General features: G+C 62.0%; 100 protein-coding genes, 2 tRNA genes and 1 riboswitch (2 of these 103 cut by a window edge). Of the genes, 68 read left to right on the top strand and 34 right to left on the bottom strand.

All coding sequences use genetic code 11. From position 1 onward, the window contains the following. On the bottom strand, positions 1-260 hold the 5' portion of the coding sequence (gene rpmA / locus ATY76_RS25300) for a 50S ribosomal protein L27 (RefSeq protein WP_003567620.1). 10 nt of this gene lie to the left of the window's left edge; only the first 260 of its 270 coding nucleotides appear in the window; the start codon lies at positions 258-260; the stop codon falls past the left edge of the window. A 33-nt stretch (positions 261-293) separates the two neighbouring features. Further along, positions 294-611 (bottom strand): 50S ribosomal protein L21, encoded by a 318-nt coding sequence (rplU, locus tag ATY76_RS25305; RefSeq protein WP_088677425.1) that lies wholly within the window; start codon positions 609-611, stop codon positions 294-296. Between the two features lie 305 nt (positions 612-916). Here rplU and ATY76_RS25310 point away from each other — a divergent pair. Next, positions 917-1,006: transfer RNA gene (locus tag ATY76_RS25310), tRNA-Ser, on the top strand. A 64-nt stretch (positions 1,007-1,070) separates the two neighbouring features. On the opposite strand, the gene ATY76_RS34310 is transcribed toward ATY76_RS25310, so the two are convergent. Both ATY76_RS34310 and ATY76_RS34315 read right to left on the bottom strand, forming a co-directional pair. Beyond that, entirely contained in the window at positions 1,071-1,886 is an 816-nt protein-coding gene (locus ATY76_RS34310; RefSeq protein ID WP_245310082.1) for a PAN/Apple domain-containing protein, read from the bottom strand. Between the two features lie 113 nt (positions 1,887-1,999). Next, positions 2,000-2,344 carry a hypothetical protein gene (locus ATY76_RS34315; RefSeq protein WP_245310083.1) on the bottom strand — a complete coding sequence of 115 codons (345 nt, stop codon included), beginning with the start codon at positions 2,342-2,344 and terminating at the stop codon, positions 2,000-2,002. A gap of 331 nt (positions 2,345-2,675) precedes the next feature. Here ATY76_RS34315 and ATY76_RS25320 point away from each other — a divergent pair, with 331 nt between their 5' ends. After that, positions 2,676-2,930 (top strand): DUF2934 domain-containing protein, encoded by a 255-nt coding sequence (locus tag ATY76_RS25320; RefSeq protein ID WP_088677426.1) that lies wholly within the window; start codon positions 2,676-2,678, stop codon positions 2,928-2,930. A gap of 66 nt (positions 2,931-2,996) precedes the next feature. On the opposite strand, the gene ATY76_RS25325 is transcribed toward ATY76_RS25320, so the two are convergent. After that, positions 2,997-3,641 carry a ThuA domain-containing protein gene (locus ATY76_RS25325; RefSeq protein WP_088677427.1) on the bottom strand — a complete coding sequence of 215 codons (645 nt, stop codon included), beginning with the start codon at positions 3,639-3,641 and terminating at the stop codon, positions 2,997-2,999. A 216-nt stretch (positions 3,642-3,857) separates the two neighbouring features. On the opposite strand from ATY76_RS25325, the gene galE reads away from it, so the two are divergent. Then, entirely contained in the window at positions 3,858-4,841 is a 984-nt protein-coding gene (galE, locus tag ATY76_RS25330) for a UDP-glucose 4-epimerase GalE (RefSeq protein ID WP_088677428.1), read from the top strand. After that, positions 4,819-6,378 carry an alkaline phosphatase family protein gene (locus ATY76_RS25335; protein WP_088677429.1) on the top strand — a complete coding sequence of 520 codons (1,560 nt, stop codon included), beginning with the start codon at positions 4,819-4,821 and terminating at the stop codon, positions 6,376-6,378. The genes galE and ATY76_RS25335 overlap by 23 nt, the downstream gene beginning before the upstream one ends. A 15-nt stretch (positions 6,379-6,393) precedes the next feature. Here ATY76_RS25335 and ATY76_RS25340 read toward each other — a convergent pair whose 3' ends face one another. Further along, the gene (locus tag ATY76_RS25340; protein ID WP_088677702.1) at positions 6,394-6,891 is read right to left on the bottom strand and encodes a DUF1993 domain-containing protein; all 498 of its coding nucleotides are present in this window, start codon (positions 6,889-6,891) and stop codon (positions 6,394-6,396) included. Between the two features lie 363 nt (positions 6,892-7,254). Here ATY76_RS25340 and ATY76_RS25345 point away from each other — a divergent pair, with 363 nt between their 5' ends. From ATY76_RS25345 to opgC, 13 genes are all read left to right on the top strand, one after another. After that, the gene (locus ATY76_RS25345) at positions 7,255-8,184 is read left to right on the top strand and encodes a sugar ABC transporter substrate-binding protein (protein WP_088677430.1); all 930 of its coding nucleotides are present in this window, start codon (positions 7,255-7,257) and stop codon (positions 8,182-8,184) included. 69 nt (positions 8,185-8,253) lie between these two features. Continuing rightward, positions 8,254-9,795 carry a sugar ABC transporter ATP-binding protein gene (locus tag ATY76_RS25350; RefSeq protein ID WP_088677431.1) on the top strand — a complete coding sequence of 514 codons (1,542 nt, stop codon included), beginning with the start codon at positions 8,254-8,256 and terminating at the stop codon, positions 9,793-9,795. 34 nt (positions 9,796-9,829) lie between these two features. After that, entirely contained in the window at positions 9,830-10,855 is a 1,026-nt protein-coding gene (locus ATY76_RS25355) for an ABC transporter permease (RefSeq protein ID WP_088677432.1), read from the top strand. Positions 10,856-11,022: 167 nt separating this feature from the next. Beyond that, complete coding sequence (locus ATY76_RS25360) at positions 11,023-12,081, top strand: dipeptidase (RefSeq protein ID WP_088677433.1); 1,059 nt, start codon at positions 11,023-11,025, stop codon at positions 12,079-12,081. 99 nt (positions 12,082-12,180) lie between these two features. Then, entirely contained in the window at positions 12,181-13,824 is a 1,644-nt protein-coding gene (locus tag ATY76_RS25365) for an ABC transporter substrate-binding protein (protein ID WP_088677434.1), read from the top strand. A 19-nt stretch (positions 13,825-13,843) separates the two neighbouring features. Beyond that, entirely contained in the window at positions 13,844-14,911 is a 1,068-nt protein-coding gene (locus ATY76_RS25370) for an ABC transporter permease (protein WP_088677435.1), read from the top strand. Further along, positions 14,908-15,843: an ABC transporter permease gene (locus ATY76_RS25375; protein ID WP_088677436.1), complete on the top strand. Its 936-nt coding sequence runs from the start codon at positions 14,908-14,910 to the stop codon at positions 15,841-15,843. The genes ATY76_RS25370 and ATY76_RS25375 overlap by 4 nt, the downstream gene beginning before the upstream one ends. Further along, the gene (locus ATY76_RS25380) at positions 15,840-16,673 is read left to right on the top strand and encodes an ABC transporter ATP-binding protein (RefSeq protein WP_088677437.1); all 834 of its coding nucleotides are present in this window, start codon (positions 15,840-15,842) and stop codon (positions 16,671-16,673) included. The genes ATY76_RS25375 and ATY76_RS25380 overlap by 4 nt, the downstream gene beginning before the upstream one ends. Next, positions 16,670-17,419, top strand: coding sequence for an ABC transporter ATP-binding protein (locus tag ATY76_RS25385; protein WP_088677438.1), 750 nt, complete (start codon positions 16,670-16,672; stop codon positions 17,417-17,419). Before ATY76_RS25380 ends, ATY76_RS25385 begins: the two co-directional genes overlap by 4 nt. A gap of 162 nt (positions 17,420-17,581) precedes the next feature. Further along, entirely contained in the window at positions 17,582-17,770 is a 189-nt protein-coding gene (locus ATY76_RS25390; RefSeq protein WP_088677439.1) for a hypothetical protein, read from the top strand. Between the two features lie 124 nt (positions 17,771-17,894). Further along, positions 17,895-18,059 carry a hypothetical protein gene (locus ATY76_RS33835; protein ID WP_190233730.1) on the top strand — a complete coding sequence of 55 codons (165 nt, stop codon included), beginning with the start codon at positions 17,895-17,897 and terminating at the stop codon, positions 18,057-18,059. A 536-nt stretch (positions 18,060-18,595) separates the two neighbouring features. Next, complete coding sequence (locus tag ATY76_RS25395; RefSeq protein ID WP_088677440.1) at positions 18,596-27,115, top strand: glucoamylase family protein; 8,520 nt, start codon at positions 18,596-18,598, stop codon at positions 27,113-27,115. Positions 27,116-27,214: 99 nt separating this feature from the next. Continuing rightward, a complete protein-coding gene (gene opgC / locus ATY76_RS25400; RefSeq protein ID WP_088677441.1) occupies positions 27,215-28,453 on the top strand; it encodes an OpgC domain-containing protein in 1,239 nt (412 codons plus the stop codon). Positions 28,454-28,501: 48 nt separating this feature from the next. On the opposite strand, the gene ATY76_RS25405 is transcribed toward opgC, so the two are convergent. Together ATY76_RS25405 and ATY76_RS25410 are read right to left on the bottom strand one after the other, a co-directional pair. After that, positions 28,502-28,855 carry a VOC family protein gene (locus ATY76_RS25405; RefSeq protein WP_088677442.1) on the bottom strand — a complete coding sequence of 118 codons (354 nt, stop codon included), beginning with the start codon at positions 28,853-28,855 and terminating at the stop codon, positions 28,502-28,504. 430 nt (positions 28,856-29,285) lie between these two features. Beyond that, positions 29,286-31,049 (bottom strand): glucan ABC transporter ATP-binding protein/ permease, encoded by a 1,764-nt coding sequence (locus tag ATY76_RS25410; RefSeq protein WP_088677443.1) that lies wholly within the window; start codon positions 31,047-31,049, stop codon positions 29,286-29,288. 302 nt (positions 31,050-31,351) lie between these two features. Here ATY76_RS25410 and ATY76_RS25415 point away from each other — a divergent pair, with 302 nt between their 5' ends. From ATY76_RS25415 to ATY76_RS25425, 3 genes are all read left to right on the top strand, one after another. After that, the gene (locus ATY76_RS25415) at positions 31,352-32,092 is read left to right on the top strand and encodes a LuxR family transcriptional regulator (protein WP_088677444.1); all 741 of its coding nucleotides are present in this window, start codon (positions 31,352-31,354) and stop codon (positions 32,090-32,092) included. 178 nt (positions 32,093-32,270) lie between these two features. After that, positions 32,271-35,735 carry a pyruvate carboxylase gene (gene pyc, locus ATY76_RS25420; protein ID WP_088677445.1) on the top strand — a complete coding sequence of 1,155 codons (3,465 nt, stop codon included), beginning with the start codon at positions 32,271-32,273 and terminating at the stop codon, positions 35,733-35,735. Between the two features lie 261 nt (positions 35,736-35,996). Next, positions 35,997-36,569 (top strand): NAD(P)H-dependent oxidoreductase, encoded by a 573-nt coding sequence (locus tag ATY76_RS25425; protein WP_088677446.1) that lies wholly within the window; start codon positions 35,997-35,999, stop codon positions 36,567-36,569. A 51-nt stretch (positions 36,570-36,620) separates the two neighbouring features. Here the strand turns inward: ATY76_RS25425 and ATY76_RS25430 are convergent, their stop codons facing one another. The 4 genes from ATY76_RS25430 to ATY76_RS25445 form a co-directional block, all read right to left on the bottom strand. Next, positions 36,621-37,382 carry an amino acid ABC transporter ATP-binding protein gene (locus ATY76_RS25430; protein WP_088677447.1) on the bottom strand — a complete coding sequence of 254 codons (762 nt, stop codon included), beginning with the start codon at positions 37,380-37,382 and terminating at the stop codon, positions 36,621-36,623. Next, positions 37,379-38,059, bottom strand: a complete 681-nt coding sequence (locus ATY76_RS25435; protein WP_088677448.1) for an amino acid ABC transporter permease — start codon at positions 38,057-38,059, stop codon at positions 37,379-37,381. The genes ATY76_RS25430 and ATY76_RS25435 overlap by 4 nt, the downstream gene beginning before the upstream one ends. A 92-nt stretch (positions 38,060-38,151) precedes the next feature. Beyond that, a complete protein-coding gene (locus ATY76_RS25440; protein WP_088677449.1) occupies positions 38,152-38,925 on the bottom strand; it encodes an amino acid ABC transporter substrate-binding protein in 774 nt (257 codons plus the stop codon). Between the two features lie 153 nt (positions 38,926-39,078). After that, entirely contained in the window at positions 39,079-39,948 is an 870-nt protein-coding gene (locus ATY76_RS25445) for a DMT family transporter (RefSeq protein ID WP_088677450.1), read from the bottom strand. A 210-nt stretch (positions 39,949-40,158) separates the two neighbouring features. Between ATY76_RS25445 and ATY76_RS25450 the strand changes: the two genes are divergently transcribed. The 4 genes from ATY76_RS25450 to hisC all read left to right on the top strand — a co-directional run bounded on the left by ATY76_RS25450 (position 40,159) and on the right by hisC (position 44,619). Further along, complete coding sequence (locus ATY76_RS25450; protein ID WP_088677451.1) at positions 40,159-40,935, top strand: DeoR/GlpR family DNA-binding transcription regulator; 777 nt, start codon at positions 40,159-40,161, stop codon at positions 40,933-40,935. 65 nt (positions 40,936-41,000) lie between these two features. Next, positions 41,001-42,194 carry an MFS transporter gene (locus ATY76_RS25455; protein ID WP_088677452.1) on the top strand — a complete coding sequence of 398 codons (1,194 nt, stop codon included), beginning with the start codon at positions 41,001-41,003 and terminating at the stop codon, positions 42,192-42,194. A 96-nt stretch (positions 42,195-42,290) separates the two neighbouring features. Beyond that, positions 42,291-43,541 (top strand): flavodoxin-dependent (E)-4-hydroxy-3-methylbut-2-enyl-diphosphate synthase, encoded by a 1,251-nt coding sequence (ispG, locus tag ATY76_RS25460; protein ID WP_088677453.1) that lies wholly within the window; start codon positions 42,291-42,293, stop codon positions 43,539-43,541. A 16-nt stretch (positions 43,542-43,557) separates the two neighbouring features. Then, positions 43,558-44,619, top strand: a complete 1,062-nt coding sequence (gene hisC / locus ATY76_RS25465; RefSeq protein WP_088677454.1) for a histidinol-phosphate transaminase — start codon at positions 43,558-43,560, stop codon at positions 44,617-44,619. A gap of 8 nt (positions 44,620-44,627) precedes the next feature. On the opposite strand, the gene ATY76_RS25470 is transcribed toward hisC, so the two are convergent. After that, positions 44,628-45,542, bottom strand: coding sequence for a polyprenyl synthetase family protein (locus ATY76_RS25470; RefSeq protein ID WP_088677455.1), 915 nt, complete (start codon positions 45,540-45,542; stop codon positions 44,628-44,630). A gap of 134 nt (positions 45,543-45,676) precedes the next feature. Here ATY76_RS25470 and mtgA point away from each other — a divergent pair, with 134 nt between their 5' ends. The 5 genes from mtgA (at position 45,677) to ATY76_RS25495 (ending at position 48,901) form a co-directional block, all read left to right on the top strand. Beyond that, on the top strand, positions 45,677-46,414 hold the full coding sequence (gene mtgA, locus ATY76_RS25475) for a monofunctional biosynthetic peptidoglycan transglycosylase (protein WP_190233731.1): 738 nt from the start codon (positions 45,677-45,679) through the stop codon (positions 46,412-46,414). A 96-nt stretch (positions 46,415-46,510) separates the two neighbouring features. Continuing rightward, the gene (locus tag ATY76_RS25480) at positions 46,511-47,233 is read left to right on the top strand and encodes a DUF1868 domain-containing protein (protein ID WP_088677456.1); all 723 of its coding nucleotides are present in this window, start codon (positions 46,511-46,513) and stop codon (positions 47,231-47,233) included. A 13-nt stretch (positions 47,234-47,246) separates the two neighbouring features. Beyond that, a complete protein-coding gene (locus tag ATY76_RS25485) occupies positions 47,247-47,894 on the top strand; it encodes a glutathione S-transferase family protein (RefSeq protein ID WP_088677457.1) in 648 nt (215 codons plus the stop codon). A 156-nt stretch (positions 47,895-48,050) separates the two neighbouring features. Then, positions 48,051-48,236: a 50S ribosomal protein L32 gene (rpmF, locus tag ATY76_RS25490; RefSeq protein WP_003543812.1), complete on the top strand. Its 186-nt coding sequence runs from the start codon at positions 48,051-48,053 to the stop codon at positions 48,234-48,236. Between the two features lie 257 nt (positions 48,237-48,493). Then, positions 48,494-48,901 (top strand): hypothetical protein, encoded by a 408-nt coding sequence (locus ATY76_RS25495; protein WP_088677458.1) that lies wholly within the window; start codon positions 48,494-48,496, stop codon positions 48,899-48,901. On the opposite strand, the gene phaR is transcribed toward ATY76_RS25495, so the two are convergent. Continuing rightward, positions 48,896-49,468 carry a polyhydroxyalkanoate synthesis repressor PhaR gene (gene phaR, locus ATY76_RS25500; RefSeq protein ID WP_088677459.1) on the bottom strand — a complete coding sequence of 191 codons (573 nt, stop codon included), beginning with the start codon at positions 49,466-49,468 and terminating at the stop codon, positions 48,896-48,898. The genes ATY76_RS25495 and phaR overlap by 6 nt on opposite strands. A gap of 241 nt (positions 49,469-49,709) precedes the next feature. Here phaR and ATY76_RS25505 point away from each other — a divergent pair, with 241 nt between their 5' ends. Both ATY76_RS25505 and ATY76_RS25510 read left to right on the top strand, forming a co-directional pair. Further along, positions 49,710-50,891: an acetyl-CoA C-acetyltransferase gene (locus ATY76_RS25505; RefSeq protein ID WP_088677460.1), complete on the top strand. Its 1,182-nt coding sequence runs from the start codon at positions 49,710-49,712 to the stop codon at positions 50,889-50,891. Between the two features lie 72 nt (positions 50,892-50,963). After that, complete coding sequence (locus tag ATY76_RS25510; protein ID WP_088677461.1) at positions 50,964-51,689, top strand: beta-ketoacyl-ACP reductase; 726 nt, start codon at positions 50,964-50,966, stop codon at positions 51,687-51,689. A gap of 230 nt (positions 51,690-51,919) precedes the next feature. Here the strand turns inward: ATY76_RS25510 and ATY76_RS33840 are convergent, their stop codons facing one another. The 3 genes from ATY76_RS33840 to ATY76_RS25520 form a co-directional block, all read right to left on the bottom strand. Next, positions 51,920-52,075 carry a hypothetical protein gene (locus ATY76_RS33840; protein ID WP_190233732.1) on the bottom strand — a complete coding sequence of 52 codons (156 nt, stop codon included), beginning with the start codon at positions 52,073-52,075 and terminating at the stop codon, positions 51,920-51,922. 229 nt (positions 52,076-52,304) lie between these two features. After that, the gene (locus ATY76_RS25515) at positions 52,305-52,565 is read right to left on the bottom strand and encodes a glycine zipper domain-containing protein (RefSeq protein WP_009991900.1); all 261 of its coding nucleotides are present in this window, start codon (positions 52,563-52,565) and stop codon (positions 52,305-52,307) included. Between the two features lie 27 nt (positions 52,566-52,592). Continuing rightward, positions 52,593-52,748: a DUF3309 family protein gene (locus tag ATY76_RS25520; protein WP_017962528.1), complete on the bottom strand. Its 156-nt coding sequence runs from the start codon at positions 52,746-52,748 to the stop codon at positions 52,593-52,595. A gap of 796 nt (positions 52,749-53,544) precedes the next feature. Between ATY76_RS25520 and ATY76_RS25525 the strand changes: the two genes are divergently transcribed. From ATY76_RS25525 to ATY76_RS25545, 5 genes are all read left to right on the top strand, one after another. Then, positions 53,545-56,733: a helicase-related protein gene (locus tag ATY76_RS25525; RefSeq protein WP_088677462.1), complete on the top strand. Its 3,189-nt coding sequence runs from the start codon at positions 53,545-53,547 to the stop codon at positions 56,731-56,733. Positions 56,734-56,735: 2 nt separating this feature from the next. Next, positions 56,736-57,140, top strand: a complete 405-nt coding sequence (locus ATY76_RS25530; protein ID WP_088677463.1) for an RNA-binding S4 domain-containing protein — start codon at positions 56,736-56,738, stop codon at positions 57,138-57,140. A gap of 195 nt (positions 57,141-57,335) precedes the next feature. After that, positions 57,336-57,674 (top strand): ferredoxin FdxA, encoded by a 339-nt coding sequence (fdxA, locus tag ATY76_RS25535; RefSeq protein WP_049733327.1) that lies wholly within the window; start codon positions 57,336-57,338, stop codon positions 57,672-57,674. Between the two features lie 393 nt (positions 57,675-58,067). Continuing rightward, positions 58,068-58,640 carry a CarD family transcriptional regulator gene (locus ATY76_RS25540; RefSeq protein ID WP_003543775.1) on the top strand — a complete coding sequence of 191 codons (573 nt, stop codon included), beginning with the start codon at positions 58,068-58,070 and terminating at the stop codon, positions 58,638-58,640. Between the two features lie 374 nt (positions 58,641-59,014). Next, positions 59,015-59,878: an RNA polymerase factor sigma-32 gene (locus tag ATY76_RS25545; protein WP_018244054.1), complete on the top strand. Its 864-nt coding sequence runs from the start codon at positions 59,015-59,017 to the stop codon at positions 59,876-59,878. Between the two features lie 51 nt (positions 59,879-59,929). Here ATY76_RS25545 and ATY76_RS25550 read toward each other — a convergent pair whose 3' ends face one another. Together ATY76_RS25550 and ATY76_RS25555 are read right to left on the bottom strand one after the other, a co-directional pair. Next, positions 59,930-61,474 carry a M48 family metalloprotease gene (locus ATY76_RS25550; protein WP_088677464.1) on the bottom strand — a complete coding sequence of 515 codons (1,545 nt, stop codon included), beginning with the start codon at positions 61,472-61,474 and terminating at the stop codon, positions 59,930-59,932. A gap of 383 nt (positions 61,475-61,857) precedes the next feature. Then, positions 61,858-63,393 (bottom strand): MDR family MFS transporter, encoded by a 1,536-nt coding sequence (locus ATY76_RS25555; protein ID WP_088677465.1) that lies wholly within the window; start codon positions 63,391-63,393, stop codon positions 61,858-61,860. A gap of 112 nt (positions 63,394-63,505) precedes the next feature. Here ATY76_RS25555 and ATY76_RS25560 point away from each other — a divergent pair, with 112 nt between their 5' ends. The 4 genes from ATY76_RS25560 (at position 63,506) to ATY76_RS25575 (ending at position 67,323) form a co-directional block, all read left to right on the top strand. Continuing rightward, entirely contained in the window at positions 63,506-64,036 is a 531-nt protein-coding gene (locus ATY76_RS25560) for a MarR family winged helix-turn-helix transcriptional regulator (protein WP_190233733.1), read from the top strand. Between the two features lie 58 nt (positions 64,037-64,094). Continuing rightward, the gene (locus ATY76_RS25565) at positions 64,095-64,751 is read left to right on the top strand and encodes a thiamine diphosphokinase (protein ID WP_190233734.1); all 657 of its coding nucleotides are present in this window, start codon (positions 64,095-64,097) and stop codon (positions 64,749-64,751) included. 3 nt (positions 64,752-64,754) lie between these two features. After that, positions 64,755-66,575, top strand: a complete 1,821-nt coding sequence (locus ATY76_RS25570) for an ABC-F family ATP-binding cassette domain-containing protein (RefSeq protein WP_088677467.1) — start codon at positions 64,755-64,757, stop codon at positions 66,573-66,575. A 118-nt stretch (positions 66,576-66,693) separates the two neighbouring features. After that, a complete protein-coding gene (locus tag ATY76_RS25575; protein WP_088677705.1) occupies positions 66,694-67,323 on the top strand; it encodes a DUF5666 domain-containing protein in 630 nt (209 codons plus the stop codon). Positions 67,324-67,332: 9 nt separating this feature from the next. Here the strand turns inward: ATY76_RS25575 and ATY76_RS25580 are convergent, their stop codons facing one another. After that, a complete protein-coding gene (locus ATY76_RS25580; protein WP_088677468.1) occupies positions 67,333-69,183 on the bottom strand; it encodes an ABC transporter ATP-binding protein/permease in 1,851 nt (616 codons plus the stop codon). Positions 69,184-69,338: 155 nt separating this feature from the next. Further along, a riboswitch (SAM riboswitch) is annotated at positions 69,339-69,416 on the top strand. Positions 69,417-69,465: 49 nt separating this feature from the next. Here ATY76_RS25580 and metA point away from each other — a divergent pair. From metA to ATY76_RS25610, 6 genes are all read left to right on the top strand, one after another. Beyond that, positions 69,466-70,389 carry a homoserine O-succinyltransferase gene (gene metA, locus ATY76_RS25585; protein WP_088677469.1) on the top strand — a complete coding sequence of 308 codons (924 nt, stop codon included), beginning with the start codon at positions 69,466-69,468 and terminating at the stop codon, positions 70,387-70,389. A gap of 115 nt (positions 70,390-70,504) precedes the next feature. Then, on the top strand, positions 70,505-71,527 hold the full coding sequence (locus ATY76_RS25590) for an aldose epimerase family protein (RefSeq protein ID WP_088677470.1): 1,023 nt from the start codon (positions 70,505-70,507) through the stop codon (positions 71,525-71,527). Positions 71,528-71,655: 128 nt separating this feature from the next. Beyond that, positions 71,656-72,429 carry a GntR family transcriptional regulator gene (locus tag ATY76_RS25595; RefSeq protein WP_088677471.1) on the top strand — a complete coding sequence of 258 codons (774 nt, stop codon included), beginning with the start codon at positions 71,656-71,658 and terminating at the stop codon, positions 72,427-72,429. Further along, positions 72,426-73,457 carry an SIS domain-containing protein gene (locus ATY76_RS25600; protein WP_088677472.1) on the top strand — a complete coding sequence of 344 codons (1,032 nt, stop codon included), beginning with the start codon at positions 72,426-72,428 and terminating at the stop codon, positions 73,455-73,457. The genes ATY76_RS25595 and ATY76_RS25600 overlap by 4 nt, the downstream gene beginning before the upstream one ends. After that, on the top strand, positions 73,457-74,608 hold the full coding sequence (gene nagA / locus ATY76_RS25605; RefSeq protein ID WP_088677473.1) for an N-acetylglucosamine-6-phosphate deacetylase: 1,152 nt from the start codon (positions 73,457-73,459) through the stop codon (positions 74,606-74,608). Before ATY76_RS25600 ends, nagA begins: the two co-directional genes overlap by 1 nt. A 118-nt stretch (positions 74,609-74,726) precedes the next feature. After that, on the top strand, positions 74,727-75,455 hold the full coding sequence (locus ATY76_RS25610; protein ID WP_088677474.1) for an SIS domain-containing protein: 729 nt from the start codon (positions 74,727-74,729) through the stop codon (positions 75,453-75,455). Between the two features lie 45 nt (positions 75,456-75,500). On the opposite strand, the gene ATY76_RS25615 is transcribed toward ATY76_RS25610, so the two are convergent. Genes ATY76_RS25615 through ATY76_RS25630 form a run of 4 tightly spaced genes read right to left on the bottom strand, consistent with a single transcriptional unit; the run spans position 75,501 to position 79,232 of the window. Continuing rightward, positions 75,501-76,697 (bottom strand): FAD-dependent oxidoreductase, encoded by a 1,197-nt coding sequence (locus tag ATY76_RS25615; RefSeq protein ID WP_088677475.1) that lies wholly within the window; start codon positions 76,695-76,697, stop codon positions 75,501-75,503. A gap of 51 nt (positions 76,698-76,748) precedes the next feature. Continuing rightward, complete coding sequence (locus tag ATY76_RS25620; protein WP_088677476.1) at positions 76,749-77,549, bottom strand: amino acid ABC transporter ATP-binding protein; 801 nt, start codon at positions 77,547-77,549, stop codon at positions 76,749-76,751. Positions 77,550-77,552: 3 nt separating this feature from the next. Then, complete coding sequence (locus ATY76_RS25625; RefSeq protein WP_088677477.1) at positions 77,553-78,296, bottom strand: amino acid ABC transporter permease; 744 nt, start codon at positions 78,294-78,296, stop codon at positions 77,553-77,555. A gap of 9 nt (positions 78,297-78,305) precedes the next feature. Continuing rightward, positions 78,306-79,232: a transporter substrate-binding domain-containing protein gene (locus tag ATY76_RS25630; RefSeq protein WP_088677478.1), complete on the bottom strand. Its 927-nt coding sequence runs from the start codon at positions 79,230-79,232 to the stop codon at positions 78,306-78,308. A 147-nt stretch (positions 79,233-79,379) separates the two neighbouring features. Here ATY76_RS25630 and ATY76_RS25635 point away from each other — a divergent pair, with 147 nt between their 5' ends. Then, complete coding sequence (locus ATY76_RS25635; RefSeq protein ID WP_088677479.1) at positions 79,380-80,054, top strand: GntR family transcriptional regulator; 675 nt, start codon at positions 79,380-79,382, stop codon at positions 80,052-80,054. An 84-nt stretch (positions 80,055-80,138) separates the two neighbouring features. Here ATY76_RS25635 and efp read toward each other — a convergent pair whose 3' ends face one another. Next, on the bottom strand, positions 80,139-80,708 hold the full coding sequence (efp, locus tag ATY76_RS25640) for an elongation factor P (protein WP_008528334.1): 570 nt from the start codon (positions 80,706-80,708) through the stop codon (positions 80,139-80,141). A gap of 148 nt (positions 80,709-80,856) precedes the next feature. Between efp and epmA the strand changes: the two genes are divergently transcribed. The 9 genes from epmA (at position 80,857) to ATY76_RS25685 (ending at position 93,661) form a co-directional block, all read left to right on the top strand. Further along, positions 80,857-81,918 carry an EF-P lysine aminoacylase EpmA gene (gene epmA, locus ATY76_RS25645; RefSeq protein WP_088677480.1) on the top strand — a complete coding sequence of 354 codons (1,062 nt, stop codon included), beginning with the start codon at positions 80,857-80,859 and terminating at the stop codon, positions 81,916-81,918. After that, a complete protein-coding gene (locus ATY76_RS25650) occupies positions 81,915-82,967 on the top strand; it encodes a lysine-2,3-aminomutase-like protein (RefSeq protein ID WP_088677481.1) in 1,053 nt (350 codons plus the stop codon). The genes epmA and ATY76_RS25650 overlap by 4 nt, the downstream gene beginning before the upstream one ends. A 263-nt stretch (positions 82,968-83,230) precedes the next feature. Further along, positions 83,231-83,482 carry an acyl carrier protein gene (locus ATY76_RS25655; RefSeq protein ID WP_003567517.1) on the top strand — a complete coding sequence of 84 codons (252 nt, stop codon included), beginning with the start codon at positions 83,231-83,233 and terminating at the stop codon, positions 83,480-83,482. After that, a complete protein-coding gene (locus tag ATY76_RS25660; protein WP_088677482.1) occupies positions 83,482-84,663 on the top strand; it encodes an acyl-CoA dehydrogenase family protein in 1,182 nt (393 codons plus the stop codon). The genes ATY76_RS25655 and ATY76_RS25660 overlap by 1 nt, the downstream gene beginning before the upstream one ends. 5 nt (positions 84,664-84,668) lie before the next feature. Then, on the top strand, positions 84,669-85,577 hold the full coding sequence (locus tag ATY76_RS25665) for an amino acid--[acyl-carrier-protein] ligase (RefSeq protein WP_088677483.1): 909 nt from the start codon (positions 84,669-84,671) through the stop codon (positions 85,575-85,577). A gap of 8 nt (positions 85,578-85,585) precedes the next feature. Continuing rightward, positions 85,586-86,545 carry a DUF1839 family protein gene (locus ATY76_RS25670; RefSeq protein WP_088677706.1) on the top strand — a complete coding sequence of 320 codons (960 nt, stop codon included), beginning with the start codon at positions 85,586-85,588 and terminating at the stop codon, positions 86,543-86,545. Between the two features lie 16 nt (positions 86,546-86,561). After that, positions 86,562-89,042: a glycoside hydrolase family 2 protein gene (locus tag ATY76_RS25675; protein ID WP_088677484.1), complete on the top strand. Its 2,481-nt coding sequence runs from the start codon at positions 86,562-86,564 to the stop codon at positions 89,040-89,042. 40 nt (positions 89,043-89,082) lie between these two features. Beyond that, the gene (locus tag ATY76_RS25680) at positions 89,083-90,261 is read left to right on the top strand and encodes a glycosyltransferase family 4 protein (RefSeq protein WP_088677485.1); all 1,179 of its coding nucleotides are present in this window, start codon (positions 89,083-89,085) and stop codon (positions 90,259-90,261) included. 88 nt (positions 90,262-90,349) lie between these two features. Beyond that, positions 90,350-93,661 (top strand): alpha/beta fold hydrolase, encoded by a 3,312-nt coding sequence (locus ATY76_RS25685; protein WP_088677486.1) that lies wholly within the window; start codon positions 90,350-90,352, stop codon positions 93,659-93,661. Between the two features lie 22 nt (positions 93,662-93,683). Here the strand turns inward: ATY76_RS25685 and ATY76_RS25690 are convergent, their stop codons facing one another. The 3 genes from ATY76_RS25690 to ATY76_RS25700 all read right to left on the bottom strand — a co-directional run bounded on the left by ATY76_RS25690 (position 93,684) and on the right by ATY76_RS25700 (position 96,220). Next, the gene (locus ATY76_RS25690) at positions 93,684-94,862 is read right to left on the bottom strand and encodes a glycosyltransferase family 4 protein (RefSeq protein WP_088677487.1); all 1,179 of its coding nucleotides are present in this window, start codon (positions 94,860-94,862) and stop codon (positions 93,684-93,686) included. Positions 94,863-95,006: 144 nt separating this feature from the next. Then, positions 95,007-95,243 (bottom strand): Lrp/AsnC ligand binding domain-containing protein, encoded by a 237-nt coding sequence (locus ATY76_RS25695; protein ID WP_003567502.1) that lies wholly within the window; start codon positions 95,241-95,243, stop codon positions 95,007-95,009. A 68-nt stretch (positions 95,244-95,311) separates the two neighbouring features. After that, positions 95,312-96,220 carry a LysR family transcriptional regulator gene (locus ATY76_RS25700; protein WP_088677488.1) on the bottom strand — a complete coding sequence of 303 codons (909 nt, stop codon included), beginning with the start codon at positions 96,218-96,220 and terminating at the stop codon, positions 95,312-95,314. A 199-nt stretch (positions 96,221-96,419) separates the two neighbouring features. Between ATY76_RS25700 and ATY76_RS25705 the strand changes: the two genes are divergently transcribed. From ATY76_RS25705 to ATY76_RS25725, 5 genes are all read left to right on the top strand, one after another. After that, positions 96,420-97,703 carry an FAD-binding oxidoreductase gene (locus ATY76_RS25705; protein WP_088677489.1) on the top strand — a complete coding sequence of 428 codons (1,284 nt, stop codon included), beginning with the start codon at positions 96,420-96,422 and terminating at the stop codon, positions 97,701-97,703. A 25-nt stretch (positions 97,704-97,728) separates the two neighbouring features. Further along, positions 97,729-99,267 (top strand): aldehyde dehydrogenase family protein, encoded by a 1,539-nt coding sequence (locus ATY76_RS25710; protein WP_088677490.1) that lies wholly within the window; start codon positions 97,729-97,731, stop codon positions 99,265-99,267. A 199-nt stretch (positions 99,268-99,466) separates the two neighbouring features. Beyond that, entirely contained in the window at positions 99,467-100,489 is a 1,023-nt protein-coding gene (locus ATY76_RS25715) for an iron ABC transporter substrate-binding protein (RefSeq protein ID WP_088677707.1), read from the top strand. A 63-nt stretch (positions 100,490-100,552) separates the two neighbouring features. Continuing rightward, a complete protein-coding gene (locus ATY76_RS25720; protein WP_088677491.1) occupies positions 100,553-102,220 on the top strand; it encodes an iron ABC transporter permease in 1,668 nt (555 codons plus the stop codon). Continuing rightward, positions 102,217-103,254, top strand: a complete 1,038-nt coding sequence (locus ATY76_RS25725) for an ABC transporter ATP-binding protein (RefSeq protein ID WP_088677492.1) — start codon at positions 102,217-102,219, stop codon at positions 103,252-103,254. Before ATY76_RS25720 ends, ATY76_RS25725 begins: the two co-directional genes overlap by 4 nt. A 56-nt stretch (positions 103,255-103,310) precedes the next feature. On the opposite strand, the gene ATY76_RS25730 is transcribed toward ATY76_RS25725, so the two are convergent. The 4 genes from ATY76_RS25730 to ATY76_RS25745 all read right to left on the bottom strand — a co-directional run bounded on the left by ATY76_RS25730 (position 103,311) and on the right by ATY76_RS25745 (position 109,024). Continuing rightward, positions 103,311-104,642: a glucoamylase family protein gene (locus ATY76_RS25730; protein WP_088677493.1), complete on the bottom strand. Its 1,332-nt coding sequence runs from the start codon at positions 104,640-104,642 to the stop codon at positions 103,311-103,313. A gap of 241 nt (positions 104,643-104,883) precedes the next feature. Then, positions 104,884-106,668: a gamma-glutamyltransferase family protein gene (locus ATY76_RS25735; RefSeq protein WP_088677494.1), complete on the bottom strand. Its 1,785-nt coding sequence runs from the start codon at positions 106,666-106,668 to the stop codon at positions 104,884-104,886. Positions 106,669-106,710: 42 nt separating this feature from the next. Further along, entirely contained in the window at positions 106,711-108,147 is a 1,437-nt protein-coding gene (locus tag ATY76_RS25740; protein ID WP_088677495.1) for a M81 family metallopeptidase, read from the bottom strand. 148 nt (positions 108,148-108,295) lie between these two features. Continuing rightward, on the bottom strand, positions 108,296-109,024 hold the full coding sequence (locus ATY76_RS25745) for an NIPSNAP family protein (protein WP_088677496.1): 729 nt from the start codon (positions 109,022-109,024) through the stop codon (positions 108,296-108,298). A 96-nt stretch (positions 109,025-109,120) separates the two neighbouring features. Here ATY76_RS25745 and ATY76_RS25750 point away from each other — a divergent pair, with 96 nt between their 5' ends. Further along, the gene (locus ATY76_RS25750; protein ID WP_088677497.1) at positions 109,121-109,729 is read left to right on the top strand and encodes a TetR/AcrR family transcriptional regulator; all 609 of its coding nucleotides are present in this window, start codon (positions 109,121-109,123) and stop codon (positions 109,727-109,729) included. Positions 109,730-109,810: 81 nt separating this feature from the next. Here the strand turns inward: ATY76_RS25750 and ATY76_RS25755 are convergent. Next, positions 109,811-109,885, bottom strand: a tRNA-Gly gene (locus tag ATY76_RS25755). 257 nt (positions 109,886-110,142) lie between these two features. Here ATY76_RS25755 and ATY76_RS25760 point away from each other — a divergent pair. The 4 genes from ATY76_RS25760 to ATY76_RS25775 all read left to right on the top strand — a co-directional run bounded on the left by ATY76_RS25760 (position 110,143) and on the right by ATY76_RS25775 (position 112,742). Then, positions 110,143-110,652, top strand: a complete 510-nt coding sequence (locus tag ATY76_RS25760) for a prolyl-tRNA synthetase associated domain-containing protein (protein ID WP_088677498.1) — start codon at positions 110,143-110,145, stop codon at positions 110,650-110,652. A 160-nt stretch (positions 110,653-110,812) separates the two neighbouring features. Then, positions 110,813-111,784, top strand: coding sequence for a thioredoxin (gene trxA / locus ATY76_RS25765; RefSeq protein WP_088677499.1), 972 nt, complete (start codon positions 110,813-110,815; stop codon positions 111,782-111,784). 74 nt (positions 111,785-111,858) lie between these two features. Further along, positions 111,859-112,545: an LON peptidase substrate-binding domain-containing protein gene (locus tag ATY76_RS25770; protein ID WP_176538902.1), complete on the top strand. Its 687-nt coding sequence runs from the start codon at positions 111,859-111,861 to the stop codon at positions 112,543-112,545. 8 nt (positions 112,546-112,553) lie between these two features. After that, positions 112,554-112,742 carry a Trm112 family protein gene (locus tag ATY76_RS25775; protein WP_003567459.1) on the top strand — a complete coding sequence of 63 codons (189 nt, stop codon included), beginning with the start codon at positions 112,554-112,556 and terminating at the stop codon, positions 112,740-112,742. An 18-nt stretch (positions 112,743-112,760) separates the two neighbouring features. Here the strand turns inward: ATY76_RS25775 and ATY76_RS25780 are convergent, their stop codons facing one another. Further along, the gene (locus ATY76_RS25780; protein WP_088677500.1) at positions 112,761-113,975 is read right to left on the bottom strand and encodes a ubiquinone biosynthesis hydroxylase; all 1,215 of its coding nucleotides are present in this window, start codon (positions 113,973-113,975) and stop codon (positions 112,761-112,763) included. Between the two features lie 84 nt (positions 113,976-114,059). On the opposite strand from ATY76_RS25780, the gene tesB reads away from it, so the two are divergent. Continuing rightward, on the top strand, positions 114,060-114,944 hold the full coding sequence (gene tesB / locus ATY76_RS25785) for an acyl-CoA thioesterase II (protein WP_088677501.1): 885 nt from the start codon (positions 114,060-114,062) through the stop codon (positions 114,942-114,944). 210 nt (positions 114,945-115,154) lie between these two features. Next, positions 115,155-115,343, top strand: the 5' portion of a protein-coding gene (locus ATY76_RS25790) for a P-II family nitrogen regulator (protein ID WP_003543684.1). Its footprint extends 162 nt past the window's final position; only the first 189 of its 351 coding nucleotides appear in the window; it begins with the start codon at positions 115,155-115,157; its stop codon lies beyond the right edge, outside the window.

The raw sequence follows: 115,343 nt of genomic DNA on the forward strand, positions 1-115,343 counted from the left end.
GCTTCCGCTTTCGGCATGACAGACACGTAGACGCGACCGTTGGCCTTCGTTCGGTAGTTCACATTGCCGGCGGTAAGCGCAAAAATCGTGTGATCCTTGCCGAGGCCGACGTTGGAACCCGGATGCCACTGCGTCCCGCGCTGACGCACGAGGATGTTGCCTGCGATGACGGCTTCGCCGCCGAACTTCTTCACGCCAAGGCGCTTGGATTCGGAATCGCGACCGTTGCGCGAGGAACCGCCAGCTTTTTTGTGTGCCATTGGAGTTCTCCTTTAAACCTTGTCCCGTTGATCTTACTTGGCAGCCACGATGTCCGTGATACGGACGACCGTGTGATGCTGACGATGGCCGCGCGAACGCTTCGAATTCTGACGGCGGCGCTTCTTGAAGGCGATGACCTTCTTGCCGCGGGTCTGGTCGACGACTTCCGCCTTGACGGAGGCGCCGGCTACGAAGGGCGCACCGATCGCCGCGTCGGCGCCTTCGCCGATCACGAGAACTTCGGTGAATTCAATGGAGTCGCCAGCGGTGGCTTCCAGCTTTTCGATGGTCAGCACGTCGTTGGCCGCCACACGGTACTGTTTACCGCCGGTCTTGATGACTGCGAACATTTTTTATCCTTTCATGTTCGTTCCAGCTCTCCCCGCTGATCAGCAGGGTGGCCGTCTTTTTATCAGTCGAAGTTAAGCAGGGATTTCAGAGGGCTGGCCTCGAGCTCTTCCTGCCGGTGAAACGCCCCGCGCGAACGCGGGACTGGCAAGGCACGGATTACTCCGAACCTATTGCGCAGCCGAGATACGCGAGTGACAAAAAAGTGTCAAGGCAAAAGGATGGAATGCTTCGACTTTTCGGCTTGCCAACCCGTCACAGGCTCGTTATGAGAACGCCCGCGCCGAACAAGCGCCGACCTGACCGCGGAGAGGTGGCAGAGTGGTCGAATGCACCGCACTCGAAATGCGGCATACCTGCAAGGGTATCGTGGGTTCAAATCCCACCCTCTCCGCCATAATTCTCAGGTCGAATATCTACGCCCACTCGTAGATCTCTCCTGGAAATCTTGCCACTATTCCTTAATTCAAGCTGATGATCTTCGCTGGCGAGAAACTCTGAAACTTCTTGATCCCGCTCACCATCCCCTTGCCTAACATCGGCGTACCAATCGACCCTTTCAACCAGCACTGCTTTTTGGAGTGGTTATAGGTGAAGGCCATGCAACGATTGTCATCGACGCATGCAAGGCGGCAGTTGAGTGGTGTCTTGGCTGTGATGTAAGGGCGTGAAGACAAGTCACCACCTCGCAAATCAACGTCGTGGAAGAGTGCGCTCTGCGGATCAATCATTCCGATCGTAAATGTGGGTGGGTTAGCATCGGCACCACTGAGGAAGCGACCAGAGAAGGCTACACTATTTCCATCTGCTCGGCCGGCGCTGGATTTGAGAAAACAATTGGGTCCCTTCTTGATCTTTGGATTTGCGTTGAAGGTGAACGCCTTGCATTGACCGTTCATGGCAAGACAATTCAGCGCGCACTCAGCGGCGTCATTTGCTCTGATCGAGGAAATGTCGTCACCGAAAAGATCCAGGCCAGTGTAGACGGCGATGCGGTTCGGGCGCCTTGCGAACTCTTCGATCGGCGAAAGTTTCGCTTCCGTCTTTATCGTCGGCGCGGGTGGTGTTTTTTCAGTTAGCGATAATCCATCTGGCCTTGCTGGCTGAATAGCAGGTACTGGCCCGCTAACAGCATCCGCGGAAGGTGAGGCTTTCTCCAATGTTGCCGGTGTGCCTGTGGTAGTCGAGGGCTTTGACTCTACTGCTCGATTGAGTTTGTATCGCTCGATTTCTTCCGGTGTGAAGACATGCATGTCATTCGGTGGCGTCTTGAACATGATGCTCATCACCTCGATTGGGGTGTTGAAGCGGTTAAGGACGTCGATAATGTCAGAAATTGCCAGCTGTGCTCCCACAAGATCTGAGGCATCGGACGAGATCTGGTGAACGCCTAGTTTGCCGTCGACCTTTCGCTCGATACCTGCAAGAAATATATAAGCACAAGCAGACAGGCAGACGCTGTCTGTTGGAATGTAGGTTGCAAGCTCTTCTCATGAATGTCGTCTGCTATCAGCAAACCCATTTGCACGGCGCCACCTGGACTGTTCAATGTAATGAGTTTTGCATTCGGAGCAGCTTGAAGAGCGCGACGAAAATTGAGGGCTGAGCCGACATCGATTTCGCCCTCCATGGCAATAACATCGGGCTTGGCGTCATCGACAGTGAAGGGACCGAAGGTCTTCTCAGACGCTGTTGCGTGGCTGCACATTGTTGTCATTGACAGCATGGCGCTCATAGCGGCAGATCGGAGTAAGTTACGCATAAACAAGTCCCCCAGCTCATATCATCAAACTACAAACGCGCTAAACTGGCAAGGTTGTTACCGGTATTCTAGGAAACATTCTAGATTGCAGTTAAGCACGCGCCGGAGCCAAAGATATCCTCATAATTGAACTTCAAATTTATAAATCAGGTTACCGCCCTTAGGGCTGTAATCTGTCTCCAAGTATCCGCATCTCCTCGCATTATTAAAAAAATAACGCTGCCTCGTAACGACTCCTAAAGCCCGGTTTGTCACCTTGCTGGCTATCGATATTTGCTTCCAAATTTTTCGGCTGGGGTTGGTAATGAGTCACAATAGGGACGCCTGGGTCAGCCAGCGCGCTTATTCGCTGTGGGAATCGGAAGGCCGGCCGGAGGGGCGTGGGGAAAGCCATTGGCTGCAAGCGCTCAGGGAATTCGAGCAGCTGGAGCTGACGAAGGCCTCGCCCGATGGAAATGATCTCATCGCCAAGCTGAAGGCAGCGGGGCGGCTGATGCGGATCTATGACGAGCCGGTCCCCGAAGTCGAAAACGAGCGGCAGCGGAAAGCGGTCCTTTAAAGCAATTTCAGCAAAGTCGCCGAGCGGTTTCCTGCCCGGAACGGCACAGAAGAGACCTGCCCGACGTTACTGGCGGGCGGCCCAGCTCAGGCCGCGGCGCAGGATCAGCGGCATATAGGGATGGTCGAATTCGGCGGCGACGTGGCCGAGAGCCGAATAGAAGATGCGGCCGGCGCCGAAATGGCGCTTGAAGACGACGGGCATCACGACATTGCGCGCCGCCGGGTCATAAGCGCCGGTAAAGGTCGTCGTCGCGAGGATTTCGACGCTCGGGTCGTAATGCAGATAATATTGTTCCGAGTGATAGTCGAAGTCGGGAATGCCCTCCATGATGGGGTCGTCCTGGCGGGTGACGCCGACGCGGAAATCGATGATATTGCCGGGATGGGCAACCCAGGTGACGCCGGAGACGTAACGGAAGGCGGCGCTTTCTTTGAAGGAGGTGGCGAGCGCGCCGTGATGGCCGCCGAGTCCCAGCCCGCCGCGCACCGCCTCGACAAGGGCGCTGGCATGGGGCTTTTCCAGCGTCTCGCCGGTAATGATGGGCACGAGAAGATCGGCCTTGGCGAGCTGAGGCGATGCGAAGATGCCGAGATCGCCGGTCACTTCGACGGCGAAACCGTCCTCGCGCAGGAGCTCGGCGACGATGCCGGCGCATTGTTCGGGCTCATGGCCCTGCCAGCCGCCCCAGACGATGATCGCCTTCTTCATGTCTTGCCCTCCGCGCAAATCATTCTTCGCCCACTAGATCAGACAATTATGCAAATCACGCGAATTATGCGCGAAGGCTCGCAGCAGCGGCGTTGGTCGGGAGCTCTTCGGCATTCGACGTATTGTCCGTTCAAGCGGATTGAAGTTCCTTCTTTTTATTGACGTGTATCTCGTCTAGGTTCCGCCAATCTCTCATTGAATTTGCAAGGGTGGTGCATGGCAGGTGAAACGGTTCTTGTGGTCGGCGGCGCCGGCTATATCGGCTCGCATACGTGTCTCGACCTGGCGAACAAGGGCTATAAGCCTGTCGTCTTCGACAATTTTTCGAACGGTCACCGCGAGTTCGTCAAATGGGGGCCGGCCGAGGAAGGCGATATTCGCGACCGCGCCCGGCTGGACGAGGTGCTGGCCGAGCACAAGCCGGCGGCGATCCTGCATTTCGCGGCGCTGATCGAGGTCGGCGAATCGGTCAAGGATCCGGTTTCCTTCTACGAGAACAATGTGATCGGCACTCTGACGCTGCTTTCGGCGGCGCAGGCGGCCGGGATCAACGCCTTCGTCTTCTCCTCCACCTGCGCCACTTACGGCCTGCCGCAGAGCGTGCCGCTCGACGAGACCCATCGGCAGGTGCCGATCAATCCCTACGGACGGACGAAATATATCGTCGAGCAGGCTCTTGCCGACTACGACCAGTATAAGAGCCTGCGCTCGGTGGTGTTGCGCTACTTCAATGCAGCGGGTGCTGATTTCGAGGGCCGGATCGGCGAGTGGCATCAGCCGGAAACCCATGCGATCCCGCTGGCGATCGATGCCGCGCTCGGCCGCCGCCAGGGCTTCAAGGTGTTCGGCAGCGATTACGAGACGCGCGACGGCACCTGCGTGCGCGACTATATTCATGTGCTCGACCTTGCCGATGCGCATGTGCGCGCCGTCGAATATCTGCTCAACGGCGGAGAGTCCGTCGCACTGAACCTCGGCACTGGCACCGGCACGACGGTTAAGGAATTGCTCGGCGCGATCGAGGATGTGTCGAACAGGCCTTTCCCGGTCGAATATATCGGCCGGCGCGAAGGCGATTCGCACACGCTGGTCGCCAATAACGACAAGGCGCGCGACGTGCTCGGCTGGGTGCCGCAGTATGATCTCTCTCAGATCATCCGCTCCGCCTGGGACTGGCATGCAAAATCCAACCAGCATTGAGCCAACCAGAATTGAAACGGGCCGCCGGCCGAACGTTCTGCTGATCACGGCGGATCAGTGGCGCGGCGACTGCCTGTCTTCCCTAGACCATGCTTGCGTGAAAACGCCTGCCGTCGATGCGTTGGCGCGGGAAGGCACGCTGTTCCGGCGGCACTATGCCGGGGCCGCGCCCTGCTCGCCGGCGCGGGCGACACTTTATACCGGCCTCTACCAGATGAACCATCGCGTCTGCCGCAATGGTTCGCCGCTGGATGCCCGCTTCGACAATCTGGCCCTGGCGGCGCGGCGGGCCGGCTACGATCCGACGTTGTTCGGCTATACCGACACGGCACCCGATCCGCGCGGCTTGGATGCCAATGATCCGCACCTGACGACCTATGAAGGCCTGCTGCCGGGCTTTACCGCCCGCCAGCTTCTGCCGGAGCATGAGAGGCAGTGGCTCTCCTGGCTCAGGTCCCGCGGCCATGCCGATGCGGTCAGCCGGGATATCCACATTCCGGTCGGCGCAGAGCCGGGAGACATCTCCGATGCGGCGCCGGCCTATTCGCGTAACGAGACGCAGACGGCTTTCCTGGCCGGCGAGTTCATCCGCTGGATGGGCGAACAGGACAGGCCGTGGTTCGCGCATGTCTCTTTCCTGCGGCCGCACCCGCCCTTTTCCGTGCCGGAACCGTTCAACCGGATGTTCGGGCCGGGTGACGGGCCGGCTTTTGCCCGCGCGGCAAACGCCCAGGCGGAAGAGGACAGTCATCCCTATCTCGCCTATGCCATGCCGCGCTCCGGCAAGAGCAGCTTCGTCCTCGGCGCGAGCGGGCCGCTCAGCGGCTGGAACGGGGAGGATTTCTCGGCGATCCGGGCGATTTATTACGGCATGATAGCAGAGGTCGACGACCAGCTCGGCCGCATCTGGCAGGCCCTGAAGGATGCGGGCGCCTGGGAGAATACGCTCGTCGTCTTCACCTCCGACCATGCGGAGATGGCGGGCGATCACTGGACGCTCGGGAAGGGCGGATTCTTCGACGGCAGCTATCATATTCCGCTGGTCATTCGCGATCCCGCAAGCGGTGCTGCTGGCGGGGTAGTCGACGATTTCACCAGTGCCGCCGATATTTTTCCGACCCTTTGCCAAAGGCTCGGCATCGGCGCTAAGAACGGCCTCGATGGCCGGTCGCTCATGCCGTTCGTCCAGGGCGAGTGCGTGGAGGCCTGGCGGAACGCGGCATTCTGGGAATTCGATTTCCGTGACATCGCCGGGAGCGAGGCGGAGCGCCATTTCGGCATCGGCTCCAACGAGTGCAATCTCGCCGTGATCCGCGATTCCAGGTTCAAATATGTGCATTTCACCGCGCTGCCGCCGCTGCTCTTCGATCTCCGCGAGGATCCGATGGAGCTGAACAATATTGCGGCGGATCCGGCCCATGCCGCGGTGCGGCTTGCCTATGCCGAAAAGCTGCTTTCACTCAGAGCGCGGCATCTGGATCAGACGCTTGCCTATACCGAGCTGACGGAAAAAGGGCCGGTGATCCGCCGGCCCTGATATAGAGCCGTCAGATCAGCCGAGATAATCGCGCTTGCCGACCGGTGCGCCCTGGTTGCGCAGGATCGCATGGGCCGTCGCCACGTGGAAATAGAAATTCGGCAGGGCAAAGGTGGCGATATATTCATCGCCCGGCAGCACGATGCCGCTCTTGCCCGGCAGGGTGATCTCACGGCTTTCCGCGCCATCAAGAGCTTCGGCGGAGAAGCCGGCGAGATAGGCTTCGGTCTTTGAAAGCCGCTCGCGCAGTTCCTCGATCGTCTTCTCGTTGTCCTCGAATTTCGGCGCTTCCGTTGCGGTCAGCCGGGAGAGCGCAAATTTGGCAGTGTCGCTGGCGCGCTGATACTGGCCGGAAAGCGGCAGCATGTCGGGCGCAAGGCGGGCGGAAACCAATATGGCAGGATCGATATTCTTCTCCTTCGCATAGATTTCGGCCTTGTCGAGATAGGTTTTCAGGCTGGCAAGCCCGCGCTGGAACATGGGAACGGTGAGTCGATAGATCGAAATGGACATCAGTCCTGTCTCCAAAATTTTCAAATGATCGGACCGCAGCAAGAGGCCGAAAGCCGTGAGCTGGCCACGACTCCGCATAGATGGAGACGGCTCTCGCTTTTCACAATGGAGGAATGCCGTCGATAGTCGCCAGGCCGGGTCACCACGCAGTCGTCCGTGTCTCATTGCCGCTAAAGAGACTTGACGCCGTTCCCAGAAAATGGAATGAATATTCCGCAGAACAAATTTTACGGTTTGTTTGTTCCGTTTTGCGGAGTGCCACGGGAGAGGTGGTGCATGCAGGGGATGCAGCTCTCAGGGCAAATAGCCTGGAGCTCCGGCGTGAGGAGGGTGCAGCCGGGCACCATTTGTGGAGGAAGTGAAATGAAAAAGTTTATCCTGGGCACTGCGATGGCGCTCGTCATGTCGACGGCGGCCCACGCGGAGACGGTTGGCGTGTCGATGGCAAAGTTCGACGACAACTTCCTGACCGTTCTGCGCAATGGCATGACCGATTATGCAAAGACGCTGAACGGCGTCACGCTGCAGGTGGAAGACGCGCAGAACGACGTTTCCAAGCAGCAGAGCCAGATCCAGAACTTCATCGCCTCCAAGGTCGATGCGATCATCGTCAACCCTGTCGATACCGATGCGACGACGGCAATGTCGAAGCTCGCGGCCGATGCCGGCATTCCGCTGGTTTACGTCAACCGCCAGCCGGTCAACGTCGACACGCTGCCGGAAAAGCAGGCTTTCGTGGCTTCCAACGAGCAGGAATCCGGTACGCTGGAAACCAAGGAAATCTGCCGCATTCTCGGTGGCAAGGGCAAGGCCGTCGTCATCATGGGCGAGCTTTCCAACCAGGCTGCGCGCATGCGCACCCAGGACATTCATGACGTCGTCAAGACCGACGAGTGCAAGGGCATCGAGATCGTCGAAGAGCAGACGGCCAACTGGGATCGCACCCAGGGCGCCGACCTGATGACCAACTGGCTCTCCAGCGGCATCGAATTCGACGCTGTCATCTCCAACAACGACGAAATGGCGATCGGCGCCATCCAGGCGCTGAAGGCTGCCGGCAAGGACATGACCAAGGTCGTCGTCGGCGGCGTCGACGCCACGCAGGACGCGCTTGCCGCCATGCAGGCAGGTGACCTCGACGTCACTGTCTTCCAGGACGCTGCCGGCCAGGGCAAGGGCGCGCTCGATACGGCGCTCAAGATTGCCAAGGGCGAAAAGGTCGAGAAGAAGGTCTACATCCCCTTCCAGCTCGTCACGCCTGAAAACGTCAAGGACTTCGTCGCCAAGAACTGAGGCGAACGCCAAGCAGGATGCGGGCTCGGCCCGCATCCTTTCAGCCTGTCCGTATCCGGAGGAGATGATATGGCCGTCAGCCCGACAACCATGGCAGCCGTGCGCGCAAGCGGCGCGGTTCCGAATGCGGAATATCTCTTGAGCGCCGAGGGCGTTCGCAAGGAATTTCCAGGCGTCGTCGCACTCGACGACGTGCAGTTCCGGCTGAAGCGCGCCTCTGTGCATGCGCTGATGGGTGAAAACGGCGCCGGCAAATCGACGCTGATGAAGATCCTCGCCGGCATCTATACGCCCGACAAGGGCGATATCCGCCTCAAGGGCGTCGACATCCGGCTGAAATCCCCGCTCGACGCGCTGGAGAACGGCATTGCCATGATCCATCAGGAACTGAACCTGATGCCGTTCATGACGGTCGCGGAAAATATCTGGATCCGCCGCGAGCCGAAGAACCGTTTCGGCTTCGTCGATCATGGCGCGATGCGCCGCATGACCGAGGAGCTGTTTGCCCGGCTCAACATCGCGCTCGATCCGGAAATCGAAGTCCGCCACCTGTCGGTCGCAAACCGGCAGATGGTCGAGATCGCCAAGGCGGTTTCCTATAATTCCGACGTCCTCATCATGGACGAGCCGACATCGGCACTGACGGAGCGCGAGGTCGAGCATCTTTTCCGCATCATCCGTGATCTCAGGTCTCAGGGCATCGGCATCGTCTACATCACCCACAAGATGAACGAGCTCTTTGAAATCGCCGACGAGTTCTCCGTCTTTCGCGACGGGCGCTATATCGGCACGCATGCCTCGACCGAGGTCACCCGCGACGACATCATCCGAATGATGGTCGGGCGCGAGATCACCCAGATGTTTCCGAAGGAAGAAGTGCCGATCGGCGATGTCGTGCTCTCCGTCAAGGATCTCTGTCTCAACGGCGTCTTCCGCGACGTTTCCTTCGAAGTGAGGGCCGGCGAGATCCTCGGCGTGGCCGGCCTCGTCGGCTCCGGGCGGTCGAACGTGGCTGAAACTCTTTTCGGCGTGACGCCGGCAAGCTCCGGTTCGGTCGAACTCTTCGGCAAGCCGGTGAACATTGCCTCGCCGACCGACGCCATCCGCCACCAGATGGCGTTCCTGACGGAGGACCGGAAGGATACCGGCTGCTTGCTGATCCTCGATATTCTCGAAAACATGCAGATCGCCGTTCTGCAGGACAGATATGTCAAGGGCGGCTTCGTGCAGCAGGGCGCGCTCGAGGCGACCTGCGAAGACATGGCGAAGAGGCTGCGCGTCAAGACGCCCAACCTCTACGAACGCGTGGAGAATCTTTCGGGCGGCAATCAGCAGAAAGTGCTGATCGGGCGTTGGCTGCTCACCCATCCGAAGATCCTGATCCTCGACGAGCCGACGCGCGGCATCGATGTCGGGGCCAAGGCCGAAATCCACCGGCTGGTCACCGAAATGGCGCGCAACGGCGTGGCGATCATCATGATCTCGTCCGAAATGCCCGAAGTGCTCGGGATGAGCGACCGCATCATGGTCATGCATGAAGGCCGAGTGACCGGTTTCCTCAATCGCGATGAAGCAACGCAGATCAAGGTGATGGAGCTGGCTGCGCGGTGACGCGCCGCCTGTGATCGCCCAAGGGAGGTTTGACATGAATAGCAAGGCAGCAGAGGGCACCGCCCCGCTCGCAACCCGGCCGAGACGGCGGCGCATGCCGCCGGAACTCAGCATCTTCCTCGTGCTCGTCGGCATCGCGCTGGTCTATGAAGTGCTCGGCTGGCTGTTCATCGGCCAGAGCTTCCTGATGAACTCGCAGCGCCTGACGATCATGATCCTGCAGGTCTCGGTCATCGGCATCATCGCCGTCGGCGTGACCCAGGTCATCATTACCGGCGGCATCGACCTTTCGTCGGGATCGGTCGTCGGCATGACGGCGATGATCGCGACGAGCTTTGCCCAATCCTCGACCTGGGGACGGGCCGTCTTCCCCTCGCTGACCGATCTGCCCGCCGTCGTGCCGATCATGATCGGCCTGCTGATCGGGGCGGCCGCCGGTCTCATAAACGGCGCGCTCATCGCCTATACGAAGATCCCGCCGTTCATCGCAACGCTCGGCATGTTCGTTTCGGCCCGAGGCGTCGCCAAGTGGTATACAAAGGGACAGCCGGTTTCCGGCATCACCGAGCAGTTCCACTTCATCGGAACCAAGGCATGGCCGGTCGTCGTCTTCCTGGTCGTGGCGCTGATCTTCCATATTGCGCTGCGCTACACCCGCTACGGCAAGTTCACCTATGCCATCGGCGCGAACCCGCAGGCGGCACGCGTTTCGGGCATCAATATCGAGGCGCATCTCGTCAAGGTCTACGTGATTGCCGGACTGCTCGCCGGGCTTGCCGGTATCGTCACGGCGGCGCGCGCTGAAACCGCACAGGCGAGCATGGGCGTCGGATACGAACTCGATGCGATCGCCGCGACCGTCATTGGCGGCACTTCGCTCACCGGCGGCGTCGGGCGCATCACCGGCACCGTCATCGGCACCATTATCCTCGGCGTCATGACATCAGGCTTCACGTTCCTTAGGATCGACGCCTACTACCAGGAAATCGTCAAGGGCGTCATCATCGTCGCAGCCGTCGTCGTCGACGTCTACAGGCAGAAGAAAAGGCGCAAGCACTGATCTCGATCAGCGAGAACAATCATCATGCGGGGGCTTCGGCCCCCGTTTCCGTTTGCGGCGAAGCTCTTGAAGAGGACGCAGATTTTTAAAAAAAGGGATGGCGAATCCCGCCAGCTTTTCTATTCTGCCACGTCATAGGCCCCGCCTCGGGCAGTGCAGGAAGACAAATGCAATTCGTATTCGACGGTCATAACGACGTTCTTCTTCGGCTCTGGACACACGCAAAAGACGGCAGCGATCCGATCGCGGAATTCAAAGACGGCACGACGGCCGGCCATATCGATGCACATCGAGCCAGGGAAGGCGGCCTCTCCGGCGGCCTCTGCGCCATCTACATTCCCTCCGGCGATCTCGTCTTTGCCGATCCGGATGCCGAAGGCCGCTATGTCACACCGATGGCGGCTCCTCTCGATCCGCTGCCTTCCCTTGTCGTTGCCAATGAGATGGCGGCGATCGCGCTGCGGCTCGACCGGGCGGGCGCCTGGCGGCTCTGCCGGACGGTCAAGGATATCCGCGGCGCCGTGGCGGACGGCATTTTCGCCGCGGTCCTGCATATGGAAGGCTGCGAGGCGATCGGCGCCGATCTCTCGGCGCTCGAGGTGTTTCATGCGGCGGGACTGCGGTCGCTCGGCCCGGTCTGGAGCAGGCACAACGTCTTCGGCTATGGCGTGCCCTTCGCCTTCCCGATGTCGCCGGATACCGCGCCCGGCCTCACCGATGCCGGCTTTGCGCTGGTCAAGGAGTGCAATCGCCTCGGCATCCTGATCGACCTTGCCCATATCACCGAGAAGGGTTTCTGGGACGTGGCGAAAACGACGGACCAGCCGCTGGTCGCCAGCCATTCCAATGCCCACGCGCTGACGCCGGTCGCGCGCAACCTCACGGACAGGCAGCTCGATGCGATCCGCGAAAGTCGCGGCCTCGTCGGCGTCAATTATGCGACGGCCATGCTGCGTGCCGATGGCCGCTCGGACAGCGATACGCCGCTTGCGGATATGATCCGCCATATCGACTACCTCGTGAACCGCATCGGCATTGATTGCGTCGCGCTCGGATCGGACTTCGACGGCGCCACCATTCCTGAGGAAATCGGCGATGCGGCCGGCAATCAGAAGCTGATTGCCGCTCTCCGGGAGGTTGGATATGGTGAGGAGGATCTCACGAAACTTGCCCGTGAAAATTGGCTTCGTATTCTGGCGCAAGCCTGGCGCGAGGACCGCGCCTAAAGCACCGCGCGCCTCTGGACGCGCTCGGAATGGACAATAGTTTAGTGGGGAATGACCGACCTAACGCTTCGTAATCAATCAAGAACAGGGGAACAGACCATGATGATCACCAAGCTCAGCCGCAATATCCGCATGCTTTCCGCCGGAGCCGCCCTTTCGCTCCTGATGATGACGGCACCGTCCGCTTTCGCCGAAACGCCCAAGGACACGCTTGTCGAAGGTTTTGCCATCGACGACATCATCACGATGGATCCGGGCGAGGCTTTCGAGCTTTCGACGGCGGAGATCACCAGCAACAGCTACAGCCTGCTTGTCCGTCTCGATCTCGCCGATACATCAAAGGTAAAGGGCGATCTCGCCGAAAGCTGGAGCGTTTCGGATGACGGCCTCACCTATACGTTCAAGCTGAAACCCGGCCTGAAATTCGCCTCCGGCAATCCGATCACCGCCGAAGATGTCGCCTGGTCGTTCGAGCGCGCCGTCAAGCTCGACAAGAGCCCTGCCTTCATTCTCACGCAGTTCGGCCTGACCGGCGACAACGTCACGGAAAAGGCCAAGGCGGCCGATGCCAATACCTTCGTCCTCACGGTCGACAAGGCCTATGCGCCGAGTTTCGTGCTCAATTGCCTGACGGCGACTGTCGCTTCCGTCGTCGACAAGAAGCTGGTGCTGGAGCATGTGAAGGCCGTGACGCCGGATGCCGAGCACAAATACGACAATGATTTCGGCAATGAATGGTTGAAGACCGGCTATGCCGGCTCCGGCGCCTTTAAGCTGCGCGAATGGCGCGCCAATGAAGTCGTCGTGCTGGAGCGCAACGACAATTATTACGGCGACAAGCCGAAGCTCAACCGCGTCATCTATCGCTATATGAAGGAAAGCTCGGCCCAGCGGCTGGCGCTCGAAGCAGGTGACATCGATATCGCCCGCAATCTCGAGCCGGGCGATATCGACGCCGTTTCCAAGAATGCCGATCTGGCGACGACAAGTGCGCCGAAGGGCACGATCTACTACGTCAGCCTGAACAACAAGAACGAAAACCTGAAGAAGCCCGAAGTTCAGGAGGCGTTCAAATATCTGGTCGATTACGACGCGATCGGCGCGACGCTGATCAAGGGCATTGGCGAGATCCACCAGACCTTCCTGCCGGAGGGCCAGCTCGGCGCGCTCGACGAAAATCCCTACAAGCTCGATGTCGCCAAGGCCAAGGAACTGCTGGCCAAGGCCGGCTTGCCCGACGGCTTCTCGGTGACCATGGACGTGCGCAACACGCAGCCGGTGACCGGCATTGCCGAATCCATGCAGCAGTCGCTGGCGCAGGCCGGCGTGAAGCTGGAGATCATCCCCGGCGACGGCAAGCAGACGCTGACCAAATATCGCGCCCGCACCCACGATATGTATATCGGCAATTGGGGCTCCGATTACTTCGACCCGAATTCCAATGCCGATACCTTCACGAGCAATCCCGACAATTCCGACGCCGGCACGGTGAAGACGCTCGCATGGCGCAACACCTGGGAAGCTCCGGAACTCGACAAGCAGACGAAGGCTGCATTGCTCGAGCGGGACGGCGCCAAGCGCGCAGCGATCTACGAGGATGTCCAGAAGAAGTTTCTCGCCAACAGCCCCTTCGTCATCATCTTCCAGCAGACCGAAGTGGCCGGCTATCGGAAGAGCCTGAAGGATTTCAAGCTGGGTCCGAGCTTCGACACCAACTTCGTCGGCCCGATCGCCAAGGAATGATCTGGCGGGGTTGAGTGGCTTGAGCACCGTCGAAACCAGGCAGGAGGCGCGGCCCCGCAAGGGCCGTGCCGGCGTCTTCGTGAAGGCGGCGGGACGTTTCCTGTTCGCCGCCGTCACCACCTATCTCGGCCTGCTGGCCGTCACCTTCTTCATCGGCCGCGTCGTGCCGATCGATCCCGTGCTCGCCATCCTCGGCGACCGCGCGCCCACCCACGTCGTCGAGCGGGTGCGGCAGGAAATGGGCTTCAACCTGCCACTCTATCAGCAGTTTTTCATCTATATCAAAGGCATCCTGTCCGGCGATTTCGGCAATTCGGTGCTGACGACCAATCCTGTCATGGTCGACATCCGCCGCGTCATGCCGGCGACGATCGAGCTCGCAACGCTCGGAACGCTGATCGGCGCCTGCGTCGGCGTGCCGCTCGGCGTTCTTGCCGCCGTGCGCCGCGGCAGCATCGCAGACCAGGTGGTGCGCGTCATCGGGCTGATCGGCTACTCGGTGCCGATCTTCTGGCTGGCGCTGATCTCGCTCGTCATCTTCTATGCGCAGCTGCGCTGGGTGGCCTTTCCCGGCCGCATCGATATCGTCTTCGAATATACGTTCACGCCGATCACCGGCTTCTATCTGCTCGACAGCGCCTGGCAGGGGCAATGGGACGTCTTCTATGACGTCTTCCGCCACATCATCCTGCCCGCCTCGCTGCTCGGTTATTTCTCGCTGGCCTATATCAGCCGCATGACGCGCAGCTTCATGCTCAACGAGCTTTCGCAGGAATATATCGTCGCCGCGCGCGCCAAGGGGCTTTCGGAAACACGAGTGATCTGGGGCCACGCGCTGCGCAATGCCGCCGTGCCGCTCGTCACCGTCATCGCCCTTTCCTATGCCGGCCTGCTCGAAGGCTCGGTTCTGACCGAAACCGTCTTCTCCTGGCCGGGCATCGGGCTTTACATCACCAATTCGCTGCAGAATGCCGATATGAATGCCGTGCTCGGCGGCACGATCGTCATCGGCACCGTTTTCATCGGCATCAACCTTCTGTCCGATCTTCTCTACCGGACGCTCGACCCGAGGACGCGAAACCGATGACGGCGCCCGCCACCCCATCTCCCGTGATGAGCCGCCGCGAATGGCTGCTTTCCGACCGTCCGCAATCGCGCATGCAGGCGCGCCTCGGGCGCGCTTACGTGACGTGGCGGCAGTTTAGCGCAAACAGGCTCGCCGTCGTCGGTCTCATGATCATCGTCGCGCTGCTGCTGGTCGCCGCTTTTGCCGATCTCATCGCCACGCACAATCCCGTGGTCGGCGATCTGCGCAATGCCCGTTTGCTGCCGCCGGGAACGAGCGGGTTCCTGCTTGGCACGGATGACCAGGGCCGCGATATCTTTTCGCGGCTGGTCTACGGATCGCGATTGACGCTGCTCGTCGTCGTGCTCGTCGCCATCATCTCCGCGCCGGTCGGGCTGCTCGTCGGCACGGTATCGGGTTATGCCGGCGGCTGGGTGGATGCGACGCTGATGCGCATCACTGATATTTTCCTCGCCTTTCCGAAGTTGGTGCTGGCGCTCGCCTTCGTCGCCGCGCTCGGCCCGGGCATCCAGAACGCGATCATCGCCATCGCCATCACCTCCTGGCCGCCCTATGCCCGCATCGCGCGCGCCGAGACGCTGACGGTCCGGCGTTCCGACTATATTTCGGCGGTGAAGCTGATGGGCGCATCGCCGCTGCGCATCATCGTGCGCCATGTCATGCCACTCTGCATTTCCTCGCTGATCGTGCGCGTGACGCTCGATATGGCCGGGATCATCCTGACGGCGGCCGGTCTCGGCTTCCTGGGATTGGGCGCGCAGCCGCCGCTGCCGGAATGGGGCGCGATGATCGCATCGGGCCGTCGCTTCATCCTGGATCAATGGTGGGTCGCGGCCATGCCGGGCATCGCCATCCTTATCGTCAGCCTCGGCTTCAACCTGCTCGGCGACGGCCTGCGCGACGCGCTCGATCCGAAGGAGAGCGGCCAATGACGACACTTCTGACGGTCGACAAGCTCAAGGTCAGCTATCCCACCCGCACCGGCGTGATCGAGGCCGTTCGCGGCGTCTCCTTTACGCTCGGCAGGGAAAGGCTCGGTATCGTCGGCGAATCCGGTTCCGGCAAGTCGCAAACCGGCCGGGCCATCATGGGGCTGACGCCGAAACACGGCATCGTCACCGCCGACAGGCTCGATTTCAACGGCATCGACCTCCTCAAGGCTTCCGCCGGCGAAAGGCGCAGGCTGCGCGGCAAGCGCATCGCCATGATCCTGCAGGATCCGAAATATTCGCTCGACCCCGTCATGACGATCGGCAGGCAGATCTGCGAAACGCTGCGCACGCATGAGAAGGTCGGCAAGGCGGAGGCGCGAGAGCGTGCGCTCGCCATGCTGGAGGCGGTGCAGATCCGCGACCCCAAACGCGTCTTCGACCTGCATCCCCACGAGGTTTCGGGCGGGATGGGGCAGCGCGCGATGATCGCCATGATGCTGATTGCCGGACCGGAACTGCTGATCGCCGACGAACCGACCTCGGCGCTCGACGTGACGGTGCAGCTCGATGTGCTGCGGATCATGGACAGGCTGGTGTCCGAACGGGGCATGGGACTGATCTTCGTGTCCCACGATCTGAGGCTGGTTTCTTCCTTCTGTGACCGCGTCATTGTCATGTATGCCGGGAAGGTCGTCGAAGAACTCGCGGCCGCCGATCTCAAACATGCGCAGCATCCCTATACCCGGGGACTGCTGAACTGCATGCCCGAGATCGGTTCGAACCGCCATCCGCTGCCGGTGCTCGACCGCAAGCCGGAGTGGGCGGCATGAGCGCAACGCTCCAGATCGACAATCTCGGCGTCGTTTATGACGAATTTCATGCGCTGAAGGATGTCAGCGTCGTGGTCGAAGGCGGCGAGTCCTTCGGCCTTGTCGGCGAGTCCGGTTCGGGAAAATCCACCTTGCTGCGCGCGGTTGCCGGGCTTGCGCCGGTCAGCGGCGGGACGATCCAAATCGAGGGGGAAGCCCTCAGAGGCGCAAAACGCAGCAAGACTTTTTATCGGCGCGTGCAGATGGTCTTTCAGGACCCCTACGGTTCGCTGCATCCGCGCCAGACGATCGACCGGCTTCTGCTCGAACCGCTTGCGATCCATGGCATCGGCGACAGCGACCGACGCATTGCGCGGGCACTCGACGAAGTCGGCCTCGGCAACGGCTTCCGTTTCCGCTATCCGCACCAGCTCTCCGGCGGCCAGCGGCAGCGCGTGGCGATCGCCCGGGCGCTGATTGTCGAACCGTCGATCCTGCTGCTCGACGAACCGACCTCAGCCTTGGATGCCTCGGTGCAGGCAGAGGTTTTGAACCTGCTCGAACAGATCCGGCGCGACCGCAAGCTGACTTTCGTGATGGTGAGCCACGATCTCGGCGTCATCACCCATATGTGCGAAAAGCTCGCCGTGATGCGCAACGGTGCGGTCGTCGAACGCCTGAGTTCGGAAGAGCTGGCGAGAGGCGCAGTTCGGGAGGACTACACGAGAAATTTGATGATCGCCAGCAAGGGGTTCGTCAAAGCCTGAAGGGTAGTCTTTTCAAGCCTTTGAAAAGAAAAGACCCGCGAGACCGTTAAGGCTAATGCTTCCCTAAAAGACGACCAACCAACTAGACTATTGACAGCTGCCCCGCTTCTGTCATGATCCTGTTAACGATTGTTAGCTTTCGTGATCGATGGAGGTTGAGGCATGTTCTTTCTCGGTGGCATGACCATGGGTTACCTTGATCCTCCCGTCAAAGCCGACCGCAGGGAACAGATTTCGGTATCCATTCCCGCCGAGAAGGACCGCAGGTTGATCGACACTTCTTCCAACCCGCCGCAGGACGGGAGCACCGTCGAGCGCTCGTGGATCTGGGCCTGGCGCACGCTCTGCTGATAGAGCTGGTTGAATTTTCTCTTCCGCTCGCTCTGGACGGAAATTTATCTCTACCTACCTGATAGAGAAAATATTTATAAACCGAGCCGCACAACCGGCCGCAGGAAAACAACGGAGGCAACATATGGCAGATCTGGGTATTTCGCATACTCACGTGAACCAGTATGGTTCCGTCGTGGACAAGAAGCCGCTGACCGCGCGTCACAGGCTTCAGACCATGCTCCATGGAGCGATCTTCACGGCAGCATTCCTGTTCGTCGTCGCCATGGTTTGCGGCCTCGTCGGCTAATCGGCGCATCCTAAGCTCGGCAGGTGCCGCGGCGGTTTCCGCCCTTTGCTGACGCTCGCAGGCCCCAGCACTCTCCCGGCATCAGCCTGTCCCGGGAGAGTGGTCATAGAGCCGAGCGCTATCCCAATCCCCATTCTTCTCTATGTCAGTCACGCCAGGGCGTCGCATCGAGGTTTGTTCATCGGCGCGCTTCAGCCTTTCCTGTCTTTATACGCTGCCGCCAGGCCGGATGCCGGCATTTTCGCCTCCCGCCGCGGAGACGAGCCTGGCAGGGCGCATTCCCCGCCTCTTGACTTGAATTGTCCCGTGTCCAAGTTTCGCCATGGCTTTCGCGGAGAGGATATCGATGATTTCCATCATCCGTCTGCCGCCCTGAACCGGGGCTCATTGCGTTTGCGTCGCGTCGCCCAAGTGTCGTTCATCCCGGCTTCATCGATCTTCGAAGAATCGGGCTCCGTTCATGTCGCAGTCATGATAAGCAGTGCAAAAGGCTGAGCAAAACAGCCATAACTTTGTTTGGATCCAGAACCGAACCCATGTCTATTGCCAATCTTTCTCCGAGCCTTCCGCGCGACCCCGATACGAAGCAGATCGATCACAATGATTCGATCCGCTCGACCTATCTTTCCATTGAGGACATCAAGGCGATGGGCGAGGCGGTCGCCCAGAACGGCGTCAGCAAGCTGCCGGCTTTCGCTCCCTTCGATTTCTTCGCGCGCCATAAGGAAAACGAGAAGGAAATCCTGCGCGTTTACCGCACCACGGCAACGGACGTCGAGGCTGGAGAGACGATCACTCCAGCGGCGGAATGGCTGCTGGACAACCACTATATCGTCGAAGAAGCGATACAGGAGGTGCGACGCGACTTTCCCCGGCGTTTCTACCGCGAATTGCCGACTATTTCTGTCGGGGGTGTCGAGATACCGCGCACCCTGGTCCTTGCCTGGCTCTATGTCGCCCATACCCACAGCACGATCTCGCAGGAAAGCCTGACGGCTCTGGTCGACGGCTTCCAGACCAGCGAGACGCTCCGGATTGGTGAACTCTGGGCCCTGCCGTCGCTCGTGCGCTACGTGCTGGTGGAAAACCTTCGCCGTATTTCGAGCCGTGTGGAAGCCAGCCGCCGGCTGCGCCGGCGCGCCAACGAGGCGGCCGACGAATTGGTCCGCCTGACCGATCCGGCAAAGGCTGCCGCCTATCTGAAGACGCTGGAGCCGCTTGCCGAGGACAATACCTTCTCGACGCAGTTCCTCTACCGCCTGCGCGACGGCTCGCAGACATCGAGCCTGGCGATCACCTGGCTCGACGAGCGGCTGGAAGAGCTCGGCCGCAATACCGAAGAGGCCACGACGGCCGAACACAGCCGCCTGTCTTCCGGCAACGTGACGATGGGCAACATCATCCGCAGCCTTCGCGAGATCGACGATACGGAATGGTCGGTCTGGGTCGAACAGGTCAGCCACGTCGATAAGCTGCTGTGGGAGCATTCTGACTACGGCATCCTCGATTCCGGCTCGCGCAACAAATACCGCAAGCAGATCGAAAAGCTGGCCAAGCGCTCGCCGCTGACGGAAATGGAAATCGCCCAGTTGGCGCTCGACATGACGGAAGAGGCCAAGGCCTCCGGCGAGCCGCAGCCGCACGAACCGAATGTCGGCGGCTTCCTGTCCGGCGCGCAGCGGCCGAAGCTGGAGGCGCGGGCGAATTACCGCCCGACGATCACCCAGCATTTCGTCCGTGCGGTGCGGCAGTTCAACTGGCTGGCGATCGCCGTTCCCGTCATGCTGCTGACCGTCATCGCCATGGCCGTCGTCGGCAAGTTCATGGCGAATGCCGGCATGGGTCCGCTCGAAATCGCCGTGCTACTGATCATGTTCTCGCTGCCGGCCTCGGAGGGCGCGACAGGCCTCTTCAACACTCTGCTGTCCTTCTTCGTGACGCCGGCGCGGCTCGTCGGCTACGAATTCAAGGAAGGCATTCCGGAGGATGCGCGCACGTTGCTCGTCGTGCCTTGCCTGATCTCCAACCGCGACAGCGTCGACGATCAGGTGCGCAATCTCGAGGTTCATTATCTCGCCAATCCGCGCGGCGAGATCTATTTCGCGCTGCTGAGCGATTGGCCCGACAGCGACGCCGAGGAGACGGCCGCCGATCTCGAGGTTCTCGACTATGCGAGGCGCGAGATCGCCAATCTTTCCGCCCGCTATGCCTATGATGGCAAGACGCGCTTCTACCTCCTGCATCGCCGCCGCCTCTACAATCCCGCCGAAGGCGTGTGGATGGGCTGGGAGCGCAAGCGCGGCAAGCTGCACGAGCTGAACATGCTGCTGCGCGGCGACCGCGACACGACCTATCTGCCGGGCGCCAATGCGGTGCCGGCCAATGTGCAATATGTCATGACGCTCGATGCCGACACGCGCCTGATGCGCGATACCGTCACCAAGCTCGTCGGCAAGCTCTACCACCCGATCAACCGCCCGGTCATCAATCCGAAAACCGGGCGCGTCGAGAGCGGCTACGGCGTGCTGCAGCCGCGCGTCACGCCGTCGCTGACGACGGGCAAGGACGCATCGGTCTTCCAGCGCGTCTTTTCGATCAATCGCGGCCTCGACCCTTACGTCTTCACCGTTTCCGACGTCTATCAGGACCTCGCCGGCGAAGGCACCTTCACCGGCAAGGGCCTCTATCACGTCGATGCCTTCGAAGCGTCGCTGAAGGGCCGGATCGAAGAGAACTCGGTCCTCAGTCACGATCTTCTCGAAGGCTCGATGGCGCGCTGCGCACTCGTCACCGATCTCGAACTGGTCGAGGATTTCCCGATCCGCTACGAGGTGGAAACATCGCGCCAGCATCGCTGGGCGCGCGGCGACTGGCAGCTTCTGCCTTACATGTTCAATCCAAAATACGGCGTCACGGCACTCGGCCGCTGGAAGATGTTCGACAATCTGCGCCGCTCGCTGACGCCGATCGCCTGGTTCTTCGCCTCGGTGCTCGGCTGGTACTTCATGGGTCCGCTCGGCGCGCTCGTCTGGCAGATTCTGCTGATCTTCTGCCTCTTCGTCGCGCCGACGCTCTCGCTCATCAACGGCATCATCCCGCGCACCAGCGATATCGTCGCGCGTGCCCATCTCTATACGGTCTGGTCGGATATCACGGCCGCCAATGCGCAGGTCGCGCTGCGCATCGTTTTCATCGCCGATTCCGCGGCGATGATGGCGGATGCGATCGGCCGTTCGCTCTACCGCCTGCTCGTCAGCCGCAAGCTGATGCTGCAGTGGCGCACCGCTGCCAGCGTTCAGGCCGGCCGCCAGGGCACCCTCGCCTCTTATTACAAGGCGATGTGGCATGCGCCGGCGCTGGCGCTGCTGGCGCTCGCCTTCGCGGCGCTTCCCGGCGACAACGCCTTCCTCGTCGGCATTCCCTTCGCGCTGCTGTGGATCCTTTCGCCTGTCGTCGCCTGGTATGTCAGCCAGTCGGCCGAGACGGAAGACCGGCTCGAAGTCGCCGACTCGGTGTCCAGCGAACTGCGCAAGATCGCGCGGCGCACCTGGCGCTATTTCGAGACCTTCACCACGCCTGAACAGAATTACCTGCCGCCGGACAATATCCAGGAAACGCCGCATGTGATCGTCGCGGCGCGCACCTCGCCGACCAATATCGGCGTCTACCTGCTCTCCGTCGTTTCCGGCCGGCATTTCGGCTGGTTCTCCTTCGAGGAGACGATCGAGCGGCTGGAACAGACGATCGCGACGATCGACAAGATGGAGAAATTCCGCGGCCATCTGTTCAACTGGTATCACACCGATACGCTGCAGACGCTCGGACCGCGTTACGTCTCGGCGGTCGACAGCGGCAATCTCGCCGGTCATCTGATCGCCATTTCGTCGGCCTGCCGCAACTGGGCGGAGGCGCCCTCGGCCCATATGCAGGGTAATCTCGACGGTGTCGGCGACACGGCCGGCATTCTGGGTGAAGTGCTGGCGGACCTGCCCGACGACCGCAAGACCGTGCGCCCGCTGCGCCGGCGCCTGGAAGAGCGCATCGTCGGCTTCCAGAACGCGCTTGCCGCCGTCAAGCGCGAGCATGAATTCGCCTCTATCCGCATCATCAACCTTGCCGTTCTCGCACGCGACATCGAAAAGCTCGCCGCCAATCTCGACCATGAAGTCAAGTCGAAGCAGAGCGAAGAGGTTACCCTATGGGCGGCGTCGCTGGTAAAGGTCTGCGAGGCGCATATATCGGATAGCACCTTCGACCTTTCCAAGGTCGATGACCTCAGGCCGCGCCTGGTGGCGCTGCGCGACAAGGCGCGCGATCTCGCCTTCTCGATGGATTTCGGCTTCCTGTTCCGGCCGGAGCGCCGCTTGCTGTCGATCGGCTACCGTGTCGAAAGCGGCGAGCTCGACCAGGCCTGCTACGATCTTCTCGCCTCGGAATGCCGCCTGACCAGCCTCTTCGGCATCGCCAAGGGTGACCTGCCGACCGAGCACTGGTACCGCCTCGGCCGCCAGGTCGTGCCTGTGGGATCACGCGGCGCGCTGGTCTCCTGGTCCGGTTCGATGTTCGAATATTTGATGCCGCCGCTCGTCATGCAGGAGCGCGGCGGAGGCATTCTCAACCAGACCAACAATCTGGTCGTCGTCGAACAGATGAACTATGCCCGCAAGCTCGGCATTCCGTGGGGCATTTCGGAAGCGGCCTTCAATGCCCGCGACCATAACCTCAACTATCAGTACACGAATTTCGGCGTGCCGACGCTCGGTCTGAAACGCGGCCTCGGCCACAATGCCGTCATCGCGCCCTATGCCTCGCTGCTGGCCAGCCAGTACGATCCGCCGGGTGCGCTGGAAAACCTGCAGAAGCTGCGCAAACTCGGCGCGCTCGGCAAGTTCGGCTTCCACGACGCCGTAGACTTCACGCCGACACGCGTGCCGGAAGGCAAGAAATGCGCGGTGGTCTACAATTATTATGCCCACCATCACGGCATGTCGATCGCGGCCGTCGCCAACGTCGCCTTCAACGGCCATCTGCGCGAGCTGTTCCACTCCGATCCCGTGATCGAGGCGGCCGAACTGCTGCTGCAGGAAAAGGCGCCGCGCGACATTCCCGTTATGAGCGGCAAGCATGAATCCGATACGCCGGCCAGCATCCAGGACGATTTGCTGCGGCCGGAGATCAGGAAGATCAGCGACCCGGCCTCGCGCGACCGTGAACTCGTCTTCCTGTCCAACGGCCACTACTCCATGATGCTGACGGCGACGGGCGCCGGCTATTCTCGCTGGAACGGTCTTACCGTTTCCCGCTGGAAGGCCGATCCGACGGAAGACCGTTGGGGCACCTTCATCTTCCTGCGCGATACCGCTACCAACGAATGGTGGTCGGCGACAGCAGAGCCGAAGGGTGTCGAGGGCGAAAAGATCAAGGTCGAATTCGCCGACGAGAAGGCGCAGTTCACCAAGACGGTCGGCGACCTGACGAGCGAGGTGGAATGCATCATTGCGACCGAGCATGATGCCGAGGCCCGCCGCGTCACCCTGCTCAACATGGGCACTGAAGACCGCTTCATCGAAGTCACCTCCTACCTCGAACCGGTCATTACCTCCGACGATACCGACAATGCGCATCCGGCCTTCGCCCGAATGTTCATCAGGACCGAGATCGGCAAGCGTGGCGACGTCATTCGCGCGGAGCGCAACAAGCGCGATCCGAACGAGCCGAATATCAGCATCGCCCATCTGATCGTCGACAATGCCGGCGACACCCGTCACACCGAGTTCGAGACCGACCGGCGCAAGTTCATCGGCCGAGGCCGCAGCCTTGCCGATGCGGCGGCCTTCGATCCGGGTGCGACGCTTTCCGGCAGCGACGGCTTCATGCTCGACGCCGTCATGTCGCTGCGCCGCACCGTACGCGTGCCCGCCGGCAAGAAGGTCAGCGTGTTCTTCTGGACGATCGCCGCACCGAGCCGCGACGAGGTCGACAAGGCGGTCAACCGCTACCGTCACCCCGACGCCTTCAACCACGAACTCGTCCAGGCCTGGACGCGCACGCAGGTGCAGATGCGTCATGTCGGCGTCACCTCGCAGCAGGCGGCGGCCTTCCAGCATCTCGGACGCTACCTCGTCTATCCCGACATGCAGCTGCGCAAGGATGAGGCGACCGTCGAGGCCGGCCTGCAGTCGCAATCGGCTCTCTGGCCGCTGGCGATCTCCGGCGACTTCCCGATCTTCACCCTGCGCGTCAACGACGACATGGATCTCGACATCGCCCGCGAGGCGCTGCTGGCGCAGGAATATCTGCGTTCGCGCGGCGTCACCGCCGATCTCGTCATCATGAACGAACGCGCTTCTTCCTATGCGCAGGACATGCAGCATGCGCTCGACGCCATGTGCGAGAACGTGCGCCGCATGGGCCAGGCCGATGGGCTGCGCCAGCACATCTTCGCCGTCCGCAAGGACCTGATGGAGGAAAGCACCTATCACGCGCTGATCGCGGCTTCCCGCGTCACCCTGCATGCCAAGAACGGCAAGGTGGTCGATCAGATCAGCCGCGCCGTCGCGCTGTTTGCACCCTCCAAGGAGGAACAGCAGGAGATGGAGCGGGCCGAGCGAAACAAGGTTCCGGTCAAGCGCGTCACCCCGATGCCGCCGCCTGTTGTGCCCGCTGTCGTCATCGAAGAGGAAGGCGATCTCGACTTCTGGAACGGCATCGGCGGCTTTGCCCGCGACGGCCGCGAATATGTCGTTCGCCTTCCAGGCGGCCATGCGACGCCGCAGCCCTGGATCAACGTGATCTCCAACGACAAGTTCGGCTTCCACGTCTCGGCGGAAGGGGCAGGCTTCACCTGGAGCGTCAATTCACGCGACTACCAGCTGACCTCCTGGTCGAACGACGCGGTGGTCAACCGTTCGGGCGAGGCCTTCTATCTCGCCGATCTCGACAGCGGTGCTGTCATGACTCCCTTCGCGGCACTCTCGCGCCGGCCGGACATTCGTTTCGAAGCCCGCCACGGGCTCGGCTATTCGGTCTTCTCGAGCATCCAGCATGATATCGCGCTGGAGCTGACGCAGACGATCGCCCGCGACAAGCCGGTAAAGCTGCAGCGCCTGCGTCTGCGCAACACCGGTTCGACCGGCCGCAAGCTGCGTCTCTATGGTTATGTCGAATGGATCCTCGGCAACAATCCGGGCCGCACGGCGCCCTTCATCCTGTCGCGGCATGATGGGGAGACGGGCGCGCTGTTCGCCACCAATCCTTACAGCATCGACCACTCCAACCGCATTGCCTTCTTCGCGGCGAGCGAGACGCTTTCGAGCTTCTCGGCAAGCCGACGGGAATTCATCGGCAAGGCGGGAACGATCCAGGCCCCGCAGGCCGTCACCTCGGCCGCCGTGCTTTCCGGTGCGACGGAACTCGACGGCGATCCGGCCGCGGCTCTCGCGATCGACATCGAGCTTGGCGCCGGCGAGGAGCGTGACTTCACCTTCTTCCTCGGCGATACCAAGACCGAAGACGAGGCGCGTGAGATTATCGCCGGCATCCGCGAGGCTTCGTTCGACGATGCCGTCGAGGCGAACCGCGCCTTCTGGCGGGAGTTCACCGGTCGGCTGCAGATCTCGACCCCGGATCGCGGGATGAACAATCTCGTCAATAGCTGGCTGCCCTATCAGAGCCTCGGCTGCCGCATCATGGCCCGCACTGCCTTCTACCAGGCAAGCGGTGCCTTCGGCTTCCGCGATCAGTTGCAGGACACGCTGGCCTTCCTGCTGCATGAACCTTCGATCGCCCGAGGGCAGATCCTGAATGCCGCCTCGCGTCAATTCCGCGAGGGCGACGTGCAGCATTGGTGGCTGCCGGGAACGGGCGCGGGCGTTCGCACCCTGATCTCGGACGATGTCGTCTGGCTGAGTTATGCGATCCATCACTATTGCAGTGTTACCGGCGACAAGAGCGTCCTCGATGAGGAGCTTGCCTTCCTCGAAGGCCCCGCTCTCCTGGAGGGGCAGCACGATTCTTTCTACAAGCCGGAGATTTCCGAGGATAAGGCGAGCGTCTACGAACATGCGGCGCTGGCGCTCGATCTCGCCATCGCCCGCAAGGGCGCAAACGGCCTGCCGCTGTTCCTCGGCGGCGACTGGAACGATGGCATGAACCGCGTCGGCATCGGCGGGCGCGGCACCAGCGTCTGGCTCGGCTGGTTCCTGGCGGGGGCATTGCGCTCCTTCATTCCCTATGCCGAAGAGCGCGGCGACACGGCCCGCGTGGGGCGCTGGTCGGCGCATCTCACCGAGTTGAAGAAGGCGCTCGAAACCGCGGCATGGGACGGCGGCTACTATCGCCGCGGCACGTTCGACGACGGCGCGCTGCTCGGTTCCAAGGAAAGCCCGGAATGCCGGATCGACTCGATCGCGCAGTCCTGGAGCGTTCTGTCAGGCGAGGGCGACCCGGCCCGCGCCGTCAAGGCGATGGATGCCGTGCTCGATCAGCTGGTCGACGAGGAAGCCCGCATCATCCGGCTGTTCACGCCGCCTTTTGTCAATTCCGCGCGGGATCCCGGCTATATCAAGGCCTATCCGCCGGGCGTGCGTGAAAACGGCGGGCAATATACCCATGCCGCGACCTGGGTGGTGATGGCGCTGGCGGAGCTGAAGCGCGGCGACGATGCGTTGCGCTGCTTCCAGATCCTCAATCCGATCACCCACGCGCTCGACAAGGCTTCGGCGGAACAGTACCGCGTCGAACCCTACGTCGTGGCGGCCGACGTCTACGGACATGAGCCCTATACGTCACGCGGCGGCTGGACCTGGTACACGGGCTCCGCAGGCTGGCTCTACCGCGCTGCCGTCGAAGGCATTCTCGGTATCCGACTGAAGGACGGCCGGCTTTACGTGCGCCCGTCGCTCCCGTCGGAATGGGACGGATTTGCGGCAGAGGTGGAGCAGGGAGGCGGCAAATACCGCATTTCGGTCTCAAAAGCGTCCAATGCGAGCGGCTACACTCTGTCGATCAACGGCAGCGAAGTCACCGATCCCGAAGAGGGATATCCGCTCGGATAGCAGCGTTCTCCACGCTGAGGAACACGGCGATTCGCGACGGCCAAAGGGAACCCTTTTGGCCGTCGTCGCGTTGCAAAATCGGATAACAGGAGAAACTCTATGGCAAGCACGCTGACCGAAGCCATCGGCGCCGAGCGCAGTTGCTTATCCGCGGCTGCGTCAGGACGCGATACACGGCTTGATGTGCTGCGTGGCCTGGCCCTGATCATGATTTTCATCAATCATGTTCCCGGGCAGATTTTCGAATATGTGACGACGAAGAATTTCGGCTTCTCCGATGCGGCGGAGGCTTTCGTCCTGATTTCCGGCATTGCCGTCGGCCTCGCCTACGGGTCCCGCTTCAAGCCGGGTGCGCGCATCAAGACGGCGATCAAGGCGGCGCGGCGCGCCTTCACGCTGTACCTTGCCCATATGATCACCACTTTCATGACCCTGGCATTGTTCATCTGCGGCGCCTGGCTGTTCCATCGGCCGGGCTTGCTGGTCGAAATCAATATCCTGGCGGTTCTCATGAACCTGAAGGAAGGCATTCCGGCGCTGCTGCTGCTCGGCCACCAGATCGGCTACAACAACATCCTGCCGATGTATGGCGCGCTGCTGCTGATGGTGCCGGTCATTCTGCTGCTCAATGCGCGCAGCCCGCTGCTGGCGCTCGCCGTCTCGGGCACGGTCTGGCTGCTTGCCGGCATCTATGAGGTGGCGCCGCACAACCTGCTGATCGAGGGCTACTGGTTCCTCAATCCGCTCTCCTGGCAGTTCCTGTTTACGATCGGTATCGTCTCGATCCTGCATATCAAGCGCGGCGGCACGATCCCGCGCCATCCGCTGCTGTTTGCGGCTGCTGCCGGCTACGTGCTGCTGTCTTTCGTCTGGGTGATGGGCCATCTCTGGGCCTTCGGCAACTCGCTGGCCGCACTTGGCTTGCCGACCGTCATCACAGGCTTCGACAAGACCTTCCTGTCGCTGCCGCGACTGCTGCATGTGCTGGCGCTGACTTATCTGGTCATCAGCATTCCCGCAGTTTCGCGTATCCTGCGCCGTCCCGCCGATCATCCGCTGACGATCCTCGGCCGTCATTCGCTGAACATCTTCGTCGCCGGCACGATCCTCGCCATGGTGGGACAGGTGGTGCTCTACATCACCAACAAGGATCCGCTGGTCGGGCCGCTCTTCGTCATAGCGGGGATCGCGACGCAATTTGCCTACGCCTACTATCTCGAGCACAAGCGCCAGCAGGACAAGGTCAGGGGCAAACTGGTCACCGAGCCCGCCACCATACCCGTCCCCGTCCGTGTCCGCGGGGCAGCCAACGCCTATCACAGGGCCGATCGGAAGTAACAATCGGTCTTCGATCGACACGAGGAGCCGGTGGCTGATGCCGCCGGCTCAATTTTTATGGGCGAGGATGTTCACCAGCCTGCCGAAGGGGTCGCGCACGTAAAAGCGCCTGACGCCCCAAGGTTCGTCGGCCGGGCCGTATTCGATCGGGAAGCCGGCGGCCGTCATTGCCTCGAAAGCGGCATCGAGCTCGTCCACCTCGATCGAGAGATCGGGCACCGGCGTTCCGGAACCGCCTTGGGTGGCGACGCTCAGCTGAACGCTCATCGGCCTGGCGGCGCCGAAAGTCGCGATCCAACCGTGATCCATCACCACGTCGAGACCGAGGATATCCTGGTAGAAGCGCTTGGCCGCCGTGATGTCGTGCGCCTCGATATTGGCGACGATGCGTAGGACCTTCATGGGGTTTCCTTCCAATGCTTGGTGACAAGGCGGAAGGTAGGAAGATCGGTAGGAGCGTCAATTGGTTTGGGCTTGCAACGGGGACGTTGCAGAGTGTGACACTCTCTCTGCTGTGCCGGGCATCTCCCACAAGAAGGGAGATTGGCCAGTGGTTGGCCCCCAGTCCCTTTCCGCCGCCGTGCGGAACACAGGTTCGTTGTTGGCTGGGGAAACTATTGAGCCCAGCCAATCTCCTCACTTGTGGGGAAGATGCTCTGCAGGGGAGCAGGTGGCCCCATGGTACACCGTTGCTGTGTGTCGTCAGCACCGGTTTTGGAAGGAAAACGAAGTCCTGAAGTGTGTCGCAGGAATTGGACTGGCTTAACGCAACCAAACAAAAAGGCCGGAGGGAACAATCCCTCCGGCCTTGATCTTTGAGAGCCGAACCCGATCAGGCGGCTTCGGTCGTATGGGCCTTGCGGACCTCTTCGTCCGTCAGGATGCCGCTGGCGCGCAGCAGGGCGGCGAAGCGGCCGTTGCTGTGGCTGAGCTCGTCGAAGCTGCCCTGCTCGGCGACGCGGCCGTTGTCCAGGAAGAGCACCATATCGGCTTCGCGGACCGTCGACAGGCGGTGGGCGATGATGAAGGTGGTGCGGTTCTCACGCAGGTTGTCGATCGCCGCCTTGACGCGGGCTTCGGTCTCGACGTCGAGCGCCGAGGTCGCCTCGTCGAGCACCAGGATCGGCGCGTCCTTGAGGATGGCGCGGGCGATGGCGATGCGCTGGCGCTCGCCGCCGGAGAGCTTGTTGCCGCGTTCGCCGACATGCGTATCGTAACGGTCCTCGCGGGTTTCGATGAAGTCGGCAGCGGCGGCGGCTTCGGCCGCACGGCGCATTTCCTCTTCGCTGGCCCCCTCGCGGCCGAGGCGGATATTGTCGCTGATCGAGCGGTTCAGCAGGCCGGCATCCTGGAAGACGGTCGCGATGTGGCGACGCAGCGACTTGCGGGTCACCTTGGTGATATCGGTGCCGTCGACGAGGATCTGGCCGCCTTGTGCGTCGTAGACGCGCTGCAGCAGGTTGACCAGCGTCGTCTTGCCGGCGCCGGTCGGGCCGACGATCGCAACCGTCTGGCCTGCCTTCACCGAGAAGGAGACATTGTGCAGGCCCTGCGAGCTGTTGCCGAAGCCGAAGGAGACGTCACGGAATTCGATCGCACCCTTGACGTCCTTGATCTCACCGTTGCCGGCCGGCTCTTCACGTTCCTGCACCGAGTCTTCGAGCGCATAGAATTCTTCGAGCTTGGAGCGGGCCTCGAAAATCTGCGTCGCGAACTGGCGCATCAGGTCGAGACGGCCGATCAGCAGGTTGGCGAAGCCGATGAAGGCGATGACGTCGCCGACGCGCAACTGGCCGGCCTGGACGAGAATGGTGCCGATGATCAGGACCACCATCATCGCGATGGTCGACGCCATGCGGTTCAGCGCGCTGGCGATCGCCCACCAGTCGAGCACCGGATACTGAGCTTCGAGCAGGCGGTCGGCAAAGGATTTCAGCGCCTTTGTTTCAGCCTCGATGCGGTTGTAGCTGTGCAGGACAGACACGTTGCTGATCGAGTCGCTGACATGCGAAAAGACGGTGTGATAATGATTTTCGACCGAAGCCTGGCCGTCTTTGGTGCGGCTCATGACGACGCGGCCGATCAGCCAGTAGGCGACGGCAAGCACCACGAGCACGGCGGAAAGGCGCAGGTCCATCGCCATTGCGGTCGGGATTAGAAGGGCAAGCGCGATGACCGTCGACAGGTGGTTGCGCATGAATTCCAGCCAGAGGCCGAACAGCGTCTCGCACGCGCGCAGCAATGTATGCAGGGCATTGGAGGTGCCGCGCTGATGGTGCCAGCCGAGCGGCATGGAAATGATCCGGCCGAAGGCTTCCGTCAGCAGCGTCGCCCGCCGCCCATGGGCGAGCCTGTCGGCTTCGCGGGCCACCAGGACGAAGGCCACCGTGTTGAAAACGGCGAAAGCCGCCCACATGAAAAGGATGGGCTTGACCTCACCCTTGCCCGAGATCGCATCGATGATGCGACCGAACAGGATCGGCTCTGCAATCGTGATGGTCGCCAAAACGATGTTTGCGAGAACGACCAGGGATACGCGGAGCTTATAGGCGCCAAGATAGCGCAGAGCTCTTGCATAGACCTTGAAAAGCGACACGTCTAACCTCTTGTGCATCTGCGAAAACGGGGATGATGCGATGCTACAAAAGGCTACCTGAACCGGCGATTAACGGAGCATTCAGGGTTTGCCGGCCTGGGTGATTAACACGAATGTACTATCGCAGGATGCGACGAAAATGGTTGTGGCGCGAAAATTATCGCCGGGGTATATCCGCGAACAATTTGCGCTTGCATTTTAATAAATATTTAGCGCAGCATTAAATTAGAGACTGCATTTTTTGAAGAAGACCGTTTCGCGACCAATCCGAAAGCCGCCGACGGCCTCGCAAGGGGCATTTTGTGAATATTAATTCGTTAATTCAATTGCTTGTCGTCCTGGAGGAATGCTCGAAGCCCGAGGCGCTGGTCGGCGAACTCGAACAGGTCATCCGGGGCTCCGGCTTCGATTATTATGGCCTCGTGCGCCATTCCCAGCAGAAGCCGGAACCCTGGGCAGCGGCGCTTGCCGACAGCTGGCCGGAACAATGGCCGCAGATCTATGCCGCGAAAAAATATGTCCTGATCGACCCGATGGTGCGCTATCTCAACCACGCCCAGCGGCCCTTTCGCTGGCGGGAGAGCATGAAGGCGTTCCGCAAGGATGCGCATGAGCGACGCATGGAGCAGATGATGGTCGACGCTTTCGGCCATGGGCTGGAGGACGGCTACGTTTTTCCGCTCCATGGGCGCAACGGCATTCTGGGCAGCCTGAATATCAGCGGCAAGCCGGTCGAACTGTCGCCGGTGGAACTCGCGCTGTTCGAAGCGGTGGCGCGCAAGGCTTTCTGGCGGCTGCTCGATCTGAAAGGCGAGGCGCAGGCGCTGGAAACCGTGCTTCCGGCTGAGACACCGCTGACGCGGCGCGAGATGGAAATCCTGCGTTACCTTGCCGAAGGCATGACCTCGATGGAGATCAGCAAACTGCTGAAGATCTCCAATCACACCGTCGACTGGTACATGAACGGCCTGCAGGACAAGCTGAAGGCGAAGAACAGACAGCAGGCGGTGGCGCTTGCGTTCCGTCATGGCCTGATAAGCTAAAGCGCCCTCTCTGCATATGTCGTATAAACGACGCTGCCTATTTTCGTGGCGGCGCGCATCGGCATGGCGAGAAAGTGCATTTCGCAGTCGCAAGAGAAATTGAACTTCCTGTGACAAGAAGTTAAGAATTTTCTTCGCGGGTGCAGCATGCCCGCGTCTGAACGTGGAGGAAACCGTTTTGCCCATTTCCAAGATACTCGTTGCCAACCGCTCTGAAATAGCCATTCGCGTGTTCCGCGCGGCCAACGAGCTTGGAATAAAAACGGTGGCAATCTGGGCGGAGGAAGACAAGCTGGCGCTGCACCGCTTCAAGGCGGACGAGAGCTATCAGGTCGGCCGCGGCCCGCATCTGGCCCGCGATCTCGGGCCGATCGAAAGCTACCTGTCGATCGACGAGGTGATCCGCGTCGCCAAGCTTTCCGGCGCCGACGCCATTCATCCCGGTTACGGCCTCTTGTCGGAAAGCCCGGAATTCGTCGATGCCTGCAACAAGGCCGGTATTATCTTCATCGGCCCGAAGGGCGATACGATGCGCCAGCTCGGCAACAAGGTCGCCGCGCGCAACCTGGCGATCTCGGTCGGCGTGCCGGTCGTGCCGGCGACCGAGCCGCTGCCGGACGATATGGCCGAAGTGGCGAAGATGGCGGAAGAGATCGGCTATCCCGTCATGCTCAAGGCCTCGTGGGGCGGCGGCGGCCGCGGCATGCGCGCCATCCGCGATCCGAAGGATCTCGCCCGCGAGGTGACCGAAGCCAAGCGCGAGGCGATGGCCGCCTTCGGCAAGGACGAAGTCTACCTGGAAAAGCTGGTCGAGCGCGCGCGCCATGTCGAAAGCCAGATCCTCGGCGACACACACGGCAACGTCGTGCATCTCTTCGAGCGTGACTGCTCGATCCAGCGCCGCAACCAGAAGGTCGTCGAGCGCGCACCGGCACCCTATCTTTCCGAGGCGCAGCGCCAGGAGCTCGCCGCCTATTCGCTGAAGATCGCGGCGGCGACCAATTATATCGGCGCCGGCACCGTCGAATATCTGATGGATGCCGATACCGGCAAATTCTACTTCATCGAGGTCAATCCGCGCATCCAGGTCGAGCATACTGTGACCGAAGTCGTCACCGGCATCGACATCGTCAAGGCGCAGATCCACATCCTCGACGGCGCCGCGATCGGCACGCCGGAATCCGGCGTCCCCGCTCAGGCCGACATCCGGCTCAACGGCCATGCGCTGCAGTGCCGCATCACCACAGAAGATCCCGAGCACAACTTCATTCCGGATTACGGCCGTATCACCGCCTATCGTTCGGCCTCCGGCTTCGGCATTCGTCTCGACGGCGGCACCTCCTATTCCGGCGCCATCATCACCCGCTATTACGATCCGCTGCTCGTCAAGGTGACGGCCTGGGCGCCGAACCCGTCCGAAGCGATTTCCCGCATGGACCGCGCGTTGCGCGAGTTCCGCATCCGCGGTGTGGCCACCAACCTGACCTTCCTCGAAGCGATCATCGGTCACCCCAAGTTCCGGGACAACAGCTACACCACCCGCTTCATCGACACGACGCCGGAGCTCTTCCAGCAGGTCAAGCGCCAGGACCGCGCCACGAAGCTCTTGACCTATCTCGCCGACGTCACCGTCAACGGCCATCCCGAGGCCAAGGACAGGCCGCGGCCGCTTGATAACGCCGCCCAGCCGGTGGTGCCCTACTCCAACGGCAACGGGGTGAAGGACGGCACCAAGCAGCTTCTCGACACGCTCGGGCCGAAGAAATTCGGCGAATGGATGCGCAACGAGAAGCGCGTGCTCCTGACCGATACGACGATGCGCGACGGCCACCAGTCGCTGCTCGCTACCCGCATGCGTACCTATGACATCGCCCGCATCGCCGGCACCTATGCGCATGCCCTGCCGAACCTGCTGTCGCTCGAATGCTGGGGCGGCGCCACCTTTGACGTCTCGATGCGGTTCCTGACCGAAGATCCGTGGGAGCGGCTGGCGCTGATTCGCGAGGGGGCGCCGAACCTGCTGCTGCAGATGCTGCTGCGCGGCGCCAACGGCGTCGGCTACACCAACTATCCCGACAATGTCGTCAAATACTTCGTCCGCCAGGCGGCCAGGGGCGGCATCGACCTCTTCCGCGTCTTCGACTGCCTGAACTGGGTCGAGAACATGCGGGTGTCGATGGATGCGATCGCCGAGGAGAACAAGCTCTGCGAGGCGGCGATCTGCTATACCGGCGATATCCTGAATTCCGCCCGTCCGAAATACGACCTGAAATATTATACCGACCTTGCCGTCGAGCTTGAGAAGGCCGGCGCCCATATCATCGCGGTCAAGGATATGGCGGGTCTGTTGAAGCCGGCGGCGGCGAAGGTGCTGTTCAAGGCGCTGCGCGAAGCGACCGGCCTGCCGATCCACTTCCATACGCATGACACTTCGGGCATCGCCGCCGCGACCGTTCTTGCCGCCGTCGAAGCCGGTGTCGATGCCGTCGATGCGGCAATGGATGCGCTTTCCGGGAATACCTCGCAGCCCTGTCTCGGCTCGATCGTCGAGGCGCTCTCCGGCTCCGAGCGCGATCCGGGCCTCGATCCGGAATGGATCCGCCGTATTTCCTTCTATTGGGAAGCGGCGCGTAACCAGTATGCCGCCTTCGAAAGCGACCTCAAGGGTCCGGCCTCGGAAGTCTATCTGCATGAAATGCCGGGCGGCCAGTTCACCAATCTCAAGGAGCAGGCCCGCTCGCTCGGTCTCGAGACCCGCTGGCATCAGGTGGCGCAGGCCTATGCCGACGCCAACCAGATGTTCGGCGATATCGTCAAGGTGACGCCGTCCTCCAAGGTGGTCGGCGACATGGCGCTGATGATGGTGAGCCAGGATCTGACGGTCGCCGACGTCGTCAGCCCCGAGCGCGAGGTCTCCTTTCCTGAATCGGTGGTGTCGATGCTGAAGGGCGATCTCGGCCAGCCACCGTCGGGATGGCCGGCAGCGCTGCAGAAGAAGGCGCTGAAAGGCGAAAAGCCCTATACGGTGCGCCCCGGCTCGCTGCTGAAGGAGGCCGATCTCGATGCCGAGCGCAAGGTCATCGAGACCAAGCTGGAGCGCGAGGTCAGTGACTTCGAATTCGCTTCCTATCTGATGTATCCGAAGGTCTTCACCGACTTTGCGCTCGCCTCCGATACCTACGGTCCGGTCTCGGTACTGCCGACGCCTGCCTATTTCTACGGGCTGGCCGATGGCGAGGAGCTGTTTGCCGATATCGAACGAGGCAAGACCCTCGTCATCGTCAATCAGGCGATGAGCGCCACCGACAGCCAGGGCATGGTCACCGTCTTCTTCGAGCTCAATGGCCAGCCGCGCCGCATCAAGGTGCCGGACCGAGCCCATGGGGCGACGGGTGCGGCGGTGCGCCGCAAGGCCGAGCCCGGCAATGCAGCCCATGTCGGCGCGCCGATGCCGGGCGTCATCAGCCGCGTCTTCGCCTCATCAGGACAGACCGTCAGCGCCGGCGACGTGCTCGTCTCCATCGAGGCAATGAAGATGGAAACTGCGATCCATGCGGAAAAGGACGGCACGATCTCGGAGGTTCTCGTCAAAGCCGGCGACCAGATCGATGCGAAGGATCTGCTCGTCGTCTACGGCGGATAAACAGTTGGGCTGCCGGAGCGATCGAAGCCGCTCCGGCAGCCAACGGTCGCCGATCACTCGATTGTGTGCGTTCGGCTGATCGGAATAATGGAACTTTCCTTCTTTTCCTTGCCTCGCCCGGCTTGCCCGGCATGCTGCTAATTTCCTAGAAATGGCTGGCGCATAAACCCAAGGCTATGCGCCATTTCAAAGCGAGGAGTATATCGCGTCCGATCGGCCGCGGCGCTCCAGCGAACCCGCCATTCAACAGGAAAGAACCCCATGAGCCAGTTGAAAATCGCCGTTATCGTCGGAAGCACGCGTATCGGCCGCTTCGCCGAGCATCCCGCTCAATGGATTGCCGGCATTGCCAAGGAGCGTTCCGAGCTTGCCGTCGAGGTGCTTGATCTCCGCGATTATCCGCTGCCGTTCTTCGGCGAAGCTCGCGCGACGGAGGCGGAAAACGAGACGGCCGAGCGCTGGAAGAAGAAACTGCGCGAATTCGACGGCTACATCCTCACCGCCGCCGAATATAATCATGCGCCGACCGCGGTCCTGAAGAACGCCATCGATCTCGGCGAATTCATTCACAAGCCGGTCGCCTTCGTCGGTTACGGCGGCGTCGGCGGCGCGCGTGCCGTCGAGCATCTCAGGCTGATCTTCGTGGAAATGGCGGCCGCTTCAGTAAAAACGGGCGTGCACATCGCCTTCAGCGAATATCTGAGCGTGCTCAAGGAAGGCAAAAGCCTCAGCGACTACCCGCACCTCAACGAGGCGGCCAAGAACCAGCTCGACCAGCTCATCTGGTGGGGAAATGCGCTCAAGGCGGCGCGCTCGGTCGTTACCGCGGCCTGAGGCAAATCACACGGAAGCGTCTCACGTGAATCACGATTCACGTGAGACATTTCAGATATCGTAGGTATGGGCAGCGTTGATCGTCGAGATGAAGCGCTTGGTGCGTTCGCGCTGCGGCGCGCTGAAGATCGCCTTGGCGCTGCCGGTTTCCACCACGCTGCCGGCTTCCAGGAAGACGACGTCATTGGCGATCTTCGAGGCGAGCCGCAGATCATGGGTCGCCATGACCATCGTGGTGCCTTCGCGGGCAAGCTGGCCCAGAACATCGACGACCTCGGCCGAAAGTTCCGGATCGAGCGCCGAGGTTGGCTCATCGCAGAGAAGTACGCGCGGCGACGGCGCCAGCGCCCGGGCAATCGCGACGCGTTGCTGCTGGCCGCCCGAGAGCGTCGAGGGCCAGGCATCGGTCTTTTGCGCCATGCCGACCTTGGTCAAAAGCTCCATGGCGCGGTCGCGTGCTTTCTCCTTCGGCCACTTCAGCACAGTGACGAGGCCTTCCATGACGTTTTCGATCGCGGTCTGATGCGGGAACAGCTGGAAATTCTGGAAGACCATGCCGGTCTGGCGGCGGATCTTCTGGATCGCCGGCCAGCGCGTTTTTTTGCCGGGCGCGAAGGAGAGCGTCTCCTCGCCGAGGCGAATCATGCCCGCCGTCGGGATTTCGAGCAGGTTGATGCAGCGCAGCAGCGTGCTCTTGCCGCCGCCGGACGGGCCGACCAGGGCGGTGACGCTGCCCTCGGGAATGCGGATGCTGATGTCCTTCAGGATGACGGCGTCGCCGAAGCGCTTTTCGACGTTGGAAAGCTCGATCATGCATTTGCCTCCAGCATGCCGCCGTAACGCGCGAAGCGGCGCTCCAGGCGCACCTGCAACTGCGAAAGAATCGAGCTCAGGACGAGATAGATGAGCGCCGCCTCAATATAGAGGATCAACGGCTCATAGGTCGTGGCGACGATGCGCTGCGCTGCCTGGAAGAGTTCCGGCACGGTGATGGCGGCGGCCAGCGAAGTATCCTTGACCAGCGAGATGAAGGTGTTCGACAGCGGCGGCACGGCGACGCGGGCGGCCTGCGGCAGAATCGTGCGGCTCATTGCCTGACGCCAGCTCATGCCGATCGAATAGGCGGCTTCCCATTGGCCCTTCGGCACGGAGGAGATGACGGCGCGGATGATCTCGGAGCTGTAGGCGCCGATATTCAGAGTGAAGCCGATGAGGGCGGCGGGAAAGGCGTCGAGCAGGATGCCGGCGCTCGGCAGGCCGTAGAAGATCACGAAGAGCTGGACGAGCAGCGGCGTGCCGCGGATGACCCAGACATAGAAGCGGGCGACGGCAGCGACGGGCGCTGGCCCGAAAAGGCGGGCGATCGCGGTGATCAGCCCGAGGATCAAGCCGAAGGCGAAGGACAGCAGCGTGAGGGGGATGGTGAAGATCAATCCCGCCCAAAGGAGCGAGGGGAGCGATTCCGCCATCAGTTGGAGCCAGTGCGGCAAGGGGTAATCCCTCTCGTGGGTTGGTGCGTTCGAGGTTTACCCCTCCCCAACCCCTCCCCACAAGGGGGAAGGGCCTTTGGGTGGAGTGGGACCTACTTCGAAACGTCCTGGCCGAAATACTTGTCGGCGATCTTCTTGTAGGTGCCGTCGGCCTTGATGTCGGCGAGCGCCTTGTTGATTTCGGCCAGAAGCTCCGGCTCGTTCTTGCGGATGATGATGCCGGAATAATCGGCATTCTCCTGCTCGGCGGCGATTTTCACCGGCGCGTCCGGCTTGTGCTTCTTGAAATCGAGGAAGGAGAGGCTGTCATTGATCGTCGCGTCGGCGCGCTTGGTCAGCACGAGCTGGATCGACTGGTCGAAGCCATCGGTGCCGACGAGTTCGGCGCCGGCTTCGGTTGCAAGCTTGCCGAAGTTGCTGGTCAGCGACTGGGCGGACTTCTTGCCCTTGAGGTCGGCGAAGGTCTTGATGCTGTCTTCGCCTTCGCGAACGATCAGCACCGCCTTGGAAGCGATATAGGGCTCGGAGAAATCATATTTCTGCTTGCGGGCTTCGGTGATGCCGACCTGGTTGATGACCGTGTCGTAGCGCTTGGCGTCGAGGCCGGCGATCAGGCCGTCCCACTTGCCTTCGACGAATTCGGCCTTGACGCCGAGCTTGGCGGCAATGGCTTCGCCGATCTCGACATCGAAGCCGACGAGTTTGCCGCTTTCGTCGTGATAGGTGAAGGGCGCATAGGTGCCTTCGGTGCCGATCTTGAAGACTCCGGCCGATTTGATGGCTGCAAGGTTTTCGCCGGCATGGGCAGGCAGGAGGGCCGCAGCCTGAATGAGGGCAGCGGCGGCGACGGTTTTCAACCAGTTCATTGTTCTATCCATCCTTGGGAGGTTGTGATCGGATGAGGGATACTTTGCAGAAAACTAGGGCGGCGAAAGCGAAGAAAACTGCGAATAAAAGCAGCAACCGCAAATATTTTTCTCATGCTGCGCCCCAAGCCATGAATCCTGCAGAAACGGGCATCATGCGGTGATGCGGCGGCGCAATCTTTCGCTGACGATGATGATCAATCCGGCGCCGAGGATCATGGCCGCGCCGGCGACGACATTCAGCGTCGGGATATCGGCCCAGATCAGATAGCCGAGCAGGAAGGCCCAGACGAGAGAGGTGTATTCGAACGGCGCAAGCACGGAGACGGGCGCCAGGCGCATGCCCTCGAAGAGAGCGAATTGCGCCGCGCCGGCGACGACACCGATGGCGATGAGAAGCGTCAGCTGCGTCACATCGGGGGTCTTCCAGGTGTAGAGGACGGCAACGCCCGTCATCGCAAGGAAGAAGATATTGGAAACGGCAAGCTGGACGACGGTCTTCTCATGCAGCGAGGTCTTGCGCAGCAGCACCATGGCGGCAGCCCAGAGGACGGCCGCCTGCAGCGCCAGATAGACCGGCCAGGAAATCGCCAGGCCAACGGGATTGCAGGCGATCAGCACGCCGACGAAACCGACGCCGACGGCAAGCCAGCGCGCCGGCGTAACTTCTTCCTTCAGGACGAGCCAGGCAAGCACTGTGCCGACGACGGGCGCCGCGTAATAAAGCGTGGTGACCTCGGCAAGCTGCAGACGGCTTGCGGCGGAATAATAGGAAAGCCAGGCACAGAGGAGAAGAAGGCTGCGCGCGATCATCGGCTTGATGATCGGCGATGTCATGACCTGGCGGGCCAGCCTGCCGCGGCCATAGGCCAGGCAACCGAGAAGGATCGTAAGGCTGCGGAAAAACAGGATCTGCCAGACCGGAATGCTTGAAGTCAGGATCTTGATGATCGCATCATGAAAAGTGAACGCCATGTAGGCGACGCTCGTGAGCAGAATGCCCAGGCTGACGGAGTTTTTCACGGGGAATGCACCAGGGTCGCGGATAGGCCGGCGAGAATCGGGGAATGCCTTATCGGTATTCCCGGCCCTTGTACTGGTCAATAGCCATAATCGCTGCGGTGGCGGGGTTTGTTTCATAACGTCAGAAAACGTGTGATCGTGCATATTGCCTGCACGATCGTAAGTGTTTATGCACGATTTCATTATTTCAGCTGTTGAGCCGGTAGAAACATGCAGGATTTTCTGTTGCGAGAGCGCCAAGGTGTGATTTCCGAGAGGCTGCGGCTGAACGGCCGCGTGCTGGCGGCGGAACTGGCGCTTGAATTCGGCGTCTCCGAGGACACGGTGCGGCGCGACCTGCGCGAGATGGCGGCGGCAGGGCTTTGCGAAAGGGTCTATGGCGGCGCATTGCCGGTATCGCCGGCGCATGGAAGCCTGACGCAGCGCATGGGATTTGCCGCCGACCGCAAACAGGCGCTGGCCCGCGCCGCGGCACAGCAGATCGCCGCCGGTTCGTGCGTGTTCTTCGATGCCGGCAGCACCAATCTGGCGATTGCCAACGCATTGCCGGGCGAACTGGAACTTACGGCCGCGACGAATGCGCCGGTGATCGCCGCAGCGCTGATCGACAAGCCTGCCGTCAACGTCATCCTGATCGGCGGCATGGTGGATCGGCAGACGGGCGGCGCGCTCGGCGCCAAGGCCTTGCGCGATATGGAGCAAATTTCACCCGATCTCTGCATTCTCGGCGCCTGCGGCGTCGACCTGGAAGCCGGGATCACGGCTTTCGGCTTCGAAGATGCGGAATTCAAGCGGTTTGCGGCATCCAGGAGCAGAAAAGTGCTGGCGGCGGTGACCTCCGAGAAATTCGGCACGGCTGCGCCACATAGCATCCTGCCGATCGCACATTGCGAATGCCTCGTCGTCGAGCACGATGCGGATCCGGCCATCCTTGCGGGCTATCGCGAGCGTGGATGCAGGACCGTCATCGCCGAGCAAATGAACTGAGACGCTGTCATAGAGTTTAGGAAAACCGGGTGCATACAAACCCGGCAAAGAGGAAAGACCGAGAAATGGACAGTCATGTGAGTGCACCGCGGGGAGCCAGGAGCGGCTTCATTACCAGAAGCAGGGCCGCGGTTTCCCTGCTCTTTCTCATGAACGGCTTCGTCGTCGGCTGCTGGGCGCCCAAGATCCCCGATTTCGCCGACCGTCTCGGGCTGACCAAGTTCGAACTCGGGCTGATGATCCTGATCTTCGGTGTCGGCTCTCTGGTGATGATGCCGATCGCCGGTGCGCAGATTGCCAAACACGGCTCGCGTGTCGTCGTTCGGGCAACGGCCGTCTGCGTGCTGCCGCTGCTCCTGGCGTTGACGCTCGCCCCGAACGTGATCACCGGGGCGATCGCGCTCTTCCTGTTCGGCGGCTTCATCGGCGCGATGGATGTGGCGATGAATGCTAATGCGGTGTCGGTCGAAAAATCCATGCGCCGCGCCATCATGTCGTCCTGCCACGCTTTCTGGAGCCTTGGCGGCCTGATCGGCTCGGGCCTCGGCGGCATCGTGATCTCCAAGCTCGGCATTCTCGGCCATGCGCAGCTGGCAACGGTGCTGGCGGCGATCTTTCTTGCCGTCGCCTGGCCGATGATTCTCGCCGATCCGCCGCATCCTGATGCCAAGAAGGAAAAGACCAAGTTGCCGATGGTGCCGCTGCCGTGGCTGCTCGGCTTGATGGCGCTCTTTTCCATGGTGCCGGAAGGCGCGGTGCTGGATTGGGGCGCACTCTATCTCCGCCAGGAAATGGATGCGTCGGTCGCGCTTTCCGGTCTCGGTTTCGCAGCCTTTTCGGCGACCATGGCGATCATGCGTTTTGCCGGCGACCTGGTGCGTGACCGTTTGGGCGGCGTCAAGACGCTGCGCATCTGTACGCTGTTTGCCATCGCCGGCATGCTGCTTGCCAGCCTCGCGCCGGACGCGGAGATTGCCATCCTGGGCTTTGCCCTTTGCGGCATCGGCATTTCCAACATGGTGCCGATCGCCTTTTCGGCGGCCGGCAACATTCCCGGCCTCAAGCCCGGCATCGGCATCTCGGTCGTCACGACCATGGGTTACTCCGGCATGCTTGTCGCGCCGTCCGTGATCGGCTTCGTCGCGGAGCATATCGGCTTTGCCGTCGTCTTCATGGCGCTGCCGGTGCTGCTGCTGTTCGTACTGGCGTTCTCCAAGCTGGCCCACTATGCCGACGGGGTCTCCGGAGGCGGACACTGAGCGGCCTCCAAGCAAAAGTGATATGGGAAGCGGTTGACAAGAAAGCGGTCATGATCCACCTGAAAGGCACTATTTTTAGGGGTGCAAGAGCTCTTCATGTTGTCAGCCGCCGATTTTGACCCGAAACCGCGCCGTGCTTCCGTCGCCGTCGATGTCGGCGGCGTCATCGTCGGCGGCGGTGCGCCGATCGTCGTGCAATCCATGACGAACACGGATACGGCCGATATCGATTCGACCGTCGCGCAGGTTGCAGCGCTCCACCGGGCGGGCTCGGAACTGGTGCGCATCACCGTCGATCGCGACGAGAGTGCGGCCGCCGTGCCGAAGATCCGCGAGCGGCTGCTGCGGCTCGGCATGGATGTGCCGCTGATCGGCGATTTCCACTATATCGGCCACAAGCTGCTTGCCGATCATCCTGCCTGTGCCGAGGCGCTGGCGAAATACCGGATCAATCCCGGCAATGTCGGCTTCAAGGACAAGAAGGACAAGCAGTTCGCCGAGATCATCGAGATGGCGATCCGCTATGACAAGCCGGTGCGCATCGGCGTCAACTGGGGCTCGCTCGACCAGGATCTGTTGACGGCGCTGATGGACCAGAACGCCGAAGCCGGTTCGCCGCTTTCGGCCCGGCAGGTGACGCGCGAGGCGATCGTGCAGTCGGCGCTGCTTTCGGCCGCCCTTGCCGAAGAGATCGGCCTGCCGCGCAACCGCATCATCCTGTCGGCCAAAGTCAGCCAGGTGCAGGATCTGATCGCCGTCAATTCCATGCTCGCCGACCGTTCCAATCATGCGCTGCATCTCGGCCTGACCGAAGCCGGCATGGGCACCAAGGGCGTCGTCGCCTCATCGGCGGCGATGGGCTTCGTGCTGCAGCATGGCATCGGCGATACGATCCGTGTCTCTCTGACCCCCGAGCCGAACGGCGATCGCACGCGTGAGGTCCAGGTGGCGCAGGAAATCCTGCAGGTCATGGGCTTTCGCCAGTTCGTGCCCGTCGTTGCCGCCTGTCCCGGCTGCGGCCGCACGACCTCGACGGTGTTCCAGGAACTCGCCCAGAACATTCAGAACGATATCCGCAAGAACATGCCGGTCTGGCGCGAGAAATATCCCGGCGTCGAGGCGCTGAACGTCGCCGTCATGGGCTGCATCGTCAACGGGCCGGGCGAAAGCAAACATGCCGATATCGGCATTTCGCTTCCCGGCACCGGCGAGACGCCGGCCGCGCCCGTATTCATCGATGGCAAGAAGGCGTTGACGCTGCGCGGGCCGAATATCGCCTCCGATTTCGAGGCGCTGGTCATCGATTATATCGAGAAGCGTTTCGGCCGGCGGACGGCCGCGGAATGAAGATCCGCGAGATCAGATGAGCCGGTACTGGTCTGATATCGTCAGCACGCTTCGGCCCTATGTCGCGGGGGAGCAGCCCCGCATCCCCGGCCTCGTCAAGCTCAATACCAACGAGAATCCCTACGGGCCTTCGCCGAAGGCGCTGGAAGCGATCCAGCAAGCGGCGGACGATCGCCTGCGACTCTATCCCGATCCCGCCGCCACCGAATTGCGCGAAACGATCGCGGCGCGTTTTGGGCTGACGGCGGAAGAAGTCTTCGTCGGCAACGGCTCGGACGAGGTTCTCGCTCTCACGTTTCAGGCGCTGCTGAAACATGAGCTGCCGCTCCTTTATCCTGATGTGAGCTACAGCTTCTATCCAACCTATAGCCTGCTATACGAGATCGAGGCGATCGAAGTCCCGGTCGATGATCAGTTCCGGATCCGGCTGTCGGACTACGATAGGCCGTGCGGCGCGATCATCCTTCCCAATCCGAATGCGCCGACCGGCACCGGCCTGCCGCTGACCGGGATAGAGGCGCTTCTTGCCGCCCATCCGGATGCGGTCGTCGTGATAGACGAGGCCTATGTCGATTTCGGCGGTGAAAGCGCCGTGCCGCTGATTTCCAAATATCCCAACCTGCTCGTGGTCCAGACCCTGTCGAAATCCCGTTCCTTCGCGGGTCTGCGGGTCGGCTTCGCGCTGGGGCAGCGGGATCTGATCGAGGCGCTGGTGCGCGTCAAGGACAGTTTCAATTCCTATCCGCTCGATCGGCTGGCGCAGGCTGCCGCCACGGCGGCGATCCGGGACGAAGCCTGGTTCGAGACATGCCGGCGGAAAATCATCGCCAGCCGGGAAAATCTCGTACGCGAGCTCGAAGCGCTGAATTTCGAGGTTCTGCCGTCGCAGGCGAATTTCATTTTCGCAAGGCATGAAGGCCGGTCCGGCGCGGCACTGAACGCCGCGCTGCGGGAGCACGGCGTTCTCGTCCGGCATTTCGCTAAGCCGAGCATTTCGGAATTCCTGCGCATCAGCATCGGCACGGATGAAGAATGTGCCCGGCTGGTTTCGGCTCTGAAGGAAATATTGGTCGCCTGACTTTCCGATCAGCTCTTCCGGTCTGCGATGAAATGCGCCGCGGCGGTGAGGGTCGAGGCGCGGGCGCCGTAGGGGGCAAGCAGATCCTCGGCATTGCGGACATGCTGGCGGAGTTCGGTCTCGGCCCAATCCATGCCGTGGAGTGCGACCAGCGTTCCCTTGCCGCGGGCCGCATCCTTGCCGGTCGCCTTGCCCATGGTCGCGGCATCCGAGGTCAGGTCGAGAATGTCGTCGGCGAGCTGGAAGGCCAGGCCGATCTTTTCGCCGAAGGCACGCAGGCGGCGGCGATCTTCCGGCGGGCTTCCCGCGATGATGGCGCCGGCCTCGCAGGCGAAGCGGATCAGCGCGCCTGTTTTCATGGCCTGCAATCGGATGATGCCCGCTTCGTCGGGCGCCTGTTTTTCCGCCGCCAGATCGAGCGCCTGGCCGCCGGCCATGCCGCCAAGGCCGGCGGCGCGGGCAAGAGCCAGCACCAGCGCCGCTTTGCTTGTATCGGGAAGAGCCGTTTCCGGCGCTGCGATGATGTCGAAGGCGTAGGTCAGCAGGCTGTCGCCGGCAAGGATCGCGGTGGCCTCGTCGAACTTGATATGCACCGTCGGCTTGCCGCGGCGCAGATCGTCATCGTCCATCGCCGGCAGATCGTCATGCACGAGGGAATAGCAGTGCACGCATTCGAGTGCTGCGCCGATGCGAAGAGCGGCCTGCGCATCGCCGCCGAGGAGGGCGGCACTTTCCGTCACAAGGAAGGGGCGCAGCCGCTTGCCGCCGTTCAGCACGGCATAATGCATGGCGCTGCGCAGCGTATCGGGCCTGGCGATTTCATCGGAAAGGGGGCTCGGTGAGAGCAACGTGTCGAGCAGCGCCTCGGTCTCGCGGGCGTTCTTGCTGAGCCTCGTCTCGAAAGTGTCCCGGTTCGCGTCCATGGGCGCTGTTTGGCATGGGGCACCGGGGCTTGCAACGGAATTGTCGATGACTGCAGCAAGATTTCCCATGTGCTCTGGCATAAGCGCCTCACAGGCGTTATGAGAACGACAGGGAGCGAAGTGGACTGGGGACATTGGATATAGCGCCGGAGACAGAGGATATCGCCGACATGCCGGCCCGTCGGCGATGGTTCGAAGATCGGCCTGTGCTCAAGCGCATCGTTCTCGGCTTGGTGGCCGTGCTGGTCCTTCCCTACGTCCTGATCTTCCTCTACCTGCTGCCCTTCATCCATCCCGTCTCGACGCTGATGATGCGCGATCTCCTCTTGCTGCGCGGCTATGACCGCAGATGGGTTTCGCTGGACGAGGTTGCGCCGGTTCTGGTGCAGTCGGTCATGATGTCGGAAGACGGTCAATACTGTTTCCATGGCGGCGTCGACTGGGCCGAGATGCGCATGCTGGTCGAGGATACGCTCAAAGGTCAGGCGACGCGCGGCGGCAGCACGATTCCGATGCAGACGGCGAAAAACCTCTTCCTGTGGAACAGCCGCTCCTTCGTGCGCAAGGCGATGGAGCTTCCGCTCGCCGTCACCACGGATTTCGTCCTGTCGAAACGGCGGCTGATGGAAATCTATCTCAATATCGCCGAATGGGGTCCCGGCATTTACGGCATCGAGGCGGCCGCCCAGCATCATTTCAAGGTGTCGGCCTCGAAGCTGACGCGGCGCCAGGCATCGCTGCTTGCCGTTTCGCTGCCGAACCCGATCGACCGCAATGCCGGCAAGCCGGGACGCGGCCTTCGCCGGCTGGCGGGCGTCATCGAAAGGCGTGCGCAGGGCTCAGGCGATTACATCAAGTGCATCTATGAATGAGATCAGAACTTGTCGTTAGAAGCGGCAGGCGTCATCTGACATTCTTGGTTCTGCCATATGGGCGAATACAGTCCAACCAGAACCCCCGAGTCGCCCATGACCGCCATGACCTTTTCTCCCGAGCTTCTTCTTTATTCGAAGAGGCACAATCCAAATCCGCCCGCCCATCTCGGCAGCCGTTATCGCAAGGCTGCCGGCTTCCTGCCGGAAGCCGGCAATACCATCGTCTGTCATGTCGAGAAGGCGTCGCGGACGCAGGCGGTGCTGATCGAGGCGCGCGAAAAATATCTGGCGATGCCCGAGGCTCCGCAGCTCCTCTTCACGCCGATTTCGAGCCTTCATATGACGCTTTTCGAGGGCATCATCGAGACCAGGCGGCGGCAGGAGTGCTGGCCGCGCGATCTCCCTCTCGATGCGCCGATTGACGACATGACCGCGCTGCTGGCGGCGCGGCTCGAAGGTTTTTCGATGGCCGAGCCTTTCAAGGTCGCCGTCGTCGGAGCCCGCCCGTCAGGCCTGCTGGTCGACGGGGCGACGGAGAACGACCGTCAGATCATGCGCGCCTGGCGCAATGCCTTCGCCGATCTTCTCGGCTATCGCCAGCCGAACCATCTGGATTACAAATTTCACATCACCTTCGCTTATCCGATCGAATGGCTGGAGGATGAAGCCTTGCCGCGCTGGCAGGCGATGCTCGACGCGGTGGCCGCGGATATCCGCCGCAAGACACCCGTCCTGGAGCTGACGCCGCCGGCATTCTGCGTGTTTGAGGACATGAACCATTTCCACGAACGGCTGATCTTCGATATCGACACCTGAACGGGAGAAGCCCATGAACAGACCGACGCTTTACATCGGCAACAAGAACTATTCTTCCTGGTCGTTCCGGCCATGGATGGCGCTGACGGGCGCCGGCGTCGATTTCGATGAAATCCTGATCCCCTTCGACTATCCCGGCGGCAATCCGGATATCAAAGCCATCTCGCCGACCGGCCGCGTACCGCTTCTGGAGCATGGCGAATTGAAGATCTGGGAATCGTTGGCGATCATCGAATATGCCGCCGAGCTTCATCCGGATGCCGGCCTCCTGCCCGCAGATCGCGCCGACCGGGCGCTCGCCCGTTCGGTTTCGATGGAGATGCTCTCGAGCTTCCGGGCTCTGCGCAACGCCTGCCCGATGAATATCCGCAGGCCGCGGGGCAAGATCGCGCTGCCGGAAGGCGTCGAAGCCGATGTCGGCCGTATCGAGACGATCTGGCGCGATCTTCTGCAGAAATCCGGCGGGCCGTTTCTCTTCGGCACGTTCAGCGGCGCGGATGCGATGTTCGCGCCTATCGTCAACCGCTTCGATGTCTATGATCTCGTCAGCCGGGATGATACGCTCGCCTATATGAAGACGATGAAGGCGCATCCGGCCTGGCGGAAATGGGAAGAGGCGGCCCGCGCCGAGCCCTGGATCGTCGCGGACGTCGAGGTCTGAGGCTCGAATCATCGGCTTCGCAAAAAATGCGCATGGGGACTGGTCAAGGCCGCCCCTTGCATGTATAAGCGCGCAAAATTTCCGAAATCGCGACATGTCCGTTTCGGCCGCCAGTCTGGCCGTGGGAGTGTTTTGCCCGCAAGTGGAGTAAGAAAAATGGCTGTACCGAAGAGAAAAACGAGCCCGTCCAAGCGCGGCATGCGCCGTTCGGCAGATGCACTGAAGGCTCCGACTTACGTCGAAGACAAGAACTCCGGCGAACTGCGCCGCCCGCACCATATCGACCTGAAGACCGGTATGTATCGCGGCCGTCAGGTTCTGACGCCGAAGGAAAGCGCATAATTTCCGATCCGGCTCGTCCGATCGTAAAGTTTCAAGGCCGGCGTCACGCCGGCCTTTTGCATTCCGGCGATATAATCTTTGCGGTCACTTGCGGTGAGCCGACGGTTTGCGGCAGTATTCTTCCGGCCGCTAGAACAGGATGATTTTAGGCCCTTTTGGCCTAAAATATGAATCCTGTTCTAAATTAAAGAGTTAGAGCATGATGTCGCCCGAAAACCGCTCACACTTTTCGGCATCATGCTCTAAGGAGATTGCCGATGATTGCCGCAATGCCGCTGATGATTATCCCGTTTATTCTCTACAATCTGGCGATGCTCGGCCTGATGGGCGACGGCGGCATTGCAGCGCTGCAGCATGACATTATCGTATTGTCGATGCTATCGGGCGCGATCTGGAGCATGGCGCTCGGCGATCTCTTCATCGTCATAGCGCTTGTGGTGCTGTTCTTCGAAATCCTGAAGGCAACCAGAACCGGCCCCGGCAACCTGCTCAACCATATCTTGTCGATGCTGGTATTCATCGCCTTCCTGGTCGAGTTTCTGCTCGTCCAGGATGCTGCGACACAGGTATTCTTCATTTTGATGACGATCGCTCTGATCGATGTGATCGGCGGTTTTGCCGTCTCGATCCGAAGCGCCGGGCGGGATGTCTCTATCGGATTATAGGTTGTCGAGCTTGTTCTGAAGGGCGCGAAGCTGTTCCTTCAGTTCGTCGATATCCTTGGCTTCGGCCTTGCGGCTTTCCTTGGCCGGCGGCGTCATGAAGGGCGAGAACATCTGCATCGCCTGCTGAAACAGCTCGGTGTTGCGGCGTACCTGATCCTCGACCATCTGCATCGGCAATTGCAGGTTCTTGCCGAGCGGCGTTTCGCCGAAGGCACGGTTCACCTGTTCGCGCATCTGGGCCTGCTGTTCGGTAAAGGCGCGCATCGAATGTTCGAGGAAGCTCGGCACGACCATCTGCATCTGATCGCCGTAATAGGTGATGAGCTGGCGCAGGAAGGAAATCGGGAGCAGCGTGTTGCCGGTCTTCGATTCCTGCTCGAAGATGATCTGGGTCAACACCGAATGGGTGATATCATCTCCGCTTTTTGCATCCTGGACGATAAAATCTTCGCCCTTCTTGACCATTTCCGCCAGATCTTCCAGCGTCACATAAGTGCTGGTGCCTGTGTTATACAGGCGGCGATTGGCGTATTTCTTGATGACAATCTGACCCTCATTCTTCGCCATATCAGTCTCCTGAACCCCCGTCTGATTTATGGATGTTCCTCCACCTGAGACTGTAAACGCAAAAGAAGGCCGGTGACAATCTCTTTGTGCGTTGCGGCAAACCTTTAACAGACCAGATGAATCGGCTTTGGCGGCGTGCCGCCGAAAAATGCCGGCGGCCGGTGTTCGCGTTTGACTTGCGCTCAAAGCTTTGCCAGTTTCCACTTATGTAAGTGGGACGAAAAAAGCGAGGAGCCTCCCCATGAGCAATTCATCCATCGTCATCGCCAGCGCAGGCCGGACCGCCGTCGGTTCGTTCAACGGCGCTTTCGCAACGGTCCCTGCACATGAACTCGGCGCGGCCGCGATCAAGGGTGTGCTCGAGCGCGCCGGCGTCGATGCCGGCGAAGTCGATGAGGTCATCCTCGGTCAGGTGCTTGCCGCCGGCGAGGGCCAGAACCCCGCCCGTCAAGCCGCGATGAAGGCCGGCATTCCGAAGGAAGCGACGGCCTGGGGCGTCAACCAGCTCTGCGGCTCGGGCCTGCGCGCCGTCGCGCTCGGCATGCAGCAGATCGCCACCGGCGACGCCAAGATCATCGTTGCCGGCGGCCAGGAATCCATGTCGATGGCGCCGCATGCCATGCACCTGCGCGGCGGCGTCAAGATGGGCGACGCGAAGATGGTCGACACGATGATCAAGGACGGCCTGACTGACGCCTTCCACGGCTACCACATGGGCATTACCGCCGAGAATATCGCGCGCCAGTGGCAGCTGTCGCGTGACGAGCAGGATCAGTTCGCCGTCGCCTCGCAGAACAAGGCGGAGGCGGCACAGAAGGCCGGCCGCTTCAAGGACGAGATCATTCCCTACATCATCCAGACCCGAAAGGGCGATGTGACCGTCGATGCCGACGAATATATCCGCCACGGCGCCACGCTGGAGGCGATGGGCAAGCTGCGCCCGGCCTTCGACAAGGAGGGCACGGTGACGGCCGCCAATGCCTCCGGTCTCAATGACGGCGCCGCCGCCGCGGTGCTGATGAGCGAAGCCGAAGCGACGCGCCGCGGCATCCAGCCGCTCGCCCGCATCGTTTCCTGGGCGACGGCCGGCGTCGATCCTTCGATCATGGGCACCGGCCCGATTCCGGCCTCGCGCAAGGCGCTCGAAAAGGCCGGCTGGTCGGTCGGCGATCTTGATCTTGTCGAGGCCAACGAGGCCTTCGCGGCGCAGGCCTGCGCTGTTACCAAGGATCTCGGCTGGGATCCCTCGATCGTCAACGTCAACGGCGGAGCGATCGCGATCGGCCATCCGATCGGCGCTTCCGGTGCGCGCGTTCTCAACACGCTGCTGTTCGAAATGAAGCGCCGTGGCGCGAAGAAGGGCCTTGCCACGCTTTGCATCGGCGGCGGCATGGGTGTCGCCATGTGCTTCGAAGCACTTTAAATAGCATACGATCCGTCATTGATTGAAAAGCCCGCCGGGAGGCGGGCATAGAACAAAGAGAGGGAGCGGAACATGAGCAGAGTGGCAGTGGTCACAGGGGGTACACGCGGCATCGGTGCGGCAATATCCGTGGCGTTGAAAAATGCCGGATACAGGGTTGCCGCCAACTATGCCGGCAACGACGAGAAAGCCAAAGCCTTCCACGAGACCACCGGCGTGCCGGTCTTCAAATGGGATGTTTCGGATTACGCCGCCTGCGGCGAGGGCATCGCCAAGGTCGAAAGCGAGATCGGGCCGGTCGAAATCCTCGTCAACAATGCCGGCATCACCCGCGATGCAATGTTCCACAAGATGACGCCGCAGCAGTGGCATGAGGTGATCAACACCAACCTCACCGGCCTGTTCAACATGACGCACCAGGTCTGGACCGGCATGCGCGACCGCAGCTTCGGCCGCATCATCAACATCTCGTCGATCAACGGCCAGAAGGGCCAGATGGGCCAGGCGAATTATTCCGCCGCCAAGGCCGGCGATCTCGGCTTCACCAAGGCGCTCGCTCAGGAAGGGGCGGCGAAGAACATCACCGTCAACGCCATTTGCCCGGGTTACATCGGCACCGAGATGGTGCTCGCCGTGCCGGAGAAGGTACTGAACGAGCGCATCATCCCGCAGATCCCCGTCGGCCGTCTCGGCGAGCCTGAGGAAATCGCGCGCTGCGTCACCTTCCTCGCCTCCGACGATGCCGGCTTCATCACCGGCTCGACGTTGACGGCCAACGGCGGACAGTTCTTCGTCTAGCGCAAGACGGGCTGGGAAAGCCCTCTCTTTCGCCATGCTCGGCCTGTCCCAAGCATCGGCTCCGGTCGATATGCAGCATCCTCGGCCTTCAACTAGGCCGAGGATGACAGCAGCGAGCTGAGTGCGTCTTGCACATCGTCGGTTTTGGGAATTTACTGCGCTCAAACCGATCTGCCAGGCATATGCCGGCGTCGGCGATGCTGTGGGCCTCGGATTTGTTTTCACAAAACCTAAGAGCGGCGGCCAGTCTGATGACGCTTCGCGCGCACTTTGACCGGCACTTTCCGCAACGAGCGATCTTCGCCGCGAAGAGCTGAGATCGCCGTTGTCAGGAAAGCCGAGGCGATAAGGACCGCGAGGGCGGAGTTCAGAAAAATCTGGGCCATGGAAGCATTCCTTTCAGAGGCACGGGCCGTTCCGCTGCCCCGGGCGGCTCTTGCCTGCCCGGGCGGCGTTTGCCTGCCCTTGTGCTTATGAAGGAATATGTGCCCGCCTCGCGTCCGGCGGTAGGTTTGACTTTTGCGACCGATCGTCAACGTCATGTTGACGGAGTCAAGCGGCAAAGAAAAACGGGCGCAGAAGCGCCCGTTGGGAGTCCGATATGCTTTTTGCCGATCAGTAGCGGCAACGGGCCTCGTAGCGGCGGCCGTAGCGGTCACGATAGATGCAGTAGCCGCGGCGTTCGACCGACTGGCCGATGAGGGCGCCGGTCAGACCGCCGGCAACGGCGCCGACTGCGGCACCACCCCAGCTGTTGGTGACGGCGCCACCGATGACCGCGCCGGTGCCGGCGCCGATCGCCGTGCCTTGCTCGGTCGCCGTGCAGGATGCCAAAGCGCCGACGAGTGCGCCAATAAGAACGATCTTCTTCATCATGTCGTAACTCCCCAGGTTAGGTGGGCCTTAGATGCGGCCCATTAGTACAAGGATAATGATAATCACGAGAACTAGCCCCAAACCGCCAGAAGGTCCATAGCCCCAGCCACGGCTGTAACCCCAATTCGGCAAGGCTCCGATCAGGAGCAGAATGAGGATAATTAGAAGTATCGTGCCAAGCATGGTGTGTTTCCTTCATTTCATCCGCAATTTGGATGGATTGAAAACACGTATTGGCGATTTTTGTTCCCGGTTGAGCCAGTAAATGTGGCGGGTTCCAACTCCCGTTATATCGAAAACCCGCGCATATGGTTAAAAAATCTTTTAAATACAATATGTTGCAGTGAACAAAGGGGGAAAGTCCCGATGTCGCCGATTCGTCAGCGATTCGTTCCGTTTTTGATCGGTGCGCCGATATCGCCCGGTTCGGTTTAACGCGGCCCGCATCCGGCCCTGCAAAGATTAATGCCGATGCCGACGTGCGGGATTAGATGATTTTCCAGCGATCCGCATCTAGCGCTCCAGCCGGGCCCGGCCACCAGATATGGCCGTGAACGAAAGGCGAAAACGGCGGGGTCGGCGATTCGTCGCCGTTTCGTTCCGGCTTTGGTCGAGACGTTAATTTCGGGCACAATTTTCGATTGCCGGCGCGGGACCGAAAATCGTCGAGCGCGGCGGCGAAAATGAAGATGAGCGTGAGTCTCGCGATTCAGCATCTAGTGGGAAAAAGTGATTCAAAATCAATACTTAGCCGTGAACAAAAGCTGAATCAGCGGGAGTCAGCGATTCGTCGCTGATTCGTTCTCAGGGTGTTCCGGATCGCGAAGTCGAGTGTTCCGGATGACTCGCAAAGGTCGTAATTCCGATCAGCATTTTGAAATCTTCCCTTGCGTTTGCGGCGGCGGCTGTCCATGTGTTCTGTGCCTCCATCCGGAGGAGCAGATTTTCCTGGGGCTGACCGCCTCGTTTGCATGGACCAATGACTCTGACTTCGCAGCCGATGATTCTGAGCGGGCGCGGTGTGACCGCCGTGCTCGGACCGACCAATACCGGCAAGACCCATTATGCCATCGAGCGCATGGTTGCGCACGGAACCGGCGTGATCGGCCTGCCGCTCCGGCTGCTGGCGCGCGAGGTTTATACGCGGGTGGTGGAGAAGGTCGGCGTGCAGAACGTGGCGCTGGTCACCGGCGAAGAAAAAATTTCGCCGCCCCATGCGCGTTTTTCCGTCTGCACGGTCGAGGCGATGCCACGAGAGACCAAGGCCGCCTTCGTCGCGATCGACGAGGTGCAGCTCGCCGGCGATCTCGAGCGCGGCCATATTTTCACCGACCGTATCCTGCATCTTCGCGGCCGGGATGAAACGCTGCTGCTCGGTGCGGCGACGATGCGGCCGATCCTGCAGCAGATCCTGCCCGGCATCACCATCGTCGAGCGGCCGCGGCTTTCGCATCTGTTCTACGCCGGGCAGAAGAAGATCACCCGGCTGCCGCAGCGCTCGGCCATCGTCGCCTTTTCCGCCGACGAGGTCTATGCCATCGCCGAGCTCATCCGCCGGCAGCGCGGCGGCGCGGCTGTCGTGCTGGGGGCGCTCAGCCCACGCACCCGCAATGCGCAGGTGGCGCTCTACCAGGCGGGCGACGTCGAATATCTGGTGGCGACCGATGCGATCGGCATGGGCCTCAACCTCGATGTCGACCACGTCGCCTTCGCCCAGGACAGGAAATTCGACGGCTACCAGTTCCGCAATCTCAATCCGGCCGAACTCGGCCAGATCGCCGGGCGCGCCGGGCGGCATGTGCGGGACGGGACCTTCGGCGTCACCGGACAGGTCTCGCCCTTCGACGAGGAGCTGGTGCAGCGTATCGAGGGGCATGAATTCGACAACGTCAAGGTCTTGCAGTGGCGCACGATCGAGATGGACTTCTCCTCGATCCAGTCGCTGCGGGCGAGCCTCGAGGCCGGGCCGCGCGTGCCGGGGCTGACGCGGGCGCTGCCCGCGGTCGACCAGCAGGCGCTCGAGCAGCTTTCGCGCTATCCCGAGGTCATCGACCTCGCCGACAGGCCGGCGCGCGTCGAAAAACTTTGGGAGGCTTGCGCGCTGCCCGACTACCGGCGTATCACTCCCGCACAACATGCCGATCTTATTTCGACCCTCTTTTCCGATCTCGTGCGCTATGGCACGGTGAACGAGCAGTTTCTCGCGGAGCAGGTGCATCGCTCCGATCGGACTGATGGGGAAATTGACACGCTTTCGGCGCGAATCGCGCAGATAAGGACCTGGACCTATGTTTCGAATCGGCCCGGCTGGCTGGCCGATCCGACACATTGGCAGGAAAAGACGCGGGAAATCGAAGATCGATTGTCCGATGCGTTACATGAAAGGTTGACGAAACGCTTTGTTGATCGCAGGACATCTGTGCTCATGAAGCGCCTGAGAGAGAATGCGATGCTGGAAGCTGAAATCAGTGTGAATGGCGATGTCTTCGTTGAAGGACATCATGTAGGGCAGTTGAGCGGATTCCGTTTCACGCCGGTGGCGGGAACGGACGGACCGGATGCCAAGGCGGTTCAGGCTGCGTCGCAGAAGGCGCTCGCGCTCGAATTCGAAGCCCGTGCGGCCCGCTTGCATGCCGCCGGCAATAGCGACCTGGCGATCGGCTCGGATGGGCTGATCCGCTGGCTCGGCGATCCGGTGGCGCGGCTTTCGGGCAGCGATCACGTCATGCGCCCGCGGGTGATTCTGCTCGCCGACGAGCAGCTGACGGGCAATGCCCGCGATCACGTCGCCGCGCGGATCGAGCGCTTCGTCAATCATCATATCAGCACGGTGCTGAAGCCGCTCGACGATCTGTCGCGCGCCGAAGACCTGCAGGGTCTCGCCAAGGGGCTTGCCTTCCAGCTCGTCGAGAATCTCGGCGTGCTCTTCCGACGCGATGTGACGGAAGAGGTGAAGTCGCTGGACCAGGAAGCGCGCGCTTCCATGCGCCGCTACGGCGTGCGGTTCGGCGCCTACCACATTTTCGTTCCCGCACTTCTGAAGCCGGCTCCGGCCGAACTCATCACGCTGCTCTGGGCGCTGAAGAACGATGGTCTGGACAAGCCCGGCTACGGCGATCTCATTCCGGTGCTTGCGGCCGGGCGCACCTCCGTCGTCACCGATCCGAGCTTCGAGCGGATGTTCTACAAGCTCGCCGGCTTCCGTTTCCTCGGCAAGCGCGCCGTGCGTATCGATATTCTCGAACGGCTGGCGGACATCATCCGTCCGCTGCTGCAATGGAAGCCCGGCCAGAGCAATCGTCCGGAAGGCGCTTATGACGGCCGCCGCTTCACGACGACGACGGCAATGCTGTCGATCCTCGGCGCGACGCTCGAGGATATGGAGGAAATCCTCAAGGGTCTCGGCTATCGCGCCGATGCCGTGAAGGCTGAGGAAGCGTCTGCCCATCTTGCGGCGCAGGATACGGCGTCCGCGCCTGCCGCCTCTGCGGAAACGCCGGCGGACGAGACGGCCGAAAAGGCCGATCACGACGACGCCGATGCATCGGCGGAGGAGACCGCTGCCGAAGCGCCCGCAACTGAGGCGGCGGCTGCTGCCGATGCGTCGGTCGCGGACACCAGCGAGACCCAGGCGCCCACCGAAGCAGCTGAGGCAGCCGCTCCGGCGGAGGGATCCGCTGCTGAGGAAGCCGGCGAGCCGGTCGAACCGAAGCCTGTTTTTCTGTGGCGTCTCGGCGGCCGCAACGACAACCAGCGCCAGGCGCGCGGCGGCCACGGCGAACGCCGTGGCGGTCAAGGCCAGGAACGCGGCCAGAACCAGGAACGCGGCGAGCGAAATCGCCGCCCAGGTGGCGGCGAAGGCAATCGCGGCGGTGACGGCCGCGACAACAATCGCCACAACCGCGCCAAGGATGGCGACGGCGGCAGGCCGCAGCAGGCAAGAGGCGATCGCAACAACCAGCCACGAGGCGACCAGCCGCGCGGCGACCGACAAGACCGTGGCGACCGCAAGGATCGCGGCGAGCGTAATGATCGCAACGATCGCAACAACAATCGCGGCTCGCAGCCGCTGCGCTTCGAGGCCAAGCCGCCGCGCAAGGAGAAGCCGATCGATCCGGATTCGCCTTTTGCCAAGCTCGCTGCCCTCAAGGAGCAGATGAAGAAGTAATCATGAGCGGGGAGACACAGCCGGCAAACGGTTCGCGCCAGCGCATCGATAAATGGCTGTTCTTCACGCGCATGCTGAAGTCGCGCTCGCTGGCGCAGAGCCATGTGCAGTCGGGCCACGTGCGCATCAACGGCGAGCGCTGCAGCCAGCCGAGCCAGATGGTCAAGCCGGGAGACCGCATCGAGCTGACGCTCGAGCGGCGCGACGTCGTTCTCGTCGTACGCCTTGCCGGCGAGCGGCGAGGGCCTTACGAGGAGGCACGGCTGCTCTACGAAGACCTGTCCCCGCCGCCAGGTGAGGCAAAACGCCTCACCCCTTACGAGCAGGCGATCAGAGCGACCGGCAGCGGCCGTCCCACCAAAAAGGAAAGACGCGCGATCGACAAGCTGATGTCGGACGAGGATTAGAAAACTCTGCCTGCGGCGGGGGCTTTTGCAGATCGTTTATCCTTGAAATCCGGCGCCAAAGCCGATACGTGACTGACAACCCGCCGGACCGCGTGCTTGCCTCTCAAGCCTGCCTACGCTGTTCCTCCGGCACGGGGATAGGCGCGACGTTCCAGGTTGCCCGGCCCCCTCTGCGTGGAAATCCTGGAGTTCTTCATGACCTATGTCGTGACCGACAATTGCATCAAGTGCAAATACACCGATTGCGTGGAAGTCTGCCCTGTCGACTGCTTCTATGAAGGCGAGAACTTCCTCGTCATCCATCCCGACGAATGCATCGATTGCGGCGTCTGCGAGCCGGAATGTCCCGCCGAGGCGATCAAGCCGGATACCGAGCCGGGCCTTGATAAGTGGCTGAAGATCAACACGGAATATGCCAGCATCTGGCCGAACATCACGGTCAAGAAGGATCCGTTGCCCGAGGCCAAGGAAATGGATGGCGAGACCGGAAAGTTCGAGAAGTATTTCTCGGAGAAGCCCGGTTCCGGCGACTGAGGAACCGTCACATTCGGCGCCCGAATTCGGGCGGCCGTGCGGTGAAACGTTTTAAATCCTGCGCCTGGCATATGGGTGACGTGTGTTGCCGGCATGACTCAAGCGAAGCAAATTATTGATTTCCTCATATTTTTGTGATAGGTTTCGTGCACTGTTCCATTTGTGGCATGACGCATGCCCAAAACCATCACGAAAGCAAAACAAATCCGTCCCACGGTTTCCGTGACATATCAACGCCTTGAGCGTCGCATCCCAAGATCGCGCGCAAGACATATTTGCTTTTGCCTGATGGGACCAGAGTGAAGTCACCCGACGGATCTACCCGTCTCATCCGGGCCTGACTGACCCGGCTCCGGCCGCCGCCGGAAGCGTAACAGGGAGTTTTTGAATAGAATGACGACTCAGCAGAAAAAGCCTTCTACAGCACGTCACGGCTTCAAGACCGGTGAATCGATCGTCTACCCCGCTCATGGCGTCGGTACCATCACCGCTATCGAAGAGCAAGAAGTCGCCGGCATGAAGCTCGAACTTTTCGTTATCGATTTCGAAAAGGACAAGATGCGCCTCAAGGTGCCGGTCGCGAAGGCCATGAGCATCGGTATGCGCAAGCTGTCGGAAACGGATTTCGTCGAGCGTGCTTTGAAGGTCGTGCAGGGCAAGGCACGCGTCAAGCGCACCATGTGGTCCCGCCGCGCCCAGGAATATGATGCCAAGATCAATTCCGGCGATCTGATTTCCATCGCTGAGGTCGTGCGCGATCTCTATCGTGCCGAGAACCAGCCCGAGCAGTCCTATTCCGAGCGCCAGCTCTATGAAGCTGCACTCGACCGCATGGCGCGTGAAATTGCCGCCGTCAACAAGATGTCGGAAACCGAAGCCGTCCGCCTCGTCGAGACCAATCTCAACAAGGGGCCGAAGCGCGGCAAGGCAATCGAAGAGGACGATTCGCAGGACGAAGCCGCATAAGGCGGCCTGTCTACTCCATCAAAAAACCCGGCCTTCGAGCCGGGTTTTTTATTGGAACTTTTTCCGTGCTGGCGCGTTAACACACGTAATTGCGGACTGCTCGCCAGGCAATGCCTCGACGGGCGAACCGCTATTCCGTCAATGTTCGATGAGGAGCGGAGCATGCCTTTTCAGTCTTGCCCATCCGGCAACGTGAAGAAACAGGTCCAGCCCAGCCGTCTTACCGGCACATGATGAGACATAGGGCCTCCCCCTGAAAAGTCCAGGGGCGAGGCCTTTTATGCATTCAGAACCGATTCGGTCCGGACAGCGATGTTCCGGAATGTGAGTTTTATTGTTCATTTTGGGCGAGAGGCCTGTTTCAGGAGATCGAAATGAAGAACATGTCTGCAGATCGGCGCATGATCAAAATCGCGATGGCCGCTCCCTATCTCGCCCGTCAGGAAGAACACGATCTCGCCACCCGCTGGAAGGATCACGACGACCGCGGCGCGCGCAACCAGATCGCCATGGCCCATATGCGTCTCGTCATTTCCATGGCCGGCAAGTTCCGCAATTTCGGCCTGCCGATGAGCGATCTCGTGCAGGAGGGCTATGTCGGCCTGCTGGAGGCTGCAGCCCGTTTCGAGCCGGAGCGCGACGTGCGCTTTTCGACCTATGCCAGCTGGTGGATCCGGGCCTCGATCCAGGACTATATCCTGCGCAACTGGTCGATCGTGCGCGGCGGCACGAGCTCGGCGCAGAAGGCGCTGTTCTTCAATCTGCGCCGTCTGCGCGCCAAGCTTGCCAAGGGCGACACGCAGCTGACGCTGCAATCCATTCATCAGGAGATCGCCGCGGCGCTGGGCGTCAGCCTCGCCGATGTGCAGACGATGGATGCGCGGCTTTCCGGCAATGATGCTTCGCTGCAGGCGCCGTCGGTCTCCGGCGATGCGGAGAGTGCGGAGAAGATGGATTTCCTCGTCAGCGACGATCCCCTGCCGGACGAACAGGTTTCCAACATGATCGACGGCGAGCGCCGCCGCGTCTGGCTCGCCTCGGCCCTGAAACACCTCAACGAACGCGAGATGAAGATCATCAGCGCAAGGCGTCTGGCGGAAGACGGCGCCACGCTCGAAGAGCTCGGCGCCGATCTCGGCATTTCCAAGGAACGGGTGCGCCAGATCGAAAGCCGGGCGATGGAGAAGCTTCGCAGCGCGCTCGTCAGCGCCGACCCGCATATGGCGGCCTACGCCTGAACGTCTTTACCTTCCAGCAGCACTGACTGGCCCGGCGCGAGCCGGGCTTTTTTATTCGGCGATGATTTTGACGCGATCGCCGGGCGAAACCGCCGCACCCGTCGGCAGGGCGTTGATGAGCTTGAAAAGATCGAGCTTGCGATCGGTGCCCATCATGCGGGCGGCAAGCGTCGAGATGTTCTCGCCCGGACGGACGGTGACGACCCGGATGCGCAGCGGCTTCAGCGAGGCGGTCTCGGCCGGCGTCATGCGCCGGAAGCTTGCGCGCAGGACGTTCGCGGTCGGTTCGAGGGCGTCGCTGCCTTTCGGGACGGCCGTCAGGAAGCGGAAGATCTGCGAATTGTTGCGGATGACGGTAACGTCGAAATCCCAGCGGTCGGCGCTTGCGCGGGCGGTCGCGGCTTCCATGCCGTTGATGGTGACGGGCTGGATGGTCGACGGATCGAGGCCGGTCACCCAGCCGCTGGAGATATAATTGGTCAGGCTCTGGTTCTGGTTGTCGGCAACGCCGTCGAAGCGGACGGCGATATCGTTCGGGCCGGTCGCCATGACCGCTTCGACCTTGTTGTCGATCTTGAAGTCCGGCGGCACGTCGAAGCGGATGCCGAGGCCGCCATGCAGGAAGGTCTGGCCACGGACATAGCCCTCTTCTGGGCTGTCGCCATAGAGCAGGCCGTCTATGCCGTCGAGATAATAGTCGCGGCCCTTGTCGCCGACGGAGCCTTCCTGGCCGAAGGCGCGGGCGTGGGTGCGGGCAAGCTCGATGCGCTGGGCGGAATTCGGATGGCTCGACAGGAAGTCCAGGCTCTGGTCGGCCTCGGGGTCGACCGACATGAAGCGGCTGTAGGCCGCCATGGAATCGAGGAAGCGGGCGGCGGCATAGGGATCGTAGCCGGCTTCGCCGAGCATGCGCACGCCGATCACGTCGGCTTGCAGTTCCTGCTGGCGGGAGAAAGCGGCAAGCCGCAGCTTGCCGCGGGCAAGCGCCTGTTTGCCGGCAATATCGCTCGACAGGACCTCGGCGACGACGCGGCTGGCAATGACCTCGGCCTCTTCGCGCTTCTGCCGCTCGATGCCGTGGTTGGCGGTCACGTGGCCCATTTCGTGCGACAATACGGCCGCGACTTCGGAGGCGTCGTTGGCCAGCGCAAGCAGGCCGCGGGTGACGTAGAGATAGCCGCCCGGCAACGCGAAGGCGTTGATCGCCGGCGAATTGAGGATGGTGATGCGATACGACTGGCTCGGATTTTCCGATACCGCCGTCAGCGCGCCGGCGATGCGGGCGACGAGCCGCTCGGTCTTGGCATCCTTATATTCGCCGCCATAGCTTGCCACGATGCGCGGATGCTCGCGGGCGCCCATCGCAGCGCGCGGATCGTTCTTCTGCACTTCGTCGACGATCTGCGGATTGGAAGACGGCGACACGCTCGGCTGATAGGACTGTTCGATCAGCGACTGACAACCGTTCAGCGCGACTGCCATGGCCGAAACCAGCATCAGGCGACGCGCGAAGCGGCGCGGCGCGGAAACGGCATCACTGGAAAGCGCGGGCGATGTCCACGTCGTCAAGCAGTCCAGTCTGGTTCTCCGCATCATGTCGCTGTTTTGCCGGTTTGCCGCATGTTCGGACCGGCCGTGGCAAGGGGAATTCAACAGGTGCCTACCCCTGATCTCGCGCTGCACAAACGGCCGATACAAGTCGTTGCTGTAGCTGATTTACGCATCGGTTGCATAGCGAGACTCTGTTTAAATGTGGCGGCGTTGCATTTTGGCAATGCCTCAGAGGTTGAAGCTCTCTTCGCTCGGATGAAATTATGGCGAAAGTTCCATCACTAGGATGAGATTCGTCGGCGGCGCGGAAAAAGAACGGGCCGATTGAAGCAACCGGCCCGGCGAAGGCAATCTCGCGGGAATTTTACAACTGAGGATGGATGCGGTGAATGCCGAACCTCTTCCGATGAAGCATTCCGGCGATTCGGCTATTCCGCAGCTTCCGCGGCCGGCGTTTGCGCCGCCGTCTTGCCGGCGCGAGGCAGCTGCACCGGCTTCAATAGGATTGCGGCGACGAGACCGGTGAGGGCGATGGCGCAGGAAGTCATGAAGAGCGGCGAGAAGGCGGCGGCATAGAGATCGGCGACGGCCTGGCGGCTGGCCTCGGGAAGGGAGGCCATCATCTTCGGCGTCAGCTGCTCGATGTCAGCGACGCCGGGAATGGAGATGCCGACCTTGCCAAGCCCGGAGGCGATGATGGCGCCATAGATGGAAATGGCGATCGAGGCGCCTCCCATGCGCGACAGCGTTACCGCGCCGGTCGCGGCGCCGACGTCGCGGGCGGGTGCGGCATTCTGCACGCCGATGACGGGAACCTGCTGTGCAAGACCGATGCCGATGCCATGCAGCATCATGATGGCGCCGATCAAGGCGATCGGCGTTCCCGCGTGGACCTGCGACATCAGGGCGAAGGCAATGGCGCTGCAGGAGAGGCTTGCGATGGCGAAGGGCTTGTAGCGCCCGGTCGTCGAGATGATGCGTCCCGCGGACAGCGATCCACAGACGAGGCCGCCGGTCAGCAGAATGAAGAGAAGGCCGGCGGCGGAGGGTGAAAGGCCGGTCGTGGTCTGCAGGAAGAGCGCGAGATAGTTGACCATGCCGATGGCGATGGCGCCGCCCATGACCGAGATCACCAGGAGCAGGCTGAAGGTCGAATTGCGAAAGAGCTGCAGGGGCACGATCGGCTCCAGCGCGCGGCGCTCGACGAGGACCCAGGCGACGGCGCAGACGGCGCCGAAGGCGACGATGCCGATACTCTGCGGCGAGATCAACGCGCCGAACAATTCGCTGCTGTCGGTCGCGAGCACGATGCTCGTCGTGGTGAGCGCGAGCAGGAGCGCGCCGGCATAATCGATCTTGGGGCGGCGATGCGGCTTTCGGTAGGGCAGCATGAAGGCGAGGCCGGTGAGCACGATGAAGCCGATCGGCACGTTGACCAGGAAGATCGAGCGCCAGCCGAAGAGATCGCTCATCGTGCCGCCGAGCACCGGGCCGATCGCGCCCGACGCCATCAGCACGAGGCTGGAATAGCTTTGATAGCGCGCCCGCTCCCGCGGCTCGAAAAGGTCCGCGTTGACGGAGAAGATCGAGACCATGATGCCGCCGCCGCCAAGGCCCTGCAGCACGCGCGCGGCGATCAGCGTGTTCATCGAGACCGCAAGGCCGCAGACCGCCGAGCCGACCGTGAAGATCGCGATCGCCGTCATCATCACATATTTGCGGCCGAAGAGATCGCCGAGCTTGCCGTAGAGCGGCATGACGGCGCTGAGCGACAGGAGATAGGCCGAACCGATCCAGCCGAAGCGCTCGAGATGGCCGAATTCGCCGACAATGGTCGGCAGCGCCGTGGAAACGATCTGATTATCAAGCGTCGCCATGAACATGGCCGTCATCAGGAAGAAGAAGAGGATGAGCCGGCGACGGGGATCCGTCACGAGCGGCGCAGGCGCGAGTTGCATGTCCATGGGGATGACATTCCGGTTTGAGATGTCTTTATATGCTATTAGCATATAATTGTCAATGGCACATGAATGACACCAGCATATTCATTTTCCGAGTCCGCTCTGTTATGGTCCTATGATGAATGAAGCGATGACGAAGAACCTGTCGAAAAGCCCGGCCGATCCGGACGGCGAAAACGTGCCGCGCATCGGCCGGAGCATGGCGCGCATGCGGCTGATGACCGGACGGCGGCTGATCGGACGGCTGGCGATCCAGAGTGCGGCGCCGGGCCTGGAGCTTTCGCATCTTGATGTGCTCGATGCTGTGCGCAGGGCGCAGCCGGCCGGTGAGGTCACGGTCGGCGTGATCGCGGAGATCCTGCGCATCGATCCGTCACGGGCAAGCCGGGTGGTGGCCGAGATGGTCGGGCGCAACGTGCTGCGCCGCGAGGCCTCGCAGGCCGACGCGCGGCGGATCGTCGTCGTCATCACGCCGGCCGGCCAGGACCTGCTTGCCGCGATCCTCGCGCAGAAATTGGCGATCATCTCCGAAATCGTCTCCGACTGGCCGCAGGAGGATGTCGAACGCTTCGCAGCCCTTTTTGAAAGCTTCATCGGCGGTTACGAGGCGGTCTTCCTGTCGCGCGACAAGGATACGCCGGGCTGAGGCAAGACCGCCGATCCATCGGCCCCTTCCCCTCGACCCCCCGTTTGCGCTAAGGGCAATGCCCATGAGCCAATCCACTTTCACCATTCTGCTCGGCGGCGAACTCAGCCTGACGGAGCGCCTGCGCCATGTCGTCGCCGGCAGCCGTTTCATCGCCGCCGACGGCGGCATGCGGCATGCGGCGGCGCTCGGTGTCACGCCGGAGCTCTGGGTCGGCGATTTCGATTCGACGCCGCCCGATCTGGACGACGCATTTCCCCACGTACCGAAACAGCCTTATCCCACGGCAAAGGCGGCGACGGACGGCGAAATCGCGGTGTCGGAGGCGATCGCGCGGGGCGCCCGGCGTCTTGTCCTCGTCGGCGCGCTCGGCGGCGAACGCTCCGACCATGCGCTTCAGCATCTGCTGTCGGCCGTCAGTCTCGCCGAAGAGGGTTTCGACGTGCTGCTGACCTCCGGCAGGGAAGAGGCGGTGCCGCTGCTTGCCGGCACGATCGAACTGGACCTTCCCAAGGGCAGCCTGTTTTCCGTTCCCGGTTTCAGTGAGCTGAAGGGGCTTTCCATCGAAAATGCGCGTTATCCGCTGACAGATTTTCATCTGCCTTTCGGCTCGTCGCGCACCATTTCCAATGTCGCGGAAGGCAAGGTTCGCTTCACGCTCGGCAGCGGCCGGGCGATCGTGCTTGCCCGACCCTATGATCTTTCCGGAGTCTGATTTTTGGCCCCTCCCATTCTGAAACTCGACGATATCTTCCTGAGCTTCGGCGGCGCGCCGCTGCTGGCGGGCGCTTCCCTGCAGGTCGAGCCCGGCGACAAGATCTGTCTCGTCGGGCGGAACGGCTCGGGCAAATCGACACTGCTGAAGATCGCCGCCAGCCTCGTCGAGGCGCAGTCCGGCGAGGTTTTCCGCCATCCCTCCTCGACGGTGCGTTATCTCGAACAGGCGCCGGATTTTGCCGGCTTCAGCACGGTTCAGGCCTATGCCGAAGCCGGGCTTGGGCCGGGGGATGATCCCTATCGTGTCACCTATCTTCTGTCCCATCTCGGACTGACCGGCGAGGAAGATCCGAAAAACCTTTCGGGCGGCGAATCGCGCCGGGCAGCCCTTGCCCGCGTGCTGGCGCCGGAACCGGACATTCTCCTGCTCGACGAGCCGACCAACCATCTCGACCTTCCCACAATCGAATGGCTGGAAGGCGAGCTGCAGAAGACGCGCAGCGCCCTGGTGCTGATCTCGCACGACCGGCGTTTCCTCGAAAAGGTCTCGACGGCAACCGTCTGGCTCGACCGCGGCGCCTCGCGCCGGCTCGACAGAGGTTTTGCGCATTTCGAGGCCTGGCGCGACCAGGTGCTGGAAGCCGAGGAGCTGGAGCAGCACAAGCTCGGCAAGGCGATCGAGCGCGAGGAGCATTGGCTGCGCTACGGCGTCACGGCGCGGCGCAAGCGCAATATGCGCCGCCTCGGCGAGCTGCAGACGATGCGTTCGCAATATCGCGGCCACAAGGGGCCGCAGGGCATCGTGCAGGCGACGGCTTCGGACGCGCAGGAATCCGGCAAGCTGGTCATCGAGGCCGACAAGATCACCAAGAGCTTCGGCGACCGCGCGATCGTTACGCCCTTCTCGATCCGGGTGCATCGCGGCGATTGCATCGGCCTGGTCGGGCCGAACGGCGCCGGCAAGACGACCCTCCTGAAAATGTTGACGGGGCAGCTTTCTCCCGACAGCGGCGCGGTGAAGCTCGGCACCAATCTGGAGATCGCCACGCTCGACCAGAAGCGCGAGGATCTCGATCCCGAGGATACGCTCGCCAATTACCTGACCGACGGGCGCGGCGAAAACCTGCTCGTCAACGGCGAGCAGCGCCACGTCACCGGCTACATGAAGGAATTCCTGTTCCAGCCGGAACAGGCGCGCACGCCGATCAAGAGCCTCTCCGGCGGCGAGCGCGCCCGGTTGATGCTGGCGCGCATTCTCTCGCGTCCGGCAAACCTGCTGATCCTCGACGAACCGACCAACGATCTCGACATCGAGACGCTTGACCTCCTGCAGGAAATCGTCGCCGGTTTTCCCGGCACCGTCATCCTCGTCAGCCACGACCGCGATTTCCTCGACCGCACCGTGACGTCGACGATCGCGCCGGCCGTGCCGGATGCGCCCGACGGCCGGTGGATCGAATATGCCGGCGGCTACACCGACATGCTGGCGCAGCGCAAGGGCGCGCTCGAAGAGCGCAGGAAGGCCGAGAAGGCGGCGGAGAAGCCGAAGACGCAGGAGGCAGCACCATCCGGCGGCGGCTCGAAGAGCAAGCTTTCCTTCAAGCAGAAATTCGCGCTGGAAAACCTGCCCAAGGAGATGGCCAAGGCCGAGGCCGAGATCGCCAAGCGCGAACAGGTGATGGCCGATCCCAACCTCTTCACCCGCGACCCCGCCGCCTTCAACCGGCTGGCCGCCGAGATGGAGAAGCTGCGTGCCGGTCTCACGAAGATGGAAGAGGAATGGCTGGAGCTCGAAATGCTGCGGGAGGAGCTGGAGGGCTGAGCCTTCCCAGTTTCGACGGCTCACCTTTCCTTGATTCGCCTGTGTATCGCCGTGCGGCATAAGGTGCCGTCCGGCAGCCGGGGACATGCCGATCGCAATGGCGACCAAGGAAGGTCATATGTCTCGCAAGCCCCATTCCCATTTTTACAGAACACTTGCCGCCGGCGGCTTCGCCGCGCTCGCCCTATCGCAGGCTGCTTACTCGCAGGATGGCGAGCGCATTCGCCTTCGCGGCGCAATCGAAAGCCTCAGCGGCGATAAGCTTGTCGTCAAGACGCGCGACGGTAGCGATGCGACGATTGCGCTAAAAGCCGGCTGGAAGGTCAGCGGCGTCAAGCAGGCTTCGGTCGAGGATATCAAGCCCGGCGATTTCGTCGGCGTGGCCTCGCTTCCGAAGGGCAGCGGCCCGGATGGGGCGATCGAAGTGCTGATCTTTCCGGCGTCGATGAAGGGGACCGGCGAGGGCAACCGTCCCTGGGATGCTCAGCCGAACAGCCAGATGACCAACGCGACCGTCAGCAATGCTGTCAAATCCGTCGATGGCCACACGATCACGCTGACCTATCAGGGCAAGGAAAAGACCATCACCATCGCCGACGCCACGCCGATCGTCACCCTGGCGCCCGCGACCAAGGATGATCTGAAGGCCGGCGCCGGCGTCATCGTCACCGGCGAGAAGGCGGCGGATGGCAGCATTTCAGCCAGCCAGGTCGCCGTCGGCCTCAACGGCATCACGCCGCCGATGTGACGGGCTGTTCTAAAGCGCCGGCGCGGGAACGGCCGCGGTGCCCGCACTGGCGCTGGCGCCGGTCTGGACGACGGGCGGCGCTTCGGATTTTGCCGGCAGGGCTTGCAGATGCAGGACGCGGGGCTGCAGGGCCTCGAGATAGGTTTCCGAACGGCCGATATAGATCATGCCGGTCTCAGGCATGGAGGTCAGCACGCTGCACATGGTTTCCTGCCATTCCGGCTCCATGCCCTCCAGCACTTCGTCGAAGACGATCCAGCGCGGGCGCACGAGAAGCAGCCGGGCAAAGCCGATCGCCTTCTGTTCGTCGCCGTCGAGCAGCTTGTCCCAGCGGGCGCGGGTGTCGAGCCTTGCGATCAGCGAGTGCAGGCCGGCCTTTTCCAGAGCCGCCTCGACGGCCGCTTTCTCATAGGCATCGGGGCTTTCCGGGAAGGCCAGCGCTTCGCGCAGCGTTCCCCCGGGGACATAGGCGATCTGCGGAACCAACAGCATGTCATCGGCCGGCGGCAGGCCCATCGTGCCGCTGCCGCATGGCCACAGGCCGGCCATCGCCTGGAACAGCAGCTTGCGATTGACGCTGTGGTCGCCGTTGATCATGATTTTTTCGCCTGATTTGATCACGACATCGGTTTCGCGCAGGCGGAAGCCGCCGCATTCCTCGATGTCTTCGCCCACCTTCGCGTTGATGACCACATTTTTCAGGGTCAGCGTGTCGGGCGCGGTGTTCTCATAGGCGATGCTGTCCTTCACATCGAAGTCCTCGTCCATGTCGAGCAAGGCCTGGCGGAAATCGGTGACGCGCATCAGCGTGGCGCGCCACTCGGCGATCGGGCCGAAATTGGCGACGTACCAGCGCAGCGCCGTGTTGACCTGGTTGAAGGCGCCGACGGACATCATCAGCTGGCCGAGAGTGAGGCCGCCGGAGAAATAGGCGGGGGCGGCGACGATGATCGGGATGACGATCACCAACCAGCCGTAGCCGGCCGAGACCCAGGTGAGATTGGTATTGGCCATGGCGAGCCGCTTGACGACCCTCAGCACCGAACTGATGTCGGTATTGATGCGCCGGCGCTCGTTCTCCTCGCCGCGGGCGACGGTGATCGCCGGCATGTTTTCGTTGGCATGCATCAGCGTGAAGCGAAGCTCGGCCTCTTTCGAGAAGCGGTCGGCATTGAGCTTCACCAGCTTGCGGCCGACGACCTGGCTCAGCACCGAAGCGGAGGCGGCGTAGAAGATCGCCGCCCAGACCATGTAGCCCGGAATGGAGAAACTGTGGCCGCTGATATGGAAGATAAAGCCGCTCGACAGCTCCCAGAGCACGCCGATGAAGCTCACCAGAAGAATGGTCGATTGCAGCAAGCCGAGCACGAGGCCTGTCGTGCTTTCGGCGAGATTGCGGGAATCCTCATGCAAGCGCTGGTCCGGATTAACGCCGATCAGGCCGCTGGAGGCGAGCCGCAGCGCCCGCTTCCGCTTCAGCCACTGGTCGACGAGATCGCGCGACAGGCCCTCGCGCATATAGAGCGCGGTCATCTGGTTCAGCCAGGCCTGCAGCACGTTGAGCAGCAGCAGCGTGCCGGCAATCATCGCGAAGATTTCGAGCTGGTGGAAGAATTCGCCGAGGTCGCGGCGCTCGAGCGAATCGTAGAATGGGGCGTTCCATTCGTTGAGAATCACCTGGCCATAGGCGGTCGCCAGGATGACGAGGATCAGCACGGTCGCCAGAAACAGCACCTTGCCACGCACTTCAGAATTCCAGAATGCTGAGAACATCACTCCGAGGCGATATGTCAGGCTGAAATCATACCCTACCCCATCCTGCCTTCGGATGCCCGGCCTCCCCTTGCTTTTATCTGCCATCACGCTTTTCCAACACCGCCCATACCCCTCATTATTAACATGGTGGCGTTACCGGTCTATCAACAGATTCTATCAGTCATTAAACTGTGATGATGCTTGCACGGGCCGCTCGCCCATGCATTCGGCAGTTGATTCGTCGCCCGACTGGGGCTAATTAGACACTCCGTGGTGATTTGGCCGGCCGGCTTGCAGCCACGTTAAAAAATTCGCTAAAGGGCCGCGTGCGGACCGGTAGCGATTTTTTGTCGCCGCCGGTTTTTTGTTTTTGATCGAGTGACCGCAATGCCCATCAAGATCCCCGATACGCTGCCTGCCTTCGAAACCCTGGTTCAAGAGGGTGTTCGGGTGATGACCGAGACGATGGCGATCCGTCAGGATATAAGACCGCTGCAGATCGGGCTGCTCAACCTGATGCCGAACAAGATCAAGACCGAAGTGCAGATGGCGCGGCTCGTCGGCGCTTCGCCGCTGCAGGTGGAACTGTCGCTCATCCGCATCGGCGGGCACAAGGCGAAGAATACCTCCGAAGATCACCTGCTTGCCTTCTACCAGACCTGGGAAGAGGTAAAGCAGCGTAAATTCGACGGTTTCATCATCACCGGCGCGCCGATCGAGCTTCTGCCCTATGAGGACGTCACCTATTGGAAAGAGATGCAGGAGATTCTCGACTGGACGGAAACCAACGTCCATTCGACGATGAACGTCTGCTGGGGCGCGATGGCGGCGATCTATCACTTCCACGGCGTTCCGAAGTACGAGCTCAAGGAGAAGGCCTTCGGCGTCTATCGTCACCGGAACCTGAAGCCCTCCTCGATCTATCTCAACGGTTTCTCCGACAATTTCGAAGTGCCGGTGTCACGCTGGACCGAGGTGCGCCGCGCCGATATCGAGAAATCGGACAGCCTGGAGATCCTGATGGAATCCAGCGAGATGGGCGTCTGCCTTGTACACGAAAAGCGAGGCCGGCGGCTCTACATGTTCAACCACGTCGAATATGATTCCACCTCGCTCTCCGACGAGTATTTCCGCGACGTCAATGCCGGCGTGCCGATCAAGATGCCGCACAATTACTTCCCGCATAACGATCCCGCCCTTCCGCCGCAGAACCGCTGGCGCAGCCATGCGCATCTCCTGTTCGGCAACTGGATCAACGAGATCTATCAGACGACGCCCTATGACGTCGAAGAGATCGGCATGGACCTCTGAGCGGCGTTTCTTTCTGATCTGCCCGGTTGCGGTTTGGAGCAAATGCGGGCAGGTTCCCCTCCGAACCCTATAGCCGCGCGTCTTCATCGGACGTGCATAGAATGGACAGTCGATCATGTCGGATAAGTTGGAGCGGGAAGTTTTCGGGCAAACGAAGGCGGGCGAGACCGTCCACCGTGTCGTCATCAAGGGCGGCGGGCTGACGGCCAAGATCATCACCTGGGGCGCGGTGATCCAGGATCTGCGCCTCGAAGGACATGATGCGCCGCTGCAGCTCGGTTTCGAGGATTTCGACAGCTATCCCGTCCATTCGGCCTATTTCGGCGCGACGCCCGGCCGCTGCGCCAACCGCGTCGGCGGCGGCAGGTTCACGCTCGACGGCAAGGATTATCAACTCGAGCCGAACGAAAACGGCGTCACCCACCTGCATGGCGGCAGCGACAATATCGCCAAGCGTAACTGGACGATCGTCGAGCACGACGTCGACCGCCTGGTGATGAAGATCGTCGATCCCGACGGCCGCGCCGGCTATCCCGGCAATTGCACCATCCAGGCAACGTTCTGGGTGCATGGCAACGGCGAATTGTCGATCACCTATGAATCGACCAGCGATCAGCCGACGCTCGCCAATGTCTGCCAGCACGCCTATTTCAATCTCGACGGCCGCGATGACGCGCTCGGCCATGACATCATGATCGCAGCCGATCACTATCTGCCGACCGACGAGAAGCAGGTGCCGACCGGCGAGATCCGTTCCGTCGCTGGCACGGAGTTCGATTTCCGCGAAATGGCGCCGATGAAGCGTTTCGTCGGCAGCGAGCAGGCGCTGTACGACCATAATTTCTGCCTGTCGCGCGAACGCACCGCCAAGCGTAGCGTCGTGCTTGCCCGCAGCCTCTATTCCGGCGTGTCGCTTGAGGTGCGCAGCACCGAGCCGGGCGTGCAGTTCTATGCCGGCTTCAAGCTCAACACAGGGGCTCCCGGCCTCGGCGGGCGCAAATACGGCCCGTTCGCCGGCTTCTGCCTGGAGACGCAGGTCTGGCCGGATGCCATCAATCACGAGGGTTTCCCGAATGCGGTCCTGCGCCCGGGCGAGGTGCTGCGCCAGGAGACGGATTATATCTTCACCAAGAGCTGAGCGTCCTCGGGACGCACGGCTGTCAAATTTCACCGCTATGAACCCTCTCCGGCCCGGAGAGGGTTTTTTCTTGTCAGCAGGCGATTTGGTCTTGTCGATTGGTTCTAAATAGGTTCTATTGTATCTCCATGGATAGAACCAGTCTGATAGCGGAATTGAGCAGACGCGGGCTGCGCGACGAAGCTCTGACCGGCCCGCTCTACAAGCGGCTGGCGCAGGCGCTGACCAGCCTCATTCAGGAAGGCCTGCTGAAGCCCGGCACGGCGCTGCCGGGCGAGCGTGATCTCGCCGAGGCCCTGAAGCTCGGCCGCGTCACCGTGCGCACCGCCTATCGCGATCTCATGGCATCAGGCGCACTGGAATCGCGCCACGGAAGCGGTACTTTCGTATCGAGCAAGGTGGAGCGCATGGAACAGTCGCTCTGGCGGCTCTCCTCCTTCTCCGCCGACATGCGCTCGCGCGGGCGTCTGCCGGCCGCACGGATATTGTCGCGGGAGGTCAACACGCCGTCGCCGGAGGAATCCTTCCTGCTCGGCCTCGGCAGCGACGAGCCGGTTCTGAGGCTCGGCCGACTGCGCCTCGCCGACGGACTGCCGCTGGCGATCGAGCGGGCCGTGGTGCCGGTCAAGTTCCTCGGCGGCGATGCCGGCGGCGAAGGATCGCTCTACGATGCGCTGGCGGCGAACGGCCATCGGCCGGTGCGCGCGCTGCAGCGCCTGACCGCCGTGACGCTCGATGCGTCCTACGCCGCGATGCTGAACGTCAAGGCTGGCGCGCCGGCGCTCCTGATCGAACGTGTTTCGCGCCTGGAAGATCAGCGCGTCGTCGAATACACCCGCTCGCATTATCGCGGTGATGCCTATGATTTCGTTGCGGAATTGAGAATTGGAGATGAACCATGAGTGAAAACCAGTCGCTGATGCTGCAGGAAGCCGGCCAATCGCCGGAGGTGGTGGCAACGCTTCTCGAAAAGGAAAAGCCGGTCTTTGCCGAGATCGCCCGGCTGTTTTCGTCGACCCGCCCGAGCGTGGTGACGACGGCGGCGCGCGGTTCCTCGGACCATGCCGCCACCTTCTTCAAATATCTCTTCGAAATCAGCTGCGGCGTTCCGGTCGCATCGGTCGGCCCGTCGATCGCTTCCGTCTATGGCGCTGCCCTCCAGCTGAAGGGCGGCGTGCATTTCACCGTTTCGCAGTCGGGTGCGAGCCCCGACATCGTGGCGCTGCAGGAGGCGGCGAAGAAGGGCGGGGCGACGACGATCGCCGTCGTCAACGTCACCGACAGCCCGCTCGCCAAGCAGGCGGATATCGTTCTCGGCCTCAATGCCGGCGCGGAAAAGAGCGTCGCGGCGACGAAATCCTTCATCGCCTCCGTCGCCGCCCTTTCCGGCGTGACGGCTGCGATCGGCGGTGCGTCCGGCCTGCAGGCCGCGCTCGCCAAGCTGCCGGAGGCGCTTTCGGCAACCGCCGGGATCGATACGACAGCGGCCGAGGAGGTGCTCTTCAACGCGACCTCGCTCTATACGGCCGGCCGCGGCCCGGCCTTCGCGATTGCGCTCGAAGCGGCGCTGAAGGCCAAGGAAACCTCCGGCCTGCATGCCGAAGCCTTCTCGCTGGCGGAATTGATGCATGGCCCGATGCGTCTGGTGCAGCCGGGCTTTCCGATCGTCGCCTTCGCGCCTGATGATGCGGCCTTCGACAATAACGGCAAGGCGCTGGAGCGGCTGCAGAAACTCGGCGCCACTACCGTCGGCTTCTCGGCCCAGCCGCTTTCCGGCATCAATCTGCGCGTGCCGACGACAGGCAACGGCCTCCTCGATCCGCTGGTATCGTTGCTCGTCTACTACCGGCTGATCGAGTCGGTGACGCGCCGCAAGGGCTTTGATCCCGACCGGCCTGCCAACCTGCTCAAGGTGACGGAGACGGTCTGATGATCCGCAAGATCTTCATCGGCGCCCGCATCTTCGACGGCGAACGCTTTCATGACGATAAGGCGCTCGTTGTTGCGGACGGCCGCGTCGAAGCAATCGTTGCAGGCAACGATCTGCCTGCCGGCGAGACGGTGACGCTTGCGGGCGGCATCCTATCGGCCGGCTTCATCGATGCGCAGGTCAATGGCGGCGGCGGACGCATGCTCAACGACGAACCATCAGCTGCCTCGATGGACATTATCGCCGGCGGGCACCGGCCCTATGGCACGACATCGCTGCTGCCGACACTGATTACCGATACATCGGAGGCATCGGCTGCCGCGATCGAGGCGGCGAAAGAGGCCGTCAAAGCCAATCGCGGCGTCGCCGGGCTGCATCTGGAAGGCCCGCATCTGGCGCCGGCGCGCAAAGGCGCGCATCTGGCCGAATTGATGCGGCCGGTCGAAGACCGCGACGTTAAAGCCTTCATTCAGGCGCGCGAAGCGATCGGCACGCTGCTCGTCACTATTGCCGCCGAACAGGTGACCGTTGCCCAGGTGCGCGCGCTTGCAGAAGCCGGCGTCACCGTCAGCATCGGCCATTCCGATTGTTCGAGCGAGGCGGCAGAGGAACGTTTCGACGCCGGGGCGCGGGGCGTCACGCATCTCTTTAATGCGATGAGCCAGATAGGGCATCGCGCCCCCGGCCTCGTCGGTGCGGCGATCGACCATCCCTCAACCTGGTGCGGGATCATCGCCGACGGCCATCACGTCGATCCCAAGGCCTTGCGCACGGCGCTGCGGGCGAAGCGCGGCGAAGGCAAGCTGTTCTTCGTCACCGATGCGATGTCGCTCGTCGGCTCGGAAAAGGATTCGTTCACGCTGAACGGCCGCACCGTCCGGCGCGAAAGGGGCGGTTTCTGCTCGAAGCTGGTGCTTTCCGACGGCACGCTCGCCGGCTCCGACGTCGATATGATTTCGGCGATCCGCTACGGCGTCACCTATCTCGACCTTACGCTCGCCGAGGCTCTACGCATGGCGACCCTCTATCCCGCGCGCTTGCTGAGGCTTGCCGATCGCGGCCAGCTTTCGCCGGGCGCGCGCGCCGATCTCGTCCATCTCACCGATACCCTGACCGTTACCGCCACCTGGCTTGCCGGCGAGGCGGCCTGACATCAAGAGCGGTTCCGCTTTCAACGAAGCGCAGAACCGCTCTAACCTTTTGCTTTTACGCAATTCCGGACGGAAAACCGCTTCGCACTTTTCCGGGGATTGCTTTGGGAGACCTGGGATGACTGCGATCACGGATGCCTATTTCTCCAATCTGATCGGCCGGCTGGAGACGCTGAAGCAAGCACTTGCCGAGCCGATGGCGCAGGCGGCGGCGGTGATCCTCGATGCCGCCCGCGGCGACAAGCGCGTCTATGTCTTCGGCACCGGCCATTCGCATATGCTGGCGGAAGAGGTGCACTATCGCGCCGGCGGGCTTGCCTTCACCGTGCCGGTGCTCGTCGGATCGGCGATGCTGCACGAAGGAGCGGTCATCAGCTCGGTCTATGAGCGGACCCAGGGCCTGGTGCGGCCGATGCTGGAGCGATACGGCATGCAGCCGGGCGACGTCATCATCATTGCCTCCAATTCGGGCGTGAACGCCGCACCGATCGAGGCCGCGGACTACGCGCATGAAATCGGCGCGAAAGTGATCGCCATCACCTCGATCGCCTATTCGACAGCGATCGCCAATGGCCGCCGGCGGCTCGCCGAGGTCGCCGATATCGTGCTCGACAACGGACTGCCGCCGGGTGATGCCGTTGTCGATCTCGAAGGCACCGGGCTTCGGGTCGGACCGGTCTCGACGGCGGTCGGGGTGACGGTTATCAACGCGATCTTCGCCGAAGTTGCCTCGGAGCTTTCCAAGTCAGGCGATGCGCCTGTTTATCTCAGCGCCAACATGCCGGGTGCCGCCGAGATCAACCAGAAGCTCGTCAAGAAATACCGGCCGCGCAACCCGCATCTCTGAGTCGGATAAAAGGTATGCCGCTCGCAAGCATGGTTCATGACGCGATCAAGCGGCGAGAATGGAGCTGACCATGCGGGCAGTCCGCGGTGCCAGCGTCAAACCGATATGCCCGTGTCCAAAAGCAAACACGACGTCCCTTCCTCCTTTTGAAGGCCGGATAACGGGAACGGAATCGGGCATGGAAGGGCGGAAGCCCATCCAGCTCCGGCTTGGTTCACCGAGTGTTGGGAAAATCCTGCGCGTATTTGCGAGCAACACTTCGAGGCGCCTTGGGTTCGAAGGCGCGGCGATGCCTCCGAGCTCCACGGTGCCGGCCACGCGCAGGCGGCCACGCATCGGGCAAAAGTAAAATCCATGATGCGTCGGGCATACCGGTCGTTCCACCGGCAGCGTTTCCATATCGAACTCGAGATGATAACCCCGCTCGGTATCCAGCAGAACCCGCTCTCCGAGCTGCAGAGCCAGCCCGCGGGAATGTGCGCCGGCAGCGATGACGGCCGCTCGGGTATGAATGCTGTGGGCTGAAGCCGTCATCCTCACTCCATTCCGCTCACGCGAAATGGTCGTCACGGCGTCTCGGACGAACTCGACGCCCGCTTGTCTGGCAGCGGCTTCCATCACGCTCATGACCTCGCCGGGATCGGTGAAGTTTATCGCTTTCGGAAAGAAAAGCCCCCCGCCATGGACTTGCGGCAGCTGAGGTTCCAGGCTTTGCACCTCGTCGGGGGTGAGGAGCTGCTGCGCTACCCCGTAGTTTCGGCGAAGCTCGACATCCGAAGCGGCTGCCTTGAAGGCCTCAGGCGTTTGGTAGAGATAGAGGCATCCCTTCGCGCTCAAGAGATCGGATGCGCCGATCTCTGCTGCGAGTTCGAGCCATTCCGATGAAGCGTCGGACAGGAGGCCGGCGATTCGGCTTGTATTGTCCCTGTATCTGTGAGGGAGGGATTCGTAGGCAAAACGCATCAGCCACGGAAATAACGTCGGTAATGCCGCCTTGCGGATGGATAGCGGGCTGTCGGAATTGAGAAGCAGCGAGGCCAGGTTTTTAAGGACAGCGGGCGTGCCGACGGGAATGATTGCATAATCGGCGATCGTGCCGGCATTGCCGTAAGACGCGCCCGAACCGGGCTTGTTCGGTTCGATCACGACGACATCGCGGCCGTCGGCACGTAACCGCAGAGCGGTTGCCACGCCGATCACGCCGCCGCCGATGACGGCGATATCTGTTGTTAGCTTGTTCATCGGAGGTGAATTTATCTTTAGAGAAACGAGGCTTGGATGCCCGATCAAGAGCTAAGCTGGGGAAGCGTAGCGCGCGACATAGGCAGCCGTGCGTGCTTCTCTGGGATGGTCGAGCACATCTCCGGCGGTTCCCTGCTCGATGATGAGGCCACCGTCGATGAACACGACCCAGTCCGACACTTCCTTTGCAAAGGGCAGTTCGTGGGTGACCAGGATCATCGTCATGCCGTCGGCCGCCAGTTCCCGCATGACGCGGAGAACTTCGCCGGTCGATTCAGGATCGAGCGCCGACGTCGGCTCGTCGAACAGCAACACCGTTGGTTCCAGCGCCAGGGCGCGCGCAATCGCCACACGCTGCTGCTCGCCGCCCGACATCTGTTCCGGATAAGCCATCGCCCGTTTGGCAAGGCCTACCCTCGTCAGAAGTTTCACGGCCCGTTCCACGGCTTCTCTTTCACCAATCCCGGCTGCATGCATCTGAGCGAGAACGACGTTCTCCACAGCCGTCAGATGCGGGAACAGATTGAAGCGCTGAAACACCATGCCGACACGCTGCCGAAGCTTTGCAAGGTTGCGGCAGGTGATCTTGCCGTCGGCGAAGATCGTCTCATCGCCGACGATGATCGTTCCCTGATCGGGACGTTCCAGCAAATTGACGCAGCGCATGAGGGTGGTCTTTCCTCCACCGCTCTGGCCAATGATGCTGACGATTTTGCCTGTGGGAACCTCGAGATCGACGTGATTAAGCACCAGGCGTCCGTCGAAAGACTTGCGTAATCCGCTGATTTTGACGGCGAGGCGACCGACCGGCTGTTTTGACACGAAGGCAGTTTGAGCAGGGGTGGTGGTCATCGGTCAGGCTTTCCCTTCGGCGAGATAGGTCCCGGCTAATTTGAGCCGACGCCTTCTGGCCAATGACAACGGCACACCGGCATGGATCTTGCGCTCCAGCAGAAGCAGACATTGTGAAACCGGGTAGCAGATAAGGAAATAGAGGGCGGAGATCACGAGATACACTTCAAGCGCCCGGAATGTTTCCGAGGCGATCAACTGCGCCTGCGTCATCAGCTCGGCAGCGGAGATCGTCACAAGCAGCGAGGTCGACTTGATCAGGTCGACGAACATCGTGTTCGTGCCGGGAAGCGCCAGCCGCACCGCCTGCGGCAGGATGACATGGCTGAACGTTTTGCCGCGTCCCAGCCCGAGAGCTTGAGACGCCTCCTGCTGTCCTCGGTGTACGCCGGCGATAGCGGCCCGAAAGATCTCGGACAGGTAAGCGGCGTAAAAGAGCACCAGGCTCAAGACTCCCGCTTCGAAAACCTCCAGCCTGACGCCTACGGAAGGCAGGCCGAAATAGGTGAGGAAGATGATCGCCAGAAGCGGTACGTTTTTAAAAAGCTCGGTGTAGAAGGCCGCAGGAATGCGGACCAGTCGCAGCCGGTTGAGCCTCATCAACGCAAGGACAAGGCCAAGGATCGTTGCGCCGATGAAGCTGGCTACGGTGTAGCCGAGGGTCTTGAGCAGACCCCCGGCAATGTTTCCGACGTAGTCGTTCCAGGGAACCTGGAAAATGTCGGTGAAGGATGACAATGCCGTCATGCTTCGATCTCACTTCGCGATGGAAGGCGGGTTCCAGTCGGCGGGCCTGTCGACGCCGCTCCGCTGTGCCGCCATCTCGGGTGAAGGAACCAGGAACTGCTGGGGATCGCCGCCCCATTTCGTGATCAAAGCCGCGAGGGACCCATCCTTGTACATGCCGTCGATCTGATCGGAAACGGCCTTGGCCAGCTTCGGCGACTGCTTGGGAAGGTAGAATCCGGTCATGTAGGCTTGAAAATATTTGTAATCGGGGTGCGCGGCGACCTGTTCGTCTGTCGGTGGTTTCAGGTATTCGATGCGGACCTTCATGTCGGGGCGCTGCTGCTGCTGGTAGGTGATCAGCAGCGGATCGAGAAAGCCGACGTCCAGGCGCCCGGCGGAAATATCCTGGAACACGCTGTCGGCGCTCGGAAACGTATGGGGTGATGCGTTAGGCACCTGCGCGATGGATTTCGCCCAGACATAGCCGGTGACGGTGCCGAGATTTTCCCCTTCCAGGCTCGCAACATCGGGAAAGCTCGCCGCGCCGCTTACGGCCATGGCCGGCGGCGAATAATACGGCGGGTCGGTGAACAGGCCGACTTTCTGGCGAGTGTCGGACCATGCAATTCCGCCGATGGTTATGTCTGCCCGTTGTGTCTGGACGGAAGCCAGCATGCCCGGAAAATCGGTGACGTTGATTTCCATCTTGAGGCCGAGCTTATCGGCGATGGCTGTCAGGATGTCGCTGTCGAGGCCGACAAGTTTCCCGTCCTTCACCGCCGTATAGGGCATGTAAGGCTGGACCGTCACGACGAGCGTGCCCGGCTTCATCAGCTCCAGATCGTCGGCATCGGCCGCGGACGGCACGGCCGTCGCAAACAGCCCCAAACTCAACATCGCCAAGGCAATGAGCCCATTCGCCTTCGATTTTTTCGTCAATTCAGCATGTTTCATTTGAAACCCCTCTTTGTGGTTATATATTGCTGATATATTGAGAATATGCGGACACTATATGAAGTCAAGCAGATTCGTTGAGCGCCTTTTTTCTAGGCGCAACAGCCTCTAGCTATGCGGAAATGGACAGAGAGGAACGCGGTGAATATGTCGGCATTCGAAGTGGATTACGAAGCGGCGGAATCAACGCTGGCGGAACGGACATACATTCGGCTGCGCGACGACATCATTACGACATTGCTTCCTCCAGGCACGCTTCTGCGCGAGGCCGAGCTTATGAAGCGCATGGAAGTCGGGCGCACGCCGGTCCGGGAGGCGCTTCAGCGTCTGCAATATGATGGTTTCGTCGTCGTCAGCGCGCGACGCGGCACATTCGTCAGCAAGATCGATATCAATGATCTTACCGCCGTTTACGAGGCGCGGGCACGGATCGAATCCTGGGCGACCCGACTGGCTGCGGAAAGGCTGCGCGAGTTCGAGCGCCAAGAAGCGCGGCAACTGATCGACGAGCTTAAGCAGACAACCGGTCCGATGGCGCTGGAAGACATCCTTGCCCTAGATCGCCGGGTTCACCGCTTCATTTACAAAGTGGCGAAGAACTCTTTCCTGTTCGACACGCTGGATCACTACCACAATCTGTCGCTGAGAATCCTGTACGTCGCCATGAAACGGTTTCCGACGCTGGTGCCGCGTCTTGAGGATGTCTTGCATGATCAAGTCCTCATGCTTGAGGCCGTATGCAGAGGTGATGCAGATGAGGCTGAAAGGATCGCAATGGCTCATGTCATGAGCTTCGAGAGCGAGGTCCGAAAGGTAATCTGATTTCGAATTTTGGAATTCGACGCCTGCCTGAATTCAGCATGAGGCCGGCGCGGGCCGGCCTCCTGAATAGGCGAAAACCAGGGATCAGTCCTTGGCGCGCTCGACGTAGGAATTGTCTTCCGTTGCGATGACGACGCGGGTGCCGGCGTCGATATGCGGCGGCACCGATGTGCGGATCCCGTTGGAGAGCATGGCCGGCTTGTAGGAAGAGGACGCCGTCTGGCCCTTGACGACCGGTTCGGTCTCGACGATTTCGAGCGTGACGTGGCGCGGCAGTTCGAGCGCCAGCGGAATGCCTTCATGGATCGACAGGATGCAGGTCATGCCTTCCTGGAGGTAGGCCTTCTGGTCGCCCATGGTTTCCTGGCTGACGACCACCTGATCGTAGTTCGCCGGATTCATGAAGTGGAAGCCTTCGCCGTCTTCATAGAGATACTGGAAGTTCACGTCTTCGACGAAGGCGCGCTCGACCTGCTCGGTGGTGCGCCAGCGCTCGGAGACCTTCACGCCATCGACGATGCGGCGCATGTCGACCTGGGTGACGGGCGTGCCCTTGCCGGGGTGAAAGTTCTGAGCGGTAAGAACGACGTAGAGCTTGCCGTCCACGTCGAGAACGTTGCCCTTGCGGACCGAAGAGGCGATGACCTTGACCATAAGACTTCCTTGTAACTCGGCTTTCGGCGTCGTAGATGACTGTCGAGACGCCCCGAAGACGCAAATGTTTTTCTTTGGGGGCGCAACTAACCTAAAATCCGGGAAATAGCCACCCCCATACCGGCTTCTCCGGCGAAGAAAGCTTGGAATGAACTCTTCGGCCAAAGCGTCCCCCTGGTGGACCCCGTCCGTGCATGCCGATCGCCGCCCGTTCCTGATCGGGCGCAATGCGATCCAGGCTGCGTTGCGCGGGTTTTTCGCCCGCGAGGATTTCATCGAGGTCGATACGGCGGTGCTGCAGGTCTCGCCCGGCAACGAGGCGCATTTGCATGCCTTTGCGACGGAAGCGGTGACGACGGACGGGCAAAGGGCGCCGTTCTACCTGCACACCTCGCCGGAATTTGCCTGCAAGAAGCTGCTTGCGGCGGGCGAGCAGCGCATCTCCTGCTTCGCCCATGTCTATCGCAACCGTGAGCGCGGGCCGCTGCATCATCCCGAATTCACCATGCTCGAATGGTATCGCGCCGCCGAAAGCTATGAGAGCCTGATGATGGATTGCGTGCGCATCCTGGCGCTGGCGGCGGAAACGATGAAGACCAAGACGCTCGCCTATCGCGGCGGCGAGAGCGATCCTTTCGCCGGGCCGGAGCGGTTGAGTGTCGCCGAGGCGTTCGACCGCCATGCCGGCATCGATCTTCTCACTTCCGTTGCCTCCGACGGCTCGACCGACCGCGATCATCTGGCGGCGGAGCTCAGGCGCACCGGGATGCGCGTTGCCGATGACGACGGCTGGGCCGATCTCTTCAGCCGGGTGCTGGTCGAAAAGATCGAGCCCCATCTCGGCTTCGGCCGGATCACCATCCTCGACGAATATCCGGTTTCGGAGGCCGCGCTCGCGCGTCCCTCGGCACGTGATCCCAAGGTCGCCGAACGTTTCGAGCTCTATGCCTGCGGCGTCGAGCTTGCCAACGGCTTCGGCGAGCTCACCAATGCTGCCGAACAGCGCCGCCGCTTCGAGATCGAGATGGCCGAGAAGGCGCGGATCTACGCCGAGACCTATCCGATCGACGAGGATTTCCTGGCGGCGCTATCGCTGATGCCGGAGGCAAGCGGCATCGCGCTCGGCTTCGACCGGCTGGTGATGCTGGCGACGGGGGCGTCGCGCATCGACCAGGTGCTCTGGGCGCCGGTTGCGGAGTACGGAAAATGAATGCCGTCAAACCGATCAAGAGCGTCGAGGATCTCGTCAAAGCGGGGCTTGCCGCGCCTGCCGGCCGCGCAGCGCTCGAGGCGGTTGCCGCGCGTTACGCGATCGCGCTGACGCCTGCCGTCACGAGGCTGATCGATCGCGCCGATCCCGCTGATCCGATCGCGCGGCAATTCGTGCCCGACGCAGGCGAATTGACGATCGCGCCCGAGGAACGCGCCGACCCGATCGGCGATCATGCCCACAGCCCGGTCGAGGGCATCGTTCACCGCTATCCCGACCGCGTGCTGCTGAAGGCCGTGCATGTCTGCCCGGTCTATTGCCGCTTCTGCTTCCGCCGGGAAATGGTGGGGCCGCAAGGCCTTGGCACGCTTGATGCGGCTGCGATGGAAGCGGCCTTCGACTACATCAGAAGCCACCAGGAAATCTGGGAGGTCATTCTGACCGGCGGCGATCCGCTGGTGCTTTCGTCGCGCCGGCTCCGCGAGATCATGGCGGCGCTCGCGGATATCGCGCATGTGAAGATCGTGCGTTTCCACACGCGCGTTCCCGCCGTCGATCCAGAGAAGATCGACGCGGCGATGATCGACGCGCTGAAGGCGAGCGGCAAGACCGTCTATGTGGCGCTGCATGCCAACCATGCCAGGGAACTGACGGCGGAAGCACGCGCCGCCTGCGCCCGCCTCGTCGATGCCGGCATCGCCATGATCAGCCAATCGGTGCTGCTGAAAGGCGTCAACGACGATCCCGATGTACTGGCTGAGCTGATGAAGGCTTTCGTCGAGATCCGCGTCAAACCCTACTATCTCCATCATCCGGATCTGGCGCCCGGCACCGGACATTTCAGATTGACGATCGAGGAGGGGCAGCGGATCGTGGCGGCGCTGCGCGGCCGGATTTCCGGCCTTTGCCAGCCGGCTTACATCCTCGACATTCCGGGTGGCCACGGCAAGGCCGTCGTCAGCGCAAGCACAGTCCGAGCAACGGGCGACGGCTGTTATTCGGTCTCGGATTATCGCGGCGGCGAGCATTCCTATCCGCCTGCTGATTAAGGCAAAGCGGCGCTTTTCCGTGTCATTTCTGTACTCGTTTCACCGCAAGCCGTGAAGAACATTGCAGCCAAAGGGATGCTAGGGCATTGATATAGTGAAAATATTCGCCGCTTGTCCGAACGGATCGGTAAAATTCTAACGATGAGCAACAATCATATTTAACCCAACACATTAGCGGAATGTTCTGTTTTCCGCACTAAAAGAACGCTCATGACAAGGCGATGAACGCCGGTTCGGGATCATGAGAATCTTGGAGTGATGGGATGAATAAGACAATCCGCGACCTCGTAGCCAAATTCGGCAAGCTTCCTGTCGCAATCGACCAGGTCGCTGACGACGCCGATCTTTATGCGGCGGGTCTGACGTCCTTTGCCTCGGTGCAGCTGATGCTGGGCATCGAAGAGGCGTTCGACATCGAATTCCCTGACAATCTCCTGAACCGCAAATCCTTCGCGAGCATCTCGGCCATCGCCAAGACGGTCGATATCATCCAGGACAGCCGGAAGGTCGCCTGATGAACTTTCCCGTCAAGATCATGCAGGACGGTCTTGTCGCAAGGGTCGCCCGTGTCGCCGAAATTGCGGCCAGACACGCCGATGCCGTCGATATCGAGGGCCGCTTTCCCCGGGAGGCCGTAGATGCGATGAAGGCCGAAAGGCTTCTCGGCATCCAGGTGCCGCGCCAGCTCGGCGGTGAATCGGCGTCGACCACCGAAATCGCCGAATTGTGCTCGATGCTAGGCCAGGCATGCGCGGCAAGCGCCATGGTCTTCGCCATGCACCACATCAAGCTGTCGAGCCTCGTCGAACATGGCGCCGACAGCGATTGGCACCGCAGTTTCATGCAGGCCATCGCTGCCGACCAGCTGCTGATCGCATCGGCCACGACCGAGGGCGGCATCGGCGGCAACCTGCGCAACAGCATCTGCGCGATCGAGGTCGACGGCGACAGCTGCCGGCTGGAAAAGGATGCCACCGTCATTTCCTACGGCTCGCATGCCGACGCCATTCTCATCACTTCGCGTGCCCACGCCCAGGCGGCTTCTTCCGATCAGGTGCTGACGGCCTTCCTCAAGGATCAGTACACGCTCGAAAAGACGCATGCCTGGAATACGCTCGGCATGCGCGGCACCTGTTCCGACGGCTTCCTCTTCAAAGGCGAAGCGCCGGCGCGGCAGATCCTGCCGAAGCCCTTCGCGGAGATCGCCGCGCAATCCATGCTCGCTTCCTCGCACCTCCTGTGGAGCGGCGTCTGGTACGGGATTGCGGTCGATGCCGTCGCCCGCGCCCAGGCCTTCGTGCGCGCCGCCGCCCGCAAGGCGCCGGATGCGCAGCCGCCGGGCGCGCTGCGCCTCGCCGAAGTCTCGAACCTGCTGCAGATGGTGAAATCCAACGTCGTTGCCGGGCTCAAGGCCTATGAGGACGCCAAGGCGGATACCGACAGGCTGTCGTCGATGGGCTTTGCGGTCGCGATGAACAACGTCAAGATCGCCTCGTCCGAGACGATCCTGGAGATCGTCAATCACGCCATGCTGATCTGCGGCATCATGGGCTACAAGAACGGCACGCCCTTCAGCCTCGGACGCCATCTGCGCGACGCGCATTCCGCACAGCTCATGATTTCGAACGACCGCATCCTCGGCAACACGTCGAGCATGCTCCTCGTCCACAAGCAGGACACTAGCCTACTGGGGTGACAGTCATGGATATGCAGACCTCGTTTCTGGACCGGCTCTTCGAATCCGGCCTGCTGATCGATACCGGCGTTGACGGTCTCTACGGCCGCAGCGGCCAGTTCGAAGATGTCATTACCGCCTTCGAAAGGCTCATCGATGCGTTCGGCGGCGCCGACGGCGCCGAAGCGATGCGTTTTCCGCCCGGCATGAACCGCGCGCTCTTCGAAAAGAGCGGCTACATGAAGAGCTTCCCGCAGCTTGCCGGCACGGTGCACAGTTTCTGCGGCAGCGAGCTCGACCATATGAGCCTGCTTGAATGCATGGAAGTCGGCGAAGACTGGACCAAGGGCCAGCAAGCGACCGATATCGTGCTGACGCCGGCTGCCTGCTATCCGCTCTATCCGACGGTCGCCAAGCGCGGCAACCTGCCGAAGACGGGCGGCCTGTTCGACCTGCAGTCCTACTGCTTCCGTCATGAGCCCTCGAAGGACCCCGCCCGCCAGCAGCTTTTCCGCATGCGCGAATATGTCTGCATGGGAACGGAACAGCACGTCACCGATTTCCGCCAGAAATGGATGGACCGCGGTGTCGAGATGATGAAGCAGCTCGGCCTCGATGTGACCATCGACGTTGCCAACGATCCGTTCTTCGGCCGTGCCGGCAAGATGATGGTCAACAATCAGCGTGACCAGAACCTGAAGTTCGAACTGCTGATCCCGATCACATCGGCGGCGAAGCCGACGGCCTGCATGAGCTTCAACTACCATCAGGATTCCTTCGGCCTGAAATGGGGCCTCAATCTCGAGGATGGCAGCGTCGCGCACACGGCTTGCGTCGGCTTCGGGCTTGAACGCATCGCGCTCGCGCTCTTCCACCACCACGGGCTCGACGTGACGGAGTGGCCGGCCAGCGTACGGAAAACGCTGTGGGGCTGATGACGTCGATGACATCGGTCTTCCCGGGGATCAGCCCGGAAACCTACCGGCAGCACGCGCTGCATTCCGGCGAGCGCGCGTGGCCGGAAACCAATTGCTATGTCGATCTCTGGATCGAGGTGCTGGCGACGGCGGGCGTCGTCCCCGAGGCGATGCTGGGTTTTACTCTGGCGCAGGATTTCGAGGGCGATCAGTTCACCTTCTTCAAGGTGCCGCTGGAAGATCTCGAAGCGCTCTATGGCATTCGCGCGACCGAGCTTGCGATCTACGACCGTGTCGAACGCCATGTCGATGTGCAGATCGCGCGCGGTCGCCTCTGCCTGATCGAGATGAATTCCTTCTACATGCCGGATACGCGGGGAACCGCCTACCGGCAGGAGCACGGCAAGACGACAGTGGCGATCAACCGGCTGGATGTCGCGGCAAAGCGGGTCGAGTATTTCCACAATGCTGGCTATTTCCAGCTGGAAGGCGAGGATTTCGACGGGCTTTTCCAGCAACATTTGGCGGAGAGCGATCCGCCTTTTCTGCCCTATACGGAGTTTGCACGGTTTCCGGACAAGCCCGCCGACGAAGCGCATCTGCGGGCGACCGCGCGGCAGCTTGCGGATTTTCATTTCGCCAGGCGTCCCCGCGAAAACCCGATCCGCGCCTTTTCAGCCGTCTTTCCGCAGCAGGTGGAGGCGGTGGCGGAGCGGCCGTTCGGCTTCTTTCACAAATATGCCTTCAACACGCTTCGCCAAGTCGGCGCCAATTTCGAGCTGGCATCCGATTACCTGGCCTGGCTCTCCCCGGAATTCGCGGCGGCTGCCGAGGATGCCCGGCGTATTTCCGACGCGGCGAAATCCGTGCAGTTCCAGCTTGCCCGCGCTGTCGCCCGCAGGAGGTTCGAGCCGCTGCAGGCGGCACTTGATCCAGCCGCCGATGCATGGGATTCCATGATGATATCGCTTGCGGAGCGAATCTGAGGCCGGAGATCTGACCATGCGGGGGCGTTTGGCAAGCATCGGAGCCGAGGAAAGTGTGCTTTCCGAAGGCTGGAACCTGATCCTGACGGAGCCGGGCGTCTGCGCCGTGCCGCACGACATTCACCTTTCCGCGCAGTTCATTCCCGCACCCGTCCCCGGCACTGTTGCCGCGGCGCTTGAGAAAGCCGGGCTGTTCGACCGGGAAAATCCCGAGCCGCTGAACACGAAAGACGCCTGGTATCTCTGCCGGCTTTTCGATGCCGAGCCCGGCGAAGCGATCCTGCGTTTCGGCGGTCTTGCGACGCTGTGCCATGTCTTCCTCAATGGCGAGGAAATCCTCTTTTCCGAGAGCATGTTCACGGCGCATGAGCTCCCGGTGACGCTTCTGGGCGGTGACGAGCTGGCGCTCTGCTTCCGCGCGCTCGGGCCTCGCCTGTCCGAGCCCGGCCCACGTGCGCGCTGGCGGCCGCAGATGATCACGCCGGCGGGGCTGAAGAATTTCCGCACGACGCTGCTCGGCCATATGCCAGGCTGGTGCCCCGAGATCCATGCCGTCGGGCCGTGGCGGCCGATTTCGCTGGTGCGGCGCAAATCCATCTCGATCGACAATGTCTCCATCCGGGCCGCGCTGGATGAGAGCGGCGCCGGCCGTCTCAGCGTTTCCCTGCACAGCAATGCCGAGAAGCCGGCGATGCTGTTGCACTGCGGCGGCATGGAACAGCCCTTCGAGAAGGTCGGCGACAATCACTATTCCGCCATCCTCAAGCTTTCCGACATCGAGCCCTGGTGGCCGCATACGCATGGCGCTCCACGTCTCTACGACCTGACGCTGGTTTCCGATGGGGCGGAATATCCGCTCGGCAAGACCGGTTTCCGGCGCATCGAGGTCGAGCGCGGCGCCGATGGCGATGATTTTGGGCTCGTGATCAACGGCGAGCGCATCTTCTGCCGCGGCGCGGTATGGACGACGGCCGACATCGCGCGATTGCCGGGCAGTCGGGCGGATTACGAGCCGTTCCTGCGGCTTGCGCGTGAAGCCGGCATGAACATGATCCGCATCGGCGGCACCATGGCTTACGAGACGCCCGATTTCTTTGCCCTTTGTGACGAACTCGGCCTGCTGGTGTGGCAGGATTTCATGTTCGCCAATTTCGACTATCCGCGCAACGACAAGGCCTTCCTCGGTCATGTTCATGCCGAGGTCGAGGAATTCCTGCACGGCGTCCAGGGTTCGCCTTCCCTCGCGGTCCTCTGCGGCGGCAGCGAAATCCATCAGCAGGCGGCGATGCTCGGCCTGCCCATGGAATTCTGGAGCGGTCCTGTCACCGACGAAATCATCCCGGCGATCACCGCGCGCATGCGTCCTGATGTGCCCTATGTTCCGAACTCGCCCCATGGCGGAGCGATGCCGTTCTCGCCCAATTCAGGCATTGCGCATTATTACGGGGTCGGCGCCTATATGCGGCCGATCGCGGATGCGCGTCGCGCCGACGTGCGGTTTGCCTCCGAAAGCCTCGCTTTCGCGCATGTGCCGCAGCAAAGAACGCTGCAGCGTCATCTCGACGTGCCCGCCGTGCACAGCCCGCTCTGGAAGGCGCGCGTGCCGCGCGACCGCAGCGCCTCCTGGGATTTCGAGGATGTTCGCGACTTCTATCTCGAGCTTCTCTACGGTCTCGATCCGGCCCTTCAGCGCCGCGAAGACCCGGAACGTTATCTCGACCTCTCCCGCGCCGTCACCGGCGAGGTGATCGAAGAAACCTTCGCCGAATGGCGGCGCAAGGGTTCGGCCTGCAATGGCGCGCTCGTCTGGACGCTGCAGGACCTGCTGCCCGGTCCAGGCTGGGGTGTGATCGATTCCACCGGCGAGCCGAAACCCGTCTGGTATGCGATGCGCCGCGCGTTCCGGCCGATCCAGGCAATCTTCACCGACGAGGGAACCAACGGCCTCGACGTGCATGTCGTTAACGAGACGGACGCCGACCTCGACGTCGAGCTCGAGGTTGCCTGCCTGCGCGATGGACGGCAGCAGGTCGTCAGCGGCAGCTTGGCTTTCAAGCTGGCGGCAAGGGACACGCAGCGTTTTGCCTCGACCGCGCTCTTCGGCGCCTTTTTCGATACGACCTATGCCTTCCGTTTCGGGCCGCCGTCACATGATGCAAGTGTGGCGCGCCTGCGCTCGCTCGCCGACGGTGCGGTTCTGGCGGAAAGCTTCCATTTTCCCTGCGGGCGCGGAAAAGCGCTGCATGACGCAGCCATCGAGGCGTCGCTCGGCAGAGACGGCGACGACTGGGTCGTCGACCTCAGAACCGACCGGCTGGCGCAATCGGTGCATATCGACGTCGAAGGCTATAGGGCCGACGACGACTGGTTCCACCTTGCCCCCGGCGCATTGCGGCGCGTGAGGCTCCACGCGCTGTCCGGTATCGAGAGCGATGTTCCGCCGACGGGCGAAATCAGAAGTCTAGGCAGTTCGCATCGCGTCGCGTTCGCGGGCTAAAGCTTCCGCCGGGCGCCCATCCATTGAGAAAGACCGTGTTTTGAGAACGACATACCGCTTTCTGCGTGCTCACGTCCTGCAGCGGCTGATCCCTCGGTCGCGCCCTGCTTTCAATCCGCGCAAGCCCGTCGAAATCGTCGGCTATCTCTCGATGGCCGTCGGCGTCGGCGAATCGGCAAGGCTCTGCGCCGGTGCGCTTGCGGAGGCGGGGCAGGCAATCTCGCTGTCCGACGTCAGCACGCATCCGGATGAGAAGTCCTTTGCCGGCTGGGCGCCATCGCATCTCTCCACCGAGCTGCCGGGCAGCCGGATCTGGCATCTCAATCCGCCGATGCTGCCGCGCGCCATCCTGAAGAAGGGGCTCGCGAACTTCACCCGCGCCTTCAACATCGGCTATTTCGCCTGGGAGCTTGAGGTGGTGCCGGCGGAATGGCGCAACGGATTGCGTTACATGAATGCGATCTTCGTGCCGTCGGAATTCACGAGGCGCACGATTGCGCCACTCACCAAGGCGCCCGTTATCGTGGTTCCGCATCCCGTCACCGAAAAGGCGGCGACGGAAGGCATGCGAGAGAAATTCGGCATCGAAAAGGACGCTTTTCTGGTCAGCTTCATCTTCAGCGCCGGATCGTCGATCAACCGGAAGAATCCGCAGGCCGTCATCGACGCCTTCAGGATATTTGCCGTCGAATGCCCGAACGCCTTTCTGCTGATGAAGGCCAGCGGCAATGTCGATAAGGATGCTTACCTGCGCGAGCTGATCGCTTCGGTCGCGGGCGACATCAGGATCAGGATCGTCACCGACAGGCTGTCGGATGCCGATATCAACGGTCTCATCCGCTCTTCCGATGCCTATCTTTCGCTGCATCGCTCGGAGGGTTTCGGTTTGACGGTTGCCGAGGCGATCATGCAGGGCACGCCCGTCATATCCACCGCGTGGTCGGGGACAGTGGACTTCTGCGACCCCGACAATAGCTGGCTGGTCGCCTCTCCCCTCATTCCCGTTGTCGATACCCATCCGGAATTTGCCGGGCTCAAGGACGCGGTCTGGGCAGATCCCTCTCCTGAAATCGCGGCCGCGCATCTGAGAGAGATTTTCCGCGCGCCCGAGCTTGCGCGGGAGAAGGCCGGCAAGGCGCGGGAATTCCTGCTGCGCTACCTCACCGAGAACAGCTACGAGAAGGCGCTCGAGAAGCTGATAGCGATGCAAGCCAGCTAAGGTGAGATCGCCGCTCCGCTTTATTTTAACATTTTCGCATTAGAGATGGCGGGTATCCGGCCTTAGGCCGATCCTGGCGGATGGATAGATGTCGAAGGGTATTATCGCAAATTCGGTGATGAATGCGGCGGCGGGCATGCTGCTGCTGCTGACAGGCTTCGTCTCCTCGATCATAACCGCCCGGCTGCTCGGACCTGAGGCCAACGGCATCGTCGCCTTCTCGCTGTGGCTGGTGGTGACGGGCGCCTCGATCGCCGAGCTCGGCTCGAGCATCACACTGCTGAAGACGCTGCCGCAGCTTTCGGCGGAGGGCTATGATGCCCGACGACGACGGGGCTTTGCCTCCATCCTCGTCAGCTTCATGATGTTTTCGACCGTCGTGCTGCTGGCGCTCTATGCCCTGTTTTTCCTGACGTCCGAGAAGATGCACTGGGCGGAAACCGCGCCTTCCGTCGCTCTGGTCACGGGCGCCCTGTTCTTCGTCCAGGCGATCGGATCCTTCGTCAAATTCTACCTGATCGGCGAAAAGAAGCTCGGCACCTTCTTCAAGCTGACGGTCGCCGTCTCGATCATCCAGCTCGCCGGCGTCGCCGGCGGCGCTGTCTTCTACGGCGTCGAAGGCGTCCTCGTCGGCTATGCGCTTGGCCAGCTCGTGCTGTTTTTCGCCACGCTGCCGATCCTTCTTGCGCGACGCGACTGGTGCGGGGTTTCGCTCAAATACCTCGCCTCTTCCTCGGTCATCCTGTCGATCCAGTTCATCATCGATTCGATCTTTCTCAACCGGCTCGAGCTGCTCTTCCTGCAGCAGTTCTGGTCGGTGGAAATGGTCGGCTATTATGCCGTCGGCCTGTCGATCGCCAATATCGCCCTTCAACTGCCGATCCAGATGACCGGCAGCCTGCTGCCCTATTATTCCGAGCGCCGGCACAGCAGCGACGATTCCACCTTGCCGGTCGAGGTCTTCGCCGCCGTCACCCGCAGCATGGCCTATATCGTGCTGCCGATGAGCCTCGGGCTTGCGGCGATCTCCAGCGAGCTGGTGTACGTGGTGTTCGGCGAAGCGTTCCGTCGCAGCGGCACGGTGGTGGCGCTGCTCGCACTCGTCGCGCCCGCCTATACTTTCATGCAGATCCTCAGCCTCTATCTTCTGTCGATGGACAAGGCCCGCTCCCGCCTGAACATCAGTGTGATAGGTGGCCTCCTTATGGTAGCGGGTTGTTTACTGATCGTACCTAGGCTTGCCGCCGAGGGGGCCGCAATCGTGCGCATTCTCGTGTTCGTTGCGATGTCGGTGATGATGATCAGACAGACCGGATTCGGGTCCCAGCTTTCGGGTCTCTACGCAAGCTTGACGAAGGTGATGCTCGCCTCCGTATTGTGCGCCTGCGCGGCGATTTCCGTTCTCGAATTCGTCCATGGCCCGGTCGGCCTCGTCTTGGCGATCATCGCCGGCACCTTCGCCCATTTCGCCGCGCTTCGCGTGCTGCGCGCCGTGCCGCGCGAGGATGTGGAGGTGATGCGCTCCATTCTCGAAAAGATGCCGTCCGCGCTGCGGCGGCCGGTCGGCCACGTCATCAATTTCATTGCGCCGCGGCTTCCCGACGATCCCGATCGCGCCAAGGTCGCCCCCGGCGAATTCTCGCTGGAGCCTGCCGAGGGCGCGGGGCGCAGCGCTGCCCTGCCCGTCGTCTTCGATGGCACGATCGGCCTGTTCATGCCGGAGAATGCCGACGTGAAGAAGCGTTCGGCCGCCGTGCTCTTCGTCAGCCCCTGGGGTTTCGAGGAAATGTGCAGCCGCAAATTCTTCCGTGTTGCGGCCGAGCATTTTTCGGATATCGGCGTGCCGAGCCTGCGCTTCGACTATCGCGGCACCGGCGATGCGCTCGATTTCGATGCGCTGCCGCGAAGCCTGGAAACCTGGGAAAATTCGATCCGGGCGGCCGCCGCCGAGCTGAAGTCGCTCACCGGCTGCGATCGCGTCATCCTCATCGGCCAGGGTCTCGGCGCGACGCTTGCCCAGCGCATCGGCTCCACGATCGAAGGCATCGACAGCCTCGTCATGCTGGCGCCGGTGCTGAGCGGCCGGGCCTATCTGCGTGAACTCAACATGTGGTCCAAGATCATCGACGCCGATCTCGGGCTCGGCAAGGAGCATGTGCCCGTTGCAAAGGTTCAGATCGCCGGGCTCGTCATGCCCGAGGAGATCGCCGCCGAGCTCGGCAAGCTCAATATCGCCTCGCCGCAGGGGCTTGCTGCGTCCCGCTATCTGATCCTCGAACGCCCCATCCGAGCCGAGGATACCGGCTTTGCAGATGCGCTGCGGACATTTGGGGCCGACGTAGAACAGAAGGCTTTCGAAGGTTACGACGAACTCGTCACCAATCCGCTTTTTGCCAAGACGCCCATGGCCGTTGTCGGGCAGCTGACGGCGTGGCTCGATCGCGCGACGACGGAGACATCCGCCGCTCATTCGCCGGCGGCGATCGGCAGCACGCCGCTTTCCGGCGAGGGTTTCGTGGAACTGCCGGTGCGTTTCGGAAGCCACGATCATCTGGTTGGCGTCGTCAGCCGGCCGGTTGGCGAGATCAAGGGCAACGGCGTGCTTTTCCTGTCGACCGCCTATGACCGGCATGCCGGCTGGGGACGGACGACGGTGGATATGGCGCGCGAACTGGCGCGCCAGGGCGTCGTTTCGTTGCGCTTCGATTCCGCCAATGTCGGCGACAGCCCGCCGCGGCCGGACGCGCCGGAACAGGTGCTGTATTCCAAGACGCAGACCGACGATGCGATTGCCGCGCTCGATCTGCTTGAAAGCGTCGTCGCCGGCCCCGTCATGGTGGCCGGCCGGTGCAGCGGCGGCTACGTCGCCTTCCGTGCCGGCGTCGCCGACGAGCGCTTGAAGGCGGTCGTCTCGATCAATCCCTTCGTCTATTACTGGGATCCCGAGGTGCCGGTGCGCAGGGAGCATGTCGTCTCCGTCCCCCGGAGCCTCGACGATTACGGCCAGCGCCTGGCGCGGCTCGATACGCTGAAGCGGCTTATCAGCGGCCAGGTGGACGTGGTGGCGGCGCTGCAGAATATCGTCATTGCCGGCGGCCGGCGGCTGTCGCCCTTTGTCGCGCCGCTGCTCGAGCTGCTTCCCGACCGGCGCCATATCGCCCGCGAGGTCCGGCATTCCTTCGCGCTGTTCAGCAAGCGCAAGGTGCCGCTGACGCTGATCTACAGCGAAGGCGACGTCGGGCTCGACCACGTCTATTTCCACTTCGGACCGCGCGGCGCCAAGCTTTCCCGCTATTCGAACGTGCGGCTCTTGATGCTGCCGGATGCCGACCACAATCTGACGCCGCCGCAGTCGCGCAAATTCGTGCTCGACGAGATCATCCGTCTCGCCAGAGCATGATCGGAATTTTGGACGAATGGGTTCAGAGACTTTCGGCGGCGCCGATGTTCAACGATCTGTAGAGATCGATGTAGCGCCCGGCGACGATATCCCAGGAATAGCCTCGCGCGGCGTCGAGAAGTCTGGCACGGACGATATCCGGTTCGCGCGAAAGAGCTTCATAGGCTGATTCGATCGCCGTGGCGGCCGTTTCGGGGCTGGTGAAATCGGTGAGCCTGATGGCGGGATGGCGGGCGGCCAGCGTCGCGAAGGCATCGTTGGCGTTCAGCACCGGCTGGAGACCGGCGCTCATCGCCTCCAGCGCCACTAGTCCGAAACCTTCATATTCCGAGGCGGAGGCGAAGAGCGAAGCCTCGGTGATGACGCGGCGAATGCTATCGTTGTCGGGCGAGACATGCAGGGTGACACGGCCGGTCAGGTCCCGACTTTCGATCTCGCTTTCGACATCCCTGCGGTTCAGGTCGGATTCGGCGCCGACGATGTCGAGATGCCATTCCGGGTCGCGGGCCTTCAGCACGGCCATCGCATCGAGCAGGTGGTCGAGCCGCTTGTTCACCGAGAAACGGCCGATCGTGACGATGCGGCGTCTTGCCCGGCGTGAAGCGTTATCGGCGAACTTGCCGATATCGGCGCCGTTTTCGATCAGCAGGCTATCGGGCACGATCTCGGAAAACTGCTTGAGATCGGAAGCGCTGCAGCAGACGACGCGGCGGTAGGCCATCGCCGAAGCGCGGGTCAGCGTGCGGAACCAGATCTTCTTGATCGCCGCATATTTCCTGGTGTGGAAGAAACCGCCATGGGTGGTGACGATCATCGGCTTGCCGTGCAGCAGCCGGCCCCAGGCGAGCGCGTCGAAGAAGAAGTCGATGGCATGGACATGCAGGAGATCGGCATCGGCGAGATGGCGGAAAACCTGTGGCGCCAGCGGATAGCGGCTGCTGCCGGACCAGGGAATGCGCACGACTTCGATGCCGTCGATGTTTTCGCGAGGCGGCAGCTTTTTCTCAGGTGCGGTGAAGAGCGAATCGAGGGTGACGACGCGCACGCGATAGCCGCAGCGGAGGGTCTGGCGGCCGAGATTGGCGACCACGTCTTCCAGGCCGCCGCGATTGGGCAGGAACTGGCGCACGACATGGACGATCAGCGGAGCCGTTTCCGGCTGCGGATTCTCGCGCACCCTGTCTGCCTCGATGATCGCCATTTCCCACCTGTCGCTGCGCGTGCCAAGCTCATGTCGGCGCGGATTTTATAGCAGCGACCAGATATCTCGGACGTTAAGGCGTGGTTTCAGCCACGTCCTGCGCAGGCGATTCTTCGCGACAGGGTTAACCGTCTCTGACGGGAGTCAGAACGCCTTGAAAGTGAGCGTCGTCAGCGAGCGGACGATGCCTGGAATATTGGCGATGTTGTCGTTGATGAACTTGCCGATATCCTGGCCTTCCTCGATGTAGACCTTCAGCAGCAGATCGTAATCGCCGCTTGTGGAATAGAGCTCCGAGACCAGTTCGGTCTGGTAGATGGCGTCGGCGACCTCATAGGTCTTGCCGGGTGCGCATTGGAGCTGGACGAAGATCGGCTTCATGGGAATTTCCTGAAAGATTTGTTTGCGCGCATAATGGTCGAAAGCACCGTGCGGATGCAAGCCGTTCGTCACGCCGCCGGGTTGGCGGCGGCTTCCGCGACGATCCAGTCGCGAAAGGCGGTAAGCGGCGCATAGTCGGCGCGCTCGGACGGAAAGGCGAGATAATAGCGCTCGCGGCTTTCCATCTCGCGGTCGACGGCGGCGACGAGATCGCCGCGCCTGAGTTCCTCCTGCATCAGAAATGTCGGCAGCAGCGCGACGCCGAGGCCGGCGGCGGCGGCTTGTGCTGCGGTGGCAAACTGGTCGAAGAGCATGCCGTGTACGCTTTCGAAGGACACGCCGTTGCCGGCGAACCATTGCTCCCAGGCGTCGGGCCGCGTCGTCAGGTGCAGAAGCGGAACGGCAAGCAGGTCTTCCGGCCGTGAGATCGCGTATCGCTTGAGAAAATCGGGGCTGCAGGCCGGCACCGTGCGCTCCGACATCAGAAAGGCCAGTTCGGCGCCCGGCCAATGCGGATGGCCGAAATGGATGGCGGCATCGATCGAATCGAGGCGGAAATCGAAGGGCGAAAGGCGGGTCACCAGATTGATCGTGACACCGGGATTGGCGGCGAGGAAGCGCCCGAGGCGCGGCGCCAGCCAGCGCGTGCCGAAAGTCGGCAGGATGGCGAGATTGAGCGTGCCGCCATGCGGATTGGCGCGCAGGTTCAAGGAGGCGCTCGATATGCGCCGCAGCGCCTCGCGGATCTCGCGGGCATAGCCGTCGCCGGCAAGCGTCAGCCGCATGGTCTGGCGTTCGCGCAGGAAGAGCTCGACGCCGAGCTGCTCTTCCAGCGCGCTCACCTGGCGGCTGACGGCGCTCTGCGTCAGGTCGAGCTCGCGCGCGGCGGCGGTGACGCTGCCGGTGCGGGCGACCGCCTCGAAGGCGGCGAGATGCGAGATCGATGGCAGAAAACGTCTTGAAGCGAGCATGGTCATTCCGGTTCAGAATGAGCTATTTCCGAAATTTCGATATTTCCGGCTTTCCGGAGCTTGTAAAGAGTCTCATCCTGCAAAAACGGAATGAGCCGGAGCTTCCAGATACCGAGCGTCTTCGTGTCCAAGCTGCACCGGGTGGGCCTTCACGTCCTCGTTTTATGCAATAAAGTACCGTCATTCCATCCGATCGGACCGAGCCATGCTGAATGATCCGCGCTCCCACGGCCTCTGGGAAAAGACCGCCCCCGAAGCGCCGGCGACCTCGTCTCTCAAAGGCGCGGCTACGGCCGATGTCGTCATCGTCGGCGGCGGCTACACCGGTCTTTCCTCCGCCCTGCATCTTGCAGAAGCCGGCTCGAAGGTGGTGCTGCTGGAGGCGAAGGAGATCGGTTTCGGCGGCGCGGGACGCAATGTCGGGCTGATCAATGCCGGCATGTGGGTGATGCCCGACGATCTGCCCGGCGTGCTCGGCCCGGTGCATGGCGAACGCCTGCTCGACCTGCTCGGCGGCGCCCCGAAGCTCGTCATGGAATTGATCGACAGGCATCGGATTGCCTGCGAGCTCGAACGGAACGGCACGCTGCATTGCGCTGTCGGGCCGGATGGGCTGAAGGAGATCGAGGAGCGCGCGGCGCAATGGTCCGCCCGCGGCGCGCCCGTGAGACTGCTCGACGCGGCGGAGACCGCCAAACGCATCGGCAGCGATGCCTATGCCGGTTCGCTGCTCGACATGCGCGCCGGAACGCTGCAGCCGCTTGCCTATGCGCGCGGTCTCGCCCATGCCGCCGTCAAGGCGGGCGTCGCCATCCATACATCGAGCCCGGTCGTTACGACCGAGCGCAGCGGCAGCCGCTGGCGCGTGAAGACGGCCAAGGGCGAAGTCAGCGCGGATTGGATCATCGTCGCGACGGATGCCTACAGCACCGGCCCGTTCGAGCAGGTGCGCAACGAGCAGGTCTATCTGCCCTATTTCAATTTCGCCACGGTGCCGCTCGGCCATAATCTGCGCCAGTCGATCCTGCCGGGGCGGGAGGGTGCCTGGGACACCAAGGACATCCTCTCCTCCTTCCGCACGGACCAGGCCGGCCGCCTCGTTTTCGGCAGCGTCGGGGCGTTGCGCAATACCGGGCTTGCCGTACACAAGGGCTGGGCCAAGCGCGCCTTGAAGCGGCTCTTTCCTATCATCGGCGATGTCGAATTCGAATGCGAATGGTATGGCCAGATCGGCATGACCGACAATGCACTGCCGCGCTTCCACAAATTTGCGCCGGGGGTCGTCGGCTTTTCCGGTTATAATGGCCGCGGCATCGCGCCGGGAACGGTCTTCGGCCGCACCTTGGCGGAGCACATTCTGGGCCGGCTTTCAGAGGCCGATCTGCCGCTGCCGCTGACTGCGCCCACCGAACCGAGCTTCCGGGCGCTCAAGGAAATATGGTACGAAGCCGGCGCGCAGGTCGCCCATTTCGCCGATGCCCGCTTCTGACAAAATCAAGATTGGAACCACGACAATGACCATCGCCGTCCTCGATCTCGCCACCGAAACCGCCAAGCTGCTTGCCGAACTCGGCGTCGATGCCGGCCGCTATCAGGGCGGCACGCTGTCCGTCACGTCGCCGGTCACGGGCAAGGAAATCGGCAAACTGAGACAGCACACCGTTTCCGAGACGAAGGCGGCGATCGAGGAAGCGCATAGTGCCTTCCTGGAATGGCGCTCGGTTCCGGCGCCGAAGCGCGGCGAGCTGGTCCGCCTGCTCGGCGAGGAATTGCGCGCCGCAAAGACGGCGATCGGCCGTCTCGTTTCGATCGAGGTCGGCAAGATCACCTCGGAAGGCCTTGGCGAAGTGCAGGAGATGATCGACATCTGCGATTTCGCCGTCGGCCTTTCCCGTCAGCTCTACGGCTTGACGATCGCCACCGAGCGCTCCGAGCACCGGATGATGGAAAGCTGGCATCCGCTCGGCGTGGTCGGCATCATCTCCGCCTTCAATTTTCCCGTCGCCGTCTGGTCGTGGAATGCGGCGCTGGCGATCGTCTGCGGCAATTCCACCGTCTGGAAACCCTCGGAAAAGACGCCGCTGACGGCGCTCGCCGTGCAGGCGCTGTTCGAAAAGGCGCTGATGCGCTTCGTCACTGAAGGCGGCAAGGCGCCGGCCAATCTGTCGACGCTGATCATCGGCGGCCGCGACGTCGGCGAGGTGCTGGTCGACCATCCCAAGATCCCGCTCGTTTCGGCCACCGGCTCGACGGCGATGGGCCGCGCCGTCGGTCCGCGCCTGTCGCAGCGTTTTGCCCGCGCCATTCTCGAACTCGGCGGCAACAATGCGGCGATCGTCTGCCCGAGCGCCGATCTCGACCTGACGTTGCGCGGCGTCGCCTTCTCCGCCATGGGTACGGCCGGCCAGCGCTGCACGACGCTGCGCCGTCTCTTCGTGCATGAAAGCGTCTACGACCAGCTGGTGCCGCGCCTGCAGAAGGCCTACGGCTCCGTCACCATCGGCAATCCTTTGGAAACCGGCACGCTTGTGGGACCGCTGATCGACGGCCAGGCCTTCGACAAGATGCAGGCAGCGCTCGGCGAGGCAAAATCGGCCGGCGGCAAGGTGACCGGCGGCGAGCGCGTCGACAATGGTTCGGCCGATGCCTTCTATGTTCGCCCGGCGCTCGTTGAAATGCCCGAGCAGACGGGGCCGGTCGAGCACGAGACCTTCGCGCCGATCCTCTATGTGATGAAATACAGCGAATTCGACGACGTGCTGGCGTTGCACAACGCCGTGCCGCAGGGGCTGTCGTCGTCGATCTTCACCAATGACATGCGCGAGGCCGAGACCTTCGTCTCCGCAAGCGGGTCCGATTGCGGCATCGCCAACGTCAACCTCGGTCCCTCCGGCGCCGAGATCGGCGGCGCTTTCGGCGGCGAGAAGGAAACCGGCGGCGGGCGCGAATCCGGCTCGGATGCCTGGAAGGCCTATATGCGCCGCGCCACCAACACGATCAATTACGGCAGAACCCTGCCGCTGGCCCAGGGCGTCAAGTTCGAGGTGGAATGAGCGGGGTTTCGAGGGGGGCGCTCGCGAGGCGCCGCCCTTTTTGGCCGAATTGAGATCTATTCCCCTGTAATATGAAATATTTAGTCAAGATTTTGTGATGATTTTTCTGTGGCGACCAAACTTGAAATGGGTAGTCAAGAAAAATATACGCCTCTTACCACCCTTCGAGAGTCTGGGTGACATTGCCATGGAGGCCATCATGACTATTGCTCTTAACCGATTTTCCCGCGTGCTGGCGCTCGCCGCTTCGCTTCTCTCCGCCACCGCGCTCGCCGGCGGCGCCCAGGCGCAGGACGAAGGCATCGTCGTCTACAATGCCCAGCACGAAAGCCTGGGTCGCGAATGGATCGATGCCTTCACCAAGGAGACCGGCATCAAGGTCACCATGCGCCAGGGCAGCGACATGCAGTTCGCCAACCAGATCATTCAGGAAGGCGACGCCTCTCCGGCAGATGTATTCCTGACCGAGAACTCGCCGGCGATGACGCTGGTCGACGACGCGGGCCTCTTCGCCCCGGTCGACAAGGAAACGCTGGATCAGCTTCCGGAGCAGTACCGCCCGGCCGACGGCATGTGGACCGGCATCGCCGCCCGCACCACGGTCTTTGCCTATGACAAGACGAAGCTCACCGAAGACAAGCTGCCGAAGTCGCTGCTCGACCTCGCAGATCCGGCCTGGAAGGGCCGCTGGGGTGCGGCCCCCGCCGGCGCCGACTTCCAGGCCATCGTCTCGGCCCTGTTGCAGCTGAAGGGCGAAGACGCCACCAAGGCATGGCTGAAGGGCCTCAAGGACAACGCCACGCCCTACAAGGGCAACAGCGTCGCCATGAAGGCGGTCAATGCAGGCGAAGTCGAAGGCGCGGTCATCTACCATTACTACTGGTTCGGCGATCAGGCGAAGACCGGCGAAAACAGCAAGAATGTCGGCCTGCATTACTTCAAGAACCAGGATCCGGGCGCTTTCGTCAGCGTTTCGGGCGGCGGTATCCTGAAATCCACGCAGCACATGAAGGAGGCCCAAGCCTTCCTGAAGTTCATTACCGGCAAGGCGGGCCAGGCGGTTCTGAAGGACGGCACCTCCTATGAATATGCCGTCGGCAAGGATGCGGCCTCCAACGACAAGCTCGTTCCGCTTTCCGATCTCAACGCTCCCAAGGTCGAGGCTTCGACGCTGGACAGCAAGAAGGTCGTGGAACTGATGACGGCCGCCGGCCTGATCTGACTTTTCTGCCGCAGGCTTCATCCGGCCAAAACTATTGCTTTTGGCTCAAGAAAACCTTAGGGCATGACGATATCCGGCAACCGCTCTCCAAAGGCGGTTGCCTTCCTTTTTCAGCGTGTGAAGGCATCGGCCTTGCTGCAGGACAACAGATTGCTCGCATCCGGCACCGACGCGCCGGCCGCGCCGAAAGCCGTGCGAATGGTGTTGCCGCGCGGGCGCATGCCGCATGCTTCCGTGGTTCTGCTTGCAACCATCGTGGCGATCTTCAGCCTCGTGCCGCTCGGCTTCATCGGCTGGATCACTTATGATGTCGGCTGGGAAACGGTGAAGGCGCTGGTCTTCCGGCCGCGCGTCGGCGAACTCCTCGTCAATACGGTCCTGCTTGAGACAATCACCATTCCGCTGTCGATCGCGCTTGCCGTAACGCTCGCTTGGCTGACCGAGCGAACCGACATTCCCTTCGCGCGGCTCTGGGCCTGGTTGGCGATCGCTCCGCTCGCCGTGCCCGCCTTCGTGCACAGTTATGCCTGGGTCAGCCTCATTCCCGGCATGCGCGGCCTGCAGAGCGGCGTCTTCGTCTCGGTGATCGCCTATTATCCGTTCTTGTACCTGCCGGTTGCCGCCGCGTTGCGCCGCCTCGATCCGGCGATCGAGGATGCCGCGGCCTCGCTCGGCCTCGATCCCTGGCGCGTCTTCTTCCGCACCGTGCTGCCGCAGCTGCGGTTTGCCATCTGCGGCGGCTCGCTGTTGATCGCGCTGCATCTGCTGTCGGAATACGGCCTGTTCGTCATGATCCGTTTCGATACTTTCGCAACGGCGATCGTCGACCAGTTCCAGTCCTCCTATAACAGCCCGGCCTCCAACATGCTCGGCGGCGTGCTCGTCGCCTGCTGTCTCTTCCTGCTCGGCCTCGAAGTGCTGCTGCGCGGCAATGAACGCTATGCCCGCGTCGGCTCCGGCGCGCCGCGCCCGGCGGATCGCCGCCGGCTCGGTCGGTTTGCGGTGCCGGCTCTGCTGCTGCCCGTGTCGCTCGCGGTGCTGACGCTCGGCGTGCCGCTGGTGACGCTCGGACGCTGGCTCTATCTCGGTGGTCTCGAAATCTGGCGCATCGAGGTCGGCAGCGCCTTTCTGCAGACGATCGTGCTCGCCGTTGCCGGCGGCGTGCTGGCGACGATTGCCGCCGCACCCATGGCCTGGCTTTCCGTGCGTGCGCCCGGCCGCTTCCAGCGCCTGCTCGAAGCCTGCCACTATTATGTCGGCTCGCTGCCCGGCGTCGTCGTGGCGCTGGCGCTGGTGACGATCACCGTGCGTCTCGTGCTGCCGCTCTATCAGACCTTCGCGACGCTGCTCGTCGCCTATGTGATGCTTTTCCTGCCGCGCGCCATGGTGGGGCTGCGCGCCAGCATCGCCCAGGCGCCGGTGGAGCTGGAGCGCGCCGCCATGGGCCTCGGCCGCACGCCGGGCCAGGCGGTGCGGCAGATCACCATGCGGCTTGCAGCCCCCGGAGCGGCCGCCAGCGTGGCGCTCGCCGCCCTCGGCATCACCAACGAACTCACGGCGACGCTGATGCTGTCGCCCAATGGCGTCGATACGTTGGCGACGAAATTCTGGTCGCTGACCAGTGAGATCGACTATGTCTCGGCCGCCCCCTACGCCTTCATGATGATTGTGCTGTCGCTGCCGCTCACCCTCATGCTTTATACGCAATCGAAACGGACCGCCGGCCAATGACGCTGCTTACGATCGACACTATCAGCAAGCGATACGGCCCGGTGCAGGCGCTGAAGAATATCTCGCTCGAAGTGCAGGCGGGCAGCCGCACGGCTGTCGTCGGCCCCTCCGGCTCGGGCAAGACGACGCTGCTGCGCATCGTCGCCGGCTTCGAACAGCCGGATGCCGGCACGGTGACGCTGGATGGCGAAGTGCTGGCGGATGGCCCGGCAGCGGTGCCGGCCCACAAGCGCGGCATCGGCATCGTCTCGCAGGACGGCGCCCTGTTCCCGCACCTGAGCGTTGCCGACAATATCGGCTTCGGTTTCGAGAAAGGGGCTGCGGACCGCGAGAAACGCATCGTTGAGCTGCTTGATATGGTCGAGCTTGACCGTGGCATGCTGGTCAGGCGCCCGCATCAGCTTTCCGGCGGCCAGCAGCAGCGCGTGGCGCTTGCCCGCGCGCTCGGCCGCAAGCCGCGGCTGATGCTGCTCGACGAACCGTTTTCGGCGCTCGATACAGGCTTGCGCGAAAACATGCGCAAGGCGGTCGCGCGCGTGCTGCAGGCCGCCGGCATCACCGCCATTCTGGTGACGCATGATCAGGAAGAGGCGCTAAGTTTTGCCGATCAGGTGGCGGTGCTGCGGGAAGGACGGCTGATCCAGGCCGGCTCGCCGCAATCATTGTATCTGCATCCCCGGGATCGCGAGACGGCACTGTTCCTCGGCGATGCCGTGCTGCTTCCCGCCATCATCCGAAACGGGCTTGCGGATTGCGCGCTGGGCCATGTCGCCGTCGAGGGCAGCCGTCAGGGCAAGGCCGAAATCATGCTGCGGCCCGAGCAGATCCGCGTCGTTGCCGATGACAGCGACCGCAACCATGCCGGACGGGTCGTCGAGGTGGAGTTCGGCGGCGCGGTCTGCACCGTCGCCGTCTCGCTCGACGGCGTCGCCCTGCCGCCGATCAGGATCAAGACCTCGAGCGTCGCGCTTCCGGCGCGAGGCGATCTCGTTCGCCTGGATATCTCAGGCAAGGCGCATGTCTTCGAAGGCTGAGACGCCTCGGACCGATATCCTGGAACCGCTGCGCGCTTCCGGGCGGCATACAGTGCTCAGCCGAATTTGCGCACCAGCTCTTCCGGCTCGATGCCTTCGAGCCAGCCGCCGGTAAAGCCGGCGCGTTCGAGCCCGAGGCGGATCACCGGCGATTGCCGCATCAGCTTCCAGATGAAATCCGAGCGCTCGTTCTCGACGGTCATGACGACGAGGCCCTGGTCGATGCCGACGGTGCGGTCGTCGACCCAGCCTTCCGGCCGCTTCGTCTGGACGGTCGGATTGAAGCCGCCGGGGAAGCCGCCTTCCAAGAGCAGGTTCGGATAGGTGGTCAGAAGTGCCTTGGTGCCGTCGAGCGCCGCTTGCCGGTCATAAGGCAGGCAGGCAAGGGCCGCCCAGGGCGCGATCGTGCCGTCATCCGGGCCGAGCGGGGCGCCGCGCGCGGCATAACCCAGAACCTTCGGCTGGCGGCCGCCGCGCATGCGCCGCGTCGGCGGCGGGCCGTCGCAGGCGGTGAAGCCCCAGATATTCCGGTTGTAGCCGACGAAACGGCCGGGATTGCGCTCGGCATAGTCGCGCTGCATGTTGATGACGACCTGCGTGTTGCGGAAATAATCCCAGTTGCGCTCGGCCATCGGCTTGTCCTGGATGCTGCGGAAATCGATCCAGGCGTGGGAGAAGAGATGGATGAAGAGCGGCCCGGCATAGAGATAGGGCTGCTCGTTGAACATCATCCAGGAATAGCTTGATGTAAAGGCGTCGTAGCAGGATTGCGGGATCGGATGCGTCGGCGAGGCGAGCGCCAGCGCATAGAGGATGATCGCCTCGTCGAAGCCGTGATAGCGCCAGCGCAGAAAGCCGGAAGAGGGCTTCCAGCCCATGGAGATGGTGTCGCCCTTGTTCAGCGCCCAGCGCCAGTCGACGCGCTCGTAGATGAAGGTCGCGAGCTCGCGGATCTCGGTCTCCGTCTCGTCCTCACGATTGAAATATTGCGCCGCCGTCAGCACGCCGGCGAGAAGCAGCGCCGTGTCGATGGTCGAAAGCTCGCTGTTCCAGGCGCGATTGCCGGTATCCATGTGCAGGAAATGGTAGAAGAAGCCGCGATGGCCGGTCGCGTGGCGCTCTTCGCCCTGACGGGCTTCGGCGAAGAAGCGCAGCGTATTGACCGTGCGCTCGGCCGCTTCGCTGCGGCTGATCCAGGAACGCTCGACGCCGACGGGATAGGAGGAAAGCGCAAAACCGACTGCCGCGATGCTCGCCGGCACGCCGCCGATCGAAGTATCGGCCACGAGGCCATTTTTGGGATTGGAATATTTCAGGAAATACTTGAACGCTGAATGCTGCAACCTGTCGATTAGCGCGGCATCAATGTCTTCAATCCGTTGCAGCATAGGCTCCTACCCAACTGTTGCATCGCCCCATGCTTCAACATGAAAGGCGTCCCCCGGCAAATCAACCCTTTTTGATTCGCAGGGATAAGAGAACACAAAAGCGGGAGGGTTGGCGTTAACAATTATCAGTGAAATAGTATCTAGGAGAAGTAATATAAGCAGCGCAGCAAAAAGACCGCGCTTCACCGGCCTATTTGCGCTGTTTTCGGCAATAACTTCCTACCTCAGCAGCATGTAAAAGCTAGCGGCCGACGGCATAGGCCTGCATCAAGCGCGGCGTCGCCGCAGCGCGCATCAGTCCGTCGGCATCGCGCCGGGCGGCGGTCAGCCGGCCGATGGTCCAGGGATCGGCGACGGTCAGCTTGTGGCCTTTGCGGGCGAGCGCATCGAGCACATCGGCCCCGAAATTCGCCTCCACCATCAGGCTGCCGGGCTCGCGTGTGCGCGGATAGAAGGAGCTTGGAAAATGCGCGGTGTGGAACAGCGGCTGATCGATCGCTGCCTGCAGGTTCAGCTTGTGGTGCACATGCCGCAGGAAGAAGGAGAGCTGCCATTGGTCCTGCTGATCGCCGCCCGGCGTGCCGAAGGCGAGCGTCGGGCGGCCCTCGTAGAGGCCAAGCGAAGGCGTCAGCGTCGTGCGCGGCCGTTTGCCCGGCGCCAGTGAGGTCGGCAGGCCTGGCTTCAGCCAGAACATCTGCGCGCGGGAATTAAGGCAGAAACCGAGGCCCGGCACGGTGGGCGAAGATTGCAGCCAGCCGCCCGAGGGGGTGACGGAGACCATGTTGCCGTCGCGGTCGATCACGTCGATATGCACGGTGTCGCCGCGTTTTTCCGAGAGATGCGCCATGGTCGGCTCATAGACGATGCCGGTCTTGGAGTCGGCGCCGAGCATATTCATCGTCAGATTGTGCTGCGCCTCGAAGCCGGCAACGACACCCGGGCGAAGATCGAAGGAAGCCTCCGCGCCGATAAGCTTGCGGCGCTCGGCCGCATAGGTCTCCGACAGCAGATGGGCGATGGGGATGTCGGAGAAATCCGGATCGCCGTAATAGACTTCCCGGTCGGCGAAGGCGAGCTTCATCGCCTCCGCGACGGTATGGACGAAGTCGGCGCCGGCGGGGTTCATCCCGGCCAGATCGAAACCCTTCAAGATCGACAATGCCTGCAGGAAGACCGGGCCCTGTCCCCAGGGACGGGTCTTGGCGATCGTCCAGCCGTGGTAATCATAGGTCAGCGGCTCCTCGATCGTTGCCGACCAGCCCGCCATGTCATCTGGGGTGAGCACGCCCTTGTGACGATTGCCGCTCGCATCCATCACCTCGGCGGTCTTCAGGTAATCGTCGATCGCCTCGGCGACGAAGCCACGGTAGAAAGCATCGCGCGCCGCCTCCACCTGCGCCTCCCGGCCGCTCTTCGTCTCGGCTTCGGCGATGACGCGTTTCCAGGTTTCGGCCAGCACCGGGTTGCGGAAGTTCGAGTGCGCTTCCGGGACGCTGCCGCCCGGCAGCCAGGTTTCATAGGAGGTCGGCCACTCCTTCTCGAAGAAAGCCGCCAGCCCCTTGATGGTGGCTGCGACGCGCGGCAGCAGCGGATGGCCGTGCTCGGCATAAAAGATCGCCGGTTCCAGCACGTCGCGCACGCTCATCGTGCCGTAGTCGCGCAGCATCAGCATCCAGCCGTCGAAGGCGCCGGGGATGACGGTCGCGAGCAGACCGTCGCCGGGGATCAGCGACAGGCCTTCCCTCGCATAGTGCTCGATCGTCGCGCCGGCGGGAGCAGGCCCCTGCGCTGAGATGACTTCGACCTTGTCCTTCTTCTTCGAATAGATCACGGCCGGCAGGTCGCCGCCCGGGCCGCAGAGATGCGGCTCGACGATCTGCAGCACGTAACCCGTGGCTATCGCCGCGTCGAAGGCGTTGCCGCCCTTTTCGAGGATGCTCATGCCCACCGCCGAGCCGATCCAGTGCGTCGAGGTGACGACGCCGAAGGTGCCGAGGATTTCGGGACGGGTCGTGAATGCGGTCATGTCGGCGTTCCTTTCCGGAGGAGCATTCCTTGAGGGATCGGTCTAGGCTGCGCGTGCGGAGAGGAAGACCTGCGGCTCGAAGGCAAAATCCTTGTCGAAGGGGTAGGTCGGGCGCTGCTTGCGCAGCCGCGGCAGGCGCTCGACGAACTGGTCGACCACGCCGGGCGAGAGCGCCATCAGGTTCGGATTGGCGATCGGCGCCAGTTCCGGCGAGAGATAGCCCGATTTGACGACGATGATCATCGCCCGATGCGGATCGAGGCCGAGCCGGGTGAAATCGACGATATTGTGATAGGGCCGGCGCTTGGCCGAAAGCACGAGGTCGATGCCGCCCGCCGAAACGACGGCCTGCCGGTCAGAGGGATCGGCGGTCTCATGCAGGAATTTTACGGTGAAGCGGGCAGTGACCGGCTGGCTGCCCTGGCTGTCGAGCGAGGCGCCGACGCTGAGGTCGAGCCCGGCACCGATGCCCGCGGCATAGCAGGCCTCGGTCGCCGCCTTGTCGGCAATGCCGGCGAAGACGACGCCTGTCGCGCCCTTGGCGATCAGTTCGGCCAGCACGTCGGCCCGGTCTCCGACGCCGCCGCCTGTCGGATTGTCGCCGGATTCGGCGAGCACGACAGGTGCGGTCGGGCTGGCGACGGCTCTCGCCACGCATTCCTCGATCGAGCCGGTTTCGCAGCCGAAGACGAAGTCTCCACGTACGTCCCAATAGGCTTGTGCGAGGCGCCTTGCCTCTCGCTCCAGCACCACACGGTCGGTGCCGGTCATGATGGCGGCGGCCGTGGCGCGCGGTTCGTCGGCCCAAACATAGCCGACCATCAGCGACGCATCCCAGACGCCGTCCATCGCGTCGATATCAGGCAGCAAGGCATAGAGGCTGTTAGCCGGCTCATCGACGGTGCTGGTGCGCTCGCCGGGCAGGACGACGGGGATCGGCGCCCAGAGAACGACCGGCCGCACGCCGGTTTTCAGGCTCTTCACCAGCATGGAGGCCGAGCGGCGCATCGTTTCCTCGACATCGATATGCGGCGCGGTGCGATAGGTGGAATAGATATCGAGCGCGTCGATGATGCGCTGCGTGACGTTGCCGTGCAGGTCGTAGCTTGCCGAAACCGTGCATTGCTCCCCGACTAGCGTACGGGCAGCGGAGATCCAGTCGCCTTCGGCATCCTCCATGCCCTCGACATACATGGCGCCGTGCATGGCGAGGTAGAGCCCGTCGAGCGGCAGCATCGGTTTCAGCCGCTCGAGGAATTCGCTCTTGAAGGCCTCGTAGGTGGCGCGAGACACCGGGCCGCCGGCGATGGCGCGGGCATGGATGGTCGGCAGGAATTCGGCGTCATAATCCCTGAGAAACGCGAAATAGGGCGATTCCAGCAGCGCGGCGCCGCGCAGCACGCGAAAATCCTTCTCCTCGTTCAGGACGGGATTGTAAGTGCTGCACTCGATATGAATGCCACCGACGGCGATGCGCATGATGAACCTCTGCTGACGTTGGGACCAATCAGGAAATTAAGGGCGGCGATGGAGGGTTTCGATTCGAAGAGGCGCCGAATTGTCTGATCCCGATGATAGTTCGCCAAGCGAGCCAATCAACCGCTATAAATTACAAAATTGAAGCGGCTCACCATGCGCAAAGCGACCGCGCCGTCGGCGTCAGGCGCGCGACCTCGATCTTCCGCCAGCACTGGCCGTCCATCCGCGGGTAGATCTCGTCCGTCCAAACGGGATTCTGCCGCAACCGGTGCTGATAGGCGGCTTGGCTGTCCTGATCCACGTGGCATTCAAGCCAGACGAACACCGTCTCGCCCTCGCGAACCGGCAGCCTGGGAAAGCCGTTCCTGCTTCGCTCGGTCACGAACAAGCCATCGATGCGCGCACCGGCCTCTTGAATGAGCGGGAGCGCATGGTCGCGGAAGAACCCGGAAAAATCCTCTTCCGTTCCAGGCGCGAGCGAGCAGATATTGACGACGATCAGGCCCTTCGCCCGGGCTCGGCCCGCCTCTGCATCCCTTGGCAGATTATGTGCGAACGGATCGACGCCAGCGGCCGGCTTCAGGAGCAGGACGTTGTCCGAATTGAGCATCGTCGCATTGGCGGCGGGTCCATGTTCTTTCCAGACGGGGCCTGAATAAAAGGATGCGAGCGCCTCCGTCCGGGCTTCCATGTCCCTGAAGGAGCGAACCCACACGAAGGAATCAGGATCGTCGAGATCGCGGAACTCCGCTTCGACGCGCATGCCCAGCGCCTCCTGAGGCTCGACGAATTCCCGGCCGAACAGACGGATCAATGCTTCTCTGCCCTCGGGCAGAAGCCGGTAGCGGCGAAGCTCGAATATGATGTGCGGATTCATGGTTTCCTCAACAGGTCGATCATCCTGTTTTAAGAACAGGGCAATTGACCTGTTTTGTCAAGATGCTATTCTGCGCGCTGACCCGGTTGAGACATCATGAGCGAAAACAGAAGAACCAATGACCCCGAGGGCGTCCGCCGCCGGATCGTCGATGCCGCCTATGATGCCTTCGTCACCCAGGGTTATCTCGCGACCGGCATGCTGGAGCTGCGTGAAAGGGCCTCCGTTTCCGGCGGCGCAATGGCGCACCATTTCGCTGTAAAACGCGACCTCGGACTTGCGGTCATTCGCGATCGCGTATCCGAAGCCGTTCGGCAAACATGGATCGAGCCGTTCCACACCGGCACGAATGCGCCGGCCGCGATCGATTCGATCTTCGAAAGCATCATCGGCGGGCTGACGCAGAACGGCAGGGTTTCCGGCTGCCCGCTCAACAACATGGCGATGGAAATTTCCCAGCATGACGCGGAAATGCGCGGGGCGGTCAGCGCCGTATTCGGCGCCTGGCACGAAGCCCTATCCGACAGTTTCGAGACGGATGTTAAAGAAAACCGGGCGCGGGAACTCAATCCGCAGAGCCTCGCAACGTTGGTGATCGCCAGCTATTCCGGCGCCATGGCGATGGCTAAGGCGCGCCAAGACGTCAGCCCGCTCATAGAGTGCCGCGCGGAATTGGCGGCGCTGCTGGCGGCGAAATATCGCTGAAGGGCGCGGAGGAAAAGGCAATCGACAAGCCGCTCGGCACGAGCTTGTTATCTATGTATTCGGTATGGACGTTGGGAAAATTGGAGCGGGCGAAGGGATTCGAACCCTCGACCCCAACCTTGGCAAGGTTGTGCTCTACCCCTGAGCTACACCCGCTCAATCCGCATCGGTCCGGGGTAGTCGTTGGACCGTGGGCGCCGCCTCGTGGCGACGGGCGCTATATGGCCTAACGGATTTTCAAATGCAACAGGGAAATGACGAAGAGGCGAAGAAAAATTCTCGAGGTCGTGCGAGATGGGCGAAAAGGCCGCAAATGTAGGGGTAGAGCGTCGGTGGCGAAGATTGCCAAATGCTGTGGACGGACTTAATCAGGACGCCTCGACCTTTTCCTATCCCATACAATGGATTGCCGGATGTCCGAAAACACCCCGAAGACAAGAGAAGAACTGTTCGCCTTCCTCGACGGCCTCGGCATCGCCCATAAGACGGTCGATCATGCGCCTGTTTTTACCGTGGCCGAATCGGTCGCGCTGCGCGACGAGATCCCCGGCGGTCACACCAAGAACCTCTTCATCAAGGACAAGAAGGACAGGTACTTCCTGCTGACCGTGGAGGAAAATGCCGATGTCGACCTCAAGCAGGTGCATAATCTGATCGGCGGGTCCGGCCGCGTCTCTTTCGGCAGGGCGGAGAAGCTGATGGAGTATCTCGGCGTCATCCCGGGCGCGGTCACCGCTTTCGGCGCGATCAACGATACCGCCCAAAGCGTGACCTTCGTGCTCGACGCCGATCTGATGCGCGAGGAGATCATCAATTGCCATCCGCTGGCCAATGATGCAACGACGTCGATTGCAAGCGGCGACCTCGTCCGTTTCATGGAAGCGACGGGACATAAGCCGCTTGTCTTGAAAGTGACGTCCTGACATACGATTTTAGCGCTGAAGCGCGTGGCGGTCTTTCAGATCTGCCAGCCGCGTTTTAGTCTTTGGTTTTGCGCATGTCCTTATCGCAAAACCGCTACATATTTTTATGCGAGATGCTTTAGCAGAGATGCCGGCAGGATCGGCGCGGCGGGAGAGACCTATGAGCGGCAGCGACAACCCCTATAACAGTTCCTTCGGCAATCAGATGTCGGCGACGGCAAGCTTCGGCGCCCAGCCCGCGGCCGCTGCGGCCGGCAGCTATATCAAGGACACGACCACCGCCAATTTCTCCAAGGATGTCATCGAAGATTCGCGCAACCAGCCGGTGCTGGTCGATTTCTGGGCGCCCTGGTGCGGTCCGTGCAAGCAGCTGACGCCTGTTCTGGAAAGGGTGGTCAATGAAGCGCAGGGCCGCGTCAAGCTGGTCAAGATGAATATCGACGACCATCCCTCGATCGCCGGACAGCTCGGCATCCAGTCCATTCCCGCCGTCATCGCCTTCGTCAACGGCCGTCCTGCCGACGGCTTCATGGGCGCGGTGCCGGAAAGCCAGGTGCGGCAATTCATCGACCGTATCGGCGGCCCCGCCGGCGCCGACGAGGCGGCCGAGATCGAAGCCGTGCTTGCGGAGGCGGCCGAGCTGCTTGCCGCCGGCAATATCAACGAGGCCGCCCAGCTTTATGCCGCCGTGATGCAGGCTGCTCCCGAAAATCCCAAGGCGCTTGCCGGGATGGCCGAATGCATGATCGCCGCAAACCAGCATCAGCGGGCGCGCGAAACGCTGACCGATCTGCCGGAGGAGATCGCCAAGGATGCCGGCATCCAGGCCGTGCTGAAGAAGCTCGATCAGATCGAGGAGGCCCGCAAGCTCGGCGATCCCGTCGCGCTCGAAGGTGAGCTGGCGGCGAACCCCGATAACCACGAGGCGCGGCTGAAGCTTGCCAAGATCCTGAATGTCGAAGGCCGGCGCGACGACGCGGCCGAGCATCTGCTGCAGATCATGCGCAAGGACCGCGCCTTCGACGATGACGGCGCGCGGCGCCAGTTGCTGCAGTTCTTCGAGGTCTGGGGATTCAAGGATCCGGCGACGGTCGCTGCCCGGCGCAAGCTTTCGGCGATGCTGTTTTCCTAAGTTTACAATATCGGCCCTTGCGTTTTTGGGCGGGGGCACCACATTCTCGTCAGGCGGGCATGCCCGTTACAAGAATGCGGGACGGTTTCATGCAAGTCGGGAATGCCAGATACCTGAAGCCGGGCGATCTGCCTGATGCGATCGCCGTCTTCCCCCTGACCGGTGCTCTTCTTCTGCCGGCCGGGCAACTTCCTCTTAACATCTTCGAGCCGCGCTATCTGACGATGCTGGATTCGGCCCTTGCCGGAAACCGGCTGATCGGCATGGTGCAGCCGGCGCTCGGCGAGCACGAGGACAAGGGTGGCGAGCATAGCCTCGCCAGTGTCGGCTGCCTCGGCCGTATCACCTCCTTCGCCGAGACCGGCGACGGGCGCTATATCGTCTCGCTGACCGGCGTTTGCCGCTTCCGGCTGTTGGAGGAGAAAGTGACGGGCGATCCCTTCCGGACCTTCCGCATCGCTCCCTTCATCGCCGACCTCTCGGCCGAGAACGAGGAGGAGGCCGTCGATCGCACGGCGCTTCTGACCGCCTTCAAGGCCTATCTCGATGCCAACAAGCTGGAGGCCGACTGGGAGAGCGTCGAGCGGGCGAGCAATCTGACGCTCGTCAATTCGCTCGCCATGATGTCGCCCTTCGGGCCGGCGGAAAAGCAGGCGCTGCTCGAGGCGCCGGACCTGAAGACGCGGGCGGAGACGCTGATCGCCATTACCGAGATCGTGCTGGCGCGGGTCTTCGGTGACTCCGACACGGTTCTGCAGTAAACTCGGCCATGGACGAAAAACTCAGCCGCGTCGATCCGAAACTGCTCGAACTTTTGGTCTGCCCGCTCTCCAAGGGGCGGCTTTCCTATGATCGCGAGCACAATGAGCTCGTCTCGGAAAAGGCGCAGCTTGCCTATCCGATCCGCGACGGCATTCCGATCATGCTGGTGTCCGAGGCCAGGCGCCTCGACGAATAGGCTGTTTCTTCAGATCGCTTAAATCGTCTGGCCGGCCAGCAGGCGCGGATTGTCCTTTGCCGTCGTTCCCGCCGCCTGGCCGATGAAGAAGGATTTGAGGCGCGGCAGGCGGTCGACGATGCCGAGGCCGACATCGCGAGCGATGCGGATCGGCGTCGCATCGTTGGAGAAGAGCCGGTTCAGCACGTCGGTCGTCACCCCCATGCGGAAGGTATCGAAGCGCCGCCAGGTCTGGTAGCGCTCGAGAATGTTGATCGAGCCGATATCGAGGCCGAGGCGGTCGGCCTCCACAATGGTTTCGGCAAGGGCCGCCACATCCTTGAAGCCGAGATTGAGGCCCTGCCCCGAGATCGGGTGAATGCCGTGGGCGGCGTCGCCGGCGAGCGCGAAACGTGGCGCGACGAAGGAGCGGGCGAGCGTCAGGCCGAGCGGGAAGGCGCGCTTGTCGCCGACGAGTTTCAGCGCTCCGAGCTTATGGCCGAAGCGGCGTTCCAGTTCTTCCTCGAAAATCAGATCGTCGGCTCTGACCAACTGGTCGGCATCATGCGTCCGCTCCGTCCAGACGAGCGAGGAGCGGTTGTTGCGGAGCGGCAGGATGGCGAAGGGGCCGGCCGGCAGGAAATGCTCCTCGGCGCAGCCTTCATGCGGCCGCTCGTGTTCGACGGTGGCGACGATGCCGGACTGGCCGTAGTCCCAAGTGACGGTCTTGATGCCGGCGAGATCGCGCAGTTTGGAGCGCACGCCGTCGCAAGCGACCAGCAGCCGGGTCTCCAATTGGCTGCCGTCGGAAAGCGTGACAGTCACATGGCTATCGTGCGTCTTCAGTTCGGTGGCGCCCAGCCCGTGGCGGATCTCGATGCCGAGGCGCTCGCAGAGGCCGCGCAGCGCCGCAACCATGGTGACGTTCGGGATCATGTGGGCGAAGGGCCTTCCTTCCTCGACCTCGCCGTCGAAGGTCAGGAACACCGGACGCACCGGATCGGAAGTCCTGGAATCGGTGACGATCATCTTGCTGATCGGCTGGGCCTCGGGCTCGATCTCGTTCCAGACGCCGAAGACTTCGAGCATCTTCGACGCCGCGGCGATAATGGCGGAGGCGCGCGTATCGCCTTTCCAGACATGCTCGGGGGCGGCTTCGACAACGGCGACATCGAGATGGGGGGCTGCCTGTTTGACCGCGACGGCGGCGGAAAGGCCGACATAACCCCCGCCCACAACCAGCATATCCAGCATCGCGCCGCTCCCGTACCTTGTGCCTCAGATGTGATCTATATAGATCATGGCAACCTCACTTCCTACCGCCGGGAGGCATACAAAATGACGCGCGAGACATCAGGATCTTCGGCGATGGAGACGCTGCTTTCGACGCTCGATCTGGAGCCGATAGAGGTCGATATCTTCCGCGGCCGCAGTCCGCAGGTCGGCTGGCAGCGGGTCTTCGGCGGCCAGGTGATCGGTCAGGCGCTGATGGCGGCGCAGCGCACCATCGAGGCTGAGCGCTTCGTCCATTCGCTGCATGCGTATTTCATGCGCCCCGGCGATCCCTCGGTGCCGATCATCTATCAGGTCGAGCGCATCCGCGACGGATCGAGCTTCAATACCCGGCGTGTCGTGGCAATCCAGCACGGCAAGGCGATCTTCGCGCTGTCGGCTTCCTTCCAGGGAGAGGAGCCGGGCTTCGAGCACCAGATCGTCATGCCCGAGGTGGCGATGCCGGAGACGCTGCTCGGCGAGCAGCAGATCAAGGAGCAGTATCTCGCGCATGCGCCGGAAGCGATCCGCAAATACTGGCAGCGCGAGCGGCCGATCGAGATCCGTCCGGTTTCGCTGACACATTATTTTTCCGACAAGAAACTCGACCCGAAGCAGGACGTCTGGGTGCGCGCCACAGGCCCGGTCCCTGACGACCGGCTCTATCAGGCGGCGGTGCTCGCCTATCTCTCCGACATGACGCTGCTCGATACCTCGCTTTATGCGCATGGCACATCCATTTTCGATCAGAGCCTGCAAGTGGCAAGCCTCGACCATTCCATGTGGTTCCACAGACCCTGCAAACTCGATGACTGGCTGCTCTATACGCAGGACAGTCCCTCGGCCTCGGGCGCCAGGGGCCTGACCCGCGGCAGCCTTTTTACCCGCTCGGGCGTACTGATCGCCTCCGTCGCCCAGGAGGGTCTGATTCGGAAAAAGGCAAATGATTAAATAGTGTGCATATTTGCAAATTTGCGCATTATTTGTGCGCTTATCGGCCAATCATTTGCCTGTTTATTGGCACTCCTTCATAAATTCTTTATATTTCAATAAGTTACGGTAAGCCTCGAATCTGGCACGCCCTTTGAATGTCTATCGTCGGTCGCTGTTCAGGAACGTCAGCGGCAAGGAGAGTCGGCTCCGCGCCGAGGATAACGAAGGATGGGAAACCAGATGAAAATTGTGATGGCTATTATCAAGCCGTTCAAGCTCGATGAGGTCCGCGAAGCGCTTACGGCGATCGGCATTCAGGGCCTGACCGTGACCGAAGTGAAGGGCTACGGGCGCCAGAAGGGGCATACCGAAATTTACCGCGGCACCGAATACGCGGTCAGCTTCCTGCCGAAGCTC

It is taken from the genome of Rhizobium sp. R339, from assembly GCF_002211395.1.
Classification (GTDB): Bacteria; Pseudomonadota; Alphaproteobacteria; order Rhizobiales; family Rhizobiaceae; genus Rhizobium.

Bases quoted from the DNA above. Each gene is read 5' to 3' on its own strand.
- ATY76_RS25705 (WP_088677489.1), top strand. From the start codon at position 96,420: ATGCTGAATGATCCGCGCTCCCACGGCCTCTGGGAAAAGACCGCCCCC.
- ATY76_RS25425 (WP_088677446.1), top strand. From the start codon at position 35,997: ATGAGCCAGTTGAAAATCGCCGTTATCGTCGGAAGCACGCGTATCGGC.
- rplU (WP_088677425.1), bottom strand. From the start codon at position 611: ATGTTCGCAGTCATCAAGACCGGCGGTAAACAGTACCGTGTGGCGGCC.
- ATY76_RS25385 (WP_088677438.1), top strand. From the start codon at position 16,670: ATGAGCGCAACGCTCCAGATCGACAATCTCGGCGTCGTTTATGACGAA.
- ATY76_RS25320 (WP_088677426.1), top strand. From the start codon at position 2,676: ATGAGTCACAATAGGGACGCCTGGGTCAGCCAGCGCGCTTATTCGCTG.
- ATY76_RS25525 (WP_088677462.1), top strand. From the start codon at position 53,545: ATGACTCTGACTTCGCAGCCGATGATTCTGAGCGGGCGCGGTGTGACC.
- ATY76_RS25340 (WP_088677702.1), bottom strand. From the start codon at position 6,891: ATGTCCATTTCGATCTATCGACTCACCGTTCCCATGTTCCAGCGCGGG.
- ATY76_RS25615 (WP_088677475.1), bottom strand. From the start codon at position 76,697: ATGAACAAGCTAACAACAGATATCGCCGTCATCGGCGGCGGCGTGATC.
- ATY76_RS25670 (WP_088677706.1), top strand. From the start codon at position 85,586: ATGACATCGGTCTTCCCGGGGATCAGCCCGGAAACCTACCGGCAGCAC.
- ATY76_RS25515 (WP_009991900.1), bottom strand. From the start codon at position 52,565: ATGATGAAGAAGATCGTTCTTATTGGCGCACTCGTCGGCGCTTTGGCA.
- ATY76_RS25675 (WP_088677484.1), top strand. From the start codon at position 86,562: ATGCGGGGGCGTTTGGCAAGCATCGGAGCCGAGGAAAGTGTGCTTTCC.
- ATY76_RS25625 (WP_088677477.1), bottom strand. From the start codon at position 78,296: ATGACGGCATTGTCATCCTTCACCGACATTTTCCAGGTTCCCTGGAAC.
- ATY76_RS25575 (WP_088677705.1), top strand. From the start codon at position 66,694: ATGTCTCGCAAGCCCCATTCCCATTTTTACAGAACACTTGCCGCCGGC.
- ATY76_RS25730 (WP_088677493.1), bottom strand. From the start codon at position 104,642: ATGCTGCAACGGATTGAAGACATTGATGCCGCGCTAATCGACAGGTTG.
- ATY76_RS25555 (WP_088677465.1), bottom strand. From the start codon at position 63,393: ATGGACATGCAACTCGCGCCTGCGCCGCTCGTGACGGATCCCCGTCGC.
- ATY76_RS25455 (WP_088677452.1), top strand. From the start codon at position 41,001: ATGGACAGTCATGTGAGTGCACCGCGGGGAGCCAGGAGCGGCTTCATT.
- ATY76_RS25430 (WP_088677447.1), bottom strand. From the start codon at position 37,382: ATGATCGAGCTTTCCAACGTCGAAAAGCGCTTCGGCGACGCCGTCATC.
- ATY76_RS25630 (WP_088677478.1), bottom strand. From the start codon at position 79,232: ATGAAACATGCTGAATTGACGAAAAAATCGAAGGCGAATGGGCTCATT.
- ATY76_RS25770 (WP_176538902.1), top strand. From the start codon at position 111,859: ATGCGGGACGGTTTCATGCAAGTCGGGAATGCCAGATACCTGAAGCCG.
- ATY76_RS25685 (WP_088677486.1), top strand. From the start codon at position 90,350: ATGTCGAAGGGTATTATCGCAAATTCGGTGATGAATGCGGCGGCGGGC.
- efp (WP_008528334.1), bottom strand. From the start codon at position 80,708: ATGGTCAAGGTCATCGCCTCTTCGGTCCGCAAGGGCAACGTTCTCGAC.
- ATY76_RS34315 (WP_245310083.1), bottom strand. From the start codon at position 2,344: ATGAGCGCCATGCTGTCAATGACAACAATGTGCAGCCACGCAACAGCG.
- ATY76_RS25750 (WP_088677497.1), top strand. From the start codon at position 109,121: ATGAGCGAAAACAGAAGAACCAATGACCCCGAGGGCGTCCGCCGCCGG.
- tesB (WP_088677501.1), top strand. From the start codon at position 114,060: ATGACGCGCGAGACATCAGGATCTTCGGCGATGGAGACGCTGCTTTCG.
- ATY76_RS25380 (WP_088677437.1), top strand. From the start codon at position 15,840: ATGACGACACTTCTGACGGTCGACAAGCTCAAGGTCAGCTATCCCACC.
- fdxA (WP_049733327.1), top strand. From the start codon at position 57,336: ATGACCTATGTCGTGACCGACAATTGCATCAAGTGCAAATACACCGAT.
- ATY76_RS25530 (WP_088677463.1), top strand. From the start codon at position 56,736: ATGAGCGGGGAGACACAGCCGGCAAACGGTTCGCGCCAGCGCATCGAT.
- ATY76_RS25485 (WP_088677457.1), top strand. From the start codon at position 47,247: ATGAACAGACCGACGCTTTACATCGGCAACAAGAACTATTCTTCCTGG.
- ATY76_RS25665 (WP_088677483.1), top strand. From the start codon at position 84,669: ATGGATATGCAGACCTCGTTTCTGGACCGGCTCTTCGAATCCGGCCTG.
- metA (WP_088677469.1), top strand. From the start codon at position 69,466: ATGCCCATCAAGATCCCCGATACGCTGCCTGCCTTCGAAACCCTGGTT.
- ATY76_RS25325 (WP_088677427.1), bottom strand. From the start codon at position 3,641: ATGAAGAAGGCGATCATCGTCTGGGGCGGCTGGCAGGGCCATGAGCCC.
- ATY76_RS25695 (WP_003567502.1), bottom strand. From the start codon at position 95,243: ATGAAGCCGATCTTCGTCCAGCTCCAATGCGCACCCGGCAAGACCTAT.
- ATY76_RS25580 (WP_088677468.1), bottom strand. From the start codon at position 69,183: ATGGCAGATAAAAGCAAGGGGAGGCCGGGCATCCGAAGGCAGGATGGG.
- ATY76_RS25360 (WP_088677433.1), top strand. From the start codon at position 11,023: ATGCAATTCGTATTCGACGGTCATAACGACGTTCTTCTTCGGCTCTGG.
- ATY76_RS25700 (WP_088677488.1), bottom strand. From the start codon at position 96,220: ATGACCATGCTCGCTTCAAGACGTTTTCTGCCATCGATCTCGCATCTC.
- ATY76_RS25650 (WP_088677481.1), top strand. From the start codon at position 81,915: ATGAATGCCGTCAAACCGATCAAGAGCGTCGAGGATCTCGTCAAAGCG.
- ATY76_RS25725 (WP_088677492.1), top strand. From the start codon at position 102,217: ATGACGCTGCTTACGATCGACACTATCAGCAAGCGATACGGCCCGGTG.
- ispG (WP_088677453.1), top strand. From the start codon at position 42,291: ATGTTGTCAGCCGCCGATTTTGACCCGAAACCGCGCCGTGCTTCCGTC.
- ATY76_RS25345 (WP_088677430.1), top strand. From the start codon at position 7,255: ATGAAAAAGTTTATCCTGGGCACTGCGATGGCGCTCGTCATGTCGACG.
- ATY76_RS33840 (WP_190233732.1), bottom strand. From the start codon at position 52,075: ATGGCCCAGATTTTTCTGAACTCCGCCCTCGCGGTCCTTATCGCCTCG.
- hisC (WP_088677454.1), top strand. From the start codon at position 43,558: ATGAGCCGGTACTGGTCTGATATCGTCAGCACGCTTCGGCCCTATGTC.
- ATY76_RS25470 (WP_088677455.1), bottom strand. From the start codon at position 45,542: ATGGACGCGAACCGGGACACTTTCGAGACGAGGCTCAGCAAGAACGCC.
- ATY76_RS25595 (WP_088677471.1), top strand. From the start codon at position 71,656: ATGGATAGAACCAGTCTGATAGCGGAATTGAGCAGACGCGGGCTGCGC.
- galE (WP_088677428.1), top strand. From the start codon at position 3,858: ATGGCAGGTGAAACGGTTCTTGTGGTCGGCGGCGCCGGCTATATCGGC.
- ATY76_RS34310 (WP_245310082.1), bottom strand. From the start codon at position 1,886: ATGTTCAAGACGCCACCGAATGACATGCATGTCTTCACACCGGAAGAA.
- ATY76_RS25740 (WP_088677495.1), bottom strand. From the start codon at position 108,147: ATGCGCATCGCCGTCGGTGGCATTCATATCGAGTGCAGCACTTACAAT.
- ATY76_RS25375 (WP_088677436.1), top strand. From the start codon at position 14,908: ATGACGGCGCCCGCCACCCCATCTCCCGTGATGAGCCGCCGCGAATGG.
- ATY76_RS25395 (WP_088677440.1), top strand. From the start codon at position 18,596: ATGTCTATTGCCAATCTTTCTCCGAGCCTTCCGCGCGACCCCGATACG.
- ATY76_RS25715 (WP_088677707.1), top strand. From the start codon at position 99,467: ATGACTATTGCTCTTAACCGATTTTCCCGCGTGCTGGCGCTCGCCGCT.
- ATY76_RS25780 (WP_088677500.1), bottom strand. From the start codon at position 113,975: ATGCTGGATATGCTGGTTGTGGGCGGGGGTTATGTCGGCCTTTCCGCC.
- ATY76_RS25720 (WP_088677491.1), top strand. From the start codon at position 100,553: ATGACGATATCCGGCAACCGCTCTCCAAAGGCGGTTGCCTTCCTTTTT.
- ATY76_RS25355 (WP_088677432.1), top strand. From the start codon at position 9,830: ATGAATAGCAAGGCAGCAGAGGGCACCGCCCCGCTCGCAACCCGGCCG.
- ATY76_RS25335 (WP_088677429.1), top strand. From the start codon at position 4,819: ATGCAAAATCCAACCAGCATTGAGCCAACCAGAATTGAAACGGGCCGC.
- ATY76_RS25600 (WP_088677472.1), top strand. From the start codon at position 72,426: ATGAGTGAAAACCAGTCGCTGATGCTGCAGGAAGCCGGCCAATCGCCG.
- ATY76_RS33835 (WP_190233730.1), top strand. From the start codon at position 17,895: ATGGCAGATCTGGGTATTTCGCATACTCACGTGAACCAGTATGGTTCC.
- ATY76_RS25405 (WP_088677442.1), bottom strand. From the start codon at position 28,855: ATGAAGGTCCTACGCATCGTCGCCAATATCGAGGCGCACGACATCACG.
- rpmF (WP_003543812.1), top strand. From the start codon at position 48,051: ATGGCTGTACCGAAGAGAAAAACGAGCCCGTCCAAGCGCGGCATGCGC.
- ATY76_RS25365 (WP_088677434.1), top strand. From the start codon at position 12,181: ATGATGATCACCAAGCTCAGCCGCAATATCCGCATGCTTTCCGCCGGA.
- ATY76_RS25510 (WP_088677461.1), top strand. From the start codon at position 50,964: ATGAGCAGAGTGGCAGTGGTCACAGGGGGTACACGCGGCATCGGTGCG.
- ATY76_RS25655 (WP_003567517.1), top strand. From the start codon at position 83,231: ATGAATAAGACAATCCGCGACCTCGTAGCCAAATTCGGCAAGCTTCCT.
- ATY76_RS25495 (WP_088677458.1), top strand. From the start codon at position 48,494: ATGATTGCCGCAATGCCGCTGATGATTATCCCGTTTATTCTCTACAAT.
- ATY76_RS25540 (WP_003543775.1), top strand. From the start codon at position 58,068: ATGACGACTCAGCAGAAAAAGCCTTCTACAGCACGTCACGGCTTCAAG.
- ATY76_RS25745 (WP_088677496.1), bottom strand. From the start codon at position 109,024: ATGAATCCGCACATCATATTCGAGCTTCGCCGCTACCGGCTTCTGCCC.
- ATY76_RS25450 (WP_088677451.1), top strand. From the start codon at position 40,159: ATGCAGGATTTTCTGTTGCGAGAGCGCCAAGGTGTGATTTCCGAGAGG.
- trxA (WP_088677499.1), top strand. From the start codon at position 110,813: ATGAGCGGCAGCGACAACCCCTATAACAGTTCCTTCGGCAATCAGATG.
- ATY76_RS25350 (WP_088677431.1), top strand. From the start codon at position 8,254: ATGGCCGTCAGCCCGACAACCATGGCAGCCGTGCGCGCAAGCGGCGCG.
- ATY76_RS25550 (WP_088677464.1), bottom strand. From the start codon at position 61,474: ATGATGCGGAGAACCAGACTGGACTGCTTGACGACGTGGACATCGCCC.
- ATY76_RS25520 (WP_017962528.1), bottom strand. From the start codon at position 52,748: ATGCTTGGCACGATACTTCTAATTATCCTCATTCTGCTCCTGATCGGA.
- ATY76_RS25560 (WP_190233733.1), top strand. From the start codon at position 63,506: ATGATGAATGAAGCGATGACGAAGAACCTGTCGAAAAGCCCGGCCGAT.
- nagA (WP_088677473.1), top strand. From the start codon at position 73,457: ATGATCCGCAAGATCTTCATCGGCGCCCGCATCTTCGACGGCGAACGC.
- epmA (WP_088677480.1), top strand. From the start codon at position 80,857: ATGAACTCTTCGGCCAAAGCGTCCCCCTGGTGGACCCCGTCCGTGCAT.
- ATY76_RS25635 (WP_088677479.1), top strand. From the start codon at position 79,380: ATGTCGGCATTCGAAGTGGATTACGAAGCGGCGGAATCAACGCTGGCG.
- ATY76_RS25610 (WP_088677474.1), top strand. From the start codon at position 74,727: ATGACTGCGATCACGGATGCCTATTTCTCCAATCTGATCGGCCGGCTG.
- ATY76_RS25480 (WP_088677456.1), top strand. From the start codon at position 46,511: ATGACCGCCATGACCTTTTCTCCCGAGCTTCTTCTTTATTCGAAGAGG.
- ATY76_RS25710 (WP_088677490.1), top strand. From the start codon at position 97,729: ATGACCATCGCCGTCCTCGATCTCGCCACCGAAACCGCCAAGCTGCTT.
- ATY76_RS25760 (WP_088677498.1), top strand. From the start codon at position 110,143: ATGTCCGAAAACACCCCGAAGACAAGAGAAGAACTGTTCGCCTTCCTC.
- ATY76_RS25545 (WP_018244054.1), top strand. From the start codon at position 59,015: ATGAAGAACATGTCTGCAGATCGGCGCATGATCAAAATCGCGATGGCC.
- ATY76_RS25735 (WP_088677494.1), bottom strand. From the start codon at position 106,668: ATGACCGCATTCACGACCCGTCCCGAAATCCTCGGCACCTTCGGCGTC.
- ATY76_RS25660 (WP_088677482.1), top strand. From the start codon at position 83,482: ATGAACTTTCCCGTCAAGATCATGCAGGACGGTCTTGTCGCAAGGGTC.
- opgC (WP_088677441.1), top strand. From the start codon at position 27,215: ATGGCAAGCACGCTGACCGAAGCCATCGGCGCCGAGCGCAGTTGCTTA.
- ATY76_RS25590 (WP_088677470.1), top strand. From the start codon at position 70,505: ATGTCGGATAAGTTGGAGCGGGAAGTTTTCGGGCAAACGAAGGCGGGC.
- ATY76_RS25390 (WP_088677439.1), top strand. From the start codon at position 17,582: ATGTTCTTTCTCGGTGGCATGACCATGGGTTACCTTGATCCTCCCGTC.
- ATY76_RS25505 (WP_088677460.1), top strand. From the start codon at position 49,710: ATGAGCAATTCATCCATCGTCATCGCCAGCGCAGGCCGGACCGCCGTC.
- ATY76_RS25775 (WP_003567459.1), top strand. From the start codon at position 112,554: ATGGACGAAAAACTCAGCCGCGTCGATCCGAAACTGCTCGAACTTTTG.
- ATY76_RS25440 (WP_088677449.1), bottom strand. From the start codon at position 38,925: ATGAACTGGTTGAAAACCGTCGCCGCCGCTGCCCTCATTCAGGCTGCG.
- phaR (WP_088677459.1), bottom strand. From the start codon at position 49,468: ATGGCGAAGAATGAGGGTCAGATTGTCATCAAGAAATACGCCAATCGC.
- ATY76_RS25620 (WP_088677476.1), bottom strand. From the start codon at position 77,549: ATGACCACCACCCCTGCTCAAACTGCCTTCGTGTCAAAACAGCCGGTC.
- ATY76_RS25690 (WP_088677487.1), bottom strand. From the start codon at position 94,862: ATGGCGATCATCGAGGCAGACAGGGTGCGCGAGAATCCGCAGCCGGAA.
- ATY76_RS25565 (WP_190233734.1), top strand. From the start codon at position 64,095: ATGCCCATGAGCCAATCCACTTTCACCATTCTGCTCGGCGGCGAACTC.